We start from the raw sequence: 110,893 nt of genomic DNA, 5'->3' as shown, positions 1-110,893 counted from the left end.
TGGCGAACAGCAGGGCGATGCCCAGCAGGTTGAACAGCACCAGGGCGATGGCGTAGGTGCGCCAGTCCTGGCCGCGGCCATCGGTGCCAGCCAGCCTGAGCGTCAGCCGCTCGAGCGGTGCACCGAGGAAGGTCAGCCAGGTCCGCTCGCCTTCGAGGGCGCGGTAGTAGAAGCGCCCGAGGAAGGGGGCGGGCAGGAAGGTCAGGGCCAGGAAGGCCAGGATCAGGAACGCGGCTTGGCTGTCCATGCCGCCTCCCTAGTTGCGGCCGGCGCGTAGCAGCGCCGCCAGCAGATAGACGAACAGCCCCAATGCCAGCAGCAGGGCCAAAAGATTCCAGGGGTTCATTGCGCGCTCTCCACGAATCAAAGCTCCTCGAACGGCAGATGCCGCGTGGAGAAATTGTCGTGAGGAGGGCTGTAAAGAAGCGAGGCGCGCTCAGGTGCGGGGGCGTAAAGAAAGCGTTAAATCGGCCCCGCCGTCCAGTAACGACGGGGCCTGGCGATCACTGCTGCGGGGCGCTCTGCTGCTCTTGCTTGGCCTTCTTGTTGGCCTCGTGATGACCGATGGCACAGCCGGCGGCAGCGCCGGCCACACCATGGCCCCCGGCGACATGACCGGCAGCGCCGCCGACGACGGCGCCCTTGACGCAGCCGGCGGCGAAGGTGGCTTGGCTGGCGCCGAGCAGCATGACGGAAAGGGCAAGGGTAGGCAGGAGTTTCATGGTGGCGACCTCTCGTGGGTGCGAAGTAATGTCCTGTAACAATTGACCAGGCCAAGCCGCGCCAGTTCGCTTGTGCTATCCATTCGCACAGATAGGCATAGCGTATCGCGGATATGGCCGCGATAGGCCGTAGGTTGGGTTGAGACGGCTCTATCGTCGAAGCCCAACATTGCCTGGGTCTGGAGACACTGTTGGGCTTCGCTGCGCTCAACCCAACCTACGGCGGCCCACCATGGCCGCGATGACCGCCTCAAGCGTAAGCCTGGATCGGAAAGGCCGTGGCAGAGCGCCCCGATATAGGTCTTGCTACTGGCGCGTTCGTAGATGCAGCACCGCCCAATACGCCGGCTTCGGCCGTTGCTGGTGGTCGAACAGGAGCGGCTGGTCGTCTCCTGGCACGCCCGGCGTGTTGTTCAGGTAGCTGTGGTCGTCGGCCACGCCCCACCAAGTCACGGCGCTCACCTCGGGATGCCTCAGGACCATGGCCATCAGGTCGCGCATGCGTTCGCCCTGCAGATCCAGCCGCTGTGGCAGCGGCAGTGACGGTCGATAGTCGTGGTGCTGGTAAAGGCTCATGTCCAGCTCGGTGATCTGGTTTTCCAACCCCAGCCGGGCGAAGGTGGACAGGGACTGGTCGATGGCCGCCAGGCTCGGCCAGTAGATACTGATATGGGTCTGGTGACCGACGCCCTGCACCGGAACCCCGGCGGCCAGCAAGCCCTTCACGACGCGCGCCAGGCAGTCGCGCTTGGCGGGTTCCTGGGTGTTGAAATCGTTGATGAACAGTCGCGCCTGGGGATCGGCGGCATGGGCGGCGCGAAAGGCTTCGGCGAGATAGTCGGGACCGACCACCTGCAGCCAGCGATCATTGCGCAGGCAGCTGGATTGGTTGGCGTCGATGGCTTCGTTGACCACGTCCCAGGCGTAGACCCGCCCGCGGTAGTGCCCGACCACGGTCGCGATGTGCTGGCGCAGCCGTTGCAGCACCTGCTCGCGTGACGCTGGCCGGCCATCCTGTCCTTGCCAGAACCAGTCTGGCGTATGGCTGCCCCACAGCAGGGTATGACCACGCACCGCCAGGCCGTGGCGTTCGGCGAAGGCGACGATGGCATCGGCCGGTCCGAAGACGTAGCGGTCCTCCTGCGGATGGATCTGCATCGGCTTCATGGCGTTCTCGGCCACCAGGCTGCTGAACTGTTGCGCCAGCAAGGCGCCATCGGGCCCCGCCAGTTGATCCGGCTCGATGGCGGCACCGATCTTCAGGCGTGGAGCATAGGCCGCGGCAAGCGAGCGCGTGGCGGATGCCTGGCTCGCGTCCGCAGCCAGCAGGCAGGTGGTGGCGCTGCACAGGCCGAGCGCCGTTAACGCGAAAAAGAGCCAACGTGCCATCTGTCGAAATCCTCGGTCTGCCTGCGGGGCGCCGCGGCGAGTCCCGCATGAGCCAGGTGCCCGATGAGGCCTGGCGTCAGGAAGCTTTGTGCGGTTGCTCGGCCTTGGCCTTCTCCGCCAAGTGATGGCCGACTACGCACCCGGCGACCGCGCCAGCGATGGCATGGTGTCCGGCCACATGCCCGGCCACGCCGCCCACCACGGCGCCCTTGATACAGCCGGCCGCCATACTCGTCTGGCTGACGGCGAGGAGCAGGGCGGTCAGGGATAGGGCAGCAAGACGTTTCATGAAAGGGACCTCGGGCTGGATGTCGAGCCGAGGGTAAGGGCACCAGGGTTAACTGATGCTTAAGGCACGTGTCTTCGTCTCGCGCCTTATCGAACGCCGCCGCCAGGCTCATCGACGGCTTGGCGATAGAGGCTCTCGTAGCGTGGAAAATGGCGCAGCCTTTTCCACTGATTGCCGCTCTCTCAGCCCCCACGTGGACAAGCTTCGCGTTGTCCACCCTCCTGCGAGGGCACCATAAAAAAACCGCCCCGAGGGGCGGTCTTTATTACCCGAACGCTAGCGTCAGACTTCGACGGCGGCGATGCGGGCTTTTTCGGCGCTTTCACGGAATTCGGCGATCTGGTCGAAGCTCAGGTAGCGGTAGACGTCCGCCGCCATGCTGTCGATGCTCTTCGCGTATTCCATGTATTCCTCGACGGTGGGCAGCTTGCCGAGGATCGAGGCCACTGCTGCCAGCTCGGCCGACGCCAGGTAGACGTTGGCACCGTCGCCCAGGCGGTTGGGGAAGTTACGGGTGGAGGTGGACACCACGGTGGCATTGGCGGCCACGCGGGCCTGGTTGCCCATGCACAGCGAGCAGCCCGGCATTTCCATGCGCGCGCCGGCCTTGCCGTAGATGCCGTAGTAGCCTTCCTCGGTCAGCTGGTGCTGGTCCATCTTGGTCGGCGGCGACAGCCACAGACGGGTCGGGATCGAGCCCTTGACTTTGTCCAGCAGCTTGCCGGCGGCGCGGAAGTGACCGATGTTGGTCATGCAGGAACCGATGAACACCTCGTCGATCTTGTCGCCGGCCACCTGGGACAGCAGGCGGGCGTCGTCCGGATCGTTCGGAGCGCAAAGGACCGGCTCGTTGACCTCGGCCAGGTCGATCTCGATGACTTCGCTGTATTCGGCGTCGGCATCGGCGGCCAGCAGTTCCGGGTTGGCGATCCAGGCTTCCATGGCGCGCGCGCGGCGCTCCAGGGTGCGCGGGTCACCGTAGCCTTCCTCGATCATCCAGCGCAGCAGGGTGATGTTGGACTGCAGGTACTCGGTGATGGACTCGGGCGACAGCTTGATGGTGCAACCGGCGGCGGAGCGCTCGGCGGAGGCATCGGACAGCTCGAACGCCTGCTCCACGGTCAGGTCTTCCAGGCCTTCGATCTCGAGGATGCGGCCGGAGAAGATGTTCTTCTTGCCCTTCTTCTCGACGGTCAGCAGGCCCTTCTGGATGGCGTAGTAGGGGATGGCATGCACCAGGTCACGCAGGGTGATCCCGGGCTGCATCTTGCCCTTGAAGCGCACCAGGACCGACTCCGGCATGTCCAGCGGCATGACACCGGTGGCCGCGGCGAAGGCTACCAGGCCGGAACCGGCCGGGAAGGAAATGCCGATCGGGAAGCGGGTATGGGAATCGCCACCGGTGCCTACGGTGTCGGGCAGCAGCATGCGGTTCAGCCAGCTGTGGATGATGCCGTCGCCCGGACGCAGGGAGACGCCGCCACGGGTGCGGATGAAATCCGGCAGGGTGTGGTGGGTCTTGACGTCGATGGGCTTGGGATAGGCCGCGGTGTGGCAGAAGGACTGCATCACCAGGTCGGCGGAGAAGCCCAGGCATGCCAGGTCCTTCAGCTCGTCGCGGGTCATCGGACCGGTGGTGTCCTGGGAACCGACGGTGGTCATCTTCGGCTCGCAGTAGGTGCCGGGGCGCACGCCCGCTACGCCACAGGCCTTGCCGACCATCTTCTGTGCCAGGGTGTAGCCCTTGCTGCTCTCGGCCGGCTGGTCCGGCTTGTTGAACAGGTCGGACGGGCCCATGCCCAGTTCGGCACGCGCCTTCTCGGTCAGGCCACGGCCGACGATCAGCGGGATACGACCGCCGGCACGGACTTCGTCCAGCAGCACGGGGGTTTTGAGTTCGAAGGTGGCGAGCACCTCGTCGCTGCCATGGCGGGTGACCTTGCCGGCCTTGGGATAGACGTCGATGACGTCGCCCATTTCCAGCTCCGACACGTCGAATTCGATCGGCAGGGCGCCGGCGTCTTCCATGGTGTTGTAGAAGATCGGGGCGATCTTGGAGCCGAAGCAGAAGCCGCCGGCGCGCTTGTTGGGCACGTAGGGGATGTCGTCGCCGAAGAACCACAGCACCGAGTTGGTGGCGGACTTGCGGGACGAACCAGTGCCGACCACGTCACCGACGTAGGCGACCGGGAAGCCCTTGGCGCGTACTTCCTCGATCTGCTTCAGCGGACCGATGCTGCCCTGCTGCTCGGGAACGATGCCGTCGCGAGCCATCTTCAGCATGGCCAGGGCGTGCAGCGGGATGTCCGGGCGCGACCAGGCGTCAGGCGCGGGGGAGAGGTCGTCGGTGTTGGTTTCGCCAGGCACCTTGAACACGGTCAGAGTGTACTTCTCGGCGATTTCCGGACGCTTCCGGTACCACTCGCCTTCGGCCCAGGACTGCATGACCGCCTTGGCGTGGGCGTTGCCGCTCTTGGCCTTCTCGGCCACGTCGTGGAAGGCGTCGAACATCAGCAGGGTGTGCTTGAGCTGCTCGGCGGCGACGGCGCCAAGCTCGGCGTCATCCAGCAGCTCGACCAGGGTGGCGATGTTGTAGCCGCCCTGCATGGTGCCCAGCAGCTCGGTGGCTCGCTGCTTGGTGATCAGCGGGGACTGGGCTTCGCCCTTGGCGATGGCGGAGAGGAAACCGGCCTTGACGTAGGCGGCTTCGTCGACGCCCGGCGGGACACGGTTGGTAATGAGGTCGACGAGGAAAGCTTCTTCGCCGGCGGGAGGATTCTTCAGCAGCTCGACCAGACCGGCCGTTTGTTCGGCGTTCAGCGGCTGGGGCACGATGCCCTGGGCGGCACGCTCTTGTACGTGATTACGATAGGCTTCTAGCACAGGTTGACCCTCATCAGTGGTCCAATATTGCGTCCGGGGGCTGGCGCCCCGAAATGTATCCGGCAGGGGTGACGGGGGAGGCTGCGGGCAGGACCGCCGTCGCGCCGGACGCATTCCGCTAGAAGCTGTTTTCAAAGTTTTACGCCGGCCGCTGCTGTGCAGGTCGGGCGGCAGGGCGGTTGATGAGGCCGCCGCAGCCCGGGTGCCGGAAACTTTGCTCGTGACGCTTTGAAAACAGCTTCGTATCGGACATTGCGCCTATAAGGCTGCCCAATTCTACGCCAAGCCTGCGGCGAAGTTAAGCGCTGCGTTGTCGCAACCCGACTTCGCCGCCTTGGACCTTGGCGGTAGACGGCCTAGCGGCCCAGGTGGGCGAAACGCCCGGTGAAGGGCTTGGCGAGGGGATAGGCCAGGTCGCCGTGCTTGCTGGTCCCCAGCCCCAGGTCGACCAGGGCCTCGGCCAGCTTGACCGCCGCGCTCACCCCTTCGATCACCGGGATGCCGATGGCCTCGCTCAGGGCCTCGCGCAGATCGGCCATGCCGCCGCAGCCGAGCACGATGGCGCCGGCGCCTTCCTCGTCGCGCGCGCGCCGGCCTTCAGCGGCGATCAGCTCGATCAGGCTGTCATCGGCGGCTTCCAGGGCGAGCACCGGCAGGTCGATGCAGCGCACCGAGGTGCACAGGTCGGCGAAGCCGTACCGCTGCAGCAGGTGCTCGGCGATGATGCGGGTGCGGGTGAGGGTGGTCACCACGGCGAAGCGGGTCGCCAGCAGGCTGGCCAGGTGGAAGCCGGCTTCGGCGATGCCAAGTACCGGCCCCTGGGCCATCTCCCGTGCCGCCAGCAGGCCCGGATCGCCGAAGCAGGCGATGACATGGGCCGCGCAGCCGGCCTCGACGCCCTTGCGCATCTCCTCGATCACCCCGACCGCGGCGACGGCCTCGTCATAGTGACTTTCGATGGAGACCGGCCCGGCCTCCGGATTGCTGGCCAGGATGGTGGTGCCGGGTCGGGCGATGGCCTGGGCCGCACGACCGATCTTGGCGGTCATGGCGGCGCTGGTGTTGGGATTGATGACCTGGATCTGCATGGGCTGCCTCAACTGCGTTTGAAGATGCTGCGGAAATCGGGTTCGGCCGGGGCGGGCTGGTCGATTCTCAAGGATTCGCGGATCAGGCGCAGATGTCGCGCCATCCAGTCGCTGGCCGCCGGACCATCGCCCCTGGCGAGCAGGTCCAGCAGCTCGCCGTGTTGGCCGCAATCGCAGCCCAGGCTGTGGCGCGAGCCATAGATGGCGATGAGCAGCGAGGAACGGCTGGCCAACTGGGCGACCTGCTCGGTCAGCACCTGGTTGTCGGCCAGCGCCGCGAGTTCGACGTGGAAGCGGGCGGAGAGCTGGATCGCCAGGCTGTGACGCCCACTGTGCTGGGCCTCGTGCTCCTCTATACAGAGCTGGCGCAGCGGGGCGAGGTGCGTCGCGTCGACCCGGGCGGCGACCAGGGGCATCAGCGCCGGCTCGATCAGTTGCCGCGCGGCGAGGATGTCCTGGGCTTCCTTGGCGCTGGGTTGGGCGACCTGGGCGCCGCGGTTGGCGCGCAGGGAGACCAGGCGCTCCAGGGCCAGGCGCTGCAGCACCTTGCGGATGCCGGTGCGGCTGATGCCGAAGGTCTCCGCCAGGGTGTCCTCGGGTAGCCGGGTACCGGGCGCCAGCCGATGCTCGACGATGGCTTCGAGGATGTCTTGATAGATCCGCTCGTCCCGGGGCGAAGCGGCCACGGCGAGCGGGGAGGGCACGGCACTCATGGGCGGACTCCGACGATTTGCCTGAATTGTATACAGAATTACCGACCGCGACGACGGCCAAAGATCCGCAAGACCTGTGCGCCACGGTAGCGCCTGCTGCCACGAAATGCCCCATGGGGGTGCAAGCTAGGACGTTTTAATCGGCGATGCCAGAGCCTTTCCACAGGTGAAATGGCTGGTGTAACGGGGAGTTAGCGGGCTTTGGGCGGAACTGGCACGGAGTCTGCCTGAAGGATTGTATACAAAATCAGGCAGGCATCGTACGCAGGTGCCGCCACCACGGAGGAGGCGATTCATGACCCAGCAGATTCCCCCGGGCTACAGCCCGCGCCTGTACAACGAAGACCTCGGCCCGGTCGAGCAGAAATGGAGCTGGTACAACATCTTCGCCTTCTGGATGAGCGACGTGCACAGCGTGGGTGGCTATGTCTTCGCCGCCAGTCTCTTCGCCCTGGGGCTGGCCAGCTGGCAGGTGCTGATCGCCCTGCTGGTGGGTATCTGCATCATCCAGGTGATCGCCAACCTCGTCGCCCGGCCGAGCCAGCAGGCGGGGGTGCCCTATCCGGTCATCTGTCGCCTGGCCTTCGGCGTGTTCGGGGCGAACATCCCCGCGGTGATCCGCGGCCTGATCGCGGTCGCCTGGTATGGCATCCAGACCTATCTCGCCTCCAGCGCCCTGGTCATCGTGGTGCTGCGCTTCTTCCCGGCGCTGGCCGTCTATGGCGACACCAGCTTCCTCGGACTTTCCTACCTCGGCTGGATGGGCTTCCTGACCCTCTGGGTATTGCAGGGCTGCGTATTCTGGGCCGGCATGGAGTCCATCCGCCGCTTCATCGACTGGGCCGGGCCAGCGGTCTATGCGGTGATGTTCCTGCTGGCTGCCTGGATCGTCTGGCGCGCCGGCTGGAGCAACATCAGCTTCACCTTGGCGGAAAAGCAGCTGACCGGCTGGGCCGCCTTCGGCCAGGTGATCATGGCCATCGCCCTGGTGGTGTCCTATTTCTCCGGGCCCACGCTCAACTTCGGTGACTTCAGCCGCTACTGCCGTTCCATGCAGGACGTCCGCCGCGGCAACTTCTGGGGCCTGCCGATCAACTTCCTCGCATTCTCCCTGGTGACCGTGGTGATCGTCTCCGGCACCCTGCCGGTGTTCGGCGAGATGATCCACGATCCCATCGCCACCGTGGCCCGCATCGACAACACCACCGCGGTGCTGCTCGGCGCCTTCACCTTCGTCACCGCCACCATCGGCATCAACATCGTCGCCAACTTCGTCTCGCCGGCCTTCGACTTCGCCAACGTGGCACCGAGCAAGATCAGCTGGCGAGCCGGCGGCATGATCGCGGCCGTGGCCTCGATCTTCATCACCCCCTGGAACCTGTTCAACAACCCCGAGGTGATCCACTACACTCTGGATGTGCTGGCGGCCTGCATCGGTCCGCTGTTCGGCATCCTGCTGGTGGACTACTACCTGCTGCGCAAGGGCAAAATCGAGGTCGACGCCCTGTTCGACGCCACCCCGGGCGGCACCTATTGGTACAGCGGCGGGGTCAACTGGGTGGCGGTGCAGGCGCTGGTCGCCGCCGCGCTGATCGGGCTGTGCTTCACCTTCGTGCCCTGGTTCAAGCCCATCGCCAACTTCGCCTGGTTCACCGGCTGCTTCCTGGGCGGGCTGTTCTTCCATGTGCTGAGCCGTCGCAGCACCGGTCCGCTGCCGGCGAGTGGCGCCGCTGCGGTGTGATCGAGCCGCTGATCCTGTGCGGCCGGCGCGGGCTACCCGCTCCGGCCGCTGGCGTTTCCGGCTAGACTAGGGGTTTTGCTCCAAGGCATTTCGCCCATGTCCACTCCTGTCATCAAGACGCCCTGCGTCGGCCTGTGCTCGACGATGTTCGGTGACCACGTCTGCCGTGGCTGCAAGAGATTCCACCACGAGGTGGTGAACTGGAATCTCTATAACGAAGACGAGCGCCGCGCCGTCTGGGCGCGGCTGGAAGTACTGCTGGTGCAGGTAGTGTCGGCCAAGGTCGACGTCTTCGATGCTGCGCGGCTGCGCCAGCAGTTGCAGCAGCGCAGCATCCGCTTCCGTCCGGACCAGTCCGAATATTGCTGGGCGTACCAGTTGCTGGCACGCGGCGCACGCCACATCCAGCAACTGGACGCCTATGGTGTGCGGCTGCTGCCCGAATTCCGCGAGCGGCCGCTGGCGGAGTTGCGCGATGCCATCGACCGGGAATTCTTCCTGCTGTCCGAAGCCCATTACGACCGCTATATCGCCCCGCGCTTCCTGCTCGAGGGCGTCGACAGCCGGGTCTGAATCCTCGGGATCGAGCAGCGCTGCCCGCGGCCGTCTCTTTCTCTATAATGCGCGGCTTTTGCACGGGATTACGCTGATGTCCTTGCCCGAGATGCACGAATTCCTCGGTTGCCGCACGCCGGATGCCTGGGTCGAGGCCGCGCTGCAGGATCTGCCGACGCTGCTGCAGGATCATGCCAACAACGAGAAGAAGGCCGCCGGCGCCGCCTTCCACTATCTGTTCACCTATTCCAACCGCGCCGAGTTGTCCTGGAAGATGTCGCGCATCGCTCGCGAGGAGCTGCGGCATTTCGAGCAGGTGCTACAGATCATGAAGCGGCGCGGCATCGAGCATCGCAATGTCAGCTCGGCCCGCTATGCCGGCGCCCTGCGCAAGCTCTGCCGCAACCACGAGCCACTGAAGCTGACCGACAGCCTGGTGATCGGCGCCTTCATCGAATGCCGTTCCTGCGAGCGCTTCGGCGCCGTGGCACCCCATTTGGACGAGGAGCTGGGCAAGTTCTACAGCGGTCTGCTGGCCTCCGAGGCGCGCCACTTCCAGGACTACCTCAAGCTGGCCTATCTCTATGGCGAGCGGGACGACGTCGACGCCAAGATCGCCGAGGTGCGCGCCATGGAGGTGGAGCTGATCACCTCCAGCGACCGTGAGTTGAGATTCCACAGCGGGATCCCGCAGGTAGCCTGAGCCGCCTCACTTGCAGGCCTTGGTCTCGCCGACGTAGGGATTGCCACGGCCCATGAGGCAGGCCAGGTGCTGGTTGCGCTGGCGCTCCCAGGCCTCCGGCGGGTACTGCTTGGTCCAGGCGGTATAGAGCTGCCGGTCCTGCTTGGACAGGCGCAGGCCGTAGCGATCGCTCATGTAGAAGTAGGTGCGCGCCACCATGCCGCGGATTTCCGGGCGTGGCATCGCGGTCTTGGCCTTGAAGTCCACCACCATCTGGCAGGCACCGTACTGGGTCGCCTTCTGCGGCAGCCAGCCGAAGGCGAAGTTGCTGCGGTCGCCGTTGACCTCGCCGACCACCGGGACCAGGTTGAACAGATCGGCCTCGGCCTTCTGGTACACCGGGTCGTTGGCGGTGCAGTTCTTGCGGCCGCCCTTTTGCCAGCACTGGCGCTGATGGCCGATGACCCAGGCCGGCACGATGTGCTCCCACTCGATGCGACTGGCGCGCTGGGCGCTCTTGCGCGGGACGTAGCCGCAACTCTTCAGGTCGACGGTCTTGCCGCTGTAGTGGCAGCCACAGTAGAAGTCCACGCCCTGCTTGGCATAGACCTTGGCGGCGACCCGCTTGGCCTCGGTGAAGGTGCGGGGCGGTTCCGGTGTCGCCAGGGCGCTCAGGGAGGCCAGCGTCAGGCAAAGCAGCAGGGCGGGGCGTAACGACATGGAGAATCCGTCCGAAAAAGCGCGGATACTACCGACCCGTACCGGGTGGCGGTGTGACCGGGTTCACTGGCAGCCGTCGCGCTTCGCTGCCGCCTGGGAAGTGGAACCCGATTCGATATCAATGACTTAGAGGTAAGGCATGGCAGCCTGGGACATCTTCTGCACGGTGGTCGACAACTACGGCGACGCGGGTATCACCTGGCGTCTGGCCCATCAGCTGGTCACCGAGCATGACCAGCAGGTGCGCCTCTGGATCGACGACCTCTATCCCCTGGCACGCATCCAGCCGGGGGTGGACGGTACCGCCGAAGCGCAAAGCCACAAGGGCGTGGAGGTACGGCGCTGGCATGCCGACTGGGCGGCGGTCGAAGCGGGCGATGTGGTGGTGGAAGCCTTCGCCTGCCAGTTGCCGGAGGGTTTCGTCGCGGCCATGGCACGGCGGAGCGAACGCCCGCTGTGGCTCAATCTGGAGTATCTCAGCGCCGAGGCGTGGATCGAGGGCTGCCACGCCTTGCCCTCGCTGCAGCCGACCGGCCTGAACAAGTACTTCTTCTTTCCCGGCTTCACGCCCAAGGTGGGCGGCCTGTTGCGCGAGCAGGGCCTGCTCGCGCAGCGGGACGCCTTCCTGGCGAGCGCCGAGACGCGTGCCGCCTTCCTCGCCGGCCTCGGGGTCCAGCCGCAGCCAGGGGAGCGGCTGTTCTCCCTGTTCGCCTACGAGAACCCGGCGCTGATCGACTGGCTGGATGCCCTCAGCGCCGGCGCGCAGCCTACCTGTCTACTGGTGCCCGAGGGGCGGGTGCTGGCCAACGTGGCGGCCTGGCTGGGCGTCGACTGGCTCAAGGCGGGGGACAGTCATCGCCGTGGGGCGCTGCGGGTCCAGGTGCTGCCTTTCGTCGCCCAGCAGGACTACGACCGCCTGCTGTGGTGCTGCGAGTTCAACGCGATTCGCGGCGAGGATTCCTTCGTCCGGGCGCAATGGGCGGCTCATCCCTTCGTGTGGCACATCTATCCGCAAGAGGAAGACGCCCATTTCGTCAAGCTCGAGGCCTTCCTCGCGCGCCATGTCGAGACCGCCACCCCGGCGCTCGCCGCCGCCGTGAGCGCCTTCTGGCTGGCCTGGAACGGCCGTGGCGACCTGGCCGCCGCCTGGTCCGCGCTCGATGCCCAGGTCACGGATTGGCGCCTGCTGGCGCGTGACTGGAGCCAGTTGCAGGGCTCTTACAGCGATCTCGCCGCCAGCCTGGTGCAATTTCATACAGATTGGCTATCATATGGCGCCTCGAAATCCCGTTCTTCCATCCATACGGATAACCGCATGAAAACCGCACAAGAGTTCCGTGCCGGCCAAGTGGCCATGATCGACAACGCTCCCTGGGTCATCCAGAAAGCTGAATACAACAAGTCCGGCCGTAACGCTGCAGTGGTCAAGATGAAGCTGAAGAGCCTGCTGTCCGGCAGCGCGACGGAAACCGTCTTCCGCGCCGACGACAAGCTGGAGCCGGTCATCCTGGATCGCAAGGAAGTCACCTACTCCTACTTCGCCGATCCGCTGTACGTCTTCGTCGACACCGACTACAACCAGTACGAAGTCGAGAAGGACGACCTGGGCGAAGCCATCGCCTTCATCGAAGACGGCATGACCGACGTCTGCGAAGCCGTGTTCTACAACGAGCGCGTCATCTCCATCGAGCTGCCGACCACCATCGTGCGCCAGATCGCCTACACCGAGCCGGCCGTTCGCGGCGATACCTCGGGCAAGGTCATGAAGACCGCTCGCCTGAACAACGGCTACGAGCTGAAGGTGTCCGAGTTCTGCGACATCGGTGACCACATCGAGATCGACACCCGTACCAACGAGTACAAGTCGCGCGCCAAGGTCTAAGCCAGGCGTCTCGATGGAAAGCCCGGTTCGCCGGGCTTTTTGCTGTCTGGGGTTTGGCCATGACCTGCCAGTGCGCGGGTCGGGCCGGTTTCTCTCACTGTCCTATCCGGATCGTACCGCCGTGGAAGCGCTGTTTACCTTGTTGATCGATGTCGTCCTCGGGGCGGTGCTGGGCGTGGTGGGTGGGCTGTTCGGCATCGGCGGCGGGCTGATCGCCATTCCGGTGCTGGCTTTGCTGTTCGGTCTCGATCAGCAGCTGGCGCAGGGTACGGCCCTGGTGATGGTAGTGCCCAACGTGCTGCTGTCGGTCTACAAGTACAACCAGCGCAACCGTATCGATTGGCAGCGGGCGGCCCTGCTGGCGGGCGCGGGCATGGCCTCGGCGCTCCTGGGTACCGCCCTGGCGGTATCGCTGGATGCCCGTTCCATGCGCCATGGCTTCGTCGGCTTCCTGCTGCTGCTGGTGCTCTACAACCTCTGGCAGCTCTATCGTCGTGGTCAGCCGCCGCTCACCACCCCCAGTCGTACCGGATTGGCAATACTGGGTCTCATAGCCGGTCTGGTGGGCGGGCTGTTCGGCGTCGGCGGCGCGGTGATCGCCACGCCGATCCTCGCTGGGGTGATGGGGCTGACCCAGGTCGCGGCCCAGGGCATGTCCCTGGCCATGGCGCTGCCCACCACCGGCGTCACCCTGGTGAGCTACGCCTGGCATGGCGAAGTGGCTTGGGGCATTGGCATTCCCTTGGCCCTTGGTGGCCTGCTCAGCGTGAGCTGGGGCGTGAAGCTGGCCCACCAGCTGCCCGAACGGCTGCTGCGCCTGCTGTTCTGCGGCTTCCTGCTGCTCTGCGCGATCCTGTTGGCGCTACGCTGACTACTGCCGAAAGCCCTCGGCGATATGCTCGGCGAGGGTGTCGATGATGGGCGAGGCACTGCGCGGATTGCGCAGGAGCTCGATGGAGCAGGCGGGAAGGTCCGGCATGTCTTCCGCTTCCCCCAGTCGGCGCAAGTCGGCGGGCAGCAGGCTCTCCAACTGTGCGGTCACCGCCAGGCCCGCCTTGACGATCCCCAGCAGCGCCGCCAGGCTCGGACTGCTGTAGGCCAGGCGGTAGCCGCGCTGGCGGTTGTCCAGTGCCCGGCGCGCCCATTCGCTGAGAAAGCAGGAGGTATTGAACATCGCCAGCGGCAGGGTATCGCGCTGATGCACGTCGAAGCCCGGCGCCTCGGCCCAGACGAAGCGCTCGCGGCGCAGCGGCAGGCCGATCTCGTTGCCCGGCTCCCGGGTGACGATGGTGAGATCCAGGTCCTGGCGCTGCAGCAGGCCGGCGGTGGTCTCGCAGTGGACGTCCACCTGCACCAGCGGATAGGCCTTGGCGAAGCCCGCCAGGATGCCCGGGATGAACCTCATGACGTAGTCGTCGGGGGTACCGATGCGGACGATACCCACCATGTGCGGCTCGCGCAGGGTGGTCATCACCTCGCCATGCAACTTGAGAATGCGCCGCGCATAGCCCAGCAGGATCTGACCTTCCGCAGTCAGGCGCACCTGGCGCCCGTCGCGCTCGAACAGGCGGCGCTCCAGGACGTCGTCCTCGAGCTTGCGCATCTGCATGCTGACCGCCGACTGGGTGCGATTGACCACCTCGGCCGCGCGGGTGAAGCCGCCCTGGTCGGCAATGGCGACGAAGGTGCGCAACAGGTCGGTGTCTATGCTCGGGTAATTCATGGCATCAGCCCGCTGAATGGATTGCATCAGAAAGATTCGTTGGATTGATGTTATGCCAGATCCGATAGTCGAGCCATCACCCTCGTCGAAGGAAGATCGTCATGGCTCAGCTTCTCGTTCGTTCTGGTTCCGCTGTTCGTGCCCACGGCCAAGCACGCGCCCAGGGCCGTCTGTCGCAGCTGCTCGGTTGGCTCAAGCGCGCGGTGGAGATCTCGCGTCAGCGCCGGGCGCTCTATCGACTGGACGACGCCGCCCTGAGCGACCTGGGCCTGAGCCGCGCCGACGCCTGGCAAGAGGCCGACAAGCCGTTCTGGACGCAACCGGCGCAGGAGTGCGAGCGGCGATCCTGCTAGGGTAGGGCGTCGCTCTTGCTGAAGGAGTTCGGATGGACAGTCTTTCCCTGCGTCAGGCCCGGCGTCTGGCGTTGCGGGCCCAGGGCTTCGGCCTCCCGCCCAAGGCGGGTGCCGGCCCGGCGGCACTGTATCGCCAGGCCGCGCGTCTCGGGGTGCTGCAGATCGATTCGGTCAATGCCCTGGTCCGCTCCCATTACCTGCCGTTGTTCAGTCGCCTGGGTCGCTATGCCGTCGCCGACTTCGATGCCCTGGCCTGGGGGCAGGGCCGCCAGCGCCAACTTTACGAGTGCTGGGCGCACGAGGCCTCGCTGGTGCCGGCCGAGGTCTGGGCCGAGTTGCGTTGGCGGCGGGACCTGGCGCGTCAGGGCATCGGTATCTATCGGCAACTCGCCAGCTTCGCGGCCGAGCAGCCGCACCTGGTGGCCCAGACCCTGGAGGCGGTGGTGCAGCGCGGCGCCCTGGGCGCCGGCAGTCTGGCGAAGCGGGTCGATACGGCCGGTCCCTGGTGGGACTGGAGTCCGAGCAAGCTGGCGCTGGAGTGGCTGTTCGCCTCCGGCGAGGTGACCGTCGCCAGTCGCCGGGGCTTCGAGCGCCTGTACGACCTACCGGAGCGGGTCCTGCCGGCGGCGATCCTGGCGGCACCTGCGACGACCCCGGACGCCGCGCGGCGGGCCCTGTTGCTGCGCAGCGCCGAGGCCCTGGGCGTGGCGACCGAGGTCCAGCTGCGGGACTATTTCCGCCTCGGTCCGACGGAGGCGCGCCAGGGTATCGCCGAGCTGCAGGAGGAGGGCAGCCTGCAGCGGATCGGCGTGGAAGGCTGGGCGAAGCCTGCCTATGTCACGGCGCAGCCGACGCCCGAGCGACCGGTCCGCGCGGCGGCGCTGCTGTCACCCTTCGATTCCCTGGTCTGGGACAGGGACCGCGCCGAGCAGCTGTTCGCCTTCCGCTATCGACTGGAGCTCTACACGCCGGCGGCGAAGCGGGTCTATGGCTACTATGTGCTGCCCTTTCTCTATGGCGAGCGGCTCGCGGGGCGGGTGGATCTACGTGCCGAACGCGCGGCCTCGCGCCTGGCGGTGCATGCGGTGCACCTGGAGCCGGCGGGACTCGACGAGCAGGGGCTGGAGGCCCTGGCCGGGCAGTTGCGCAACCTGGCCGACTGGCTCGGCCTCGACGAGGTGCAGTTGCACAAGCCGGCCAGCCTGTTGCAGGAGGCGCTGGCGCAGCATTAGGTGGTCGCCGCGCCGGCGACCACCTGGCTCGGTCAGCGGCGGATACCCTTGAGCGTCTCGGCGATCATGAAGGCCAGTTCCAGGGACTGGTCGGCATTCAGGCGCGGATCGCAATGGGTGTGGTAGCGGTCGGAGAGGGCGTCCTCGGTCACCGGGCGGGCGCCGCCGATGCATTCGGTGACGTTCTGTCCGGTCATCTCGATATGGATGCCGCCGGCATAGGTACCTTCCGCCTTGTGCACGCCGAAGAATTCCTTGACCTCGCCCAGCACGCTGGCGAAATCCCGGGTCTTGTAGCCGGTGGAGGCCTTGATGGTGTTGCCGTGCATGGGGTCCGAACTCCACAGCACCTGGCGACCCTCGCGCTCCACGGTCTGGATCAACCGTGGCAGGTGGTCGCCGACCTTGCCCGCGCCCATGCGCACGATCAGGTTGAGGCGGCCTGGATCGTTCTCGGGATTGAGGGTGTCGATCAGGCGGATCAGGTCCTCGCAGGTGGTGGAGGGGCCGACCTTGACGCCGATGGGGTTGTTGACCCCGCGCAGGAATTCGACGTGGGCACCGTCGGGCTGGCGCGTGCGGTCGCCGATCCAGAGCATGTGCGCCGAGCAGTCGTACCAGTTGCCGGTCAGGCTGTCGCGGCGGACGAAGGCTTCCTCGTAGTTCAGCAGCAGCGCCTCGTGGGCGGTGAAGAAGTTGGTTTCCTTCACCTGGGGCGCGGTATCCAGACCGCAGGCGCGCATGAACGCCAGGGTCTCGTCGATGCGGTCCGCCAACTGGTGGTAGCGGTCGGCCAGTGCCGAGTTGGCGATGAAATCCAGGTTCCAGCGGTGCACCTGGTGCAGGTCGGCGAAGCCGCCCTGGGCGAAGGCGCGCAGCAGGTTGAGGGTCGCGGTGGACTGGTTGTAGGCCTGGATCAGCCGCTGCGGATCCGGGATGCGGCTGCCTTCGGTGAAGTCGATACCGTTGACGATGTCGCCGCGGTAGGCCGGCAGGGACACGCCGTCCTGGACTTCGGCGCCGGAGGAGCGCGGCTTGGCGAACTGGCCGGCCATGCGGCCGACCTTGACCACCGGGCAACCGGCGGCGAAGGTCATGACCACCGCCATCTGCAGCAGTACCTTGAAGGTGTCGCGAATCTTGCCGGCGGAGAATTCGAAGAAGCTTTCCGCGCAGTCACCGCCCTGCAACAGGAAGGCCCGACCCTGGGTGACCTCGGCGAATTGCCGCCGCAATTCACGGGCTTCGCCCGCGAACACCAGCGGCGGATAACCGGCGAGGGTGCGCTCTACCTCGGCGAGGCGGGCTTGATCGGGGTACTCGGGCTGCTGCTGGATGGGCAGGCCTCTCCAGCTGGTGGGACTCCAGGGCGCGGACATGATTCTCTCTGCACGGTTCGACGAAGCCTTCCATGGTAACCGAAGGAGCGGCCATCGCTCGATAGACAGTGCCCATCGCGGCTACCATGGAGATCAATGAAGGAGGGTGGCCATGGCCGAGACGGAAGTATTGCTGGAAGAGGTCATCGACGACCATGGACGGATCCGGGTGATCGAGGTCGGTCCCTATCGGTTTCTGGAGTTCGGTGAAGAGGTCGAGCAGAGCTGTGTCTTCACCCGGGATCCGGCGTGGCTCGAATACGACTACAACCGCGCCATGCTGCTGGGGGCGCTCTGCCATCCAGCACCGCGCCGCGCACTGTTTCTCGGGCTGGGCGCCGGCACCCTGACCCAGGCCTGTCTCAAATGGCTGGCGCTGGAGGCCGTGGAGGCGCTGGAGTTGCGGCCGGAGGTGCCACGCCTGGCCCGCCAGCACCTGGGCCTGGATGACGATCCGCGCTTGACCATCCGCATCGGCGATGCCCTCGAACTGCTCGACAGCGCCGCGCCGACGGATCTGCTCTTCGTCGACCTCTATACCGACGTCGGTCCGTCCAGCGCCCACCTCGCCTGGCGCTTCCTGGAAGATTGCCAGACCAAGCTCAATCCCGGTGGCTGGCTGATGATCAATCAGTGGAGCGCCACCGATGGCAAGCCGCTGGGGGCTGCCCTGCTGCGCGGCCTGTTCCGCCATCACTACTGGGAGTGCCCGGTGGTGGAAGGCAACGTCATTCTGCTGGTGCCGGCGAGCCTGGAGCAGACCCTGGACGAGTCTGGCACGCGGCGGCGGATACAGGAGCTGGCGGCGCGCGCGGGATTCGACCTGGAGCCTTACCTGGACAATCTGCGTGCGGCAACCTGACCACAAAAGTAGACCAAGGTTCTCTGGAGAAATGTCCAGGGTTCGGGTATTATTCGCCCCGGTCTTTTTGACCTTCCGTTCAGGAACTGCATTCTCCCGGTCCGCCGCCATGGCCACGCCGGTCGTGCGTTCGCCCGACGGCGAACAATCCTAGACGCTTCACCCCCTTTCATCCGCTATTTCGCAAAAAGCTCACACCTTGGCTGCCTGGGCGACTTCGGTCATTCGGATAAGCGCAGCCCTTGGCTTTGGGGTCTTTGCGAAGCACACGAGGCAAGACAATGACCCAGGACACCAGCAATTTCGCTGCGCTCAATCTCAATCCCGCCATCCTCGCCGCCATCAAGGCCGTCGGCTACGAAGAGCCGTCGCCCATCCAGTCGCAGTCCATCCCGGTGATCCTCGCCGGCCACGACATGATCGGCCAGGCGCAGACCGGTACCGGCAAGACCGCGGCCTTCGCTCTGCCGCTGCTCTCCAAGCTCGACCCGTCCCGCCGCGAGCCCCAGATTCTGGTGCTGGTTCCTACCCGGGAACTGGCCCTGCAGGTAGCGACTGCCTGCGAAACCTATTCCACCGAGATGCCCGGCGTGAAGGTCGTGGCCCTCTACGGCGGCGCCCCCATGGGCCCGCAGCTGAAATCCCTGCGCATGGGCGCCCAGGTCCTCGTCGCCACCCCCGGTCGTCTGTGCGACCACCTGCGTCGCGACGACAACCTGCTGGCCACCGTCCAGCACCTGGTGCTCGACGAAGCCGACGAGATGCTCAAGCTGGGCTTCATGGATGACCTCGAATTCATCTTCGAAGCCATGCCGGAATCCCGCCAGACCGTGCTGTTCTCGGCGACTCTGCCGCCGTCGATCCGCGCCATCGCCGAGCGTCACCTCAAGGAACCGCAGCACGTCCGCATCGCGGCCAAGACCCAGACCGTCGCCCGCATCGAGCAGGCGCACCTGATGGTTCACGCCGACCAGAAGCCGGCCTCGGTGCTGCGCCTCTTGGAAGTGGAGAACTTCGACGCCCTGATCGCCTTCGTCCGCACCAAGCAGGCGACCCTGGACCTGGCCGAGCTGCTCGAGCGCCAGGGCTATCGCGTCAGTGCCCTGAACGGCGACATGCCCCAGGCCCAGCGCGAGAAGACCATCGAGTCCCTGAAGGACGGCTCGCTGGACATCGTGGTCGCCACCGACGTGGCCGCCCGTGGCCTGGACGTGGCGCGCATCACCCACGTGCTGAACGTGGACATGCCCTACGACCCCGAGTCCTATGTGCACCGCATCGGCCGTACCGGCCGTGCCGGTCGCGAAGGCCGCGCGCTGCTGCTTGTGACGCCGCGTGAGCGCCGCATGCTGCAGGTCATCGAGCGCGTCACCGGTCAGCGCGTGGGCGAGATTCGCCTGCCCGACGCCGAAGCCGTGCTGGAAGCCCGTATCTCCCGCCTGGCCGATGGCGTGGGTTCGCTGCTGGCCGACGCCGATGCCACCCATGGCGCCCTGCGTCAGGAGCTCTGCGAGCGCCTGCAGTGCGATCCCTCGACCCTGGCCGCCGCGCTGCTGGCCAAGCTGACCTCCGGTCGTGCCCTGGACCTCGAGTCCGTGCGCCGTGAGCAGCCGCTGACCCCTGGCGCTGGCCGTGGCGACCGTCCGCGGACCGAACGCGGCGAGCGTGGTGACCGTCCTGAGCGTGGCGAGCGCGGTGAGCGTGCGGATCGCGGCGAACGTCGTCCGATGCAGCCGCTGCCGGAAGGCCGCGTCCGTTGCCGCACCGCCCTGGGCGCGCGCGACGGCATCGCCGCCAAGAACCTCCTGGGTGCCATCATCAATGAAGGCGGCATGGATCGCGAGGCCATCGGCCGCATCCAGATCCGTGACTCCTTCAGCCTGGTGGAACTGCCCGAGGACGGTCTCGAGCGACTGCTGACCAAGCTCAAGGACACCCGCGTCGCCGGCAAGGCCCTGCGCCTGCGTCGTTACCGCGAGGATTGATCCCCGCGGTGATACGAAAAAGCCCCGGATGACCGGGGCTTTTTTCTGCCTGCGAGAAAGGTGGGGCGGGGCTAGAGGATCACCTTGTCCTTCAACTTCTCCGCCGCCAGCTGCAGGGCCTGGATGACGCGCTCCTTGTCGTAGTTCTGGATGTTGTTGGTGTCCAGATACATGGAGAAGCCGGGCAGTTCGTGCTCGACATAGCTCGGCGAGGCGCCGAGGTCGCGGCGGAAGTCCACCACCTGGTAGATCTGCACCGGCTTGCTGAAGCCCTTGACGGTGATCCAGCTCTTGTCGCGGCACATGATGGTTTCCTTGATCAGCGAGTAGGTCTCGTGGCTGATCAGGATCTCGCCGGCATCGGCGGCGTTTTCCAGGCGGCTGGCGAGGTTCACTTCGCGGCCGATGATGGTGTAGTCCATGCGCGTGCTGGAACCGAAGTTGCCGACCGTGCAATAGCCGGTGTTCAGCCCCATGCGGATTTCCAGTGGCTTGTTGATGCCCTGGCTGCGCCATTGCTGGCGCAGCACCTTCATGTGCTTGCGCATGGCGATGGCCATGGACACCGCGGCGACGGCGTCCTTCTTGGCGCCCTGGCTGTTGGCGTCGCCGAAGAAGACCATGACGCAGTCACCGACGAACTTGTCGATGGTGCCGCCATATTTCACGGCGATCTTCGACATTTCGTTGAGGTAGTTGTTGAGCATGTCGGTGAGGGCCTCAGCTTCCAGCTCTTCGGACAGCTCGGTGAAACCCTTGATGTCGGAGAAGAACACCGTGATCTTCTTGCGCTGGGTGCCCAGGGCGATGTGCTGCTTGCCGGTGAAGATCGACTCCCATACCTGGGGCGAGAGGTACTTGGCCAGGTTGTGCGCCAGGATCGACGACTTCTCCTGCTCGCGCTTGAGGTCATCGTTGATCTGGATGAGGCGCTTGCGCTGCCGGTGCAGGAAATAGCCGGTGCCCCAGAGGTGCAGCATGGTACCCACCACGCTGGTGACGGCCACCAGCAGCGGGCTGGTCAGGTCGACGCCCTGGAAGAAGGTCGCGCTGCCGAGGGCCGCGGCGCTGGTGGCGAACAGCAGGCACAGGCCGAGCAGGCGCGGGCCCCCGCGCAGCATGCTGGTGTAGCCGAGCATGAACAGCAGCATCAGGGTCGGCATCAGTGGAAAGCGCAGCACGACCGCGGCCATGCCGACATGGATGGCGTCGATGGCGGCCAGCAGGATGTCGGTCTGGGCACCGCGATCACGCCGGAGTTTGAGACTCAGGGTCTGGGCGAGGTGCGGATAGAGCAGGGCATAGGGGATCAGCCAGAGGCCCACGGCGTCGGCCTGGGTGTAGTAACCCGCGGTGACCGTGGCGGCGGCGATCAGATAGGCGAACACCCGGGCGTAGTACACGCCCAGACTGTCACCGGACGCAGCGAGGAACCGGTTGAGCGCAAACTTCATCTGTCGGGTCCGTTTCGAAAAGGGCGAGAGGTCGGGATAACTCCGTTCGCGACGATGAAAGCGGCCGGGTTTTCAAGCTGTAGCGATCTTAGCCGACCGCCCGGGCGGCGGCCAACATCGGTAGCCAATCCGCTGCTGTGACAGCGAAATTCGTCAGTCGTCCCTGGGGTACACTGCCGTATCTTTACAGGAGAGACGCTATGGATGCCCTCGACGCTCTGTGCAATCGCGTATCGGTCGGCCGGCTGACCGAACCCGGTCCCAGCCCCGCGCAACTGGAGACGCTGCTGCGCGCCGCGGATCGTGCCCCGGACCACAAGCTGCTGCGCCCCTGGCGGCTGATCCTGGTGTCCGGCGAGAACCGCCAGGCCCTGGGCGAGCTCTATGCCGAGGCCCTGCGCCGCCGCGATCCCGCGGCCGATGCCGCCGCCCTGGACAAGGCCCGGCGCATGCCGCTGCGCGCGCCCCTGGTCATCGCCGTCGTGGCGACGCCCCAGGAGCACCCCAAGGTGCCCGTGCAGGAGCAGATCATCACCGCCGGCTGCGTCGCCCACGGCCTGGTCAACGCGGCCTTCGCCCTTGGCCTGGGCGCGGTCTGGCGTTCCGGGGAGTTCAGCTACGATCCCTGGGTGCTGCAGGGCCTGGGGCTGGCGGACCATGAACAGCTGGTCGGCTACATCTATCTGGGCACGCCGGAAGTGGCGCCCCGGGTGCCGGCGCCGCGCGACCTCGGCGACCGCCTCAGCCATTGGCCAGGACCGGCCGCAACGGCAGGGTGACGGTGGCCAGGAAGCCGCCATCGGGGTGATTGCCTAGCTCCAGCTCGCCGCCATGGCGCTGCACCGCGCGCCGGGCGATGGCCAGGCCCAGGCCGTAGCCGGTGGCCTGCTGCTGATCGGCGCGGAAGAAGGGTTCGCCCAGGCGCGGCAGGTCGTCGGCCTTGACCCCGGGGCCGTGGTCGCGCACCTGGATGATGACCTCGCCGGCTGCGGCCGCCGCGGCGATGACGATGGGCTGCGCGGGTGGGTTGAACCTCAGGGCGTTGCGCAGCAGGTTGTCCAGCGCCCGCTCCAGCACGTCGGGCCAGCCATCCAGCCGCAGGGCCATGGGCACCTGTAGTTCGACCCGCTGTTGTGGGGCGGTCAGCTGAGCATCCTCGACCAGCCCGATCAGCAGGGGGTGCAGTTCCACCTGCTCCGGTGGGCCCGGATCCGCTTCCTGGCGGGCGAGGGCGAGGATTTCGCCGATCAGCGTCTCCAGGCGATCGCATTCCAGGGTCAGCCGCGGCCACATGTTGCCCAAGTCGTGGGGATCCGAGCGCTCTGCCAGTGCCAGGGCGATACGCAGGCGGGCCAGGGGGGAGCGCAATTCGTGGGAGACGTCCCGCAGCAACTGGCGTTGGCTGTCGATCAGCCGCTGCAGATGGGCGCCCATGCGGTTGAAATCCTCCGCAAGCACGCCCAGCTCGTCCTTGCGGCGGGCGAGGCGGGCCAGGGTGTCCTGCTGGTAGGCGGTCTGGCCGAGATCGTGCACGGCGCGGCGCAGGTGATTGAGCGGGCGGGTCAGGCTTAGGGTCAGCAGCAGGCTGAAGAGGGTGAGGACCACGGTGGCGATGGCCAGCATGCCCATGGGCCAGAATAGGCTTTCACGGCGCCAGGCACCCAGCTCGGGGGTGGGCAGGTGGTAGATGAACAGGTAGTTCTGACCGCTGTCGCTGGTGTATTCGTCGGTCAGGCGTCGCCAGGGCAGCGGGCGGTTGGGGTCGCGGGCGCCGGGGCCGGGGCGCTGCAGGCGCTGCGGCTGGTCGAGATCCTGGTCGAAGACTCGCGGTGGCAGGGTGCCGCGCACCAGGGGCGAGCCGTTCTCGCCCAGCACCAGCACATCGATGCCGTAGCGGCCCTTGCGCTGTTCGAGCAATCCCTGGGCGGCGGCGGGGCCTTCGTTCTCATAGCGTTGTACCCATTGTGCCGGCAGGTCACGCAGGCCCGGATGCTGCGCGAGGATCCAGGAATCCTGGTCGGCCAGGTGGCCGAGCAGCATGGTCAGGCCGACGGCGGACAGGATGGCCAGCCAGAAGGTGGCGAAGATGCGCCAGAAGAGCGAGCGAAAAACCATGCACTGGCCTTGTTCAGCCGTGGCGCCGAGTACCCTCGGCGCCACGTTCGGGATTTACGAGGATTTGTGGTCGTGTTTCCACTGCTGGAACTCGGCCCACTCCTTGGCGTGATCCTCGCGCTTCTTCTCCATTTCGTCGAAGCGCTTCTGCTGGTCGGGCTTGAGCAGGGCGCGAATGGACTGCCGGGTCTTGTCTCGATTGCCGTCGAGCTGGTCGTGCAGCGCCTTGCGCTGGTCTTCGGGCAGCTTGTCCAGGTAGCTCTTGACGATCTCGCGTTGCTGCTGGCGCTCTTCGCCCATCAGCTTGCCGACCTGCTCGCGCTGCTCGGGGGTCAGCTTGAGGCCGCGCAGCGGGCCATCGCCGCGCGGGCCGCCGTCCATCATCCGGTGGGGCGGCGGCGTGACGTCGGTGGCGTCCTGGGTGGCGGCCAGGGTAAGGGTCGGCAGCAGGGCGGCGAACAGCACGGCGGGCATGAGTGTGCGCATCGGGAAATCTCCTTGGGTTGACCGGTGTGACACCGGATGGGCCCAGTCTAGGAGCGGGGGAGTCAGGAGCGGTCAGCGGAGGTAAAGAGGGGGTAAAGGCCGCGCTGCGGCGCTAGACACTGTAGTAGTAGCCACGCCCACGCAGGGCGAGGATGCGCGCGCGCCCATCGGCGTGGTTGCCCAGCTTGCGTCGCAGGTTGCTGACGTGCATGTCCAGGCTGCGATCATAGAGGGTCAGCTTGCGCCCCAGGGCGGCCTGGGCCAGCGCCTGCTTTTCGAGGGGTTCCCCCGGCTGGCGCAGCAGGGCTTCGAGGATGCGGCTCTCGGTGAGGGTGAGGGTGATCTCGGTCTCGCCGATGTTGGCCACGCCTCGGGCCAGGCTCAGCGCCAGGTCGCCCAGTTGCAGGCGGGCCGCCGGCTGCGCCGGGTGGCTACGCCGCAGGATGGCCCTCAGGCGGGCGGTGAGTTCGCGCGGATCGCAGGGCTTGGCCAGGTAGTCGTCGGCGCCCAGCTCCAGGCCGAGGATCCGGTCCAGGGGCTCGCCGCGGCCGGAGAGCATGAGTACCGGCAGTTGCGGATGATCGCTGCGCAGCTGCTTGAGCAGTTCCAGGCCGCTGCCGTCGGGCAGCATCACGTCCAGCACCACCACGTCCGGGGTCGCCTCGCGCAGCTGGGCGCGGGCATCGCTGCCGGCGTGGCAGGCGGTCACCTCGAAACCTTCCTGTTTCAGCCAGGCGCCGAGCAGCTCGCACAGTTCCTGGTCATCGTCGATCAGCAGAATCTGGCTCATGGCATCAGTCTCGCGGTTCATCCATGGGTTGCAGATGGCGCGCCAGATAGAGGCCCTGGCCGAGCATGAACACCAGGGTCATCGCCAGGCTGCCGAAGACCTTGAAGTCGACCCAGAAGCTTTCGTAGGTGAAGGCCACGTAGAGGTTCGCGCAGCCGCAGACGATGAAGAAGATGATCCAGGCGATGTTCAGGCGCGTCCAGATCGGTGCCGGTAGCCGCACCGCGTGCCCCAGCATGCGCTGGATCAGCGGCTTGTCGCCGATGAAATGGCTGCCGAGGAAGGCCAGGGCGAACAGCCAGTTGACCACCGGCGCCTTCCATTTGAGGAAGGTCTCGCTGTGGAACGCCAGGGTCATGCCACCGAACACCAGGCAGGCGATCAGCGTCAGCCACTGACTCTTCTCGAGCCGGCGTTGACTGAGGTAGATGGCGCCGTAGACCACCAGCGAAGCGACGATCAACACCGCGGTGGCACTGAAGATGCCGCCCAGGGTGAAGGCGTGGCCGGCGAACTCCACCGGACGCGGATCGAGCTTGTAGACGAGGAAGAACAGCAGGAGAGGGATGAAGTCGATGAATTGTTTCATTACCGCAGCCGATAGCAGTGCATCGCGGCATAATACCCGATGAAGCCGGAGGAGAAAGCCCATGCGTGTCGACCTGCACTGTCATACCACCGCGTCCGACGGCGCCTTCGCACCCGCCGAGCTCGTGCGGCGGGCCCACGAGCGCGGGGTGCAACTGCTGGCGATCACCGATCACGATACGCTGGACGGCTACGCCGAGGCGATGGACGCCGCGGCCCACCTGGGGGTGCGGCTATTGCCGGGAATCGAGATGTCCTGCACCTGGGGTGGCGCGGCCTTGCACGTGCTGGGCTACGCCTTCGCGCCCGGGGCCCCGGAACTCGAGGCGGCGCTGGCAGCGCTGCACGAGGGGCGCTGGGAGCGGGCCCGGGAAATCGATCGGCGGCTGGCGGCCAAGGGCATGCCCGGCACCCTGGACGGTGCCCGCGCGGTCCAGCTCGCCCTGGGCGACAGCCGCAATGCCCCCGCCCGGCCGCATTTCGCCGAATACCTTGTGCAGGCCGGCTACGTGGCCGACCGCGGCGAGGCCTTTCGCAAGTGGCTGGGTGGCGGCAAGTTGGGCGACGTCAAGCAGCATTGGCCGACCCTGGCCGAGACCCTGGCCACCCTCAAGGCGGCCAAGGCCTGGATCAGCCTGGCCCATCCGCTGGCCTACGGTTTCACCCGCACCAAGCTGCGCAAGCTGATCGGAGAATTCGTCAGCGGCGGTGGCCATGCCATCGAGGTGGTCAATGGTGTCCAGCCGGCCGAGCAGGTGGGTACCCTGGCAATTCTGGCGCGGGAATTCGGTCTGATGGTGAGCGCGGGCAGCGATTTCCACGCGCCGGCCGACTGGTCGGACCTGGGTATGTATCGACCCTTGCCCGAAGATCTGCCGCCCCTCTGGGCGCGTTTCAGCCAACCGCTCTACCCTCAGGATCGAGAACCCCAATGAGCCAGTTCATCGAGATTCATCCGCAGAATCCCCAGCCGCGGCTGATCCGTCAGGCCGTGGAAGTCATCCAGTCCGGTGGTGTGATCGCCTATCCCACCGATTCGTCCTATGCCCTGGGCTGTCGCATCGGCGAGAAGAGCGCGGTGGAGCGCATCCGCCGCATTCGCCAGCTCGACGACAAGCACAACTTCACCCTGGTGTGCTGTGACCTGTCTGAGCTGGGGATCTACGCCAAGGTGGATACCAGTGCCTTCCGCCTGCTCAAGGCCTACACTCCGGGTCCTTACACCTTCATCTTGAACGCCACCCGCGAGGTGCCGCGGATGCTGCTGCATCCCAAGCGCCGTACCATTGGCGTACGGGTACCCCAGCACCCCATCACCCTGGCGCTGCTGGAAGCGCTGGGCGAACCGCTGATGAGCGTGAGCCTCATCCTGCCGGGGGACGACGAGGCCCTGGGCGACGCCTGGGAAATCCGCGAAAGACTCGAGCACTTCGTCGACCTGGTGATCGAGGGTGGGCCGGGCGGCCTGCAACCCTCCACCGTGATCAGCCTGGCCGAGGACGAGCCGGAGGTGATCCGGGTCGGGGCCGGCGATCCCACGCCCTTCATGATCGAAGCATGAGCGAGGTCCTGGATGCGCATTTGCTCGAGCCCGAGCAACTGCGGCTGGCGCTGGTCTACGGCGAGGCCTTCACCGAGCTGCCCCAGGACCTCTATATCCCGCCGGACGCCCTGGAGGTGTTCCTCGAGGCCTTCGAGGGTCCGCTCGACCTGCTGCTCTACCTGATCCGCAAGCAGAACATCGACATCCTTGATATCCCGGTCGCCGAGATCACCCGGCAGTACATGAGCTATGTCGAGTTGATGAAGGCCGTCCAGCTGGAGCTGGCTGCAGAGTACCTGCTGATGGCGGCCATGCTGGCGGAGATCAAGTCGCGCATGCTGCTGCCGCGCGCCGAAGGCCTGGAAGCCGAGGAAGAGGATCCGCGCGCCGAGTTGATCCGGCGGCTGCAGGAATACGAACGCTTCAAGAAGGCGGCCGAGGATCTCGACGACTTGCCGCGCGAAGGGCGCAACTTCGTGGTGCCGACCCTGCCGGCGCCGGACGCTCGGGCCCGCAAGTTGCTGCCCGAGGTGGATCTGAGCGAGTTGCTGCTGGCCATGGGCGAGGTGCTGCGCCGCGCGGATCTGTTCGAAAGCCACCAGGTGACCCGCGAGATCCTGTCCACCCGCGAGCGCATGAGTCAGGTGCTGGAGCGACTCAAGGACGGGACCTTCGTACCCTTCGTCGCGCTGTTCACCCTGGAAGAGGGACGGCTGGGCGTAGTGGTGACCTTCATGGCCATCCTCGAGCTGGTCAAGGAGTCCCTGGTGGAACTGGTACAGAACGAGCCCTTCAGTCCCATCCATGTCCGCGCCCGGGTCAGCGGCGCCGACGCGGAAGCGGAACCTCAAGCATAAGCCAGCGCCGCCGTGGCGGCGGCGCTCTTGCGCTTGCCCACCAGCAGCCTGGCGCCCTCGCCCGCGGCCGCCAGGGCGGCGGCCTCGGCGATGCTCGGGCTGCCGGTGTGCTGCAGGGCCTTGGTGCTGGGCGTCAGGATGCCTTCCTGCTGCGCCAGCTGGTCTGCGGCAAAGCCAAGCAGGGGCAACCGCCAGCGCTGGGCGAGGGTGCGCATGGCACCCTCGCCGAGGCGCCCCTCGACGGTTGCCAGCGCGGTCAGCTCGGCGACCTCACAGCGGGTTTCCTGCAAGACGGCCAGCGCCAGGTCGGCGAGTTCATCCGCCGAACAGCCCTGGCGGCAGCCTAGCCCCAAGACCAGGGCCATCAGGCGTGAACACCCTGGCGGCGGAACAGCCAGCCGCAGGCCAGCCCAAGCAGCAACCAGAACGGCAGGTTGCTGGCCAGCACGGCGACCTGGAAATGGCGCTGCAGCTCTTCCGGCGCCAGGCTCGCGTGTTCGACCGGCTGGGGCGCGCCGAGTAGATGCGGCAGGACCAGCAGGCCCAGGGCGGCGAGCTTGAAAGCGGGATGGCGCGCGAAGGCCAACAGGGCAAGGGCGCCGGCGGTCGCACCGGCCGTGCCGATCCACCACAGCTGGCGCACCGTGAGATCCGCGGCCGCCGTGCCCGGTAGCTCCGACGGCAAGCCAAGGCTGGGCGCGAGACAGAAGGTGGCATAGCCGGCCAACCCCCAGAGCAATCCTTGATGGACGCGGGTCGGGGCGCGCAGGTTGAACAGCCCGGCCAGCAGCAGGCCAAAGCCCACCGCCACCACCAGGTTGCCGCCGAAGGTCGACAGGGTGCGCGGCCAGCCATCCGCGGGTGTCCAGGCTTCCTCGCCATGATCATGGTGTTCGGCCCGGACCGGGGCCTCGGTCTGGACCTCGTAGGTTTCCGCCTGGAGGATGAGCGGGGTCATCCAGAGGCTCTGCAGGACGCTCAGGAGCAGGGCGGCGAGCAGGCCGGCGATGCCGGCACTGAAGGCGATGCGCTGGAACATGGCGAGCTCCTTCAGTGGCAGGGGAAGCCTTCGCTGTGGCGGGTATCGTGGGCACCGTTGTGCAGCGCCTCGACGTGGGAGAAGCCGGCCAGGAACACCAGGCTCAGCCCGAGCAGGCAGGCGAGCAGGGTGGCGGTCAGGCGTTGGGCGCGGGTATTGGTTTGGGGGAGGGCGGTAGTGGTGCGGACGACGGTCATGGCAAGGCCTCGGAGTCGAAGCGGCAGGGACGCGCCTAGGCAGCGAGCCGCAGGCGGCCGCCGTCCAGCACGACCGCCCACCGCGGGTTGCTTGAAAGCAGCAGGCCGGTCTCCGGACTCACGAGGGTTGCAGGCTGCAACTACCAGGATCGCCTTCCCCAGACTTGCCGGCCGGGTGGCATCGTGATCCTGCGCTCGTCTACCGTTGCGGGGGCAGTGCCGGACTCGGACCGGCTTCCCGTTTCACCGCGACCCATGGCGGAGTCGCGACACCTGAAGCAACGCTGAGCAGACCACGCGCCTGTCCGTCGGTCAAGCCTGGCGCATTGACACTCTGGCGGGGCACTCGTAGCCTGTCGGGCTTCGAGGTGCTCTTGTCGACAAGAGCTTGAAAGGGAACGCGGTGCGACACCGCGGCTGCCCCCGCAACTGTAAGCGGCATTTTTAGTCTCTCCACCAGGCCACTGCTCACGCGGGAAGGCCGGAGCCAGGCGCCGCGAGCCAGGAGACCTGCCTCGCCAGTTTCCCATACGCAACCGGGCGGGGTGATCCGGGCTGCCACCAGGGCCTCGCCAGCGTGCGGGCGTCCGGCATGCCTGCCCGTCTTATTCAGCTTTCTATCTAAGGGCAGCCCATGAAAACCCTGGCCAAGACCCCCGTCACCATCGTCACCGGCTTCCTCGGGGCCGGCAAGACCACCCTGCTGCGCCACATGCTCGACCATGCCGAAGGCCGCCGCATCGCGGTGATCGTCAACGAATTCGGCGAGCTGGGTATCGATGGCGAGATCCTGCGGCAGTGCAGCATCGGCTGCACCGAAGAAGAGGCCCAGGGCCGGGTCTTCGAACTCGCCAATGGCTGCCTGTGCTGCACCGTGCAGGAGGAATTCTTCCCGGTGATGAAGGAGCTGGTGGCGCGCCGTGGCGACATCGACCATATCCTCATCGAGACCAGTGGCCTGGCCCTGCCCAAGCCCCTGGTGCAAGCCTTCCAGTGGCCGGAGATCCGCAACGCCTGCACCGTGGACGCGGTGATCACCGTGGTCGATAGTCCCGCGGTGGCGGCCGGTACCTTCGCCGCCCATCCCGAGCAGGTGGATGTCCAGCGTCGCCAGGATCCCAACCTGGATCACGAGTCACCGCTGCACGAATTGTTCGAAGACCAGTTGGCCAGCGCCGACCTGGTGATCCTCAACAAGGCCGACGGCCTGGCGGCCGAGGCCCTGGCGCGAGTGCGCGCCGAGGTGAGCGAGGAACTGCCGCCCGCGGTCAAGGTGGTGGAAGCCAGTCGTGGCGTGCTGCCGTTGTCGGTCCTGCTTGGCTTGCAGGCCGAGTCCGAGGCCCATATCGACAGCCGTCCGACCCATCATGACCTCGAGGGCCACGAGGATCACGATCATGACGAATTCGACTCCTTCGGCGTCGAGTTGCCAGAGGTGGCCGAGGCGACCCTGCTGGCAGCCCTGGGTGAGGTGGTCAAGACCCATGGCGTACTGCGCGTGAAGGGCTTCGCCGCCATCACCGGCAAGCCGCTGCGCCTGCTGGTGCAGGGTGTTGGCACTCGGTTCGACAAGCACTTCGACCGCGCCTGGCAGCCAGGTGAGGCCCGCAGCACCCAGCTGGTGCTGATCGGCCAGCAGCTGGACCAGGCAGCCATCAGCGCCCAGCTCCGCGCCGCGGTGGCCTGAGCCTAGATGCATCTGCTGCGTACCCAGCCGGGCGGTTTCGTCCCGGACGACGGCATCGCCCATCTGGCCCAGACACCCGCTGAGATCGTCGTCCTCTGCAGCGGCGATTCGCACCTGGCGCTGCTAGCCGAGGCCATCCGCACCCTGGACGCCGGCTATCCCAGCCTGCGCCTGGCCAACCCGATGCAGTTGCAGAACCACGCCTCGGTGGATCTCTATGTCGAGGAGGTGCTGAGCCAGGCGCAGGTGGTATTCATCTCCCTGCATGGCGGCCAGGGCTATTGGCGCTATGGCATGGAACGGCTGGCGGAGTTGGCCGCGCGGGGGCTGACCCTGATCGCGGTGCCCGGTTGCGACCGCCCCGATCCGGAGTTGCTGGCCTTGGGAACGGTGGCCCCCGACCTGGCCGAGCGGCTCTGGCGCTACCTGCGCCAGGGTGGCCTGGCCAATGCGCGGGACTTCCTGCATTGCCTGGCCGCCGACTGCCTGGGTGCCCCGTACACCTACGAGCCGCCGCGGGAATTGCCGCGGGTGGCGGTCTACCAGGCGGAGGGCCTGGGCCTCGACGGCTGGCGCGCGACGTGGCAGCCAGGCTGGCCAACGGCGGCGCTGCTGTTCTATCGCACCCACCTGCAGGCAGCCAACACCGCCTTCGTCGACGTCTTCTGCCAGCAGCTCGCGGCCCAGGGCCTGAACCCGCTGCCCATCGCCGTGGCCAGTCTCAAGGAGCCGGCCTGCCTGGCCGAGGTGGAGCGGCTGCTGGACGAGACCGACGCCGCGCTGATCCTCAATACGACGGGCTTCGCCCAATCCAGTCCGGAGCGGCCGAATCTCGCGCCCTTCCGCCGTCCCGTGCCGGTACTCCAGGCCATCTGCGCCCAGGACAATCGTGAGCGTTGGCAGGAAAATCCCCAGGGCCTGGGCGCCCGCGACCTGGCCATGCACATCGCCCTGCCGGAGCTGGACGGGCGCATCATCACCCGGCCGATCAGCTTCAAGGGCCTGGCCTGGCGGTGCGAGCGCAGCCAGAGCGATGTGGTCAATTACCAGGCCGATGGCGAGCGCATGGCCTTCGTCGCTCGCCTGGCGCGCAACTGGATCGAATTGGCGCGACGCCCGGCGGCGGACAAGCGGATCGCCCTGATCCTGGCCAACTATCCGACCCGTGATGGCCGCATCGGCAATGGTGTCGGCCTGGATACCCCGGCGGCGGCGCTCAGGGTGCTGCAGGCCCTGCAGACCGCGGGTTATCCAGTCGCCAATCTGCCAGACAGCGGCACCGCCCTGATCGAGCGCCTGCTCGGTGGGGTGACCAACGACAGGGCCGTGCGCGACCTGCGCCCCGCCTTGCAGAGCCTGGCGCTGGACGACTACCAGGCCTTGTTCGAGCGCCTGCCGCAACGCCTGCAGCAGGCGGTGACCGAGCGTTGGGGCGCGCCCGATGCCGATCCCATGCACCGTCGCGGTCGGCTCATGGTCGCCGGGGTGCGCTTCGGCCTGACCTTCGTCGGCATCCAGCCGGCCCGTGGCTATGACGTCGATCCCGCCGCGGTCTATCACGATCCGTCGCTGGTGCCGCCCCATGGCTACCTGGCCTTCTACTTCTGGTTGCGCGAGGTCTATGGCGCCCAGGCGGTGGTCCACCTGGGCAAGCACGGCAACCTGGAGTGGCTGCCGGGCAAGGGCGTGGGCATGTCCGCAGACTGTTGGCCAGACGCCATCCTCGGACCGCTGCCCAACGTCTATCCCTTCATCGTCAACGACCCGGGCGAGGGCGCCCAGGCCAAGCGCCGCACCCAGGCGGTGATCATCGACCACCTGATGCCGCCGCTGACCCGCGCCGAAAGCTATGGCCCGCTGCGCGATCTTGAGCGCCTGGCCGACGAATACTATGACGCCAGCCTGCTGGACCTGCGCCGCGCCACCGAGCTGCGTGGCGAGATCCTGCGCCTGGTGCGCGAGACCGCCCTGGATCGCGAACTGGACCTGGTCATCACCGAAGATCCGGACAGCTGGCTGCCGCAGCTGGACGCCTATCTCTGCGATCTCAAGGAATCCCAAATCCGCGATGGCCTGCACGTGTTCGGCGAATCGCCGACCGGACAGCTGCGCCGCGACACCCTGGTGGCCCTGCTGCGCATTCCGCGCGGCGATGCCCAGGGTGGTAACGCCAGCCTGCTGCGCGCGCTGGCCAAGGATTTGCAGCTGGAGTTCGATCCCCTGGCCGCCGACCTGGGTGAGCCCTGGCAGGGTGAGCGCCCGGCCTGCTTGCTGGCGCTCTCGGCTGACCCCTGGCGCACCCTCGGCGATACCCGGGAGCGGCTGGAGTTGCTGGCGCTAGCGCTGGTTGCAGCAACGGTGGACGGCGAGCCTTTGCCACTGGCCCTGGACGACCTGCCAGTGACTCGCCCGGTGCTGGAGCAACTGGTCACCCAGGTAGCCCCAGCCCTGGATGGCTGCGGTCCCGCCGAGATCGGTGGGCTGCTGGCCGCCTTGGCGGGCCGTTTCGTCCCGGCCGGGCCCAGCGGCGCGCCGAGTCGCGGCCGACTAGATGTGCTGCCCACCGGGCGCAACTTCTTTTCCGTGGACGTGCGCAACCTGCCGAGCATGACAGCCTGGCGTCTGGGGTGGCAGTCGGCCAATCTGCTGCTGGAGCGTCATCTGCAGGAAGAGGGCGATCACCTGCGCCAACTGGGCCTGTCGGTCTGGGGCACCGCCACCATGAGGACCGGCGGCGACGACATCGCCCAGGCCATGGCCCTGCTGGGCGTGCGCCCGGTGTGGCAGACCGGCAGCGCTCGGGTGGAAGACTTCGAGATCCTGCCACTGTCGCTGCTGGACCGGCCGCGGGTGGACGTCACCCTGCGTATTTCTGGCTTCTTCCGCGATGCCTTTGGGGGGCTGGTGCGGCTGTTCGATGCGGCCGTGCAGGCGGTGGCCGCGCTGGACGAACCGGACGACCTCAATCCCCTGGCCGCCCAGATCCGTCGCGAACGCGCCGCACTGGAAGCGGCCGGCGCCGCAGCGGACCAGGCGCGGCGCCAGGCCGGCTGGCGAATCTTCGGCGCCCAGCCCGGCGCCTATGGCGCTGGTGTCCAGGGCGCGGTGGAAGAGCGCCAGTGGCAGGAGCGCAGCGAGCTGGCCACCGCCTATCTCAACTGGGGCGGCTATGCCTATGGCGCCGAGGATGAAGGCACCGCCGCGCGGGAGGATTTTTCCCGCCGCCTCGGGCGCCTGCAGGCGGTGCTGCAGAACCAGGACAACCGCGAGCACGACCTGCTCGATTCCAACGACTACTACCAGTTCCAGGGCGGCATGCTGGCCGCTGCCGAGACTTTGAGTGGCCAGCGGCGGGCGAGCTATTTCGGCGATCACGCCCAGGCCGACCTGCCGCGCATCCGCACCCTGAAGGAAGAATTGGGCCGCGTCGTCCGTTCGCGGGCAGCCAATCCCAAGTGGATTGCCGGCATGAAGCGGCATGGCTACAAGGGCGCCTTCGAGATGGCGGCGACCGTGGACTATCTGTTTGGCTTCGGCGCCACCACCGAGCTGGTCGAGGATCACCAGTACCAGCAACTGGCCGATGCCTACTTACTGGACGCCGACACCCGCGAATTCGTCGAACGCCACAATCCCGAAGCGCTCCGCGATATGACCGAGCGCCTGCTGGAAGCCCAGCAGCGTGGCCTCTGGCATGAACCGGGCGATTACCGCGATGCCCTCGAACAGCTGCTGATGGATATGGATGAAGCCTGAAATGACCGCCCCCGTCTTTCCCCTGGCCGCCGTGGTCGGCGCTGAGTCCTTGAAGCTGGCGCTGTGCCTGAACGCCATCGACCCCCGTATTGGCGGGGTACTGATCGAGGGGCCGCGCGGCATGGCCAAGTCCACCCTGGCGCGCGGCCTGGCCGACCTGCTCGGCGGCGGCCCCTTCGTCACCCTGCCGCTGGGTGCCAGCGAGGAACGCATCGTCGGCACCCTGGACCTGGACGCGGCCCTCGGCGAGGGCCGGGCACGCTTCGCTCCCGGCGTACTGGCCGCCGCCGACGGTGGGGTGCTCTATGTCGACGAGGTCAACCTGCTGCCGGATCATCTGGTGGACCTGCTGCTCGACGTGGCGGCCAGTGGCGTCAACCGGGTGGAGCGCGATGGCCTTTCCCATGAGCATGCTGCCCGTTTCCTGCTGGTAGGCACCATGAATCCGGAAGAGGGTGAGTTGCGTCCGCAGTTGCTGGATCGCTTCGGCTTCGCCCTGGCGCTGGACAGTCGTCCGGCACCGCGTGAAAGAGCCGAGATCCTGCGCCGGCGGTTGGCCTTCGATAGCGATCCCACCGCCTTCGTCGCCCACTGGGAGGAGGCGCAGGCGGCCTTGCGCCAGCGTTGCGCCCAGGCGCGCACGCGGCTTTCCAGCATCCCCCTGGATGACGCCGCGTTGGACGTCATCACCGAAGGCTGCCATCTGGCGGGGGTCGATGGCCTGCGCGCCGACCTCGTCTGGCTGCGCGCGGCTCGCGCCCATGCCGCCTGGCGGGGCGCGTCCGCCATCGAAAACGCCGACATTGCCGCTGTCGCCGACTTCGCCCTGCGCCATCGGCGTCGGGATTCAACAGATGCCCCGTCAGTAATACCACCCCTAAAGAAAGAAGATCACTCTGCCACTCCAGAGCAGGAGGCAGGTGATCAACAGGGTGGGGGTGAGCCTGATCGTCGCGGCGGTGCAGGTGATACCTGGGGCGCCTTGGCGCCCCAGCCTATGGCGAGCGGACCGCGGCGCCGGCTGGACGTGGCAAAAAAGCCCTAGGCATCCGATCCAGCCGTCCTGCGGATCGTGATGCCCGGGCCGGGATGGGCAGGGCCGCAGGTGGCCGTCAGGGTGCGCGCTCGTTGGGCGAAGAGGGCGCCATCGCCTGGCTACCGACCCTGTTGCGCGGTCGTCCGCGGCGGGCCACTGATTTGGTCCGTCAGCCGCGCAGCCGTCGCCCCGCCCAACTCTGGCTGGTGATCGTCGATCACTCCGCCTCCACCCGCCGCCATGGCGCCCTGGCCCAGGCCAAGGGCCTGCTAGCCGATTGGTTCGAGCAGGCCTATCGGCAGCGGGTCAGAGTCGCGGTCCTGCAGACGGCAGGGGAGCGGCCCGAATGGTCTTTCCAGGGCCAGCGCAGCGGTCGGGCATTGCAGGCCTGGCTGGAGCAGTTGGGAGCGGGAGGCGGAACGCCCTTGCGGGCGGGCCTGGCGGAAGCTCAGGCATGGCTGAGAAGTCGTCGCCGGCAGCACCCTGGAGAAGAATGCCGGCTGCTGTTGGTCACTGATGGACGCCTGCGCGACCTGGAAGAGCTGGCAGTACCGGATTGTCCTGTCCAGGTGCTGGATATCGAACTGGGGCCACTGCGCTTGGGCCGAGCCGGCGAACTCGCCCGACGCCTGGGCGCGGAATACCGGCACCTTGAAGAGGTGCCAGTGGTCTAGCCAACCAGCTTCCAGCTCGTAGGTTGCGTTGAGGCGGCGCCCAACATCGAGGCGCTCGAGCCTCATGCTGTTGGGCTTCGCGACGCTCAACCCAAATTACCGGTCTGGCGTAGGTTGGGTTGAGACGGCTCCATCGTCGAAGCCCAACATCGAGGCGCTTAAGCCTCACGCTGTTGGGCTCCTCTGCGCTCAACCCAAATTACCGGTCTGGCGTAGGTTGGGTTGCGACGGCTCCATCGTCGAAGCCCAACATCGAGGCGCTCGATCCTCACGCTGTTGGGCTTCGCTGCGCTCAACCCAACCTACCGGTCTGGCGTAGGTTGAGTTGCGACGGCGCCATCGTCGAAGCCCAACATTGAGTAGCTCGTGCCTTATGCTGTTGGGCTTCGCGGCGCTCAACCCAACCTACCGGTCTGGCGTAGGTTGGGTTGAGACGGCTCCATCGTCGAAGCCCAACAATCAAGGATTCAGACGCCGTGGCGTTGGGCTTCGCTACGCTCAGCCCAACCTACCCCTAACGCTAGCGCCGGGATCTCAATGCCCGGCTTTCATCGCCTTGACCAGAGTATCCACGTTGTAGCGGAACATGGCGGCATAGGTGGCGGCAGGGCCGTCGGCCGGCGACAGGGCTTCCACATAGAGCTCGCCACCCGGCTGGGCGCCGCTGGCCTTGGCGATCTGCTGGACCAGGCGCGGGTCGTTGGAGTTCTCGAAGAAGTAGGTGGTGACGTGCTCCTGCTTGATCTGGCGGATCAGCTTGCCGACGTCCTGGGCCGAGGCTTCGGCTTCGGTGGAAATGCCCAGCGGCGAGATGAACTGCACGCCATAGGCGTCGCCGAAGTAACCGAAGGCATCGTGGGACGTGAGGACCTTGCGGCGCGCCTTGGGCACCTGGGCGATCTGCTCGCGGGCGTAGCGATCCAGGGCTTCGAGCTGGGCGATGTAGCGAGCGCCATTGGCCTGGTAGGCGGCCGCATCGGCCGGATCGATCTGGGACAGGGCCTTCACCACGTTGCGGGTATAGACGACCACGTTGAGCGGGTTGTTCCAGACATGGGGATCGACGCCGTGCTCATGCTCGTGGTCGTCATGACCCCCTTCGTCTTCCGCCATCTCCCGGGTCTTGATGCCTTCGCTGAGGATCACCGGCGGGCGTGCCTGGCCGGACGCCTTGATCAGCCGGTCCATCCAGCCCTCCATATGCAGGCCGCTCATGAAGACCACGTCGGCCTGCTTGAGCGCCTGGGCGTCGGCGGGGGTGGGCTCATAGGCGTGGGGATCGCCATTGGGGCCGACCAGGGAGGTGACCTGGACATGGTCGCCGCCCACCTGCTTGACCACATCGGCGATCACGGTGAAGGTGGCGACGGCCTTGATCGGTTCGGCCGCCTGCGCCTGGCCGGAGACGGCGAGCAGCAGGGCGGCGCCCAGCGAGAACAGGGATTTCATGGTGACTCCTTTCAGTGGGTGAGATGGGGACGAGGACGCAGGCGCCGGTACAGACCCAGGCGCCCGAACAGCAGGGAAAAGAGGTAGCAGGCGCCTGCGGTGAGGACGATGGCCGGCCCCGAGGCATAGCCCAGGTGGTAGGAGAGCACCAGGCCGACCAGGCCGCTCAGGCTGGCGATCAGGCTCGCCACCGCCATCAGGCCGGGCAGGCTGTTGGCCCAGAAGCGCGCAGCCGTGGCGGGGAGCATCATCAGGCCCACGGCCATCAGGGTGCCCAGCGCTTGGAAACCGGCGACCAGGTTGAGCACCACCAGTAGCAGGAACAGCAGGTGGTAGAGCGACCCCCGACCCCCGACGGCGCGCAGGAAGCCCGGATCGAAGCATTCCAGCGCCAGGGGGCGATAGATCACCGCGAGTACCACCAGCGAGAGGGTGGCGATACCGGCGACCAGATAGAGCGCCGTGGCATCGATGGCCAGGATGGTGCCGAACAGCACATGCAGCAGGTCGACGCTGGAACCGTGCAGGGAGACGATCAGCACCCCGGCCGCCAGGGAGATCAGGTAGAAGCTGGCGAAACTGGCATCCTCGCGCTGGTTGGTGAAGCGACTGACCAGCCCGGCGAGTCCGGCCACCAGCAACCCGGCGAGCATGCCGCCGATGCCCATCGCGGGCAGCGACAGACCGGCGACCATGAAGCCGAGGGCGGCGCCGGGCAACACGGCATGGCTCATGGCGTCGCCCACCAGGCTCATGCGCCTCAGCATCAGGAGGACGCCCACCGGACCGGCGCCCAGCGCCAGCGCCAGGCAGGCCACCAGGGCGCGGCGCATGAAGCCGAATTCGACGAAGGGTTCGAGCAGCAGCTGGTAGAGGGTCATGCGCGCTCACACACCGCCGCGGTGGCGTCCCAGCGTTCGGCCAGATTGCGCGCCCGGGCCAGGTTAGCGGCCACCAGCACCTCCGCGGTGCTGCCCCAGGCGATGGCTTCCCGGGCCAGCAGCAGCGTCTCGGGAAAATGCTGGCGAACCTGCTCCAGATCGTGCAGTACCGCGATCACCGTGCGTCCCTGGCCATGCCAGCGTCGAACGATGGTCAGCAAATCAGTGGTGGTACGGGCATCGATGGCGGTGAAGGGTTCGTCCAATAGCAACACCGGGGCGTCCTGCAGCAACAGCCGGGCGAACAGCACGCGCTGGAACTGGCCGGATGACAGGGCGCCTACCAGGCGGTCTTCGAGGCCTTCCAGACCTACCGCCTGCAAGGCCTGGCGAGCCTCGTCCAGCTGGGCGGCGGTGACGCCGCGCCAGCTGCCGAGCCCCTGCCAGGCACCCAGCACCACGGTTTCCAGGACGCTGAGGGGGAAGCTGCGGTCGATCTCCGCCGCCTGCGGCAGATAGCCCAGGCGGCGCTGAGGCACGGCGCGCTGGACCCGCCCGCTGACCGGCCGCAAGGTCCCGGCAATGGCCTTGAGCAGGGTGGATTTGCCGGCGCCATTGGGACCGACGATGGCAGTGAGGCTGCCGGTGTGGAAGCGACCACTCAGGTGGTGGATGGCGGGATGACGCTGGTAGGCCAGGGTCAGGTCCTGCAGCTCGATGGCCGCGCTCATGGCAGGGCGACCGCCCAAGCGACGGCCAGCCACAGGGCTGCCAAAGGGATACAGGCCAACAACAGACGGGTGGGAACGGAGAGCAGCAGCAGGGAGGAACGTGGGGACGCCATGACAAAACCTTGGATAACTTCGCAAAAGTTATAACATAACAAATTGCTTCAGTCATCCAGGGATCGGTAGCTCACTGTCGCGGAAGGCGCGGAGCGGCCATCGGCGCGTCGAGGCGGCCGGCTCCCTTCCGACGCGTAGCTCGGGCGACCTGGGTCGCCCGGCAATGTCAGGCCGCCTGGGTCTCCGCCATACGCTGCTCCAGTCGTTGGAGGAAGGTCAGCAACAAGACCTCCTCCTCCTTGAGTCCCTTGCGCTTGCGCGGTTTGGGCAGGGTGCAGAGGTCCCCCGCAAGGAAGGCATCGAGGACACCCGGGTGGATGTAGCACTTGCGGCAGACCGCTGGGGTATTGCCCAGGGTGCGCGAAACCGCCTTGACCATGTCCACCAGTTCCTTCTTGGCATCGGTCTGGGTTTCGCAGCGTAATTCGCGTAGCGCTTCGAGGGCGAGGGCGCTGCCGGCCCAGGTGCGATAGTCCTTGGCGGTGAAGTCGGCGCCGGTCAGCTCATGCAGGTAGGCGTTGACGTCGGAAGAGGTCACGGTGTGGCGCTCGCCGTCGGCATCGACATACTGGAACAGGTGCTGGCCCGGCAGCTCCAGGCACTTCTTCACGGTACGCGCCAGGCGCGGGTCGCTGACCTTGATGTCATGCTCCACGCCGCTCTTGCCGCGGAAGTGGAAGGCGATGGTGTTGCCGTGGACCTCGGCATGGCGGTTGCGCAGGGTGGTGAGCCCATAGGACTTGTTGCTCTTGGCGTACTGAGCGTTACCGACCCGGATCAGCGTGGCGTCGAGCAGGCTGATCACCGTGGCCATGACCTTCTCTCGGCTCAGGCCCCGGCGGGAGAGGTCTTCTTCCACCCGCTGGCGCAACTTGGGCAGCGCCTGGCCGAAGGCGAGCATCCGCTCGTACTTGTCGGTATCGCGGATCTCCCGCCAGCGGGGGTGGTAGCGGTACTGCTTGCGGCCCCGAGCGTCCCGGCCGGTGGCCTGCAGGTGGCCATTGGCATCCGGGCAGATCCAGACGTCGGTATAGGCGGGCGGGATGGCCAGCTTGTTGATCCTGTCGATTTCAGCCTGGTCGCGAAGGCGCTCGCCGTCCGCGGTGAAGTAGGCCCACTTGCCGCGCAGCTTGCGCCGGCCGAGTCCGGCCTGGCTGTCGTCGACGTAGTTGAGGTCGGGTGGCAAGGGGGTGCAGAGGGCGGTGCCGGTGTCGTCACGCTCATCGGCGGGGATGGGTAAATCGGTCTGGGCGAGGCGTTGCATTACTTTCGAACGAGAGGTCATGACTGCACCGACGATTTCCTGGTCGAAACGGTGGACTCCAGGAAACCGGACCAGGTTCTCATGACGACCGCCAAGCCGACCGACGCACAACTAGGTGAAGCCCTGCTCGCCAAGGCGCGCACGCGCCGCCCAGGTACCACCTTTTGCCCTTCGGAAGTCGCCCGCGAGCTGGCGGCGGATTGGCGGCCGCTGATGGAACCGCTGCGCAGGGCGGCCCGAGAACTAGCGCGCGAGGGCCGTCTGCAGGTGACCCAGAAGGGGACAGCCCTGGATCCCGCGGCGCCTTGGCATGGCCCGATCCGATTAAGTTTGGCTTAATGGGCGATTAAGTTTCGATTAATGGCGGATGGCTACTCTGGACCCCGTACAGACAGCAACCCAGAGGAATCACCATGAAAACGCTGACCGCTATCGCCACTGCCGCCTTCCTGCTCACCGGTCTGGGCGTCGCCCAGGCGCGTGACCTCGGTCCCGACGAAGCCCTCAAGCTGCGCGACAGCGGCAAGATCAAGAGTTTCGAGGTACTCAACCAGGCCGCCATCGCCAAGCATCCGGGCTCGACCACCCATGAGACCGAGCTGGAAGAAGAATACGGCCGCTACATCTACCAACTGGAACTGCGTGACCCCAAAGGTGTGAAATGGGATCTGGAACTCGACGCCACCACTGGCGAAGTCCTGAAAAATCAGCGCGACGACTGAGTCTGGCGCTGGCCGGGCTGCTCCTGCTCGGCGGCGCGACCCCTCTGGTCCAGGCCCGTGACCTGGACCAGGACGAAGCCCTCAAGCTGCGCAAGGAAGGCGTGATCAGGCCCCTGGAGAGCCTCCTGCAGCGGGTCAACGAACGCTACCCCAATGCCCGGCTACTGGAAGCCGAGCTGGAGGAGGAAGACGGCCAGTACCGCTACGAGATCGAGATCCTCGTCGGTGACGGGGTCCGCGAACTGGAAATCGGTGCCATGGACGGCGCCATCATGAAGGACGAGGTGGACGACTAGATGCGCCTGTTGCTGGTGGAAGACGACGTAGCCCTGGCCGACGAGATCTCGGCGTTTCTCTCGCGCCAGGGCTACGCCGTCGACTGGTTGGCCGATGGTCGCGATGCGGCCTGGCAGGGCGCCCAGGAACCCTACGACCTCATCGTGCTGGACCTCGGCCTGCCGGGGCGTCCCGGCCTCGAGGTGCTCGGCGAATGGCGCACGGCGGCGCTGGCGACGCCGGTGCTGATCCTGACCGCGCGCGACAGCTGGGCGGAGCGCATCGAGGGACTCAAGGCGGGCGCCGACGACTACCTCACCAAGCCCTTCCATCCCGAGGAGCTCGGCCTACGCATCGCCGCCTTGCTGCGGCGAGCCAAGGGCGTGGCCAACCAGCCGCTGTTGCGGGCGGCCGGACTGGCCCTGGATGAGGCCCGTCAATGCGTCGTCCGTGGCGGAGAAACCATCGAGTTGAGCGCCGCCGAATTTCGCCTGCTGCGCTGCTTCCTGCTGCATCCCGGGCAGATCCTGTCCAAGGCACGGCTGAACGATCATCTCTACGACGGCGAGAGCGAGCGCGATTCCAACGTCATCGAGGTGCATGTCAACCATCTCCGGCGCAAGCTGGGGCGAGACGTCATCGAGACGCGCCGTGGCCAGGGCTATCGCCTCGGTGGCGTCGGTTGAGGTCGCTCCAGGCCCGGCTGCGGGTCGGCCTGGGCGCCGCACTACTGGTGGCCGGGCTGCTGCTGGTGCTGGTGGGTGCCTGGCTGGTCGACCATGCCCTGCGGCGCTACCTGGAGACCGGTCTGAGGGGGGAGACGGAAAACCTGCTCGCGGCCCTGGTACGAGGCCCCCATGGCCTCCAGCTCGATGAAGGGCGCCTGGGCAGCCTCTACACGCGCCCTCTGTCCGGTCGCTACTTCCTGATCGAGATCCCTGCCCTCGACATCCATTGGCGGTCGCGCTCGCTGTGGGATGCACAACTGGTGGCCCCCGCGGTGGAGGGGCTGACCGACCGCCTGGTCGACGGGCCCAGTGGCCAGCGCCTGCTGGCCTACCGGGCCGACTACCAGCGCTACGGCCAAACGGTCAGGGTGACCGTCGCCGACGACTACAATCCGCTGTTGGCGAGCCTGACGCTGATCCTCGGACTCGGTGCCCTGCTGGGCCTGGCGACCCTGGCGCTGGTGCTGCTGTTGCAGCGCCTCATCGTGCGGCGTGCCTTGCGCCCGCTGGAGCAGGTGCGCGAACAGATCGCCCAGCTGCACCAGGGCCGGCGCTCGGCCCTTGACGCGGCGGTACCTGCCGAGCTGGCGCCGCTGGTGGAGGAGATGAATGCACTGTTGCGGCATACCGAGGAAGGCCTCAAGCGGGCGCGCCACGGCATCGGCAACCTGGGCCACGCGCTGAAGACGCCACTCGCGGTGCTCACCAGCCTGGCCGAGCGACCCGAGTTGCAGGCCTTGCCCGCCCAGCGCGATACCCTGCGCGACCAGTTGGCGCGGATCCGCGAACGGCTGGAGCGCGAGCTGCGACGCGCCCGGCTCGCCGGCGAGGCGCTGCCGGGCGCGCACCTGCAGGTCGCCGAATTGCAAGAGCTTTGCCGCCTGCTCGGTCGCCTACATGGCGCCCACTTGGTGTTCGACGCTCACCTGCCGGAGGGGCTGCGGCTGCCCTGGGATCGTGAGGACCTGCTGGAGTTGTTCGGCAATCTGCTGGACAACGCCGGCAAATGGGCGACCAGTAAGGTGCGACTGGAGGTGAAGGAGCAGGAAGCGGGCTATGTCGTCCGCATCGAGGACGATGGCCCGGGGGTGCCGGAGGGCGAGCGTGAGGCCATCCTCGGGCGCGGGACGCGCCTGGACGAAGGCGTGGCCGGTCATGGCCTCGGCCTGGGCATCGCCCGGGATATCGTCGACAGCTGCGGCGGGACCCTCAGCCTCGAGTCGGGGGCCCTGGGCGGGCTCGCGGTGGTCATCCATCTGCCCCGGCCGCCCGGTCGGGCCACTGGCGTCGCTATTCGATGACTTCCCGGTCAAGTTCGCGGGTAGGAGGCCGATAAGCGCACAACGCTCGTGCGACCAAGGAGAACCCCGTGAGCCTGAAATTGAAAGTCACCCTGCTGGCCGTGCTGCCCGTCTGCCTCTTCACGCTGGTACTGGGTGGCCTGTCCTACTGGGTTTTGCACGAGCAGGCGCGGCGGGACGTCAGCGATGCGCGCGAGCGATTGATGACCCAGAGTCGCAGCGCCTTGCAGAACACCGTGGAAGCGGCCATGACCGTGGTCAAGCCGCTCTACGACCAGGCCGCAGCGGGTGATACCGAGGCGCGCAAGGAAGCCATCCGCCTGCTGTCGGCCATCAGCTATGGCAAGGACGGCTATATCTTCGGCTACGACTCCAACGTCGTGCGGCTGTTCAAGGGCAACGACCCGGCCGGGATCGGCAAGAGCTTCAAGGACAATCGTGATCCCAATGGCATCTATCTGAACCAGGAGCTGGTCCGCGTCGGCAAGGACGGCTCGCATTTCAGTCGCTACAGCTCCTCGTTGCCCGGCAACAAGGACGTCCTGGTACCCAAGCTCGCCTATACCGACTACCTGGCCAAGTGGGACCTGGTGATAGGGTCCGCCGTGAACCTGGACGGGGTGGATGCCGAGGTCGCTGCCGTGGCCGACCAGGTGGCCCAGCGCACCCGCGACCAGCTCTGGCTGATCCTCGGGGTCGCCGGGGTGCTGCTGGTGGTGATCGGCATCGCCGCCCAGCTGTTCGCCGCGCGAACCCTGAGACCCCTGGCGCAGATCCGCGAGAACCTGGACGACATCGCCGCGGGCGAAGGCGACCTGACCCGTCGCCTGCCGGTCAACGGCCGCGACGAGATCGGTGAACTCGCCGCCGCCTTCAACCGGTTCGTCGACCGCATCCAGGGCACCATCGTCCAGGTCGTCGACATCACCCAGCAATTCACCGGTCTGCTCGACGACGTCGCCCAGCAGGCCCGGCGCACCGATAGCGACATGCAGCGCCAGCGCAGCGAAACCGATCAGGTCGCCACCGCCATCAACGAGATGTCCGCCGCCGCCCAGGAGGTGGCGCGCAGTGCCTTGCAAGCCTCCGAGGCGACCCGCCAGACCGAGCAGCAGGGTCGCCTGGCCCGCGATACGGTGGCGACCAGCGTCGCGCGCATCCATGAGCTGGTGGAGGAGGTGCGCCAGAGCGGCGTGTCCCTCGACGGCCTCAAGCAGGACGTCGGCGCCATCGTCGGCGTGCTCGACGTGATCCGCGCCATCGCCGAACAGACCAACCTGCTGGCGCTCAACGCCGCCATCGAGGCGGCGCGTGCCGGTGAGGCCGGCCGCGGCTTCGCCGTCGTTGCCGACGAGGTGCGCGCCCTGGCCAGCCGCACCCAGCAGAGCACCCAGGAAATCCAGGGCATGATCGACCGCCTGCAGCAGGCGACCGGGCGGGCGGTGGGTGCCATGGAGCGATCGAGTGGCATGGGCGAGGCCACCACGGCCCAGGCCGAGCAGGCCGGTTCGGCGCTGGCGTCGATCAGCGAGCTGATCGCCACCATCAACGCCATGAACACCCAGATCGCCAGCGCCGCCGAAGAACAGACGGCCGTCGCCGAGGAAATCAATCGCAGCGTCCACACCATCGCCAGCGCCGTCGACAGCATGGCGCAAGGTGCCCAGCAGGGTGCCCAGAACACCGCCGGCATGGTCGGCCTGGGCGAGCGCCTGGGCGGCCTGGTACGCCAGTTCCGTGTATGATCCCGGGCGCGCCGGCCGCCCCGGCGCGTCTCCGTGGGTCAAGTTGCGGGCACTCATGGGAACCCCACGGCTTCCGAGGCTCTAAGCAAGGCCTGTCCTCCTTGTTCGGAATCGCGAAAGCCAATGAAAAGTGCTCGGCTGGAAAACAAGACGTTCCTGATCCTGCTGGTGGTGGTCTCGCTGGCCTTCGTCTGGATCCTCACGCCCTTCCTAGGCGCGGTGTTCTGGGGCGCCATCCTCGCCATCCTGTTCGCGCCGCTGCAGCGCTGGTTCGTCCGGCGCTTCAATGGCCGCCGCACCGTCGGCGCGCTCTGCACGCTGTTCGTGATCCTGCTCATCGTCATCCTGCCCGTGGTGTTCATCGCCATTTCCCTGGTCCAGGAAGGCTCGCTGCTCTATCAGCAGATCAGTAGCGGCCAGCTGAATTTCGGCCAGTACTACCAGCAGGTCTGGGGCGCGTTGCCGGATTCGGTGCGCAATGTCCTGGAGCGCTTCGGTGCCGGTGACCTGGAAGGCATCCGCCAGAAACTGTCCGCCGGCGCCATGCAGGGGAGCCAATGGGTCGCGACCCAGGCCTTCAGCTTCGGCCAGGGCACCTTCCAGTTCCTCATCGGCTTCGGCGTGATGCTCTACCTGCTGTTCTTCCTGCTGCGCGACGGTTCGCAGCTGGTGGCGCTGATTCGCAAGGCCATCCCGCTGAGCGACATGCACAAGCGCAGCCTGATGGCCAAGTTCACCGCGGTGGTGCGCGCCACGGTCAAGGGCAACATCATCGTCGCCGTGGTGCAGGGCGCCCTGGGCGGCTTCATCCTCGGCGTGCTGGGCGTCCAGGGGGCGGTGCTCTGGGGTACCCTGATGGCCTTCCTGTCGCTGCTGCCCGCGGTCGGCTCGGCGCTGATCTGGGTGCCGGTGGCCATCTACTTCCTCGCTACCGGGTCGGTGATCAAGGGGGTGATCCTGATCGTCTTCGCCGTGGTGGTGATCGGCCTGGTGGACAACCTGCTGCGTCCCATCCTGGTCGGCAAGGACACCAAGATGCCCGACTACGTGGTGCTGATCTCCACCATCGGCGGCATGTCGCTGTTCGGCCTGAACGGCTTCGTCATCGGCCCGCTGATCGCCGCGCTGTTCATGTCCACCTGGGACTTGTTCAGCCACCGCGACGACATCTAAAAAACCTGCTTACGATCTGCTGCGCGTCGGCCAAACCGCGTTGAAATCGCCTTGTTTGGCTCTAGCTCGCGAAATCGTAAGCAGGTTTTTGCACTTGGGGTAGGGTGCTTAGCCCTGGTCGGGCTCCGACGGATAGCGGGTCGCGATCAGGCTTTCCTTGACCTTGCGCAGGTGCGGCTGGAAGTCCACGCCGCGCTTGAGCGTCACCCCGGTGGCCAGGATGTCCAGCACGGTCAGCTGGATGATCCGCGAGGTCATGGGCATGTAGATGTCGGTGTCTTCCGGCAGCGGGATGTCCAGGCTCAGGGTGCAGACCTTGGCCAGCGGGGTGTTGCTGGCGGTGAGGCCGAGCACCGAGGCGCCGTTGTCTCGCGCCAGCTTGGCCACGTCCACCAGTTCACGGGTGCGCCCGGTATAGGAAATGATCACGAACAGCTCGCCGGTCTGGGCAATGGAGGCGAGCATCCGCTGCATCAGCACGTCCGAGTGCGCCGAGACCGCCATGTTGAAGCGGAAGAACTTGTGCTGGGCGTCCAAGGCCACTGGCGCCGAAGCGCCCAGGCCGAAGAAATGGATCTGCCGTGCCTGGATCAGCAGGTCGACCGCGCGATCCACCACCTTGGCGTCCAGGCGCTGGCGGGCGCTGTCCAGGGAGGCGATGGTACTGCTGAAGATCTTTTCCGCGTAGGCCTCGGGTTCATCGTTGGCCGCCACCGCCTGGCTGACGTAGACCGCGCCGCTGGCGATGCTTTGCGCCAGCTGGATCTTCATCTCCGGATAGCCGCTCACGCCGAGGGAGCGGCAGAAGCGATTGACCGTGGGCTCGCTGACCTGCGCCGCCTGGGCGAGGGCGGCGATGGTGTAGCGGGTGGCCTGCCGAGGGTTCTGCAGGATGACCTCGGCGACCTTGCGTTCCGCGCGGTTGAGTTCGCCGATACGGGTCTGGATGGTTTGCAGCAGGGTGCTGGCACGATCCATGAGAACTCCTAGTGGTTGTTGTGCCTCTATCCTAGGGCTATAAAAGGGTTGGCCCAGGCTGACCCTGGACCGTATTTTTTAATATAAAGACTACGCGAATCGCCCCGGCTCCCCTATCATGGTGCCGGAATATCTCAAACTTTAAGTAAAAGAACGAATATTTATGGCTGGCGTCCGAGTTCTACCCTGTACCCTGGCAATCTTCGGCGCGTTGGGCGATCTGGCCCTGCGCAAACTTTTCCCTGCCCTGTACCAGCTGGATCGCGAAGGTCTGCTGCACGAGGATACCCGCATCATGGCGCTGGCGCGTGACCAGGGCGATGGGGTCAAGCAGCTCGAGCACATCGAGGAGCGGTTGCGCCACTATGTGCCCAAGGCCGATTGGGACGAAGCGGTGTGGAGCCGGATGCGCGCGCGCCTGGGCTATCGCGCCATCGATTTTCGTAACCGCGAAGACTATACGGGACTTGCCGAGGATGTGGGTGAAACCGCTCCGCTGATCGCTTATTTCGCCACCCCGGCGCTGGTCTACAGCGCCATCTGCGAGAACCTCGCCGCCGTGGGTCTCTGCGAGCGGACCCGGGTGGTGATGGAAAAGCCCATCGGCTACGACCTGGAATCCTCCAAGGTGGTCAATGACGCCGTGGCGCGCTTCTTCCCGGAAGACCGCGTCTATCGCATCGACCACTACCTGGGCAAGGAAACCGTCCAGAACCTCATCGCCCTACGTTTCGCCAACAGCCTGTTCGAGACGCAATGGAACCAGAACTACATCTCCCACGTGGAGATCACCGTGGCCGAGAAGGTCGGCATCGAAGGCCGCTGGGGCTACTTCGACCAGGCCGGCCAGCTGCGTGACATGGTGCAGAACCACCTGCTGCAGCTGCTCTGCCTGACCGCCATGGATCCGCCGGCGGATCTGTCGGCCGACAGCATCCGTGACGAGAAGGTCAAGGTGCTCAAGGCGCTGGAGCCGATCACCGCCGACCAGTTGGCCAGCCGCGTGGTGCTGGGGCAGTACACCTCGGGCTACAGCGACGGCAAGCCGGTGCCGGGGTATCTCGAAGAACCCAACTCCAACACCGAAAGCCGCACCGAGACCTTCGTCGCCATTCGCGCGGACATCCGCAACTGGCGCTGGTCCGGGGTGCCTTTCTATCTGCGTACCGGCAAGCGCATGCCGCAGAAGCTGTCGCAGATCGTCATCCACTTCAAGGAACCGCCGCACTACATCTTCGCGCCCGAGCAGCGCAGCCTGATCAGCAACCGCCTGATCATCCGCATCCAGCCGGACGAAGGGATCTCGCTGCAGGTGATGAGCAAGGACCAGGGCCTGCGCAAGGGCATGCAGCTGCGCAGCGGGCCGTTGCAGCTGAACTTCTCGGAAACCTTCAAGCACCTGCGGACGCCGGATGCCTACGAGCGGCTGCTGCTGGAAGTCATGCAGGGCAATCAGTCGCTGTTCGTCCGCAAGGACGAGATCGAGGCGGCCTGGAAATGGTGCGACCAGCTGATGGATGGCTGGTCGAAGATGGGCGATTCGCCCAAGTCCTATGCGGCGGGCAGCTGGGGTCCCCTGACCTCCATCGCCCTGATCGCACGCGACGGGAGATCCTGGTATGGCGACGTCTGATCTGGGGCAGGGCGTGACCCTGCGCGAACTGGCTGACCGCGAGACCCACGCCGCGGTCCTGGCCGAGGCGGTCAGCACCGGCCTGCGCAAAGCCCTGGCGGCGCGCGGGGAAGCTCTGCTGATCGTATCCGGCGGGCGCAGTCCGGTGCCCTTCCTGGAGCGCCTGGCCCAGGCCGAGCTGGAGTGGAGCAAGGTCTTGGTCACCCTGGCGGACGAGCGCTGGGTGCCCGCCGACGATCCGGACAGCAATGCCGGCCTGCTGCGCAAGCATCTGCTGCAGGGGCCCGCCGCCGCCGCGGGGTTCGTCGACCTCTACAGCCCGGCGAACTCGGTGGAAGAGGGCATGGCCCTGACCGAGGCCCGCGTGCGCGCTGCCCTGGGGACGCCCGATGTGCTGGTACTGGGCATGGGCGACGACGCCCATACCGCCTCGCTGTTTCCCGGCAGTCCCGGCCTGGAAGAGGCCCTGGACCCGGCCAGCGAGCGACTGACTTTCCCTGGCATCGCGCCATCCGCGCCCCAGACCCGTATCACCCTGAGTCGCGCCTACCTGAGTCGGGCACGGCAGCAGATCCTCGCCATCCAGGGCGTGGGCAAGCGACAGGTGCTGGAAACCGCTCTGGCCGAGGGCGACGAGCTGGCCACTCCGATCAAGGCGTTCCTCCGCGAACCCCTGGTCGTCTATTGGTGCCCCTGACGAGGAGTTGAGTTGTGGACATGCAGAACAAGATCGCGACCCTAGATGCCCTGTGCGCCCGCGCGCGGATCCTGCCGGTGATCGTGATCAACGACCCGGCCGACGTGCTGCCGTTCGCCGACGCCATGGCGGCCGGTGGTCTCACCGCATTGGAGATCACCCTGAGATCGGCCCATGGCCTGGAGGCGGTACGCCTGCTGCGCCGGGAGCGGCCGAATCTGGACGTCGGGGTCGGTACGGTGCTCGACGTGCGGATGTTCGATGCGGCGGTCGAGGCTGGCGCCCAGTTCATCGTCACCCCCGGTACCACCGAGGAAATCCTCCAGGCTGGCGTGTCCGCGCCCATTCCGCTGCTGCCGGGGATCGCCACACCCTCGGAAATCATGCAGGCCTACCGCCTCGGCTATCGCCGCTTCAAGCTGTTCCCGGCCAATGTCTATGGCGGCGTGGATGCGCTGAAGGCCTTCGCCGGTCCCTTCGCCGAGCTCAAGTTCTGCCCCACGGGCGGGGTCAATCCGGGCAACGTGAAGCAGTACTTCCAGCAGCCCAACCTGCTGTGCGTGGGCGGCAGCTGGATGCTGCCCGGCGACGTGGTGAAGGCCAAGGACTGGAGCCGCGTCGAGCAGCTGAGTCGCGAGGCCCTGGCCACGCTCGACTAGCGCTGCGGCCATCCGTCACCCGCCAGGCGAGCTAGGCTGGCGCGAGCAGGGGCGCTATCATGCGCCCCTGCCTTTTTCCTGGCGCCCATTCCGCGGCGCCGTTGTCGTCCACTACACCGGGAGGTGCCTGATGACCCTCGACAAGAATCCCCAGAACGAATCCCTCGACGAAACCACCCCCGCGCCGGCCGGCGAAAAGCTGCAGAAGGTGCTCTCGCGCCTCGGCGTCGGTTCGCGTCGCGACGTCGAAGCCTGGATCGGCGAAGGCCGCATCAAGGTCAATGGCGTGGTCGCCACCCTCGGTCTGCGGGTGATGCCCAAGGATGCCATCGCGGTGGACGGGCGCCTGCTCAAGCGCGACCAGGCCGAGGAAGTGGTTCGCCGGGTACTGATCTACAACAAGCCCGAGGGCGAGATCTGTACCCGTGACGACCCCGAAGGTCGACCCACCGTCTTCGATCGCCTGCCCAAGCCCAAGCAGGGGCGCTGGATCAACGTCGGTCGCCTGGACATCAACACCACCGGCCTGCTGCTGTTCACCACCGATGGCGAGCTGGCCAACCGCCTGATGCATCCGTCCTACCAGATGGACCGCGAGTACGCGGTGCGGGTACGCGGCGAGGTGACCGAAGAGATGCTGCTGCGGCTGAAGAACGGCGTCATCCTCGACGACGGTCCGGCGCGCTTCACCGATGTCCAGCAGGCGCCGGAAGGCGATGGCTTCAACCACTGGTTCCATTGCGTGGTGATGGAGGGTCGCAACCGCGAGGTACGTCGCCTGTGGGAATCGCAGGGGCTGGTGGTGAGCCGCCTCAAGCGGGTGCGCTTCGGGCCGGTATTCATGACCAGCGATCTGCCGGCGGGTCGCTGGCGCGAAATGAATCAGGCGGAGATAGATATCCTCGCCGCCGAGGTCGGCCTGCCGTCGGTGGCCCTGCCGGCGATGGGTGCCAAGACCAAGGACAAGCTCGAGCGGCAACAGCGCAAGACCTCGCGGCCAACCGATGCCGGCCGTGGATCGCGCGGCAAGGCGAACAAGGTCAGCAAGCCCCAGGGGTCGGCGGTGGCCGAGCGGCCGAGCGACGTCGGGCGCAAGCCGGTCAGCAAGGGGCGCACGGCGCCGGGTATCGCACCCCGCCGGGGGCCGAGTGGTGGTGGCACCGGCAAGGGTGGTCGCCGCTAAGAGGTGAGGTCGCCTGCCAGCAGGCGACCTTCAGGTCAGGCTGCAGAGGCGATTACGTCCGCCGGCCTTGGCCTGGTAGAGCGCACGGTCCGCGCGTAGCAACAGGCAGCGCGGTGACTCCACGTCGCGCAGGGTCGCCAGGCCGATGCTCAGGGTGACCGGCAAGGGGATGGCACCATCGCCGCTGGCCTGGGCTTCGACCGCCGTCCTCAAGCGCTCGGCCACGACGTGCGCCGCCGCATGGGCCGTGGCCGACAGCAGCACGCAGAATTCCTCGCCGCCAAAGCGGAATACCATGTCCATGCTTCTCAGGCAGTTGCCGATGGTGCTGGCGGTCTGGCGCAGCACGTCGTCGCCGACGCTGTGGCCGAAGCGGTCGTTGATCCGCTTGAAGTGGTCGAGATCCAGCATCAACAGCGACAGCGGCTGCTGGGTACGGCGGGCCAGTTCCAGTTCACGGACCAGGGCGCGGTCCAGGGCATTGCGATTACCCACCCCCGTCAGGGCATCGCGCAGGGCGTTGTTCAGCGCCTCGCGATAGAGCAGGGCGTTGCGCAGCGGGAACATCAGGCTGCCAAGCAGATACTCCAGTGCCGCGAGCTCGCTGTCCTGGAAGCGCTCGGCACGGTGGAAGGTCAGGTCGCCCAGGCGGATGTCGCCGTGGCTCAGGTGGTAGTGCACCTGGTGTTCCCCGTCTTCGCCCAGGCTGATGGCGACGTCTTCGCGCCCATTGCGGTAGGCGAGCCCGGGCAGCTCCACCAGCGCGCTCGTTTCCTGGCGGAAGAGCTGCAGCACCCGCTCCAGGTCGAGAGAGGTTTGCAGCACGGTGGTCAGACGCTGGCGCAGGGCGCCGAGGACCTCGGGATCGCTTTCCCGGGTGAGGGCAGCCTGGCTGGCGTTGCGCTGCTGGCGGGCGCGATCGAGATTGATGGTGTTGGATGAGGGCGGGACCATGCCTGTTCTCCTTGGCGGATAGTCCCGCTACAGCGAGAAACGTGCCAGCCCCGCTGGTGTATAAAAATCAATGATTTAGGCTTCAGATGGCCATTAGCCGCCAGACACTTGACGTCTGGCGGCCGAGCAGACCCCGCTTTTGGCCTGCCCGTGACGCTTTTCCGGCGCTTGCCTCAGACCTTGAGGACCAGCTTGCCGAAGTTTTCGCCGGAGAACAGCTTCAACAGGGTCTGCGGGAAGGTGTCCAGCCCCTCCACCACGTGCTCGCGGGATTTGAGCTGGCCGTCCGCCAGCCAGATCGCCAGCTGCTGTTGGGCCTCGGCGTAGTGGGCGACGTGGTCCAGCACGATGAAACCTTCCATGCGCGCCCGGTTGCTGAGCAGCGCCAGGTAATTCTGCGGACCCTGCACCTTGTCGCTGTTGTACTGGCTGATGGCGCCGCAGAGCACCACCCGGGCGCGGAAGTTGATCTGCGCGAGGACGGCGTCCAGGGTCGGCCCGCCGACGTTGTCAAAGTAGACGTCGATGCCATTGGGGCATTCGCGGGCGAGTGCGGCAGCCAGGTCCGGCTCGGCCTTGTAGTCGATGGCGGCATCGAAGCCGAGTTCTTCGATCAGGTAGCGGCATTTCTCCGCGCCACCGGCGATACCGACCACGTGGCAGGCCTTGAGCTTGCCGATCTGGCCGACCATGCTGCCGACCGCCCCGGCGGCACCGGAAACCACCAGGGTCTCGCCGGCCTTGGGCTCGCCCACGTCCAGCAAGCCGAAGTAGGCGGTCAGGCCGGTCATGCCCAGTACCGAGAGGTATTGCGGCAGGCTGGCCTTGCTCGGATCCACCCGGTAGAAGCCCTGGGGCTCGCCCAGGTAATAGTCCTGAATGCCGAGCATGCCGTTGACGGTGTCGCCGGCCTTGAAGTCGGGGTGGTTGGACGCCACCACCTCGCCCACGCCCAGGGCGCGGATGACCTCGCCAATGCCGATGGGCTTGATGTAGGACTTGCCCTCGTTCATCCAGCCGCGCATGGCCGGATCGAGGGACAGGAAGAGGTTCTTGATCAGCACCTGGCCGGCGCCGGGTTCGCCGACCGGCTGCTCGACCCGCTCGAAGGTGTCGGCAGTGGGTTCGCCGGACGGGCGTTTGGCGAGCAGGAACTGGCGATTGGTACGGGACATGGTGTTCTCCTGACGGGAAGGATCCAGTTCCGACCGGTCAAGAGCGGCCAGGTTTCCTAACGGCGGCGTGCGGTGAGTAGCAGACTGGCCAATAGCCCGGCCACCAGCCCCCAGAACGCCGAGCCGATCCCGGCCAGGGTCAGCCCCGAGGCGGTGACCAAAAAGGTGATCAAGGCCGGCTCCCGCTGGCTGGGTTCGGCCAGGGCGCCATGCAAGCCATTCATGATCGAACCCAGCAGGGCCAGGGCGGCGACCGAGATCACCAGCTCGCTGGGCAGGGAGGCGAAGAGCGCCGCCAGGGTCGCGCCGAACAACCCGGCGATCCCGTAGAACAGCCCGCACCAGACCGCCGCGGTGTAGCGCTTGCTGGCGTCCTCATGCGCCTGGGGTCCGGTGCAGATCGCCGCGCTGATGGCGGCGAGGTTGATGCCATGGGCGCCGAAGGGGGCCAGCAGCAGCGAGGCGATGCCGGTCGTGGCGATCAGCGGGGAGGCGGGTACCGCATAGCCGTCGGTACGCAGCACGGCGATGCCGGGCATGTTCTGCGACGCCATGGCCACCACGAACAGCGGAATGGCGATGCCGATGGTGGCGGCCAGGGAGAAGGTCGGTGTGGTCCAGACCGGCACGGCCAGCTCCAGGCGCAGGGTCTGGAAGTCCAGCAGGCCCAGTGCGGCCGCCAGCACCAGCCCCGCGAGCAGGGCGATGAGCACGCAATAGCGCGGGAGCAGGCGCTTGGCCAGCAGGTAGGCCAGCGCCATGCCGAGGACCAGGGCGGTCCGGTGCTGGGCCGCCGTGCAGATCTCGATGCCGATGCGGAACAGGATGCCGGCCAGCAGCGCCGCGGCCAGGGCCGGCGGCACCCGGCGCAGCAGCCGGTCGACGCTGCCGGTGAGGCCGCAGAGGGCCAGCAGGGCCGCGCAGATGACGAAGGCGCCGATGGCATCGCTGTAGGGCACCGACGGCAGGCTGGTGACCAGCAGGGCGGCGCCCGGGGTCGACCATGCGATGACGATGGGCGTGCGGTACTTGAGCGAGAGGCCTATGGTGGTCGCGGCCATGCCGATGGACAGCGCCCAGATCCAGGAGGAGATCTGCCCGGGGCTCAGGCCGGCGTTCTGGCCGGCCTGGAACATCAGCACCAGGGAGCTGGTATAGCCCACCAGCATGGCGACGAAGCCGGCCACCACGGCGGCAGGGGAGCTATCGGCCAGCGGCGTCAGCCGTTGTGGGGCAGCGTGCATCGGAAACCTCAGTGATGGCCGAACAGGATGGGGTAGAGCGACACGACCAGCAGCAGCGCCATGCCCCAGTTGAACAGGCGCAGCCGCGCCGGGCTGCTCAGCAGGCGCCGCAGGCCCATGCCGAACAGGGTCCAGAGGCTGACGCTGGGCAGGTTGATCAGGGCGAAGAGCAGCGCCACCAGCAGCAGGTTGCCGGTGAAGTTCTCGGCCGGAATATAGGCGGTCACCGCGCCGAGCGCCATCACCCAGGCCTTGGGATTGACCCACTGGAAGGCCGCGGCCTGGAAGAAACCGAATGGCTTGCCGCTGCCGGTTTCCCGCGGCGTTGGGGCCGCGGCGGTGGCGAGTTTCCAGGCCAGGTAGAGCAGGTAGGCGCCACCGATCACCCGCAGGACGATCTGCAGGGGCGGGTAGAGCACGAACAACTGGCCCAGGCCGAGACCGGTGCAGATGACCAGCAGCATATGGCCGAGACTGATGCCGAACATGTGCGGCAGGGTGCGCCGGAAGCCGAAGTTCACGCCCGAGGCCAACAGCATCATGTTGTTGGGGCCGGGTGTGGCGGAGGAAACGAAGGCGAAGAGCATGAAGGCGGTGAGCAGTTCGACGGTCATGAAGGCTTTCCCTGGGTTTTGCGCCAGCTTAGCCAGCCGCCGAAAGCCGGTATCCGTACACCGAGGGCATGAACGACCAATACAGTTCACCGAACCAACGGATGACCTTTCAACTGTCCTGGCCGCTGGTTTCGCTGTCCTGGCGCCCGGCCAAGGCCTGATTGAAGGCCAGCCAACCCGCCGCCGCCTCGGGACCGACGGCGGCCAGGGCGGCCTGCACCAGGCGCATCTGTTCCCGCCGCAAGGTCTGCTCCAGCGCCAGCCCGCCGCGCGTCAAGGACAGCCGGCGTTTGCGCTTGTCCAGGGCGTCCGTCTCCATGGCCACCAGCTGCATCTCCTGCAGCTGGCGCAGCGGGATGTTCAGCGCCTGCTTGGTGACATTGAGCACCTCCAGCAGGGACTTGTTGCTCAGTCCCGGCTCCCGGGCGATGAAGAACAGGATGCGCTGGTGCACCCGGCTCAGCCCGCGCCGGGCCAGCATGTCGTCGGCCTTGGCGGTGAATGCCTGGTAGCCGAAGAAGAAGGTCTCCATGACCAGGCGTTGCTGGGCAGTCTGATTTAGGTCAAGCATATTGACTTGTATTCCACGGGTGGATTAGGGTCGGTCAAGTAGTTTGACTCATTACCTGGCCACGGGCCACAGGAGGGCAGATGGCATTTTCCGAACGGGTGACCCGACTCAAGAGCAGCCTGATCCGCGACATCCTGGCGGCGGCGCAGCGTCCGGAGGTGATGTCCTTCGCCGGCGGCCTGCCCGCCGAGCGCTGCCTGCCCGAGGTGGACTGGAGCGGGATGCCGGCAGGCTTGGGCCAGTACGGCATGAGCGAGGGCGAGCCGGCGTTGCGCGAGGCCATCGCCGCCCAGGCTCGTCGCTACGGTCTCGACTGCACCGCCGAGCAGGTGCTGGTCACCACCGGGTCGCAGCAGGCGCTGGACCTGGTCGCCAAGCTGTATCTCGACGTGGGCACCCCGGCGCTGGTGGAAGGGCCCACCTATCTGGCCGCCCTGCAGAGCTTCCAGTTCTTCGGCGCCGACTGCCTGAGCGTCGGGCTGACGCCGGAAGGCCTGGATCTGGACGAGCTGCGCCGGTGCCTGGAGCAGCGCCGCCCGGCCTTCGCCTACTTGATCCCGACCTTCCAGAATCCGTCCGGGGTGCGCTATTCGGCGGCCAATCGCGCCGCCGTGGCCGCCTTGCTGGACGAATTCGGCGTGACCCTGGTCGAGGACGAGCCCTACCGCGAACTCAACTATGAAGGGGCCCCGGCACTGCCGCTGTGCGCCCAGCTGCAACGCAGCGCCTGGATCCACACCGGTACTCTGTCCAAGACGCTCTTGCCCGGCCTGCGGGTGGGTTATCTGATCGCCTCGCCAGAGCTGCTCAAGCCGTTGCGGGCGCTGAAGCAGGCCGCCGATCTGCACACCTGCCGCATCAGCCAGTGGCAGGTGTTGCAGTGGCTGGGATCGGCACGCTATGACAGCCACCTGGCGGAGGTACGGGCCTTCTACCGGGAGCGCCGCGATGGCTTCGCGCTGGCCTTGAGTCGCCACTTCGGCGATCTCGCCGACTGGCAGGTGCCCCAGGGCGGCCTGTTCTTCTGGTTGCGCCTGAAGATTCCGCTGGATACCCGCACCCTGCTGGACGCGGCCCTGGCCCAGGACGTCGCCTTCATGCCGGGCGAGCCGTTCTTCGCCGAACCCGATGGCCACCACGGGCTGCTGCGACTCAACTTCAGTCATGTGCAGCCCGAGCGTCTCGATACGGGTTTGGCACGTCTGGCGGGCGTTATCCGCAGCGCAACCTCCACGCAGAAGGAGTTCTAGGATGTATCAGGTCTACGGCGATCGCCGTTCCGGCAACTGCTACAAGGTCGTGCTGATGCTGCACCTGCTGGGTGTGGACTATCGCTGGCACGACGTCGACATCCTCGCCGGGGAGACCCAGAGCCCGGCGCTCCTGGCGAAGAATCCGAACGGCAAGATCCCGGTGCTGGAACTGGAGGATGGCACCTGTCTCTGGGAGTCGAACGCCATCCTCAATTTCCTGGCGGAGGGAACGAGGTTCCTGCCCAGCGAGCCGCGTCTACGCACCCAGGTGCTCCAGTGGCAGTTCTTCGAGCAATACAGCCATGAGCCCTATGTCGCGGTGGCGCGCTTCATCCAGCTCTACCAGGGAATGCCCGCGGAGCGCCTGGCGGAGTACCAGGCCTGCCAGGTGCGCGGCTACAAGGCCCTGCGGGTGATGGAACAGCAGCTGCAGCGCACGCCGTTCCTGGTGGGAGACAGTTACTCCATCGCCGACATCGCGCTTTACGCCTATACCCACGTGGCCCACGAAGGCGGCTTCGATCTCGATGGTTTCCCGGCGATCCGCCGCTGGCTGGGGCACGTCGCGGCGCAACCAGGCCATGTCGCCATCGGCTGAAAGGGCGCATGGGGAGCCAGGCTCCCCATGCGCCCCTGGGTGGGCTAGCGGGCGCTGACCACGAACTGCCAGTACTGGTTGAGGCGTCGCTCCCCACCGTTGGCCGTCAGCAGCACCGAGGACGGCGGTCTGGACTGCAGCTCGGGCAGCGACTTCATCAGCGTCAACCAGTTGCTGTAGTAGGTCTGCAGGCAGCGCCGGGCAGTGCCGTTGTTCTGCAGCGAGGTGAGGGCTTTCTGGTAGGTCGGCTCGATCTGCGACAACGCCAGGCTCACGCAGCTGTCGGTGTCGGAGAAACGCGCCGTGTCACCGATGCGCGTACCGGCGATCACCGCCTTGTTCGCGCAGCTCTTGAAGGCGGTCATGCTGGCCTGCTCGAATTGCAGGGCATCCTGGTCCATGGCGAAGGCGGAACTGCTGCCAGCGACGGCTGCAGCTAGGGCGAGGGCGTAAGCGTGGCGTTTCATGGTGGCGTCCCTGACTACGTCGGTACAACGTGATGGCATCAATGCACAGCGGCAGACTGCGCCTTTTGGCAAATGTTCAGCGTCCGAGGCGGCAAAGCGCCATCAGGTGAACTCCACCAGACCAACGGTCGTAAGACCTATGAAGAGTGCGGTCAGGGCGACCATGGCGAAGGCCAGCAGATAATCTTCCATCAGGGTTTTCCCTACTACGATGACGGCAGTAGGACCGATGGCCATTGGCCAGGTTCTTCAGGGGAGGAGAATTAATTCCTCTTGCCGACGGAAGGTCGGAAGCAGGTAAAAGAACGCCGCCCGGGCGGGCGGCGTGGCGGGAGATCACTCTTCCAGGCGGTTCTTGTCGAGTTGCTTGGCGAGGCCCGAGCCCAGATCGGCACCGGTGACGGGCGCCGCCGTGGGATCGGACATCGTCCGGGTCGCTAGTTGCTCCACGGCCTTGGCCTGCACCGATGGCAGCTTGACGCTCGGCAGGCTGTCGCCACCGTCCACCGCAGGGCCGGGCTGGTCGACGTATTCCCAATCCTGACCCTGGTTCCAGGGACCGCGGGCATCGCCTTCGCCTTGCGACAGGTTGTAGTAGACGCTGGCGAATTCCGGGCGGGGCGGCACCTTGCCTTGCGGGAAGTTGGGCTGGATGGAGTGCAGGGCGTTCTCGAAGGACTTCTGGTGAGCGATCTCGCGCGTCATCAGGAAGCTCAGGGTGTCCTGGATGCCGGGGTCATCGGTGACGTTGATCAGGCGCTCGTAGACGATCTTGGCGCGGGCTTCGGCGGCGATGTTGGATCTCAGGTCGATGGTGGGTTCGCCGATGGTGTCGATGTAGGCCGCGGTCCAGGGCACGCCCGCCGAGTTGACCAGCGCCGGACCCCCGCCATAGAGCACCTGGGTGACGTGGGAGTCGTTGCCGGCCCCGGTCAGGGAGCGGTACATGTCCGCCTCGGCCTGGGTCTTTTCCGCCAGGTCGCCCTTGGCACCCTTGTTCAGCATGGCGATCAGGGAACCGATGATCTCCAGGTGGCTGAGCTCCTCGGTGGCGATGTCGAACAGCATGTCCTTGCGGCCCGGGTCCAGCTCGGCTATCGCCTGGGTGAAGTAGCGCATGGCGGCGGCGAGCTCGCCTTGCGGGCCGCCGAATTGTTCCAGCATCAGGTTGGCGAGGCCGGGGTTGGGTTCGGACACGCGCACGGTGTATTGCAGTCGCTTGTTATGGACGAACATGTAACCTCCAGGGGCTAGTCACGGGTGGATCACGGTCAGTTCAGCGCTTCGCGGTCAGGTCAGGGTCGGCGGAGCGTTCCAGGAAGGCGCGGGTGGTGGCGGGCAGGTCGTCCAGCAACCAGGCCGCCATGGCCTTCTCTTGTTCGAGGATGCGTTCGCAGGCCTGCTGCGTTTCGCTGTCGCCGATTTCCGCGGCGGCAGCGATGATCACGGTGTAGGTGGCGATTTCGATGTTCTCGAAGACATAGCCGGCAATGGCGCCCTTGATGACTTCGTCGCTCATGGGTGCCCCGCCGATGGCCTGCCCCAGCGCCATCAGCTTGCCGCCCATGTCCTTGAGGGTGGAGGGGCTGCCACCAAGGCGGCTCAGGCAACCTTCGATCACCTGCCGCTGCTCCTGAGTTTCCTTGATGTGCTGCTCGATGCGCTGGCGCAACTGCGGATAGTGCTCCAGGCGGGCGGCCTGGGCGGACAGCATCTTTTCGGCCTGCTCTTCCATGGCGTGCGCATCGCGCAGCCAATCGATGAGGTTGTCTTGCTTGGAGGCTGTCATGGCGAAACTCCTGCTCGGTAAGGCGCTGACTAAGGGTCCGAAGGCCGCGTCAGATCGCGTTCTGTCTGATTATTAGTAGGCCTGAGCGAGGCAGAGATTCGCGCGCTGCGGGTCTTTCGGATCGATGGGAAAGGCCCCGGGATTTTGTTCTACAAGCCGAGCGGCGGCAGGTTGTCTGGCGCCGGGATTTGTTGGACAGCGCTGTTCCGGCTGTATAAGTTTTGTCGCACCCGTTCGGGTTTTAGTCATATCTTTGCCGTTCGCCCCCCGGGAGGCACCGTTCACCCCGTACTTGGCGGTGGCCCCCGCTTCTGTGTCAGGATTCGGCGAATGCACGGGAGGGATTCAGCATGAAGGGGCCTGAGGAGCAGCAGCCAGGCGCGGGCCTGACCGAATCGTCGCCATCGCGCGTGGGCTGCTGGCCGGATCCGAATGTATTGGGGCTGGAGGCGGAGGAGGTCATCGCGCGCCTGCGCGAGGCAGCCGCGGCAGCGGACTGGGCCTGGTACCAGCGCCGCGGCAACTGGTGTCGCCTGGCGCAAGGCAATGCCGCGAGCGCCTGGCCGGCCCTGCTCGACGACGACGACCTGGCGCGTTACCGCGCCGATACGACGCTCGTCTGCCTGCCCACCGGAGGCGGTCCGACGCCACTGGGGTGGCTGCTCGGCCGACCCGATGGCCAGACCGACTTCGCCGCCCTGGCCCTGCGCTTCGGCTTCCTGCTGCAGCGCCTGCAACTCCAGCGTACCCAGGCCATCCAGCAGGTGCTCTACGACATCACCTACCTGGCCAGTTCGACGGTGGATCGCCAACTGTTCATGCAGCGCACCCATGAGTTGCTGGTGACGCTGATCGATGCGGAAAACCTCTGCCTGGCGCTGCTCGATCCCGGTGCCGACCGGATCCACTATCCCTATTACTTCGACCAGCGCGACGAGAGCCCGCCCGAGCCGGGCTCCTTCGAGCGGCTGGAGCGCGACCATCCGAGCATGACGGCCTATGTCCTCCTGCATGGCGAGCCCTTGCTGGTGCCCCGCGAGGTCATCGAGGTGGCGCAAGCACAGGGTCCCTACTATTGCCAGGGCACGGTGCCGGAATTCTGGATGGGCATCCCGCTCAAGGACGGCGCCGACCGGACCTTCGGCGTGCTCAGCCTGCAGGTCTACGATCGCGAGCGCCGCTATGGCAGCGAGGACCAGGCGCTGTTCCAGGTCATCGCCCGGGACGTGGCCATGGCCCTGGACCGCATCCTGCGGCGCGAGGATCTGGAGGCCACGGTAGGCTTGCGCACCCAGGAACTCTCCGAGCTCAACGCCCGACTGCGCGAGCAGATCGCCGAACGCGAGCGCGCCGAACAATTGCAGGCCGCGCTGTTCCGCATCGCCGAGCTGTCCAGCGTCAGCACCGACATGACCGAATTGCTCGGGGGACTGCACCGGGTGGTCGGCGAACTGCTCTATGCGCACAACTTCTACATCGCCCTGTACGACGATGCCTCGGACCAGGTGAGCTTTCCCTACTTCGCCGACGAGCGCCGCCACACCGCACCGGTGGCCCGGCGCCACAGCCGGGGCTATACGGAGTACACCATCCGCCAGCGGCGTCCCTGCCTGATCGATCGCGAGAAGGCGCACCGCCTGATCGAGCAAGGTGAGATCACCCCGGTAGAGGGCACGCCCGAAGCCTATTCCTGGCTGGGCATCCCGCTCTACGACGGCAAGCAGGTGCGCGGGGTGCTGGCGGTGCAGAGCTATCGCGAGGACGTCCGCTACAGCCGCCGCGACCAGGAGCTGCTCACCTTCGTCTCCCGCCATATCGACACCGCCCTGTCGCGGCGCAGTGCCGCGGAAGCCATCCAGCAATCGCGCCAGGCGCTGGAGGTGCGGGTGCAGGAGCGGACCAAGGCGCTGGATGACGCCAATGCCCGGCTGCTGTACGAGAACAACCACGATGCCCTGACCCGCCTGCCCAATCGGAGCTTCTTCCAGCAACGCCTGGGCGAGCTGTGGACGGCGCTGGAACGCGACGGCGCCGGTCTGGCGGTGATGTTCCTCGACCTGGATCGCTTCAAGCGGATCAACGACCAGTTCGGCCATCCCTTCGGTGACCTGCTGCTGGTCGCTGCCGGGCAACGGCTATCCAGCTGCCTGCGGGAAGGCGACCTGCTGGCGCGGCTGGGCGGCGACGAATTCGCCATCCTGGTGCCCGGCGGTGGCCTGGCGTCGCCGGTGGCCATCGCCCAGCGCATCATCGAGGCCTTCGACCGCCCCCTGGTATTCGATGACCACAGCCTGTTCGCGTCCTGCAGCATCGGCATCGTGGTGGCCGATCCGGCCCTGCATCGCCAGCCGGACGATCTGCTACGCGATGCCGACACGGCCATGTACCGGGTCAAGCAGGGCGGGCGCGACAACTTCGCGGTGTTCAACCAGGAGTTGCGCCAGGTGGTGTCCGACCAGGTGGTGCGCGAGGGCGCCCTGCGCAAGGCGCTGAAGAATGGCGACGAACTGGAGCCTTTCTTCCAGCCCATCATCGAGGTGATGACCGGGCGGGTGGCGGCCCTGGAAGCGCTGATCCGCTGGCGGCAGCCCGACGGTAGCGTGCTGGCGCCCGGCGCCTTCCTGCCCGAACTGGAGGGCCTGCGCCTGATCGGACGGCTGGACACCTACATGCTGACACGCATCGCCGCCATCCTCGCCGAGCCGGCCCAGGCCCACTGGCCGGTGGTGCACGTCAATTGCTCCAGCTACAGCATCGTCCGCCCGGAATTCGCCGACGAGGTGCTGAGCATCCTGGCGGCCCATGGGGTGGCGCCTTCGCGCATCTGCCTGGAGCTGACCGAGGGCGCCCTGGTCGCCGAGCCGGAGCGGGCCAAGGCCACCATGGAAGCCCTGGACCGCCAGGGTGTCTCGGTGGTGCTGGACGATTTCGGGGCGGGATTCTCGTCCCTGGGCTATGTCCACGAATACCGCTTTCGCGGGCTCAAGATCGACAAGTCCTTCGTGCTGCGCCTGGCCGAGAGCACTCGCAGCGTCGCCATCGTCCGGGCCATCGTGCGGATGGCCGAATCCCTGGGCCTGGATGTGGTCGCCGAAGGCGTCGAGGACGCCCAGGCCCTGCAGCTGCTCAAGAACATGGGCGCGCGGCACGCCCAGGGTTATCACTTCGCCCGGCCGCTGGAGCTGCTGGCGACCCGCCGCCTGCTGGCCAGCGCCACGGGCTAGAAGGCGACGCCCGCGACCAGGATCAGGTTGGTGTAGGGCTGGCACTCACCGGTGCGGATCTGCACCCGGGCGCCTTGGCAAAGCGCCTTCAATTCCGCATGGCTGACCAGCTGCCGTGGCCCCAGGGCGCCGTCCGCGGTCAGGCGTTCCAGTTCGGCCAGCGCCGGTGGCTGGGCGGTGAGGGTTTCCTCCGCGAGCACGTGGCTTTCCACCTGCATCTCGCTGAGCAGCGCCTGGAGCACGCTGACGAAAGTGGGAACGCCCGGGGTCACGGCCAGATCGACCAGGGGCGTGCCTGGTGGCACCGGCATACCGGCATCACCGATGACCACCCGATCGCCATGGCCGAGACTGGCCACGGCCTGGGATAGGGCGATGTTGAGCAGGGCGGTCTTCTTCACGGGGCGAGTTCCTGGCGAGTGGGGATGGACGGCTGGGCGCCGGGACGGGTGACGGCGATGGCCGCGGCGCGCTGGCCGAGGGCGATGGCGTCGGCGACGCTCAGGCCCTCGGCCAGGCCGGCGGCGAAACCGCCGAGAAAGGTATCGCCCGCGGCGGTGGTGTCCACCGCCTTGACCGGCGTGGCGGGATGATGGCGGCAAAGGTCGGCGCTGACTTCCAGCAGGCCCTGGCTACCCAGGGTCAACAGCACCTGGCGGGCACCGGCGGCGAGCAACTGGTGCGCGGCCGCCTCGGCCTGCGCCAGGTTCTCCACCGGCAGGCCGGTGAGCAGGCTGGCTTCGCTTTCGTTGGGTACCAGGTAATCGATGTGGGCGTACCACTCGGCCGGCAAGGGGCCGGTGGCCGGGGCCGGGTTGAGGATCACCGTCTTGCCCAGGGCATGGGCCCGGGCCAGGGCGGCGCCCACCGTGGCCAGTGGCACCTCCAGCTGGGCGATCACCAGCTTGGCCTGGTCGAGCAGGGCTTCCTGGGCCTGCAGGTGCGCGGCCGACAGCTCGCCGTTGCCGCCGGCGACGATGACGATGGCGTTCTGGCCCTGGTCGTCCACCAGGATGGAGGCGATCCCGGTGGGCACCTCGGCGGCCACCGAGACCGCCCGGCAATCGATGCCTTCCTGCCGCAGGCCCTGGGTCAGCAGCTCGCCATAGGGATCGGCGCCGACGCAGCCGATCATGGCGACCCGGGCGCCCAGCCGCGCGGCCGCCACCGCCTGGTTGGCGCCCTTGCCGCCGGGCGCGGTGGCGAAGGTGTGGCCGGCGAGGGTCTCGCCGCCCTTGGGCAGGCGCGGCGCGCGCACCACCAGATCCATGTTGAGGCTGCCGATGACGACGACGTCAGGGTGCATGGGAAGTCTCCAGAGCAGAAGGCGCTGCGGTGGATTCGCGCAGCACCAGCCGGGGTACGGCGATGTCGTGGGTGGAAGGACCGCCGACCGCTTCACGGCGCGCCAGCAGGAGCTGAGCGGCGCGTTCGCCGAGGTCGCGGATCGACTGGCCGATGGTGGTCAGGGCTGGATAGAGATAGCGGCTGAGTTCGATGTCGTCGAACCCTACGACGGAAAGCTCACCGGGGACGGCTAGCCCTTGCTCGGCAGCGGCGCGCAGCACGCCCAGGGCGATGGTGTCGTTGCCGGCGAAGATCGCGCTCGGGCGCTCCGCCCGGGCGAGCAACTCGCGCGCCGCGGCATGACCGGCCGCGGCGGTGAAGGGGCAGCGCTGGATGGCGCCAGGGCCTAGGCCGGCTTCCGCCAGGGCCTCCTGGAAGCCGCTGATCCGCTCGCTGGCGACCGGGGAGTCGGCCGGGCCACCGATGCAGGCGATCCGGCGATGGCCGAGTTCCAGGAGGTGGCGGGTGGCGAGCAGGCCGCCCTGGTGGTGATCGACGCGGATGTGCGCGGCCTGGACGCCGTCCAGCGGCCGGTCGGCCAGTACCAGGGGAATGCGCAGGCCGGCGAGGGCGCGCGCGAAGCGCGGATCGCCGTCCACGGTAGCCACCACCAGGCCATCGATCCGGCGTTCCTTGAGCACCCGCAGGTATCTCAGCTGCTTGTCCGCATCGTCGTCGGAATTACAGAGGATGACGCTGTAGCCCTGGCGCTCGCAGTGATCCTCGATGCCCCGGGCCAGCTCGGCGAAGTAGGGGTTGACCGCGTTGGGGACCAACACGCCGAAGGTGCCGGTAGCCCGGCTGCGCAGGGAGCGGGCGACGCCGCTGGGCACGTAGCCCAGTTCGGCGATGGCGGCCTCGACCTTGGCGCGCACGCCCGGGCTGACCGGACGGCTGTTGTTCACCACATGGGAGACCGTGGTGTAGGAGATGCCGGCGCGGGCGGCGACATCCTTGATGGTGGCCATCAGCCCTGTCTCTTGGCGCGCTGGCTACGGTAGGTGTCGAGGATCACCGCGACCACGATGACCGCACCGGTGATGATGCGCTTGGTCGGCTCGCTGGCGCCGACCTGCGCCAAACCCGCGGCCAGCACCGAGATGATCAGTACGCCGAAGAAGGTGCTGATCACCGAGCCGCGCCCGCCCATCAGGCTGGTTCCGCCGATCACCACGGCGGCGATCACCTGCAGTTCCAGGCCGACGCCGGCATTGGGGTCGGCGGCTTCCAGGCGGGAGATCTGGAACAGCGCGGCCAGGCCGGCGAGCAGCCCCATCAGGGCGAAGACGATGACCTTGTAGGGCTTGGGATTAATGCCCGCCAGGCGCACCGCCTCCTCGTTGGTACCGATGGCGATCAGGTAGCGCCCGAGCACCGAGCGGGTCAGCAGCAGCTGGGCGACCACGATCACCAGCAGGGCGATGACGAAGGAGGGCGAGATGCCGAAGGCGACAGGCGTCGACAGCCAGGCGTAGGCATCGCCGATGTAGGCGGTGCGCGAATCGGTCAGCTGGTAGGCGGCGCCGCGGGCCATCTCCAGCACGCCCAGGGAGACGATGAAGGAGGGGATGCGCCAGGCCACGGTCACGCTGCCGGTGAGGGTGCCGGTCAGGGCCGCGCAGAGCATGCCCAGGGCCGCCGCCGGCAGGATGCCCCAGCCCCACTCCAGGGTGGCGACGCTGACCACGGCGGCGGCCAGGGCCACCACCGAACCCACCGACAGATCGATGCCGCCGATGATCAGGATGAAGGTCATCCCGGTCGCCAGCACCATCAGGTCGGGGATCTGGTTGGCCAGGGTGGTGAAGGTGGCATAGGACAGGAAGTGACTGCTCAGTGCGGAGAACAGCACGATCATCGCCAGCAGCGCAGCGGCCAGGCCGACGTAGGTACCCAGGCCGAGGCCGAAGGCGCGCCGGGAGGAGGTGACGGGAAGACTGCTCATCGAATGGCTTCCTGAGAAAGGGGTTGCGGCGGGACAGGTTCCTCCAGCAGGGCTTCGCGAGAGCGATAGCCGGCGAAGGCGGCGGCCAGCAGCCGCTCCTGATCCCAGTCATGGCGGTCGAAGGTGGCTTCCAGGCGGCCGGCGGAAATCACGCCGATGCGATCGCAGATCAGCATCAGCTCGCGCAGGTCGCTGGACACCACCACCAGGGCCTTGCCCTGGCGGGTGAGTTCGGCCAGCAGGCCATAGATCTCGAACTTGGCGCCGACGTCGATGCCGCGCGTGGGTTCGTCGAACAGCAGCACCTGGCAGTCACGTTCGAGCCAGCGCCCGATTACCACCTTCTGCTGGTTGCCGCCGGAGAGTTCGCCCACGGGCTGGGCGCCGTCGTTGCAGCGGATGCGCATGCCCTTGATGTGGCGCTCGGCGAGGGCCGCCTCGCGGGTGCCGCTGACCAGGCCCTGCCGGGCGACCTTGGCCATGTTGCCGAGGGCCAGGTTGGCGCTGATCGGCTGGCTGAGCAGCAGGCCTTCGCCCTTGCGGTCCTCGGTGATCAGGGCGATACCCTGGCGCACGACCTTGGCCGGCGAACCCAGGTCGACCGGCTTGCCGGCCAGGCGGACCTCGCCGGAGTCAGCGCGGTCGGCGCCGAAGATTAGCCGCAGCAGTTCGGTACGACCGGCCCCGATGAGGCCGGAGATGCCATAGATCTCCCCGGCGCGGACGCTGAAGGAGACATCCTGGACCTTGTCGGCGCGATTGAGGCCGCTGACCTCCAGCAGCGGCGGGCCAAAGCGGCGCTCGCCCATGTCCAGGTGCTCGCCGAGATCGCGACCCACCATGAGGCTGACGATCTGGTCGATGTCGTGGTGCGCCATGGGCGCATCGGCCACCAGGCGGCCATCGCGCAGTACCACCAGTTGCTGGGCGATGCGCTTGAGCTCTTCCAGCCGATGGGAGATATAGACCAGCGCCACGCCCCGGGCGCGCAGCCGCTCGATCTGCTCGAACAGCAGTTCCACCTCGCGGGAGGTGAGCATGGCGGTGGGCTCGTCCAGGATCAGCACCCGGCAATCGCCGATCAGGTTGCGAGCGATCTCGACCATCTGCTGGTGACCCACGCCCAGTTCGGCGATGGGGGTGTCCGGGTCGATGGACTCCAGGCCGACCTGGGCCATGGCCAGCCGCGCCTGTTCGCGCAGCTGGCGCCGGTCGATCCAGCCCAGCCGGCGGGGCAGGCGGTCGAGAAAGAGATTTTCCGCCACGGTGAGGGTGGGCAGCAGATTGAGTTCCTGCATGACCATCCGCACGCCCTGGGCCTCCGCCTCGCGGCGGCTGCCCGGGGCATAGGCTCGGCCGAGAAAGCTCAGCTCACCGGTGGTGGGTTGCACCAGGCCACAGAGGATCTTGGACAGGGTGCTCTTGCCGGCGCCGTTTTCCCCGGTGAGCGCCAGCACCTGGCCGGCGCGCAACTCCAGGTCCACGCCGCCGAGTACCGGCTGTGCATAGGTCTTGCCGATGCCACGGGCGCTGAGGATGACCTCGGACGACATGGGGGCTCTCCTCGGCTCAGGGCTGGGTGACGAGTTCGACCGGCGTTTCGATCACCCCGTCCTTGGCCCCGGTGGGCTCGCCCTTGACCAGCTTCAGCGCGGCTTCGATGCCGAACACGGCCTGCTTGGCGGCGAACTGGTCGGCGGTGGCGAGGACGCGACCGTCCTTCAGCATCGGGTGGATGGCCTTGATGTTGTCGTAGCCGACCACCTGCACCTGGCCTTTCTTGCCGGCCGCGCGCACGGCGGAGACGGCGCCCAGCGCCATGCTGTCGTTGCCGGCCAGCAGGGCCTTGAGGTCCGGATACTCGTTGAGCATGGCCGCGGCGACGGCGTTGCCCTTGTCGATCTCCCAGTTGCCGGACTGCACACCGACGATCTTCATGCCGGCGGCTTCCATGGCGTCCTTGAAGCCTGCGGTGCGCTGCTGGGCGTTGGTGGTGGTGGAGACGCCCTCGATGATGCCGACCTGGTCACCCTGCTTGAGCTGCTTGGCCAGGTACTCGCCCACCAGGCGCGCACCCTTGCGGTTGTCGGGGCCGACGAAGGGGATGTCCAGGGACTTGGACTTGAGCACCTCGGGGTCCAGGCGGTTGTCGATGTTGACCACCTTGATGCCGGCGTCGCTGGCCTTCTTCAGCACCGGCACCAGCGCCTTGGAGTCCGCCGGGGCGATGACCAGGGCGTCGACCTTGGACACGATCATCTGCTCGACGATACGGATCTGGCTGGAGGTGTCGGTCTCGTCCTTGATTCCGTTGGAGATCAGGTCGAAATCGGCGGAATGCTCTTTCTGGTAGGTCTTGGCGCCGTCTTCCATGGTCAGGAAGAATTCGTTGGCCAGGGACTTCATGACCAGCGCGACCTTGGGCTTTTCGGCGGCCGTGGCATGACTGGCGGTGAGCGGCAGGATCAGCGAAGCGGAGGTGAGAGCGATAGCCGCCAGCAGGCGGGCAGGACGAAAGGCCAGCATAGGGGAATCTCCGAATTCTTATGGTTCTTGTGGTCGCGCAAACGTTTGCGCGACAGCGAGAATGTCCGCTTCGTTGGTAGCTGTCAATCGCAGGCACTACATGAATCGATTCAGCCAGCTTGGACGGCTGGTTGGCCCTGGCCGGGTAGGCCCCGGTATACTGCGCAATCGTGTTCAACCAGGCGCCCGGCGTCCGAGAGTCTCTGCCATGTCCTTTTCCGAATCCGCCCTGAAATCCCTCATCCGCGCCGTGCCCGATTTTCCCAAGCCGGGGGTGATCTTTCGGGACATCACGCCACTGTTCCAGTCGCCCGAGGGTCTGCGCGCGGTCATGACGGCCCTGCTGGAGCGCTATCGCGCGGCGCCCTTCACCCATGTCGGGGCGCTGGATGCACGGGGATTCCTCATCGGCCCGATCCTGGCCTACGAACTGGGCAAGCCGCTGGTGCTGTTCCGTAAGCAAGGCAAATTGCCGGCCGAATTGCTGACCGAGGTCTACAGCACCGAGTACGGCGATTCGGTGATCGAGGTGCACAAGGACAGCGTCGGCGCAGGTGATTCGGTGCTGCTGGTCGACGACCTCATCGCCACCGGCGGTACCCTGGTCGCTGCCGGCAACCTGATCCGCCGCCTGGGCGCCGAGGTCCATGAAGCCGCCGCCATCGTCGACCTGCCCGAGCTGGGCGGCTCCAAGCGCCTGGAAGCCGCTGGCATCCCGACCTTCGCCCTGACGAGCTTCGCGCTGTCGGAGTATTGATCGGGTATAGGCGTTACCAGCCAGGCCCATAGCGTGGAAAACCGCGCAGCGTTTTCCACCTGGTGCCAAGGCCGGTCCGTGGACAAGGCTGCGCCGTTGTCTACCCTACGAGTCTGGCATCCTCACCTTCGCCCCGACGAGCTTCGCGCTGTCGGAGTATTGATCGGGTATAGGCGTTACCGGCCAGGCCCGTAGCGTGGAAAAGCGCGCAGCGTTTTCCACCTGGTGCCAATGCCGGTCCGTGGACAAGGCTGCGCCGTTGTCCACCCTACGAGTCTGGCATCCTCACCTTCGCCCCGATGGGCTTCGCGCTATCCGACTATTGATCGGGTACAGGCGTTACCAGCCAGGCCCGTAGCGTGGAAAACCGCGCAGCGTTTTCCACCTGGTGCCAAGGCCGGTCCGTGGACGAGGCTGCGCCGTTTCCACCCTACGTTCTATCGGAGTATTGATGAGGTCATGCGCCCGCTGAGTGGCTTTATCGCGGCCATGGGCCGCTCCTACCAGGCCTGTAGGAGCGGCCCATGGCCGCGATTGATGTCGCCTGAGGGCCTATCAAAGCCCCGCTAGCGGACTTCTCGGCTCCAGCGGATACAGGTCCACCTCGTCCGCCAGCTTGGGCAATTCGTCGAGGAAGGCGAGGGTGTGCGGCTGGTTGAAGTGATCGTCCTGGGCCGCCACCGAGGCCCAGCGGGCCTGGATCACCCAGAGATCGCCGTCTTCGCTGCCTTGGAATACCTGGTAGTCCAGGCAGCCAGGGTCCTGGCGGGCCAGCGGCGCCAGATCCAGCAGATGGGCGCCCAGCGCCGGGGAGCGTTCGGGCTGGGCCCTGAGCAGGGTGAGGCTATGGACGTCCGGCATGGGCAGGGCTCCTGGAGGTTTCGGGATTCGACCCTCCAGGGCGGCGGACGTCGCGGTGGGCTCAGCGATTGATCAGGCTGAGGAATTCGGCGCGGGTGGCGTCGCTGGCGCGGAATTGACCCAGCATCACCGAGGTGACCATGGAGGAATTCTGCTTCTCCACCCCGCGCATCATCATGCACATGTGCTGCGCCTCGATCACCACGGCCACGCCGGCCGCACCGGTGACCTTCTCGATGGCCTCGGCGATCTGCCGGGTCATGTTCTCCTGGATCTGCAGGCGGCGGGCGAACATGTCGACGATGCGCGCCACCTTGGACAGCCCCAGCACCTTGCCGCTGGGCATATAGGCCACGTGCGCCTTGCCGATGAAGGGCAGCATGTGGTGCTCGCACAGGGAATACAGCTCGATGTTCTTGACCAGCACCATCTCGCTGTTGTCCGAGGTGAAGAGGGCGTCGCCCACCACTTCCTCCAGCGTCTGGCTGTAGCCGCGGCAGAGATACTGCATGGCCTTGGCGGCCCGCTTGGGCGTATCCACCAGCCCCTCCCGGCCGATGTCTTCGCCGAGTCCGGTCAGAATCGAGGAGTAGTGCTGTTCGAGAGACATTTGGGTTCCTGTTTATCGATAAGGAAGAAGGCGCTCGGATGAGACGTCACCCGAGTCACAGACTCATTCGTCGCGACCTTCGAGCATGGTGCGCTTGAGCAAGACATAAAGCGAGCCGGTACCGCCGTGGCGGGGCAGGCAGGAGGTGAAGCCCAGCACCTGGGGATGCTGGCGGAGCCAGGTGTTGACGTGACTCTTGATCAAGGGGCGGCGGCCATCCAGGCGGGCGGCCTTGCCATGGGTCACGCGGACGCAGCGGATCTCCAGGCGCGTCGCCTCGGCGAGGAAGTCCCAGAGGGTTTCCCGGGCCTTCTCCACGGTCATGCCGTGCAGGTCGAGGCTGCCCTCGAAGGGGATCTGGCCCCCCTTGAGGCGCCTCAGCTGAGCGTCCTGCAGACCGTCGCGCCCCCAGTAGAGTTCGTCCTCGGCGCCGACATCGATGACGAAGGCGTCGCTCAGGCCATCGACCCGGATGCTAGCAGTGGTCCGGATCGCATCGGCCCGGCGCTGGGCGATCTGCCCCGCATTGGCGCGCGGCTTGCCGGTGTCGGCGTGGTCCTGCTTGAGCGGACGGATCCCGCGGGTGAAGTCAGCGAAAGAGGCATCGTCGTCGTGCATGGCGTTCTCCGGTACAGGGCGTCATTCTACCGGGGGGTCAGGCCGCGTGCAGCAAGAGGTGCACCGCGGCCAGCGCGGCCCTTTGCCGCTCGGCCCAGTCACCGCTGATTTCCAGGGTGGCTTGTCCATGGGCCTGCAACCACTCCCGGCAGCGCTCGAAGAAGGCGAGACGTTCGCCCAGCCCCGGCTGACAGCGCTGGCCGTCGTCCTGCCAGGCGACGCCGCGGGGATCGAGCAGCAGATGCAGATCGTAGCGGCGGGCGAGCAGGGCGGGTTCCAGCCAAGCGGGCGCGGAGCCGAACAGCAGTCGGCTCCACAGCAGGTTGCTGAGCAGATGGGTATCCAGCAGCAACAGCGGCGGGGCGGTCGCGCGGGCGATGTCTTCCCGGCGGAGCTGTTCCCGAGCGATCACCTCCACATCCGCCAGGGTGGTCTCGGTGCCATGCCGCGCGCAGTACTCGCGCACGTATTCGTCCACCTGCACGGCGCCGAAGTGCTCGCTCAGGGTGGTGGTTAGCCAGGACTTGCCACTCGACTCCGGGCCGGTCAGCACCACGACCTTCATCGCCGGTGCACCAGCGCCCAGCGCCAGTCGCGCCAGCCGTAGGCCGCCAGGCCGACGAACACGGCGTAGAGGACGGCGGTGGGGTAGAGCCCCTTGTAGTAGAAGAGGCCGACGTAGATGACATCCAGCACGAACCAGAGCGCCCAGCATTGCAGGCGCTTCTGCGCCATCCAGAACTGGGCGACCAGGCTGAAGGCGGTCAGCGCCGCATCCAGCCAGGGCAGCGCGGCGTCGGTATGGGTGCCCATCAGATAGCCGAGCAGGACGCTGCCGGCCGCGCCGACGGCCAGGCCACCGGCGATCGGTTTCGCGCCGAGCGAGGTGACCGTCCGCCCCTGATGCTCCTGGCCGCCGCGCAGCCACTGCCACCAGCCGTAGAGTTGCAGCACCGCGTAGACGCACTGCAACAGCATGTCCGAGTAGAGCTTCACGTCGTAGAAGATCCAGACGTAGAGCACCACCATCACCAGGCCGATGGGCCAGCCCCAGATGTTTTGCCGCACGGTGAGCCAGACCGCGACGATGCCCAGGACGGCGGCGACCAGCTCCACCGTGGACATGCCCATGAAGGTGGCGAGGGGTTCCAGAAACGACATGCTTCACATCCGGAGAGATTCGATTCGCCATTGTACGGCACCTATTGGCCGTTCATCGGTCTCTTCAACCGGTCTCGCTCTGGTAAGGTGCCGGGCGGCCACACGCCGCACTTGTTGTCCTGGGTACCGCGAAGGGCTACGCCCCGCGGAGCGTCACGGTTCGAACCCCGTTGCCGCCGGAGCCTGCCGCTCCGGCTACCTGCAAATGTTTCACTTGGATGGAGTAATACCATGGACCTATGGAGTGCCTTGCAGGCGCTGATTCTGGGGATCGTCGAGGGCATCACCGAGTTCCTGCCCATTTCCAGTACCGGCCACCAGATCATCGTCGCCGATCTGATCGGCTTCGGCGGAGAAAGGGCCATCGCCTTCAACATCATCATCCAGCTGGCGGCCATCCTGGCCGTGGTCTGGGAATACCGCACCAAGATCTTCGAGATCGTCACCGACCTGCCGCGCAAGTCCTATGCCCAACGTTTCACCGGCAACCTGATCATCGCCTTCTTGCCCGCCGCCGTGCTGGGCGTGATCCTCGGCGATCTGATCCATGAATACCTGTTCAACCCGATCACCGTGGCCTTCGCCCTGGTGATCGGCGGCGTGATCATGATCTGGGCGGAGAAGCGTACCCACCGCATCCGCGTGGAAGAAGTCGACGACATGCGCTGGCACGATGCCCTCAAGGTCGGCTGCGCCCAGTGCCTGGCGATGATCCCCGGCACCTCGCGCTCCGGCTCCACCATCATCGGCGGCCTGCTGTTCGGCCTGTCGCGCAAGGCGGCCACCGAGTTCTCCTTCTTCCTGGCCATGCCGACCATGGTGGGCGCGACCGTCTACTCGGTCTACAAGTACCGCCACCTGTTCACCGCCAGCGATGTGCTGGTATTCGGCGTCGGCTTCGTCACCTCCTTCATCTTCGCCATGCTGGCGGTCAAGGCCTTGCTCAAGTTCATCGGCAAGCACAGCTACGAGGTGTTCGGCTGGTATCGCATTGTCTTCGGCCTGCTGATCCTGGCCACCTGGCAGTTCGGCTGGATCGACTGGCACGCGGCCAAGGCGGCCGGGTGAAGCCCGAGCAGGAACCCCAGAGCCGGCGCAAGCCGGCTCGTGCGTCCAAGCAGTCCACGGCGTCGAAGAGCACCCCGCGCGGCGCGGCGCCGACGCCCTATCAGCAACGCGCGGCCATCGCCCGCCAGGACATGTTGCTGCTGCTGCAGATCGGGGTCTTCGTACTGCCCCTGGTCGGCCTGCTGTCGCTGGCGATCGGCCGCGGGATGCTCTGGCCGCTGGCGTTGTACCTGCTGGCCAGCGTCGTCACCTTCCTGCTCTACCGGCATGACAAGCAGCGGGCCCGCGACAAGGGCTGGCGGGTGCCAGAGCGGGCGCTGCACCTGGGTGAATTGCTCGGCGGCTGGCCCGGCGCCCTGATCGCCCAGCAGCGTTTCCGCCACAAGACGGTCAAGGTGCGCTTCCGCCTGGTGTTCTTCGCCATCGTGGCGCTGCACCAGTTGCTGTGGCTCGATGTGCTCTGTGGGGGCGTGCTGCACCGCCAGTTGCCGCTCTTCTAGGGCCTGGGCAGCGCGGTCGGGAGTGATGGGCTAGGCTTGGCAGGCGAACGCCGCCCCTTGCCCAGGAGATACCCGTTGCGCCTTCCTCCCTCGCTGCTTTCCTCACTGCTGCTGTCCTTGACCCTCTCCGGCTGCGCGTCCAGCCCGAAGGCGACGCTCCCCCAGGCCCCGGAAGCCGCTTCCGGCTATCGGGCGGGGCTCGTGGCCAGCGAGGCCAGGCGTGCCATGGCAGCCGCGGCCAATCCACTGGCCGCCGAGGCGGGACGGGAGATCCTGCTTCAGGGCGGCAGCGCCATCGATGCCGCCATCGCCATGCAGGCCGTCCTGACCCTGGTCGAGCCGCAGTCCTCCGGTATCGGGGGTGGCGCCTTCCTGCTCTATTGGGACGGCCGTAGGGTCCAGGCCTACGACGGTCGCGAGACCGCGCCAGCCGGTGCCACGGAGCGCCTCTTCCTGCATGCGGATGGCACTCCCATGGCCTTCGAGGAGGCCCGCATCGGCGGGCGCTCGGTGGGCGTGCCGGGGGTGTTGCGCGCGCTGGAACTGGCCCACCGCGACCATGGCAAGCTGGCTTGGCCGACCCTGTTCGAACCGGCCATCCGCCTGGCGCGGGACGGCTTTCCGCTGTCGCCGCGGCTGTACAACCAGCTCGTCCAAGACCCCTTCCTCAAGCAGTCGCCCGAGATGGCCGCCCTCTACCTGGATGCCCAGGGCCAGGTGAAGCCGGTGGGCACCCGCCTGCGTAACCCGGCGCTCGCCGACAGCCTGGCGCTGATCGCCAGGGAGGGGGCCGGGGCGCTCTATCGCGGCGAGCTGGCCCAGGCCATCGCGACGGCCGTCCAGGGCAGCGCCAATCCCGGCAGCCTGAGTCTTGCCGATCTCGCCCGCTACCGCGCCAAGGCCCGTGCGCCGCTGTGCACGGACTATCACCGCTGGCGCGTCTGCGGCATGCCGCCGCCGGCCGGCGGCCTCACCGTGGCCCAGACGCTGGGGATCCTGCAGGCGCTGGAGGCGCGCGACCCCGCCTGGGCCTTGGCGCCGCTGCGCCCCGTGCCCACCTCGCTACCGGCGGCCCAGGAGCCGCGCCCGGAGGCGGTCCATCTGATCGCCGAAGCCGAGCGCCTGGCCTATGCCGATCGCGCCCAGTACGTGGCCGATCCGGAGCAGGTGCCGGTGAACGTCAAGGGTCTGCTCGATCCTGGGTATCTGGCCAGTCGTGCGCAGCAGGTCGGCGAGCGCAGCCTGGGCAAGGCCACGCCGGGGGTTCCGCCCGGCCCGACCCTGGCCTGGGCGCCGGATCGCTCGCCGCTGCGCATCTCCACCTCCCAGGTGGTGGCGGCGGATGCCTGGGGCGGCGCTCTGTCCATGACCACCACGGTAGAGAGCTACTTCGGTTCCCACCTGATGGTGCAGGGCTTCATGCTCAACAACCAGCTGACGGACTTTTCCTTCCTGCCGCGGGAGAAGGGCCTGCCCGTGGCCAACCGGGTGGAGCCCGGCAAGCGGCCACGGTCCACCATGTCGCCGACGCTGGTGTTCGATCGAGACAGCGGCGAGCTGGTCGCCGCGCTGGGTTCGCCGGGTGGTTCGCAGATCGCCGGCTACGTGGTCAAGACCCTGGTCGGCTTGCTGGACTGGCAACTGGATGCCCAGGCGGCGGCAGGACTGCCTAATTTTGGCAGCCGCAATGGGCCTACCGAGCTTGAAAGAGGCGAGACCACGGCCGGGTTGCGCCAGGCGCTGGAGGCGCGCGGCCATGAGGTGCGCGAGGACGAGATGACCAGTGGCATCCAGGTCATTCGGCGGGTGGGATCAGGCTGGCAGGGCGGTGCCGATCCGCGGCGGGAGGGCGCGGCGTTGGGGGATTAGGCGGGCGTCGGAGGGCGATAGCCCCTCACCCCAACCCTCTCCCAAGGGGAGAGGGGGCGGTTTTGCTGGGGTGGGGAACGTCAGGAGCAGGGATGGCCCGCCAGTGGGCCATCCAGGTGGGGTCAGGCCGGCTGGTCGAGCTGAAGCACGCGGGTCGTGCGTTCCCGCACTTCGCGCAGCAGCTCCGGCTCTTCCGCCAGCTTGTGACCGAAGGCCGGGAACATGGTGCGCAGCTTGGCCTGCCAGTCTTCGCTCTGGAAGCGGCTGGGGAAGCAGCGCTCGACCAGGGTCAGCATGATGGAGACCGAGGTGGAGGCACCAGGGGAGGCGCCCAGCAGGGCGGCGATGGTGCCGTCACCGGAGGCGACGATCTCGGTGCCGAATTGCAGCACGCCGCCTTTCTGCGGATCCTTCTTGATGATCTGCACCCGCTGGCCGGCCACTTCCAGGCGCCAGTCCTGCTTGCGCACGGCGGGGTAGAAGGCGCGCAGCTCCTCGACGCGCTGGTCGAAGGACTGCAGTACCTGGCCGACCAGGTAGCGGGTCAGCGGCATGTTGTCCCGCGCAACGGCGAGCATCGGACCGATGTTGCCCGACTTGATCGACTTGGGCAGGTCGAGGAAGGAGCCACGCTTGAGAAACTTGGTGGTGAAGCCAGCGAAGGGCCCGAACAGCAGGGACTTCTTGCCATCCACGACGCGGGTGTCCAGGTGCGGGACCGACATCGGTGGCGAGTTGACGCCGGCCAGGCCATAGACCTTGGCCTGGTGCCGTTCGACGATGTGCGGGTCGTCGCAACGCAGCCACTGGCCGCTCACCGGGAAGCCGCCGTACCCGGCGCCCTCGGGAATGCCGGATTTCTGCAGCAGGGGGAGGGCCGCGCCACCCGCGCCGAGGAAGACGAACTTGGCGACCAGCGTGCGCGTGGCACCGGAACGGCTGTCCTCGATGGTCAGGCGCCAGCGCTGGTCCGCCTCGCGGCTCAGGTCCACCACCTTCTGGTTGTAGCTGACCTTGGTACCGCTGCGGGTCTGCAAGTGGCCCAGCAGGCTCATGGTCAGGGCGCCAAAGTTGACGTCGGTGCCGCCACCCACATGGGTCGCCGCCACGGCTTCGGTGGCCGGCCGGCCTTCCATCACCAGGGGCATCCACTCGCGCAGCTTGGCGTGGTCTTCGGAATACTCCATGCCGTCGAAGCAGGCGTGGTCCTTGAGCGCCTCGTAGCGCTTGCGCAGGAAGGCCATGTCCTTGGCACCATGGACGAAGGACATGTGCGGCACCGGGCTGATGAAGGCGCGCGGCGAGCCGAAGTGACCTTCCTCGACCAGGTAGGACCAGAATTGCTTGGACGCCTCGAACATCGCGTTGATGCTGAGCGCCTTGGTGATGTCGATGCTGCCGTCCGCCTTTTCCGGCGTGTAGTTCAACTCGCAGAGGGCCGCATGGCCGGTTCCGGCGTTGTTCCAGGGGTTGGAACTCTCCGCCGCGCCTACGTCGAGCAGCTCGAGCACCTCGACGGTACTCGTGGGCTCCAGTTCCTTGAGCATGACCGCCAGGGTCGCGCTCATGATTCCCGCGCCGACGAAAACGAAATCCGACTCTTCGTTACCACTGTGCATTCATCGTACTCCTGAGACAGTGTCTCGCTTTACACCTGAGGGAGCGCGGGCGTCGGAGCCCGCGCTCGAGTTGGGCAACCCCGGGCTGACCGCGAACGGCCAGGCAGGGGCGAGCAACCGGTAGGGCATGGCAGTCAGTTGCGACAGCGGCCGTCCGGCAATGTTCTGATTTATCGAGCGGGGAGCAAGGGGCCTGGCGGACCGGAGGAGGCCGGTGCCAGGCGGGGAGATCGGGATGCGACAGGGAACCCGTCGAGCGTGCCGGGAGGGGGCGCTACGTGTTACGAGACGTGGCAGGAGACCCCTGGTCTCCCGGCGCAAACGATAGGTGATGATCGCGGCGATCCTGGTCGTGTACCCGTTTCGGTGCGAAATGATACCTAGGGTAACTGTTTAGGGCACCCTCTATTTTTTTCGTGTAGTGGATCCTGCGATCCACTACACGGGTGGGGCGGTCAGCCGTTGATGCCCTGGCTGCGCAGGTAGTCGTCGTAGCTGCCGCTGAAATCCACTACGCCGCTCTCGCTCATGTCGAGGATGCGCGTGGCCAGCGAGGAGACGAATTCACGGTCGTGGCTGACGAAGATCAGGGTGCCCGGATAGTTTTCCAGCGCCAGGTTCAGCGCCTCGATGGATTCCATGTCGAGGTGGTTGGTGGGTTCATCCATCACCAGCACGTTGGGCTTCTTCAGGATCAGTTTGCCGAACAGCATGCGACCCTGCTCGCCACCGGAGATGACCTTGACCGATTTCTGGATGTCGTCGCTGGAGAACAGCATGCGGCCGAGGGTGCCGCGTACCAGTTGCTCCCCGCCTTGCGTCCACTGGCCCATCCAGTCGAACAGGGTCGTGTCGTCGGCGAAGTCATCCGCGTGGTCCTGGGCGAAGTAGCCGACGTCGGCGCTGTCGGTCCATTTCACCTCGCCGCTCTGCGGCGTCAGTTCACCCACCAGGGTGCGCAGCAGGGTGGTCTTGCCGATCCCGTTGGGGCCGATGATGGCGACCCGCTCGCCGGCTTCGATCTGCAGGCCCAGGCGCTTGAACAGCGGGGTGCCATCGAAGCCCTGGGTAACGTTTTCCAGCGTCACCGCCTGGCGGTGCAGCTTCTTGTACTGCTCGAAACGGATGAAGGGGCTGACCCGACTGGACGGCTTGACCTCGTCCAGCTGGATCTTGTCGATCTGCCGCGCCCGGCTGGTGGCCTGCTTGGCCTTGGAGGCGTTGGCCGAGAAGCGGCTGACGAACTGCTGCAGTTCGGCGATCTGGGCCTTCTTCTTGGCGTTGTCCGACAGCAGCCGCTCGCGGGCCTGGGTGGCCGCGGTCATGTACTCGTCGTAGTTGCCGGGGAACAGGCGCAGCTCGCCATAGTCCAGGTCGGCCATGTGGGTGCAGACGCTGTTCAGGAAGTGACGGTCGTGGGAAATGATGATCATGGTGCTGTTGCGCGCGACCAGGATGCCTTCCAGCCAGCGGATGGTGTTGATGTCCAGGTGGTTGGTCGGTTCGTCGAGCAGCAGCAGTTCCGGATCGGAGAAGAGGGCCTGGGCCAGCAGCACGCGCAGCTTCCAGCCGGGCGCGACGGCGCTCATGGGGCCGAAGTGCTGGTCCTGCGGAATGCCCAGGCCCAGCAGCAGTTCGCCGGCACGGGCTTCGGCGGTGTAGCCGTCGAATTCGGCGAACTGCACCTCCAGTTCGGCCACGGCCATGCCGTCGTCTTCGCTCATTTCCGGCAGAGAGTAGATGCGGTCGCGCTCGGCCTTGACCTTGGCCAGTTCGGCGTGGCCCATGATCACGGTGTCGATGACCGTGCAGTCTTCATAGGCGAACTGATCCTGGCGCAGCTTGCCCAGGCGGACGTTGGGTTCGAGCATCACCTGGCCGCCGGTGGGTTCGAGATCGCCCCCGAGGATCTTCATGAAGGTGGACTTGCCGCAGCCGTTGGCGCCGATCAGGCCATAGCGGTGGCCGTTGCCGAATTTGACGGACACGTTCTCGAACAGCGGCTTGGCGCCAAACTGCATGGTGATGTTAGCGGTGGAGATCAAAGGGCTTACCTGTAAAGGGTTTCAGGCTGGTTCGATTGCCGCCGGGGCCAATTTGGGGCCAATCTGCAGCTTTGCGATTTCGTTCCAGTCGGATTGGGAGGAGATCCAGCGGGCATAGGTCGATAGCAGCATCTGCACGCTGTGGCCTAGCTGGCCTGCAATGAAGGCGGGGTTCATGCCCGACATGAGGCATATTGTGGCATAGGTGTGGCGGCAGTTGTACGGCGGCCGATGGCGGATGCCTAGGGCATCGAGTGCCGGTCTCCATTGGTGGTGGACGTCTGACGTCTGCTTCACGTGCTTGGCGTTCTTCGACGGCGGGAAGACGAACGGTTTCTTCTTGGTCTTGCCCGAGCCCTTCCGACGCCGCTCGGTGTGCTGCTGGGTGGAGCGCAGGGCGTGGGTCGACCGTTCGTTGAGGCAGCTGGGCAGGTTGTACGTCCGGCCTCAGCGCATCGCTGCGGCGGTGCTGGAGGGGATGCGCACGCCTGCAGAGATCTTCCGGATGATCACCAAGACATCGCCGACCATGCTCATCGGCAAGGGGCCGGACGAGGACAAGGACGAGAGCACCGCGTCTGGGTGGCCAAGAGCACCCCGGGTTTCGGCGTGTCAGCCTTCCCAGTGCTGCATGACATCCTCGGCGCCGCCCTGAGCGGTCATCCGGGATCCATATCACCGGCCTGATAGGCGATTAACGCGTGGCGTCAGCTTGGTTCGGCGGTGAGTGGCGCGGTAACCGGTGAAAAGGAGCTTGGCGCAGTGGCGAAATCGGCCATCACGGCCGGCGGCTATCTGCTCGGCGTCCCCGTGAAGCCAATCACCTGCCAGGATGCGTACCTGTGAAATCTGGCCGCGGGCTAAGTGACTCCGGCCAGTAGGCTCTCGTAAGGGATTTTCAGGCCTTCATGCAGGCGCTTGATCATCGAAATGCTCAGGCGTCGCTTGCCGCTCAGAACTTCTGATACCCGCCCACTAGGCCCTATGTATTTCTCGAGGTCCCTCGGCGTCAGGCCTTGCTGCTCCATACGGAATTTGATGGCATCAATTGGGTTCGCCGGGCCTATTGGATAGTGCTTGTTCTCGTAGGCCTCAATCAGGGTCACCAAAACTTCCATTTCGTCAGCCTCGGGCGTGCCTTCCTGGGCCTGGAAAACCGCCTCGAGCCGCAGAAAGGCGGCACGAAGGTCGTCGTCGTTGCGGATCGGCTTAACATTCATTGACTGTCTCCACGTTGATCTCGTCGTAGCGAGCATGGGTTCCGACAAACTTGACCCAAGCAATGCCAGCCCTGTACTGCATTTCGACGACCAGGCGGTACTTGTTACCGCCGATGTTGAATGCCACCCGGTTGTTACCACAGATGCTGGCAGTGCCGATCTGGTGCTTTACATCCTGGGGCGTCTTCCAGTTGGCTTTTGTGGCGATGTCATGCCAGATTTCCAGCGGTGTTTGTGCGTCTTGCTGGCCTTGCACCTGCCAAAACTTCACCAAGGTGCTTTTTGCGATAACTCGCATCAAGGCGGCTCTCCCATTTTGGGAGATTTTATTCCTCGGACTTGATCAGTACAAGTGCTGGCCGGAGGTCGCTGTTGGATAGTCGGGAAGCCGACCGCATCACCCATCGAGGCCGTTACCCGGGCCGGCGATCGATCCCTCAAGCAAACCCAGCGCCGCGGGCTGAGCAGGACCTTGTTCCCTGCGAAGGCAGCATCAGACGACAGCCCGATCCTGGGCGCCACGGTGGGGGGAGCTGACAGGCATGACGATCATCTCCAGCGCCTGGAAAAACGGCGCGACGAGCTGGTAGAGACCGTGCCGCGTGATGTTGACCCAGCTACCTGGGCGGGTGCCGGCAACGCTCCGATGGACATGACCCAGCAGGAGCGCGGGATCCCTACCGGTGCCGGAAGATGGCCACGGCCACCGTCGCCCTGCTGGGCAAGGTCCATAACATCGTCGGCGCCCACACGGCGGCGAGCGCCGGAACCGGCAGGGACCAGGGTGACCTTAACCGGGACATAGCCCGGGCCTAGCGTGAGGCGGCGGCGTTGCTGGAGCGCATGCGGCAGGGACGGGTCGTTCCGGTCGGGTAGGGCGGAGATCCAGTGGGGGCGGTGAGGTGCTGGCCGCTAACCGTCCGGGTGGGGCACCACCTTCCACACGGCTTCCGTCAGCTGATCCAGGGTCCAGGGCTTGTGCAGGAAGGGTACGCCCGGGGGGATGTCATTGCGCAGGCCGGCATAGCCGGACATCAGGACGAAGGGCACCGAGGGCCAACGCTCGGTGACGATCTTCGCCAGCTGGATGCCGTCGATCACGCCTGGCATCCGGACGTTGGATACCACCAGGTTCACCTGTTGCCAATGCAACTCCAGGAACTGCAGCGCCGCATCGGCGGTACCAAAGGTTTCCACCTGAAAGCCTTCCTGCTTCAGGACTTCGCGAACCAGGGCCTGCAGCAGCAATTCGTCTTCGGCGACGACCGCCAGCAATGGCTCGGCGTTGGCAGAGCGGTTGGGCGTATCCATGGGCAGGTATTCCGGGCAGTAGGTCACCTTGAGTCTAGTCGGGTGATGGCATTCTGGGTGCCGGATTGTACGGGCGGACTCCCGTTCCGAGCCCATTCGGCCGTTGTGCGCTGAGATCCGCCCCTGATCGAGCGCCTGGCGACGTATGGTGAACGCCTCGGTGAAACCTCTCTGGGTAGCGGCCTACTAACGCTGGAGACTTACCGGCACAGGAGCCACCCCATGCATGCATCCGTTACCGCGACAACCCGCACCGTTCATCCGCTGGCCTGGTGGCTGGGCGGTGATCAGGCTCCCTTGAACGATTCGGACATGGCCGACGAGGAGATCGACACCGAGATTCCCGACGAGGTGGTCGAAAACCTGACCGAGCCACCCAAGGCGCCTGCGCCCATTCCCGATCCGGGTCCGCTCTGACCGACGCTGCTGTTTCCACTGCTTTCCTTCGCGTCCAGTCTTGCGAAAGACGCAAGGCTGCCTCGCGAAAATGAGGTGTAACAAAACATGTATTCCGGTTAGGTTGTTGGCCAGTGCGCCTTAGCGACCGAGGGAGGTAGAGCGACGTCCGGCGAGCGGCGCCCGTTCACAACCGCCAGGAGCACGCCCATGTATCCCACGCTACCCACTGCACTGCAGCGACTTAATCTTCCCTTGCGGATCCGTATCGACCAGGGGCCGGAGCTCGAGCTGGGCGCCGCGCCGCGGGTCACCCTGGTGGTGAAGGATCCGCAGGTGCTGGCCGATCCCCGGCAGCTCAATCTGGATGCCCTGGGACGGGCCTTCGTGGAGTCGCGGATCGACCTGGAAGGGGATATCCAGGAAGTCATCGAGATTGGCGATCGGTTGAGCCAGGCGCTGGCAGCTGTGGCGCCGTCGACGGACGTTGCTCCTCAGCCCCATGACAAGGCGACGGACGCGTCGGCGGTCGCCTATCACTACGACCTGTCCAATGACTTCTATCGTCTCTGGCTCGATCCGGAGCTGGTCTATTCCTGCGCCTATTTCAAGACCGGCGCGGAAGACCTGGCGACCGCCCAGCGTGACAAGCTGGAGTTGCTCTGCCGCAAATTGCGCCTCCAGTCGGGCGAGCGATTGCTCGACGTGGGCTGCGGCTGGGGCGGCCTGGCACGTCACGCGGCGCGGGAGCACGGGGTGCAGGTGCACGGCATCACCCTGTCGCGGGAACAGCTGGAAGGGGCGCGGGCACGGGTAGCCGCGGAAGGGCTGGCCGACCAGGTCACCCTGGAGCTGCTGGACTACCGCGACCTGCCGGACGATGGCCGCTACGACAAGGTGGTCAGTGTCGGCATGTTCGAACACGTCGGCCTGGCCAACCTGCCGCTGTATTTCCGCACGCTGTTCAACGCCGTCCGCCCGGGTGGACTGGTGCTCAACCACGGCATCACCGCCCTGCACGCCGATGGGCGGGCGGTCGGTCATGGCGGTGGTGACTTCATCGACCGCTACGTCTTCCCCCACGGCGAACTGCCGCACCTTTCTCTCGCCGTCGCCGAGATGAGCGCGGCAGGCCTGGAAGTCGTGGATGTCGAGAGTTTGCGCCGCCACTATGCGCGTACCCTCGACTTCTGGAGTGCGGCGCTGGAGGCGCGCCTGGAGGAGGCGGCGCGGCTGGTGCCGGCGGAGGCATTGCGCATCTGGCGCCTGTACCTGCCGGGCTGCGCCTATGCCTTCCGCAAGAACTGGGTGAACATCCACCAGCTGCTCGCCGCCCGGCCCCATGCTGACGGCCGGATCGAGCTGCCCTGGTCGCGCGGGGATATCTACGGCTGAGCGACCCCGCGCTCAGCGAGCGCCCGGCGGTAGAGCAGGGCGCTCAGGCCCAGGCCGGCGAGGGCCATCAGCCCGGCGAACAGGAAGATGGCGCTGAAGCCGAAGCCGTTGGCAATGGCGCCGGCCAGCGGACCGGTGATGCCCAGAGCCAGATCCAGGCACAGCGAATAGGCGCCCAAGGCCGCGCTGCGGTTAGTGGGCGGCACCTTGACGATGGCTTCAACGCCCAGTGCCGGGTAGACCAGCGAGAGGCCGAACCCGGCCATGGCGGCACCGATAAGGGCCATCTGCGGGGTGACCGCCAGCCACAGCAGCAGGAGGCCCAGGGTTTCCACCGTGAAGCAGGCCAGGGCGACCCGGAAGCCGCCTAGCGTATTGATGGTGCCGGCGAACAGCAGGCGGGCGCAGATGAAGGCACCGCCGAAGGCGGTCAGGCAGAAGGCCGCGTTGGGCCAGCCATTGCTGGCGTAGTAGAGGGTGACGAAGGTGGCGATGGCGCCGAAGCCGATGGAGCTCAGCAAGAGGCACAGGCCGAAGGGGCTGATGCGCCAGAATACCTTGTGGAAGGGGAGCCGCTCACCGGCGATGACCGGCGCCGGTACCTTGTTCCAGGCCAGTGCCAGACCCAGGGCGCCGAGCAGGGCGATGGACACGCCCAGGCTCCACAGCCCCAGCCCTGCCACCATGGCGACGCCGAGCGGGGCGCCGATGGCCAGGGCACCGTAGGCGGCGATGCCATTCCAGGAGATGACCTTGCTCACGTGCTGCATGCCGACGCTGCCCATGCCCCAGCTCAGGCAGCCCGTGCCGATCAACGCCTGGGACATGCCCAGGATCACCCGGCCGACGATCAGCAGGCCGAGGCTGAGCGGCGGAACGGACTCCAGGGCGGTGGCCGCCAGGGTCAGGACGCCACAGGCGACGCAACCGAACAGCCCATAGATGACCCCGCGCTTGGCACCGATGCTGTCCGCCAGCTTGCCGGCAAGCGGCCGGGTGAAGAGGGTGGCCAGGTACTGGATGCTGATCGCCAGCCCGGCGATCACCGAGCCGTAGCCGAGATCGTCATGCACGTAGCCTGGCAGGATCGCCAGCGGCAGGCCGATGGCGAGGAACAGCAGGAAACTGAAGATGACGATGGAAACGATGCGCAAGTTGACGGCGAGCGCGGTGTCCAGCGGGGCGGTGGTGGTCATGGCTGTTCTCGCGAGGACGCGTCGAAACGGCGGAGGAGGCGGATGCTGAGGGCCAACCCGGCCAGCGCGGCCAAGGCCGCACAGAGGAAGCTGGCGGCATAGCCGAAATGGGTGGCCACCGCGCCGATGAGCGGGCCGGTCACCGCCAGCGACAGGTCGATGAACACCGAGTACCCCGCCAGGGCGGCCCCGCGATTGGAGGCTGGTACCCGCTGAACGGCTTCCACGGCGAGGGCGGGAAACACCAGCGAGAAACCGATGCCGGTGAGGGCGGCGCCGACCAGGGCGGTGGTCATGCCGGGTGCGAGCCAGAGCGTGGCCAACCCCACGGCTTCCACGCCGAGGCTGACGATGGCCACGCGAAAGCCGCCATGCCGGTTGATGGCGTTGGCGAACACCAGGCGCACGCCGATGAAGAAACAGCCGAACACCGAGAGGCACAGCGCCGCGCCGCTCCAGCCCTGGCTGGCGTAGTAGAGGGTGATGAAGGTGGCCAGGGTGCCGAAGCCGATGCCCCCCAGCGCCAGGCCGAGCCCATAGGGCAGCACCCGTCCCAGCACCGTGGTGAAGGGCAGGCGGTCGCCGCGTACCGGCACGATGGGCGGGCGCGGCTTGGCGATGCGATAGCCCAGGATCGCCAGGCCGATGATGCTGGCGCCCATGATCCACAGGCCGAGGCCGTCGACCAGCACCACGCCCAGGGGCGCGCCTATGGCCAGGGCGCCATAGCTGGCGACGCCATTCCAGGAGATCACCTTGGCGGTGTTGCTGGGTCCGACCCGGCCGATCGCCCAGGAGATGGCGCCGGTGCCGGACAGGCTCTCTGCGCAGCCCAGCACCAGTCGGCCCAGCAACAGCGCCGCCAGACTGACCCAGGGCCAGGCCTGCAACAGTACCGACGCCAGCATCAGCACCCCGCTTATGCCACAACCCAGCATCCCGTAGAGCACCGACTGCTTGGCACCCACGGTGTCGATGATGCGCCCGGCGTGGGAGCGCGAGAGCAGGGTGGCCAGGTACTGGCTGCTGATCACCAGACCGGCGATGATGGAGTTGAAGCCCAGCTCGCCATGCACATAGCCCGGCAATACGGCCAGGGGGATGCCGATGATAAGGTAGGCGATGAAGGTGAACAGCACCGTACCCAGGGTGATGCGGGTGGCCAGGGCGGGCGAGGGTGCGGGCGGCAGGCTTGCGGTAGACATCGGACTCGAGAGGTTGTCTGACAATGTGGGGTAGATTGCTTTCGCCTGGCAAAGGTCACATGCGATGAGGTTTTTTGTCCACGTCGGTCGCGGCCTGCTGGTCCTGCTGGCAACCCTGACGGTCACGGCGCATGCCGCGGAGCGCCTCGAGTTGCGCATCGGCGATCACCGCCTGAGGGTCGAGATCGCCACGACACCCAGCCAGCGCGCCCAGGGACTCATGGGGCGACCGCCCCTGCGCGCCGATGAAGGCATGCTGTTCGTGTTTCCCGACGACGAGCAACGCTGCCTGTGGATGCGCGATACCCCCAGCCCCCTGGCGGCGGCCTTCATCACCGCCCAGGGGGAGATCCTCAATACCGCCGAGATGCAGCCGCTGAGCGATGCCCGCCATTGCTCCCGCGCCCCGGCGCGCTATGCCCTGGAGACCGCGAGCGGATGGTTTTCGGCTCGCGGCGTCGGTCAGGGCGCTCGTATCCAGGGGCTGGAGGCGGTCGCCCCGGCATTCAGGTGAGGGGGCCGCTGTACACCAGGGTGTCGTAGTCGAAGCGCACCCGGTCCCCTTCGGCGTGGGTCGCGAACAGTCGATCGAGGTCGGCCACCAGCGCCGGGTGCCCGCTGCTCCCCGGGGCGGGCAGGTAGGACGTGGAATCGACCCGCGCCTGCAAGCCGGCGCGATCCAGCCACTGGGCATTGTCCACCACCCATAGCTGGCATCCCCGGTCGCCGAAGAATCGCGCCAGGGCGGCGGGCTGCAGATGGCGATGCTCCACCTGCTGATAGTCGGTGCCATGGCGGAGCAACATCTCTTCGTAGCCCGCCATGAAGGGGCTGCTAGCCGACAGCCGATAGTTCCAGATTAGCGCCACCATGCCGCTCGGGCGCAGGATCCGGGCGAATTCGCGTCGCGCCCGTGCCTGGTCGAACCAGTGGAAGGCCTGGCCGGCGACGATGAGATCCACGCTGCGCTCGCCGAGCCCGGTGTCTTCCGCCGTCCCGTTCCAGGCGTGGAAGCCCGCATGGTTGCCCAAGGTCGCCTCCATCGATTGGCGCATGGGGGCATTGGGCTCGATGGCATGGACGGTGTAGCCCGCCTTGAGAAAATCCCGGGTCAGCAGTCCGGTACCGGCACCGATATCCGCGATCACCCCATCCGGCGCCAGCGGTTCGACCAGCCGCTGGATGACGACACTGGGATAGCCGGGCCGGCCTCTCTCATAGGCGGAGACACGATCACTGAATCTCTCTTCGTTCTTCATGGTCTTTTAAATCAGTAGGTTAGGATTGATTTCTGATGTCGTTTGTCGACCCTGGTAAGAAACTACTTCAAGTACGTTTTCGATCGCGGCGTGCTCGATCGTCGAGACCGATCGACGGCGCTGGGCCAGAGCTGGCGCAGCAAGACAGCGACGCTGAGGTTATCTCAGTGACGTCGGTCGAAGGCAAGCCGTTGCCCGCTAATAGATCCAGGCCTCGACGCGGCGGTTCTTGATCCGGCCGTTCGGCGAGAGTCCGGCGACCGGCAACTGGTCACCGAGCGACAGCAGTTCACTGGCGAAGGCCTGCTGGTGGCGGAGCGCCGTGGCGACCGCCGTGGCCCGTAGGCGGGCGAGCAGCGCCGCCCGGGCTGGATCCTCGGTGGCATCATTGAAGCCCACCAGCACCAGTCGCCGTTCGGCGTTCTCGGGTAGCCGCAGGTAGGTCGCGAGCCGTTCGGCATCGCGCAGGGCCTTGTTGTCCAGGCGCGCGCTACCGGCAGCGAAGCGAAAATTCACCGTGAGGCGCTGGGCGCGCCGGGCCAGCTCGCCATAGGCGGCCGGCATGCCCTGGGTGTCGCGGATGGCCAGCGGCGCTATCCGTTGGGCGACGAAGCCGCTGGCCTGGACGACCGCCTGCCCGGCTGGCGTCTGGCTGAACTCCAGCAGGCTATCGGCCCACCCGGGGCCTCGGTCGGGCGGGGCATAGAGGAGCAGCCGTCGTGCCAGGGGATAGTCTTCGGTGGCAATGCTGGCTTCGCTGGGGGCCACGGCCCTTCCTTCACCGTCCCGCAGCGCGAGGGTCGGCAGCTGGCCCGCGGCCGCGAGACTGGTGAAGCCGATGCCGGCGGGATCGCTGGCGACCTGTTGCGCCAGCTCTTCGTTGGATTCGAAGCGCCTGGCAGCGGGATCGAGTCGCTTGGCGGCAGGGGTCAGCACCAGGTCCCGGAAGGTGTCATAGGTGCCCGAGCGGTCGTCCCGGGCGTAGAGCCTGATGGGTCCGGGCGTACCGCCCAGCTGTCGCCAGTCACTGATCTCCCCGGCGAACACCCGGGCGAGTTGCTGCAGATCGAGTTCGTGCAGGGGGTTGCCCGGATGCACGATGATCGCCAGGCCATCCAGCCCGATGATGTATTCCGCGTCCTTGCTGCGCAGGTCGCCGAGGCTGGCCAAGGCACTGACCTCGCCGTCCGCGATGGGGCGCGAGGCCGCGGCTACATCGGTGCTGGCGCTGGCCAGGGCGGTGAAGCCGGTGCCGGTGCCATGGGCGGCGATCTGGATGACGACCGACTGGCCGTCTGGCCCCCGCGCGGTCAGCTGCCATTCGTCCATGACCGCGGTTGGCTCGCGTCGAACATCCTGGTAGCCGCGTTCGGCCAGGAGCGCCGCCACCAGGCGAGGGCCCAACTGGGCATTCACGGTATTGGAGCCCTGCAGCCGCAGGAGCAGGGGTGCGGGCTCGCTGGCCAGCAGCGGCGCTGACAGCAGGGGTAACAGTAGTGTGAGCACCGCTCGCCGCAGGGGCGCGCGGCGGACTACCGGGGCGGAACACGACATGGATCGGGCCTCTAACGTCGGCGAGGCCGCTACCTTAGGGACGCTGGATGACGCTGCGGTGACAGGACTTCACGTCAATTCTAGCCAGATCGGTGCGTGGTCCGAAGGCTTCTCCATGCCGCGGATATCGTAATCCACGCCGGCCGAGGCGATGCGCTCACGCAACGCTCGCGAAGCCAGGATGGTGTCGATTCGCAGGCCTCGCTTGGGTTCGTCCTCGAAGCCGCGGCTGCGGTAGGGAAACCAGCTGAATCTGTCGTTCACCTCGGGATGCAGGTGGCGATAGCTGTCGACCAGGCCCCAGCCCAGCAGGCGCTGCATCCACTCGCGTTCCTCGGGCTGGAAACTGCAGGCACCGGTGCGGAGCCAGCGCTTGGCATTGGCGGCGCCGATGCCGATGTCGTGATCCTGGGCGGAAATGTTGAAGTCGCCCATGAGCAGTAATGGGGTATCGGCCGAGAAACGCTCCTCAAGTAAGTTCTGAAGATCCGCGTAGAACTTCCTCTTGCCAGGAAATTTTGTGGGATGGGCGGTATTCTCGCCCTGGGGGAAATAGCCGTTCATGACCACCAGTGGCTGACCCTGGCGGTCGGCGAAGACGCCATAGATGAATCTCTTCTGGGACTCCTCGCCATCGCCGGGAAAGCCCTTGTGCAATTCCAGCGGGGCCAGGCGCGATAGCAGCGCCACCCCGTAGTGGCCCTTCTGCCCGTGGTAATGCACGTGGTAGCCGAGGGCCTCGATTTCCGCCTGGGGAAACTGATCGTCCGAGACCTTGGTTTCTTGAAGGCCGATGACGTCGGGATCATAGCGTTCGATGATCGCAGAAAGCTGATGAGGTCTAGCTCTCAAGCCATTGATATTGAAGCATATTATCTTCATTAGGGGCGTCCGCAAAAAGGATGATCCTAGCCTATCCGCAGGAAGTCTGCCGAAACGGTGAGGCGGCGAACCGCCTGCGCTGCCGTTTGTCTCACAGCGCAACGACCGTTAGCATCTGCGTATGAATAAGCCGAACGCTCTACGCCGCGCCCTGATTGGAGTTTGTTGTCTGCACGGCATGGCCTGGGCGGCGCCGGCCGAAGTCAGCGTTCGCGTGGAGCCGGCCAACAACCCGCTGCGCGACAACATCCAGGCCTACATCGGTTCGGTGGAAGGCCGTGACGCCGCCGGTCTGCAGCGGTTGCGACCGGCGACGGAACGGCAGGCCGAGCAAGCTGCCCAGGCCTTGGGCTACTACCATGCGCAAATCGAGACCCGGGTCGAGCCGGGTGAGACGCCGCGGTTGGTGGTGGAGGTGCGGCCTGGCGAGCCGGTCAAGCTGCGCGACGTCGATATCCGCATCGAGGGCCCGGCACGCCAGCTGCACGCCTTCCAGCGCCCTCTGCCGGCAGGGCTCAGGCCTGGCCAGCCGCTGAATCAGGGCCTCTACGAAGACGCCAAGGCGCTGATCGAAAGCCAGGCGCAGCGCTATGGTTTCTTCCGCGGCACCTTCACCCAGCACCAGCTGCGCATCGATCCGGCCACCGGGTTCGCAGATATCGCCCTGGTGTTCGACAGTGGTCCGCGCTTCGTGCTGGGCAAGGTGTCCTTCGAGGGCGATGCGCCCTTTGATCCCGATCTGCTCCAGCGCATGGTGCCCTTCGCCAAGGGCACTCCCTACGATTCCGAGCTGATCGCCGATTTCCAGAGCAACCTGCTGGCCAGCGGCTTCTTCGACGGTGCCCGCCTCGATACCTACCCGAAGACCAGCGGTGCCGCCGAGGTACCGGTGACGGTGACCCTGAGAACCCGCAAGCCGCGCACCTTCGGCTTCGGCCCAGGTTACTCCACCGATGTCGGTCCACGGCTGAGATTCACCTGGGAAAACCATTGGCTGAATCCCCAGGGGCACAGCCTCGGTGCCGAGGCCGAGCTGTCGGCGCCGCGGCAGAGCATCTCCACCTGGTACGACATCCCCGGGCAGGACCCGATCAACGACAAGTTCCGCTTCGCCGGCGGCTACCAGTACGAGCAGATCGCCGACGACGACTCCCTGAGCCAGCTGCTCACCGTGGGTCCCGAATGGCATCGCAAGTTTCCCAATGGCTGGGAGCGGGTGCTCTCACTCAAGTGGCGGAACGAGAACTACCGTCTCGGCAACGACGAAGGCACTTCCAACCTGGTGATGCCGGGCGTGGACTTCTCGCTGCTGCGCAGCGACAACCGCATCGACCCCAATCGCGGCTACCGGCTGCAGTTCGGCGTCTCGGCGGCCAAGGAGGGCCTGCTCTCGGACGCCAACATGATCCACGCCACGGCGCTGGCGCGGGGATTGATCACCGTCGGTGACGGTCATCGGTTCCTCGGACGGCTGCAACTGGGTGGCAACCTCACCAATGGCTACAACAAGATTCCGCCGTCGCTGCGCTTCTTCGCCGGGGGCGACCAGAGCGTTCGCGGTTACGACTACCAGACCCTGTCGCCGGAAAACGACGAGGGAGACTACGTGGGCGGGCGCTATCTGGTCGCGGGCAGCCTGGAATACCAGTATCCGCTGCGTGACAAGTGGCGGCTGGCGACCTTCATCGACCAGGGCAGTGCCTTCAACGATCTCAACAACTACGAGCTCAAGACCAGCGTCGGCGTCGGCGTGCGCTGGGTATCGCCGGTCGGCCCGATCCGCGTCGACCTGGCCCATGGTCTCGACGAGCCCGGCGGCATTCGCCTGCACTTTTCCATAGGACCTGAGCTGTGAAGTCGGTAGGCGGAGTCATTCTTGGCCTTCTAGCGGCCACCCTGGGCGCGCTGCTCCTGGCGCTGGTGCTGGTGTTGAGCAATGGCGCCAGCGGCCGCGCCCTGCTCGGAGTGGTGCCTGGCCTGACCGTCAGCGACTTCCAGGGTCGCCTGGGCGGACACTGGCAGGCGCGGCAACTGGTGTGGGAGGGCGGCGCTACCCGGGTGACGGTCGATGAACCCGACTTCGCCTGGCGTCCGCGCTGCCTGTTCGGCTTGCAGCTGTGCATCGATACCCTGGTCGCCTCGCGGATCACCATCGAGCAGGCGCCAAGTACCGAGCCGGCGCCAGCCGCGAGCGGCCCGATCCGTTTACCGAAGCTGGGCCTGCCGCTCCGGGTGCAGCTCGGTGAGGTGCGCCTGGGCGAGATCCGCTACAACGGGGCCGAACAGGCGCGTGACCTGCACGTGCAAGCCCGCTGGCAAAGCGACGGCATCGCCATCGAGCGGCTGGCTGGCGCGGCCTATGGCCTGACGCTGGATACCCGCGGGCACCTGCAGCCCAGCGGCGACTGGCCGCTGCAGCTGAGCGGCACCCTGGGCCTGCCGGCACCGGACCAGGCGCCCTGGTCGCTGGCGCTCAACATCGACGGCGAGCTGCAAAAGACCCTGCACCTGGCCGCCGACAGCAGTGGCTACCTGCCGGGGCGGCTGACCGGTACCGTACAGCCCCTGGTCGAGCAGGTGCCCGCCGACCTGCAACTCACGGCGAATGGCTTCAAGGCGGCTGCCAGCCTGCCCGAGACACTGCGCCTGAACGACCTGAAACTGACCGCCCGCGGCGATCTGGCGACGGGTTATGCCCTGGTCGGCCAGGCGCAGTTGCCGGGCGAGGGCGGTCCGGTGGCTCTCGATCTGGATGGCCGTGTCGATGCCCAGGGCGCCAGGATCAAGGCGCTGCGTTTGCAAGCGACGCCCGAGCAGCGGGTGGTGCTGGCCGGGCAGCTCGACTGGCAGCAGGGACTGGCCGCCGATGCCACCCTGGACTGGCGTGACTTTCCCTGGCGCCGGCTGTATCCCATGGCGGAGCCACCGGTGAGTCTGCAGCGCCTGCAGGGCGAGGTGGCCTATCGGGACGGTAAGTATCTCGGCAACCTCAAGGCCGCCGCTACCGGACCGGCGGGTGCCTTCACTCTGGCCACGCCCTTCAGCGGCGACACCACCCAGCTCAACCTGCCGTCGCTGGATCTCCAGGCCGGCCAGGGCCGCGCCGAGGGCAAGGTCAACCTGGGTTTCGCCGAGGGTATCAGTTGGCAGGTAGCGTTGGACCTGAGTCGCCTGGATCCGGCGTTCTGGGTCGCCCAGCTGCCCGGTAGCCTGGCGGGCCCGCTGCGCAGCGCCGGTACCTTCAAGGACGGACGTCTGCAGCTGGATGCGAATCTGGATCTGAAAGGGCGCCTGCGCAACCAGCCGGCCGTGCTGGCCGCGCAGGCCAAGGGCGCCGGCGAGCAATGGCAGGTGTCGCAGCTGGACATCCGCCTCGGTGACAACCGGATCCAGGGCCAGGGCGCCCTCGACCAGCGGCTGCAAGGACAGTTGCAACTCGATCTGCGGCGCCTGGCGCAGCTCTGGCCCGATCTGTCGGGCAGTGCCGAGGGCCGTCTCGATCTCGCCGGCACCCTCAAGGCGCCCGCGGGCCAGCTGCGTCTCGACGGTCGCCAGCTCGCCTACGCCGACAATCGCCTCGCCAGTCTGGCGCTGGCCGCCCGGCTGGACGACCGCCAGCGTGGCACCCTGGACCTGACCGCCCAGGGGCTGCAGGCGGCCGGCCGCGACTTCGGGGTGCTGCGCCTGCAAGGGCAGGGCGATCGCCGTCAGCAGCAGGCAGAGCTCTCGCTCAAGGGGCCCCAGGTCAGCCTGGCACTCGCGGCGGGCGGCACCCTGGCCGACAATGGCGACTGGAAAGGGCAGCTCGCGCGGGGTACGGTCGCCGCCAGCGGGCAGAATTGGACGCTACAGAATCCGGCGCGTATGGAGCGGCTGGCCAACGGCCGGCTGGAACTGGGCCGGCATTGCTGGCGCTCGGGGACGGCGAGCCTCTGCGGCGACGATCAGCAGCTACTGCCCGATACCCGCCTGGCGTGGCACCTGCGCGCCTTCCCGTTGGCCAGCCTGCAACCGCTGCTGCCGCCGGAACTGGCCTGGCAAGGCAGCCTCGATGGCGACGTCGACCTGCGCCTGCCCAAGACCGGCCTCGATGGCGAGATTCGCCTCCAGGCCGGACGCGGCAGCCTCAAGCTGCGCGACGCCGCAGGCCAGTGGCAGACCTTCAACTACGACAGCCTGGACGTCACCAGCGCCCTGAAACCCCAGCAGGTGGATACCCAGGTGCGCCTGACCAGTGCCGACCTCGGCCGGCTCGATGTCCAGGCTCGGCTGGATCCCCGTGATCCGCACCAGGCGCTGGCCGGTCGCTTCCAGTTGCAGGGCCTGAATCTGGCCCTGGGCAAGGCCTTCGTCGAAGGCATCGAGCACCTGGAAGGCAAGATCGATGGTGCGGGCGACCTGGGCGGGACGCTGCTGCAGCCGCGGGTCAATGGCCAGCTCCGGCTCAGTGGCGGCGATATCGGCGGCGGCAGCGTGCCGACCCGCCTGCAGGACCTCGGCCTGACCGCCCGCATCCAGGGCGATACCGCCGTCCTCGACGGTGGCTGGCGCAGCGGGACCCAGGGCCGTGGCGAGATCCAGGGCAGCGTTGGCTGGGCCTCGGGCCTGGATGTCAACGTCGCGGTCACCGGTGACAAGTTGCCGGTCAACGTCGAGCCCTATGCCCAGCTGGAAGTGGCGCCCAACCTCAAGATCCTGATGAAGGATGGCCGGCTGGCCCTGGCCGGCGAGGTGCGGGTGCCGCGTGGGCGTATCCAGGTGCAGCAGTTGCCGCCGTCCACGGTGAAGGTCTCGAACGACGCCGTCATCGTCGGCCAGGAAGCGCCGGCCAAGCAGCAGGCGATGCAGATCGCCATGGATGTCGACGTGCTGGTCGGTGCCGACAAGCTCACCTTCGATGCCTTCGGCCTGTCCGCCGAGATCGTCGGCAAGGTGCACATCGGCGACAACCTGGACACCCGGGGGGAACTGAATCTGCGCAACGGCCGGTACAACGCCTATGGCCAGCGCCTGACCATGAGGCGCGCCCGCCTGTTCTTCCAGGGGCCCATCGCCCAGCCCTACATCGATGTCGAGGCGGTGCGGGTGGTGCAGGAGCAGAACGTCACCGCCGGGCTGCGGCTGTCCGGCTTCGCCCAGCAGCCGCGCATCGAGGTGTTCTCCGAGCCCAGCATGAGCCAGGAGCAGGCACTGGCCTACCTGGTGCTGGGGCGACCGCTGTCCAGCGGTAGCGAAGGGGACAATAACGTACTTGGGCAGGCGGCCCTGGCGCTCGGGCTGGCTGGCAGCTCGGGTACTGCGGGCGCCCTGGCGCAGCGGCTCGGCATCCAGAATTTCCAGCTCGATACCGCGGGGTCCGGCGACAAGACCAGCGTGGTCGCCTCCGGCAATCTCACCGATCGGCTGTCGGTACGCTATGGGGTCGGGGTGTTCGATTCGGCCAATACCGTCGCCTTGCGCTATCAGCTCACCCGCCGGCTCTATCTGGAAATTGCCAGTGGCCTGGCGAATTCCCTGGATTTCTTCTATCGCCGCGATTTTTGACCCAGGGACGGGCAAGGCTTTGATCGGTCGCGGAAAACGTGTTTACTCCTCGTCCCGTCTCATGAGAAAGGAGCAGTTCATGGCAACCGTCAATTTGCGTGGCAACCCGGTCGACGTCCAGGGCAACCTGCCGCAGCCCGGTCAGCAGGCGCCTGCCTTCAGCCTGGTCAACGGCGATCTGCAGGACATCACCCTGGCCAGCCTGGCCGGCAAGCGCAAGGTGCTCAACATCTTCCCGAGCGTCGATACGCCCACTTGCGCCACCTCGGTCCGCAAGTTCAACAGCGAAGTCGACAAGCTGGAAAACACCGTCGTGCTGTGCATCTCGGCCGACCTGCCGTTCGCCCAGAAGCGCTTCTGTGGCGCCGAAGGCCTGGAGCAGGTGGTGAACCTGTCGACCCTGCGGGGTGCCGAATTCCTGCAGGACTACGGCGTCGCCCTCGCCAGCGGCCCGCTGCAGGGCCTGGCGGCGCGCGCCGTGGTGGTGCTGGACGAGCAGGACAAGGTGCTGCACAGCGAACTGGTCCCCGAGATCGGTCAGGAGCCGGACTACGCGGCCGCGCTCGCCGTCCTCCGCTGATTGCCGTCTCGCCACCGCCAAGCCCGGCGGTGGTCGTTCAGGAACGGGCAGGCGCCTTGGGTGTCTGCCCGTTTTGCTTGACGTAAAATCGCAGTAAAGGGGCTGGTTACCCGTCTCGCTACTGCTTATCTTCCGCCTTTCCCAGCGTGTACCTACTTTCCGATGTCCGACTCTTCCTCCCGCTCCCCCGTGCGTCGCCGACTGGTCTGGCTGCTCGCCCTCGTTGTCCTGGCGGCCGCCGGCGGTTGGTACTGGTATCACCAGCACGGCCAGCAGGGTGAGTCCGCCCAGGGCAAGGGCGCCCGTGCCCCCTTCGGCATGACCGGGCCGACCCCGGTGCGGGTGGTGGCCGTGGCCCAGCGCAGCTTTCCCATCGTGCGCAAGTCCATCGGTACGGTGACGGCGCTGAACACCGTGAACGTCCGTACCCGGGTGGCCGGTGAGCTGCTGCGCGTCGCCTTCGAGGAAGGCCAGAAGGTCAAGGCCGGCGAGTTGCTGGCGACCATAGATCCCCGGCCCTACGAAGTGGCCCTGCAGCAGGCCGAAGGCACCCTGCAACAGAACCAGGCGCAGCTGCGCAATGCCGAGCTGGACCTCAAGCGCTACCAGGGGCTGTTCCGCGAAGACAGCATCGCCAAGCAGACGCTGGATACCCAGGAAGCCCTGGTCAACCAGTATCGCGGCACCCTCAAGAACAGCCAGGCCGCGGTGGCCGACGCCAAGCTGAACCTGACCTTCACCCAGATCAAGGCGCCCATCACCGGCCGGGTCGGCCTGCGCCAGCTGGACGGGGGCAACCTGCTGTCCGCCAACGACAGCACCGTGGTCGCGGTCATCACCCAGACCCAGCCGATCTCGGTGGTCTTCACCCTGCCCGAGAGCCAGCTCGGCGAGTTGCTCAAGCGGGCGCGCAGCGGCCAGACGCTGCCGGTCGAAGCCTGGGATCGCGGCGGTACGCAGAAGGTCGCCGAGGGCACCCTGCAGAGCTTCGACAACCAGATCGACACCGCCACCGGCACCCTCAAGTTCCGTGCCCGCTTCGCCAATGGCGACGAGGCGCTGTTCCCTAACCAGTTCGTCACCGTCCGCGTCCGCGAGCAGGTGCTGGACCAGGCGCTCGTGGTGCCCTCGGCGGCCATCCAGTTCGGCTCCAATGGCACCTTCGCCTACGTGGTGGGGGCTGACAACAAGATCCAGGTCCGGGCGCTCAAGCTCGGACCCGACGATGGCAGCAACACGGTGGTGACCGACGGCCTCGCCGCGGGGGACCGGGTGGTGACCGAAGGCACCGACCGGCTGCGCGAGGGCAACGAGGTGGAGATCGTCACCGGGGCCTCGGCGCCGCCCAGCGAACCGGCCAAGCCGGCGGTACGCAAGCCCGGCAAGACCCAGGGCTGATCGGCCGCGATGGATATCTCGCGCCCCTTCATCCTGCGCCCGGTGGCCACCACCCTGTTGATGGTGGCGCTGCTCATCGCCGGCCTGCTGGCCTACCGGCTGTTGCCGGTCGCGGCGCTGCCGCAGGTGGACTATCCCACCATCCGGGTTCTCACCCTCTATCCGGGCGCCAGCCCCGATGTCATGACCAGCGCCGTCACCGCGCCGCTGGAACGGCAGTTCGGCCAGATGCCGGGGTTGTCGCAGATGGCCTCGACCAGTTCGGGGGGCGCCTCGGTCATCACCCTCAGGTTCAACCTGGAACTGGACCTGTCGGTCGCCGAGCAGGAGGTGCAGGCGGCGATCAACGCGGCCAACAACTTCCTGCCCAACGACCTGCCGGCCCCGCCGGTGTACAACAAGGTCAATCCGGCCGATACGCCCATCGTGACCCTGGCGATCAGCTCCAAGACGCTGCCGCTGCCGACCCTCTACGACCTGGTCGACACCCGCATGGCGCAGAAGCTCGCCCAGGTGAGCGGGGTGGGCATGGTCAGCCTGGCCGGTGGCCAGCGCCCGGCGGTACGCATCCAGGTCGATCCGGACAAGCTCGCCGCCCATAACCTGACCCTGGCCGACGTGCGCAGCCTGGTCACCAGCGAGAACACCAACCAGCCCAAGGGCAGTTTCGACGGGCCCACGCGGGTCGCCACCCTGGACGCCAACGACCAGTTGCGCGATCCCAAGGCCTACGGCGATCTCATCCTCAATTACGCCGACAACGGCGCCTTGCGCCTGGGCGACGTCGCCACCATCGCCCAGGGCGCGGAAAACGATCGGCTGGCGGCCTGGGCCAATCGCAGCGGCGCCATCCTGGTCAATGTCCAGCGCCAGCCGGGTGCCAACGTCATCCAGACCGTCGACCGGATCCAGGCGCTGTTGCCCAGCCTCAAGGAAAGCCTGCCGGCAGGCCTCGACCTCGCCGTGCTCAGCGACCGCACCGAGACCATCCGGGCGGCGGTCACCGACGTCCAGCACGAGATGCTGCTGGCGGTGGGGCTGGTGGTCATGGTCACCTTCGTCTTCCTGCGCCGCTTCAGCGCCACCCTGATTCCCTCGGTCACGGTACCACTGTCGCTGATCGGCACCTTTGGCGCCATGTACCTGGCCGGCTTTTCGCTGAACAACCTGTCGCTGATGGCCCTGACCATCGCCACCGGCTTCGTCGTCGACGATGCCATCGTCATGCTGGAAAACATTTCCCGGCACCTAGAGGAGGGTGCCAGTCCGCTGGAAGCCGCGCTCAAGGGCGCCCGCCAGATCGGCTTCACCCTGGTGTCCCTCACCGTCTCGCTGATCGCCGTGCTGATCCCCCTGCTGTTCATGCAGGACGTGGTGGGCCGGCTGTTCCGGGAATTCGCCATCACCCTGGCGGTGGCCATCCTCATCTCGCTGGTCATTTCCCTGACCCTCACGCCGATGATGTGCGCCCGGCTGCTCAAACGCGAGGAAGCGGGCGAGCACCGGCTTGTCTGGCTGGAGCGCCTGATCGCCGGCTATGGTCGGGCGCTGCGCTGGTCGCTGGCGCACCGGGCGTTGATGCTGCTCTTGGCGGTGGCGACCTTCGTGCTCACCGCGGTGCTCTACCTGCTGGTACCCAAGGGCTTCTTCCCGGCCCAGGACACCGGCTCCATCCAGGGCATCACCGAAGCGCCCCAGGCCATCTCCTTCCGCGCCATGAGCGAGCGCCAGCAGGCGCTGGCCGAGGTGGTGCTGCAGGACCCTGCCGTGGCCAGCCTGTCGTCCTACATCGGCGTCGACGGCGACAACGTCACCCTCAACAGCGGGCGGATGCAGATCAACCTCAAGCCGCAAGGGGAGCGCGACGTCACCGCCCAGGACGTGATCGACCGCCTGCGACCCGCGGTCGCCAAGCTGGTCGGCATCACCCTCTACATGCAGCCGGTACAGGATCTCAGCGTCGAGGACCGGGTCAGCCGCACCCAATACCAGCTCAGCCTGGACTCCCCCGATGCCAACCTGCTCGACACCTGGGTGCCGCGCCTGACCCAGGCCCTGCAGCAGCGTCCGGAACTGACCGATGTCACCAGCGACCTGCAGAACAAGGGCCTGCAGCTGTACCTGACCATCGACCGCGACGCCGCGGCGCGCCTCGGCGTGCAGGTCTCGGCCATTACCGACGCCCTCTACGACGCCCTCGGCCAACGGCAGATCTCGACTATCTACACCCAGGCCAACCAGTACCGGGTGGTGCTGGCCAGCGCCGCCGCCGACAGCCTGGGCCCGGATGCCCTCGACCAGGTCTGGGTCAAGGCTGGCAGCGGCAACGCCGCCAGCAACGGCAGTGGTACCGGCACGGCCACCACCGCGGACACCACGACCGACAGCAGCCGCGCGCCCGTACGCCTGTCCAGCCTGGTGAAGATGGAGCAGCGGCCGACGCGGCTGGTGATCAACCACCTCAGCCAATTCCCGGCGGTGACCCTGTCCTTCAACCTGGCCAGTGGGGTGTCGCTGGGTGCCGCCGTGGCGGCCATCGACGCGGCCAAGCAGGAGATCGGCCTGCCGATCGGCATAAATACCCGCTACCAGGGCGCGGCGGCGGCTTTCCAGGCGTCGCTGTCCAGCACCCTGCTGCTGATCCTGGCCGCGGTGGTGGTGATGTACATCGTGCTCGGGGTGCTCTACGAAAGCTTCATCCACCCCCTGACCATCCTCTCGACGCTACCCTCGGCGGCCATCGGGGCGCTGCTGGCGCTGCTGCTCACCGGCAATGACCTCGGCCTGATCGCGGTGATCGGCATCATCCTGCTGATCGGCATCGTCAAGAAGAACGCCATCATGATGATCGACTTCGCCCTGGACGCCGAACGGCACCAGGGGCTCACGCCGGAGGAGGCCATCTACCAGGCGGCGTTGCTGAGGTTCCGGCCGATCCTGATGACCACCCTGGCCGCGCTGTTCGGCGCGGTGCCGCTGATGCTGGCGACCGGGGCAGGGGCCGAGCTGCGCCAGCCGCTGGGCCTCGTGATGGTCGGCGGCCTGCTGGTCAGCCAGGTGCTGACGCTGTTCACCACCCCGGTGATCTACCTGGCCTTCGACAGCCTGGGCGAACGCCTGGGCCGGCGCAGGGCGGCCTGAGGTGAATCTCTCGGCGCCCTTCATCGCCCGGCCGGTGGCGACCCTGCTGCTGAGCCTGGCCTTGCTGCTGCTGGGGGCCATCGCCTTCCGCCTGCTGCCGGTGGCGCCCTTGCCGCAGATGGACTTCCCGACCATCACCGTGTCCGCCAGCCTCTCCGGCGCCAGTCCCCAGGTGATGGCATCGAGCGTCGCCACGCCACTGGAGCGCTCCCTCGGCACCATCGCCGGCATCAGCTCCATGACCAGTCGCAGCAGCCAGGGCTCGACGCAGATCATCATCCAGTTCGACCTGGACAAGGACGTCAACACCGCCGCGCGCGAGGTCCAGGCGGCGATCAATGCCTCGCGCAACCTGCTGCCCAGCGGCATGCGCCAGATGCCGCGCTACCGCAAGGTCAATCCGTCGCAGGCACCCATCATGGTGTTCTCTTTGACCTCCAAGACCCTGAGCAAGGGCGAACTCTACGATCTGGCCTCCACGGTGTTGGCGCAGAGCCTGTCCCAGGTCAGCGGGGTGGGCGAGGTACAGATCGGCGGCAGTTCCCTGCCGGCGGTGCGCATCGAGCTGGAACCGCGCCAGCTGGAACACTATGGCCTGGCGCTGGACGATGTCCGCACCGCGATCAACAACGCCAACCAGCGCCGGCCCAAGGGCGCCGTGGCCAATGACGAGCACAACTGGCAGATCCAGGCCAACGACCAGCTGTTCAAGGCGGCCGACTATGCGCCGCTGATCATCCGCTACCAGGACGGCGCGACCCTGCGCCTGCGCGACGTCGCCAAGGTCAGCGACGCGGTGGAGGATCGCTACAACGCCGGTTTCTATAATGATCAGAGCGCCGTGCTGCTGGTGGTGAATCGCCAGGCCAACGCCAACATCATCGAGACCATCGCCGCGCTCAAGGCGCGCCTGCCGGCGCTGGAGGCCATAGTGCCGGCCAGTGCCCGCCTGGAAGTGGCCATGGACAGGTCCGGGGTGATCAAGGCGACCCTGCACGAAGCCGAGCTGACCCTGATCATCGCGGTGTTCCTGGTGATCGGCGTGGTCTGGCTGTTCCTCGGTCGGCTGCGCAGCGCGGTGATCCCGGCCCTGGCGGTGCCCATCTCGCTGGTGGGTACCTTCGCCGCCATGTACCTCCTCGGCTTCTCGCTCAACACCCTGTCGCTGATGGCGCTGATCCTGGCGGCGGGGCTGGTGGTGGACGATGCCATCGTGGTGCTGGAGAACATCGCCCGGCACATCGACAACGGCATGGCGCCGTTGAAGGCCGCCTACCAGGGTACCCGCGAGGTGGGCTTCACCCTGCTGTCGATGAACGTCTCCCTGGTCGCGGTGTTCGTCGCCATCCTGTTCATCGGCGGCATCGTCGAGAAGCTGTTCCGCGAATTCTCCCTGACCCTGGCCGCGGCCATCCTGGTCTCGCTGGTGGTGTCCCTGACCCTCACGCCGATGCTCTGCGCCCGTTGGCTGCGCCCCCACGATCCCGCCACGGAAAGCCGGCTGCAGCGCTTCAGCGAGCGCGCCCACCGTCGCCTGGTGGCGGGCTACGACCGTACCCTGCGCTGGGCGCTGCGCCATCGGCGGCTGACCCTGCTCAGCCTGATCGCCACCATAGTGCTCAACGTGGCGCTCTACGTGGTGGTGCCCAAGACCTTCATGCCGCAGCAGGACACCGGCCAGTTGATCGGCTTCATCCGCGGCGACAACGCCCTGTCGTTCCAAGTCATGCAGCCGAAGATCGAGATCCTGCGCAAGGCGCTGCTGGCCGATCCGGCGGTGGCCAGTGCCTCCGGCTTCGTCGGCAGCTCCGGTGCCGGCAGCGGGGTGAACAACGCGGTCATGCTGATCCGCCTGAAGCCCATCGCCGAGCGTCAGCTGGACGCCCAGAAGGTCATCGAACGCATCCGCGCCAGCGCACCCAAGGTGCCGGGTGCCCAGCTGTTCCTCATGGCCGACCAGGACCTGAGATTCGGCGGGCGCCAGCAGAGCACCTCGTCCTATGAGTACAATCTGCTCTCCGGCGACGTCGACCTGCTGGAGACCTGGCAGCCCAAGGTGCTGGCGGCGCTCAAGGCGCTGCCGGAATTGACCGCGGTGGACGGTCGCGAGGGCAGTACCCAGCAGATCACCCTGGAGATCGACCGGGAAATGGCCAAGCGGTTGGGCGTGAACATGGAAACCGTCGCCGCGGTGCTCAACAACTCCTTCGCCCAGCGGCAGATCTCGACCATCTACGAGCCGCTCAACCAGTACAAGGTGGTGATGGAGATCAATCCGCGCTACGCCCAGGACCCGACCGTCCTCGAGCAGGTGCGGGTCATCACCGCCAGCGGGGCCCAGGTGCCACTGGCGGCCTTCGCCCACTACAGCAACAGCCTGGCCGAGGACCGGGTCACCCACGACGGCCAGTTCGCCTCGGAAAGCATCAACTTCGACCTGGCGCCCGATGTCAGCCTGGAGCAGGCGACGCGGGCGGTACAGCGTGCGGTGGCCGCCATCGGCCTGCCGAGCGACGTCCAGGGGCGGTTGGGTGGCTCGGCCAACATCTTCGCCAGCACCGTCTCCGGGCAGCCGCTGATGATCCTCGGCGCCCTGGTGCTGGTCTACATCGTGCTCGGCGTACTCTACGAAAGCTATGTCCACCCCCTGACCATCCTCTCGACGCTACCGTCGGCCGGGGTCGGCGCCTTGCTCGCCATCCAGCTCACCGGCGGCCAGTTCAGCCTGATCTCCATGCTCGGCCTGTTCCTGCTGATCGGCGTGGTGAAGAAGAATGCCATCATGATGGTCGACCTGGCCTTGCAACTGGAGCGCCAGCAGGGGCTGACGCCCGAGGAGGGCATCCGCCAGGCCTGCCTGTTGCGGCTGAGGCCCATCCTGATGACCACCATGGCGGCCATCCTCGGCGCCGTGCCCCTGCTGATCGGCGATACCGAGGGTGCCGAGATGCGCCAGCCGCTGGGCCTGGTGATCGTCGGCGGTCTCGTGCTGAGCCAGATCCTCATCCTCTACACCACGCCAGTGGTCTATCTCTATTTCGAACGCCTGCGCCGCCGCGTCAATCGCTGGCGCGGCATCCGTACCGACGCTGCCCTGGATACGCCGCTATGAACCCAACCTCGCGCCTGCCGACGCTGACCCTGGCGCTGCTGCTGGCCGGCTGTACCCTGGGCCCGGACTACCAGCGGCCCTCCACCGCGGTGCCGGTCGCCTATCGCCACGCCGAAGGCTGGCAGGCCGCCGCGCCCAAGGACCTGGAGCTGCGCGGCGAGTGGTGGCGCCGCTATGACGACCCGACCCTGGACCGGCTGATGGTCCAGCTCAACCAGCGCAACCAGAGCCTGGCCCAGGCCGAGGCCAGCTATCGGCAATCCCTGGCCCTGGTACGCCAGGCGCGCGCCGCGCTGTTTCCGACCCTGACGAGCAGCCTGGGGGCGACGCGCTCCGGGCGCGGCGGTGGCTCGGGCAACAGCACCGTCATCCGCAATTCCAGCGGCACCAGCAGTACCGTCAGCAGCGGCGGTGTGAGCACCATCAGCAACGCCTACGATGCCAGCCTGGGGGTGAGCTGGGAGGTCGATCTCTGGGGCCGCGTGCGGCGACAGGTGGAAGCGGATCGCGCCACTGCCCAGGCCAGTGCGGCGGAGCTGGCGGCCACTCGCCTGAGCCTGCAGACCCAGTTGGCCACCAATTACTTGCAACTGCGGGTGCTGGACGCCCAGCAGCGGCTGCTCGATGCCACCGTCGCCGCCTACGAACGTTCGTTGCGCCTGACCCAGAACCAGTATCGCGCGGGGATCGTCACCCCGGCCGACGTCGCCCAGGCCACCACCCAGCTCAAGAGCACCCAGGCCGACGCCATCGACCTCAGGTACCAGCGCGCCCAGCTGGAAAACGCCATCGCGGTACTGGTGGGGGAAGTCCCGGCCAACTTCCAGCTGGCCGCGATCGATTCGATTCCCAAGCTCCCGGCCCTGCCCGGTGCGGTGCCCTCGACGCTGCTGGAGCGTCGCCCCGACATCGCCCAGGCCGAGCGCCAGGTCATGGCCGCCAATGCCGCGATCGGTGTCGCCGAGGCGGCCTACTATCCCGACCTGACCCTGAGCGCCAACGGCGGCTACAGCGCCAGCCAGTGGGGCAGCCTGATCAGTACCCCCAATCGCTTCTGGTCGATCGGCCCGTCCTTCGCCCTGACGCTGTTCGACGGGGGCTTGCGCCGGGCCCAGGTGGAATCCGCCGAGGCCAGCTACGATGCCAGCGTCGCCGGCTATCGCCAGACCGTGCTCGACGGTTTCCGCGAGGTGGAAGACTACCTGGTGCAACTGCGCACCTACGACGCCGAGGCCGGGGTCCGCCAGGAGGCCCTGGCGGCGGCCCGCCGCGCCCTGCAGCTGGCGCAGAACCAGTACCAGGCCGGGTTGATCGGCTATCTCGACGTGGTCACCCTGCAGACCACCGCCCTGAGCAACGAACGCACCAACCTGACCCTGCTGGGGAGTCGCCTGAGCGCCAGCATCCAGCTGATCGCGGCATTGGGTGGTGGGTGGGATGGCAACCTCGCCCCCGCGACAGCGCCTCGCCGTCCCTGAACCCAGGCAGGAGGAGTCGGGCAGGTTCCTAATCGCGGCCATGCCAGTGCGCCGTAGCGACCGCTCCTACAGTTATCTTGCAGCCCTTAGTAACGGCCGCCTCGCCGTGATTAAACGTAGTGGCTCATGCCTGTAGGAGCGGTCGCTACGGCGCACCGGCATGGCCGCGATAAAGCAGATCCAGTCGGTAGGCTGGAAATCCGCGCAGCGTTTTCCACGGGTGAGCTTTGGAGTCGCGAGGGCCGCGTGTTGGGCTGAGTATCTCAGTGGAAAAGGCTGCGCCGTTTTCCACGCTACGTCGCTGGGGGTCGCCTGAATGCCAGCGTCCAGCTGATCGCCGCGCTCGGCGGGGGCTGGGACGGCGACCTCACGCCGCCGGCGCCACCACGCAGGCCCTGACGGCGCGCACAAAAAAGCCGGGCAGGGGCCCGGCTTTCTGTTGGCTGGCCGCTCAGTTGGGGAAGAGTTCGCCCAGCTTCATGCTCAGCATCATGTTGCCCTCGACGCGCAGCTTGCCCGACATGAAGGCCTGCATGCCGTCGGTCTCGCCGCTGACGATACCGGCCAGGGTGGCCTGGTCCATGATCAGGGTGCAATCCGGATCGGCGGCGTCGCCCTGCTGGACGTCGCAGGTACCATCCTTGATCACCACGTAGTAGTTGTCACCGCCTTCGACGTCGAACTGATAGGTCAGGTCCAGGCCGGCCGCGGCGGAGGGATCGAACTTGCTCTTCAGGGTGGCGATGGCATCGGCTGCGCTCATGGCGAGGGTCCTTGTGGTCTTTTTCGATGAAGCCAGGTCCGAAGCGGCCTGGCAGGGCACTCGACCGAGGGTAGGGGGCGGCCGGAGCCCTGTCAACGGATATTCATACGGCCGTTTGAATGTGTGGGTCGTGTCGGGGCCCGCGCCAGGCAGGCCGACCGCCGTCCAGGCAAACCGGTAGGGCCGGCGAGTTTCTATCGGTCCGGCGACTCGGTATGCTGGGCAGGGCATTGCTGCCGCCATTCTAGGAGAGTCCGTGGAGTTTCTTGCCGACTATGCCAGTTTCCTGGCCAAAACCGTCACCCTGGTGGTGGCGATCCTCGCCGTGCTGCTGTTCGCCGCTGCCATTCGTGGCCGTAACCGCCGCGGCTCGGGTGGCCAGCTCCAGGTCCAGAAGCTCAATGACTTCTATCGTGATCTCCGCCTGCGGCTGCAACAGAGCGTGCTCGGCAAGGAGGCCTTCAAGGCCCTGCGCAAGCGCGAGACCAAGGCCGAAAAGACCAAGCGCAAGAGCGAATCCGGCAAGTCCCGGGTCTATGTGCTCGATTTCCATGGCGACCTCAAGGCCACGGCCAACGAGCACCTGCGCAACGAGATCACCGCGGTGCTGACCCTGGCGACGCCCAAGGACGAGGTGGTGGTGCGCCTGGAGAGCGGCGGTGGCCTGGTGCACAGCTACGGCCTGGCCGCGTCGCAGCTGGCGCGCATCCGCCAGGCCGGGGTGCCGCTGACCATCTGCGTCGACAAGGTGGCGGCCAGCGGCGGCTACATGATGGCCTGCATCGGCGACCGCATCCTCAGCGCGCCCTTCGCCATCCTCGGCTCCATCGGCGTGGTCGCCCAGTTGCCCAACGTCCATCGGTTGCTGAAGAAGCACGACGTGGATTTCGAGGTGTTCACCGCCGGTGAGTACAAGCGCACCGTCACCGTCTTCGGCGAGAACGACGAGAAGGGCAGGGAGAAATTCCAGGATGACCTGGATACCACCCACGAGCTGTTCAAGAACTTCGTCGCCCACTACCGGCCGCAACTGAACATCGACGAAGTCGCCACCGGCGAGGTCTGGCTGGGTCAGGCCGCACTCGGCAAGCAACTGGTGGACGAGCTGCGCACTAGCGACGAATACCTGGCCGAACGGGCCCAGGTGGTGGAGGTGTTCGCCGTGCGCTTCGTCGAGAAGAAATCCCTGCCCGAACGCCTGGGCATGGCGGCGAGCCTGGGCGTCGATCGCCTGGTGACCACCTGGTGGGAGCGCCTGGCCGAATCGACTCGCTGGCGCTGAGGTCACGAGGACTGGCGTCCCATAACAAGACTCCAACGGAGGTTCTGCGATGAGCAATTTTCAGGCGCTCTGGGTGACCGAAGGGGCCCATGGTGCGTTCCGGCAAGAGGTGGTGACGCGGACGCTGGACGACCTGCCCGCGGGTGAGGTGCTGATCCGGGTGCGCTATTCGTCGCTCAACTACAAGGATGCCCTGTCGGCCATCGGTAACCGGGGTGTCACCCGGCGCTATCCCCATACGCCCGGCATAGATGCCGCGGGCGTGGTGGAAGCCTCCAGCGCCGCCGAATTCGCCGTCGGTGACGAGGTCATCGTCACCGGCTACGACCTGGGCATGAATACCGCTGGTGGCTTCGGCCAGTACATCCGCGTTCCAGCGGCCTGGGTGATCCGCCGCCCGGACAACCTCGGCCTGCGCGAGGCGATGGTGCTCGGCACCGCGGGCCTTACCGCGGCCCTGTGCGTCGAAAAACTCGAACAGATGGGGCTGACGCCCGAGGCCGGTACCGTACTGGTCACCGGCGCCAGCGGTGGCGTGGGTAGCCTGGCCGTGAAGCTGCTGGCGCGACTGGGCTATCACGTGGCGGCGTCCACCGCCAAGCTGGAGCGGGTGGAGTGGCTGCACCGCCTGGGTGCCCGGCAGATCCTCGACCGGGCGACCCTGGCCGACGGCGTCGGCAAGCCGCTACTGGATCAGCAGTGGGCGGGCGCGGTGGATACCGTTGGCGGCGATATCCTCTTCAACGTCATCAAGTCGCTGGAATACGGTGGCAGCGTGGCCTGCTGCGGCATGACCGCCGGCACCCGGTTCGAGGCCGGGATCTTCCCCTTCATCCTGCGCGGCGTGAACCTGCTGGGCGTCGACTCCGTGGAGTTGCCATTGATGGCCAAGGCCGCACTCTGGGACAAGCTCTCGGTGCAGTGGAAGCTGGACGACCTCGACAGCCTGACCCGGGAGATCGGCCTGCAGGAGCTGCCCGACACCATCAGCCAGATCCTGGCGGGGAAGATGGTGGGGCGTGTGGTCGTGGACCTCGGGTGAGGGCTCGCCGCGCAAAAGAAAACCCGCCGCGGCGGGTTTCTTTTTGCGTCGAAGGTAGCGATCAGCCCTGGCGACGGCGGAACAGCGGCTGGGGTTCGTCGACCGCGCCCTGGTAGGTCTCGCTGAAATCGCGCAGCCCCTGTAGCGCCGCTTCCGGATCGCGGTCGGCGCGTACCACGTAGGCGTCGAAGCCGCAGCGCTTGAGGAAGAACAGCTGATCCTGCAGGACGTCACCGATGGCGCGCAGCTCGCCTTTCCAGCCGAAGCGCTCGCGCAGCAGGCGGGCATAGGAATAGCCACGGCCGTCGACGAAGGCCGGGAAGTTGATGGCGACCAGGGCGAAGTGTTCCAGATCGCCCGCGATGCTTTCCGGCTCTTCGTCGCTGTCCAGCCAGATGCCCAGCTTGCCATCGCGGCGGGTGAGGGCATGGCCGTGCTCCAGCCACAGGGCGGCCGGGATTATCACGTCGTCGCTGTTGGGGACGTCTGCGAAGGCGACGTCCTTGGGCAGCAGGTGCCAGTTGTCGGTGACCAGCTGGTCGCCCTTAATGATTCTTTGCATAGACGCGCTCCTTGAAGGGGTCGATACCGATACGACGGTAGGTGTCGATGAAGCGCTCGTCTTCGGTGCGTTGCTCGACGTAGACGTTGATCAGCTTGCCGATCACCTCGGGCATCTGATCCTGGGCGAAGGAAGGGCCGAGGATCTTGGCCAGGGTGGCGTCACGGCCGGCGTCGCCGCCGAGGGACACCTGGTAGAACTCCTCGCCCTTCTTGTCCACGCCGAGGATGCCGATGTGGCCCACGTGGTGGTGACCACAGGCGTTCATGCAGCCGGAGATGTTCAGGTCCAGCTCGCCGATGTCGAACAGGTAGTCCAGGTCGTCGAAGCGACGCTGGATGGATTCGGCGATGGGGATCGACTTGGCGTTGGCCAGGGAGCAGAAGTCGCCGCCCGGGCAGCAGATCACGTCGGTCAGCAGGCCGATGTTGGGCGTGGCGAAACCGTGCTCGCGCAGCTCGTGCCAGAGTTCCAGCAACTGGTCCTGGCGGACGTCGGCGAAGATCACGTTCTGCTGGTGCGAGGTGCGCAGCTCGCCGAAGCTGTAGCGATCGGCCAGGTCGGCCATGGCGTCGAGCTGGCGGTCGGTGACGTCGCCCGGGGCCACGCCGGTGGGCTTGAGCGACAGGGTCACGGCGACGTAGCCCGGGCGCTTGTGACGGAAGGTGTTGCGCTGGCGCCAGCGGGCGAAGCCGGGTTGCTCGGCGTCCAGGCGGGCGAGGGCCGCGTCCTGGTCCTGCAGCTCGGCGTAGGCCGGGTCGACGAAGAAGGCGGACACCCGCGCCACTTCGGCTTTGGTCAGGG

103 protein-coding genes, 3 pseudogenes and 2 riboswitches (2 of these 108 cut by a window edge) are annotated in these 110,893 nt (G+C 66.8%); of the genes and pseudogenes, 49 read left to right on the top strand and 57 right to left on the bottom strand.

Translation table 11 applies throughout. From position 1 onward, the window contains the following. The 8 genes from kdpA to FSV73_RS02305 all read right to left on the bottom strand — a co-directional run. Positions 1–247: the 5' portion of a potassium-transporting ATPase subunit KdpA gene (kdpA, locus tag FSV73_RS02340; RefSeq protein WP_145003278.1), read on the bottom strand. 1,451 nt of this gene lie to the left of the window's left edge; 247 of the gene's 1,698 nt are visible here — the first part of the coding sequence; it begins with the start codon at positions 245–247; its stop codon lies off the left edge, out of view. Positions 248–256: 9 nt separating this feature from the next. Next, a complete protein-coding gene (locus FSV73_RS02335) occupies positions 257–346 on the bottom strand; it encodes a potassium-transporting ATPase subunit F (RefSeq protein ID WP_145003275.1) in 90 nt (29 codons plus the stop codon). Positions 347–503: 157 nt separating this feature from the next. Next, complete coding sequence (locus FSV73_RS02330) at positions 504–722, bottom strand: hypothetical protein (protein WP_145003272.1); 219 nt, start codon at positions 720–722, stop codon at positions 504–506. 306 nt (positions 723–1,028) lie between these two features. Next, on the bottom strand, positions 1,029–2,111 hold the full coding sequence (locus FSV73_RS02325) for an endo-1,4-beta-xylanase (RefSeq protein WP_145003269.1): 1,083 nt from the start codon (positions 2,109–2,111) through the stop codon (positions 1,029–1,031). 76 nt (positions 2,112–2,187) lie between these two features. Beyond that, positions 2,188–2,400, bottom strand: a complete 213-nt coding sequence (locus FSV73_RS02320) for a hypothetical protein (RefSeq protein ID WP_145003266.1) — start codon at positions 2,398–2,400, stop codon at positions 2,188–2,190. Positions 2,401–2,682: 282 nt separating this feature from the next. Beyond that, complete coding sequence (acnB, locus tag FSV73_RS02315; protein ID WP_145003263.1) at positions 2,683–5,283, bottom strand: bifunctional aconitate hydratase 2/2-methylisocitrate dehydratase; 2,601 nt, start codon at positions 5,281–5,283, stop codon at positions 2,683–2,685. 356 nt (positions 5,284–5,639) lie between these two features. Continuing rightward, positions 5,640–6,371: an aspartate/glutamate racemase family protein gene (locus tag FSV73_RS02310; protein ID WP_145003260.1), complete on the bottom strand. Its 732-nt coding sequence runs from the start codon at positions 6,369–6,371 to the stop codon at positions 5,640–5,642. A gap of 8 nt (positions 6,372–6,379) precedes the next feature. Beyond that, entirely contained in the window at positions 6,380–7,084 is a 705-nt protein-coding gene (locus FSV73_RS02305) for a GntR family transcriptional regulator (RefSeq protein WP_145003257.1), read from the bottom strand. 295 nt (positions 7,085–7,379) lie between these two features. Here FSV73_RS02305 and FSV73_RS02300 point away from each other — a divergent pair, with 295 nt between their 5' ends. The 3 genes from FSV73_RS02300 to FSV73_RS02290 all read left to right on the top strand — a co-directional run bounded on the left by FSV73_RS02300 (position 7,380) and on the right by FSV73_RS02290 (position 10,083). Further along, positions 7,380–8,825 (top strand): NCS1 family nucleobase:cation symporter-1, encoded by a 1,446-nt coding sequence (locus tag FSV73_RS02300; RefSeq protein ID WP_145003254.1) that lies wholly within the window; start codon positions 7,380–7,382, stop codon positions 8,823–8,825. Positions 8,826–8,921: 96 nt separating this feature from the next. Beyond that, positions 8,922–9,398 (top strand): DUF1289 domain-containing protein, encoded by a 477-nt coding sequence (locus FSV73_RS02295; RefSeq protein ID WP_145003251.1) that lies wholly within the window; start codon positions 8,922–8,924, stop codon positions 9,396–9,398. 73 nt (positions 9,399–9,471) lie between these two features. Then, positions 9,472–10,083, top strand: a complete 612-nt coding sequence (locus tag FSV73_RS02290; protein WP_186309151.1) for a tRNA-(ms[2]io[6]A)-hydroxylase — start codon at positions 9,472–9,474, stop codon at positions 10,081–10,083. Between the two features lie 6 nt (positions 10,084–10,089). Here the strand turns inward: FSV73_RS02290 and FSV73_RS02285 are convergent, their stop codons facing one another. Next, positions 10,090–10,782: an endonuclease gene (locus FSV73_RS02285; RefSeq protein ID WP_145003245.1), complete on the bottom strand. Its 693-nt coding sequence runs from the start codon at positions 10,780–10,782 to the stop codon at positions 10,090–10,092. 139 nt (positions 10,783–10,921) lie between these two features. Between FSV73_RS02285 and earP the strand changes: the two are divergent. The 3 genes and pseudogenes from earP to FSV73_RS02275 all read left to right on the top strand — a co-directional run. After that, a pseudogene (gene earP, locus FSV73_RS25505) lies at positions 10,922–12,049 on the top strand (elongation factor P maturation arginine rhamnosyltransferase EarP); the annotation flags it as partial. 48 nt (positions 12,050–12,097) lie between these two features. Then, positions 12,098–12,664, top strand: a complete 567-nt coding sequence (gene efp / locus FSV73_RS25500) for an elongation factor P (protein ID WP_186309150.1) — start codon at positions 12,098–12,100, stop codon at positions 12,662–12,664. Positions 12,665–12,794: 130 nt separating this feature from the next. After that, the gene (locus tag FSV73_RS02275) at positions 12,795–13,535 is read left to right on the top strand and encodes a sulfite exporter TauE/SafE family protein (protein ID WP_145004186.1); all 741 of its coding nucleotides are present in this window, start codon (positions 12,795–12,797) and stop codon (positions 13,533–13,535) included. Here FSV73_RS02275 and FSV73_RS02270 read toward each other — a convergent pair whose 3' ends face one another. Then, the gene (locus FSV73_RS02270; RefSeq protein WP_145004183.1) at positions 13,536–14,387 is read right to left on the bottom strand and encodes a LysR family transcriptional regulator; all 852 of its coding nucleotides are present in this window, start codon (positions 14,385–14,387) and stop codon (positions 13,536–13,538) included. It lies immediately after the preceding gene. 101 nt (positions 14,388–14,488) lie between these two features. Between FSV73_RS02270 and FSV73_RS02265 the strand changes: the two genes are divergently transcribed. Together FSV73_RS02265 and FSV73_RS02260 are read left to right on the top strand one after the other, a co-directional pair. After that, complete coding sequence (locus FSV73_RS02265; RefSeq protein ID WP_145003240.1) at positions 14,489–14,740, top strand: DUF1127 domain-containing protein; 252 nt, start codon at positions 14,489–14,491, stop codon at positions 14,738–14,740. Between the two features lie 32 nt (positions 14,741–14,772). Next, on the top strand, positions 14,773–15,972 hold the full coding sequence (locus FSV73_RS02260) for a winged helix-turn-helix domain-containing protein (protein WP_145003237.1): 1,200 nt from the start codon (positions 14,773–14,775) through the stop codon (positions 15,970–15,972). Between the two features lie 32 nt (positions 15,973–16,004). Here FSV73_RS02260 and FSV73_RS02255 read toward each other — a convergent pair whose 3' ends face one another. Continuing rightward, a complete protein-coding gene (locus tag FSV73_RS02255) occupies positions 16,005–17,351 on the bottom strand; it encodes a class II 3-deoxy-7-phosphoheptulonate synthase (RefSeq protein ID WP_145003234.1) in 1,347 nt (448 codons plus the stop codon). A gap of 112 nt (positions 17,352–17,463) precedes the next feature. Here FSV73_RS02255 and FSV73_RS02250 point away from each other — a divergent pair, with 112 nt between their 5' ends. Continuing rightward, positions 17,464–18,213: a spermidine synthase gene (locus FSV73_RS02250; protein WP_145003231.1), complete on the top strand. Its 750-nt coding sequence runs from the start codon at positions 17,464–17,466 to the stop codon at positions 18,211–18,213. Between the two features lie 281 nt (positions 18,214–18,494). Then, entirely contained in the window at positions 18,495–20,198 is a 1,704-nt protein-coding gene (locus FSV73_RS02245) for a DEAD/DEAH box helicase (RefSeq protein WP_145003228.1), read from the top strand. A 71-nt stretch (positions 20,199–20,269) separates the two neighbouring features. Here FSV73_RS02245 and FSV73_RS02240 read toward each other — a convergent pair whose 3' ends face one another. Then, on the bottom strand, positions 20,270–21,652 hold the full coding sequence (locus FSV73_RS02240; protein ID WP_145003225.1) for an adenylate/guanylate cyclase domain-containing protein: 1,383 nt from the start codon (positions 21,650–21,652) through the stop codon (positions 20,270–20,272). 200 nt (positions 21,653–21,852) lie between these two features. Here FSV73_RS02240 and FSV73_RS02235 point away from each other — a divergent pair, with 200 nt between their 5' ends. Beyond that, the gene (locus FSV73_RS02235) at positions 21,853–22,431 is read left to right on the top strand and encodes a nitroreductase family protein (protein WP_145003222.1); all 579 of its coding nucleotides are present in this window, start codon (positions 21,853–21,855) and stop codon (positions 22,429–22,431) included. On the opposite strand, the gene FSV73_RS02230 is transcribed toward FSV73_RS02235, so the two are convergent. The 4 genes from FSV73_RS02230 to FSV73_RS02215 form a co-directional block, all read right to left on the bottom strand. Then, a complete protein-coding gene (locus FSV73_RS02230; protein WP_145003219.1) occupies positions 22,394–23,767 on the bottom strand; it encodes a sensor histidine kinase in 1,374 nt (457 codons plus the stop codon). The two genes, FSV73_RS02235 and FSV73_RS02230, sit on opposite strands and share 38 nt — an antisense overlap. A gap of 54 nt (positions 23,768–23,821) precedes the next feature. Further along, complete coding sequence (locus tag FSV73_RS02225; RefSeq protein WP_145003216.1) at positions 23,822–24,253, bottom strand: Spy/CpxP family protein refolding chaperone; 432 nt, start codon at positions 24,251–24,253, stop codon at positions 23,822–23,824. Between the two features lie 112 nt (positions 24,254–24,365). Further along, on the bottom strand, positions 24,366–25,043 hold the full coding sequence (locus FSV73_RS02220) for a response regulator transcription factor (RefSeq protein ID WP_145003213.1): 678 nt from the start codon (positions 25,041–25,043) through the stop codon (positions 24,366–24,368). Positions 25,044–25,047: 4 nt separating this feature from the next. Beyond that, positions 25,048–25,632 (bottom strand): septation protein A, encoded by a 585-nt coding sequence (locus tag FSV73_RS02215; RefSeq protein ID WP_145003210.1) that lies wholly within the window; start codon positions 25,630–25,632, stop codon positions 25,048–25,050. 61 nt (positions 25,633–25,693) lie between these two features. On the opposite strand from FSV73_RS02215, the gene FSV73_RS02210 reads away from it, so the two are divergent. From FSV73_RS02210 to FSV73_RS02200, 3 genes are all read left to right on the top strand, one after another. Beyond that, entirely contained in the window at positions 25,694–26,566 is an 873-nt protein-coding gene (locus FSV73_RS02210) for a PHP domain-containing protein (protein WP_145003207.1), read from the top strand. After that, positions 26,563–27,192, top strand: a complete 630-nt coding sequence (locus FSV73_RS02205) for an L-threonylcarbamoyladenylate synthase (RefSeq protein WP_145003204.1) — start codon at positions 26,563–26,565, stop codon at positions 27,190–27,192. The genes FSV73_RS02210 and FSV73_RS02205 overlap by 4 nt, the downstream gene beginning before the upstream one ends. Positions 27,193–27,302: 110 nt before the next feature. Beyond that, entirely contained in the window at positions 27,303–28,031 is a 729-nt protein-coding gene (locus tag FSV73_RS02200) for a segregation and condensation protein A (RefSeq protein WP_186309149.1), read from the top strand. On the opposite strand, the gene FSV73_RS02195 is transcribed toward FSV73_RS02200, so the two are convergent. From FSV73_RS02195 to FSV73_RS02185, 3 genes are read right to left on the bottom strand one after another with little or no spacing between them, the layout of a single operon-like run. Next, positions 28,022–28,396, bottom strand: a complete 375-nt coding sequence (locus FSV73_RS02195) for a cobalamin biosynthesis protein (RefSeq protein ID WP_145003198.1) — start codon at positions 28,394–28,396, stop codon at positions 28,022–28,024. The genes FSV73_RS02200 and FSV73_RS02195 overlap by 10 nt on opposite strands. After that, a complete protein-coding gene (locus FSV73_RS02190; RefSeq protein WP_145003195.1) occupies positions 28,396–29,070 on the bottom strand; it encodes a CbtA family protein in 675 nt (224 codons plus the stop codon). Before FSV73_RS02190 ends, FSV73_RS02195 begins: the two co-directional genes overlap by 1 nt. 11 nt (positions 29,071–29,081) lie before the next feature. After that, entirely contained in the window at positions 29,082–29,267 is a 186-nt protein-coding gene (locus FSV73_RS02185; RefSeq protein WP_145003192.1) for a CbtB domain-containing protein, read from the bottom strand. 86 nt (positions 29,268–29,353) lie between these two features. Continuing rightward, positions 29,354–29,559, bottom strand: a riboswitch (cobalamin riboswitch). 57 nt (positions 29,560–29,616) lie between these two features. Then, positions 29,617–29,799: riboswitch (cobalamin riboswitch) on the top strand. A 102-nt stretch (positions 29,800–29,901) separates the two neighbouring features. Between FSV73_RS02185 and cobW the strand changes: the two genes are divergently transcribed. From cobW to FSV73_RS02165, 4 genes are read left to right on the top strand one after another with little or no spacing between them, the layout of a single operon-like run. Then, a complete protein-coding gene (cobW, locus tag FSV73_RS02180) occupies positions 29,902–30,954 on the top strand; it encodes a cobalamin biosynthesis protein CobW (RefSeq protein ID WP_145003190.1) in 1,053 nt (350 codons plus the stop codon). A 6-nt stretch (positions 30,955–30,960) separates the two neighbouring features. Next, a complete protein-coding gene (gene cobN / locus FSV73_RS02175; protein ID WP_145003187.1) occupies positions 30,961–34,710 on the top strand; it encodes a cobaltochelatase subunit CobN in 3,750 nt (1,249 codons plus the stop codon). A 1-nt stretch (position 34,711) separates the two neighbouring features. Then, the gene (locus tag FSV73_RS02170; protein ID WP_145003184.1) at positions 34,712–35,755 is read left to right on the top strand and encodes an ATP-binding protein; all 1,044 of its coding nucleotides are present in this window, start codon (positions 34,712–34,714) and stop codon (positions 35,753–35,755) included. A gap of 44 nt (positions 35,756–35,799) precedes the next feature. Next, complete coding sequence (locus tag FSV73_RS02165) at positions 35,800–36,420, top strand: vWA domain-containing protein (RefSeq protein ID WP_145003181.1); 621 nt, start codon at positions 35,800–35,802, stop codon at positions 36,418–36,420. Positions 36,421–36,954: 534 nt separating this feature from the next. Here the strand turns inward: FSV73_RS02165 and FSV73_RS02160 are convergent. From FSV73_RS02160 to FSV73_RS02145, 4 genes are all read right to left on the bottom strand, one after another. Next, entirely contained in the window at positions 36,955–37,869 is a 915-nt protein-coding gene (locus FSV73_RS02160) for a metal ABC transporter substrate-binding protein (protein WP_145003178.1), read from the bottom strand. A gap of 11 nt (positions 37,870–37,880) precedes the next feature. After that, positions 37,881–38,750 (bottom strand): metal ABC transporter permease, encoded by an 870-nt coding sequence (locus FSV73_RS02155; RefSeq protein ID WP_145003175.1) that lies wholly within the window; start codon positions 38,748–38,750, stop codon positions 37,881–37,883. Continuing rightward, positions 38,747–39,481, bottom strand: a complete 735-nt coding sequence (gene aztA / locus FSV73_RS02150; protein ID WP_145003172.1) for a zinc ABC transporter ATP-binding protein AztA — start codon at positions 39,479–39,481, stop codon at positions 38,747–38,749. The genes FSV73_RS02155 and aztA overlap by 4 nt, the downstream gene beginning before the upstream one ends. A gap of 280 nt (positions 39,482–39,761) precedes the next feature. Beyond that, positions 39,762–40,859: a DNA topoisomerase IB gene (locus FSV73_RS02145; RefSeq protein WP_145004180.1), complete on the bottom strand. Its 1,098-nt coding sequence runs from the start codon at positions 40,857–40,859 to the stop codon at positions 39,762–39,764. Positions 40,860–40,940: 81 nt separating this feature from the next. Here FSV73_RS02145 and FSV73_RS02140 point away from each other — a divergent pair, with 81 nt between their 5' ends. The 8 genes and pseudogenes from FSV73_RS02140 to FSV73_RS02110 all read left to right on the top strand — a co-directional run bounded on the left by FSV73_RS02140 (position 40,941) and on the right by FSV73_RS02110 (position 46,804). Next, a complete protein-coding gene (locus FSV73_RS02140; RefSeq protein ID WP_145003169.1) occupies positions 40,941–41,198 on the top strand; it encodes a DUF3253 domain-containing protein in 258 nt (85 codons plus the stop codon). A gap of 74 nt (positions 41,199–41,272) precedes the next feature. Beyond that, complete coding sequence (locus FSV73_RS02135) at positions 41,273–41,581, top strand: PepSY domain-containing protein (protein WP_145003166.1); 309 nt, start codon at positions 41,273–41,275, stop codon at positions 41,579–41,581. 17 nt (positions 41,582–41,598) lie between these two features. Next, positions 41,599–41,877: a PepSY domain-containing protein gene (locus FSV73_RS02130; protein ID WP_437179256.1), complete on the top strand. Its 279-nt coding sequence runs from the start codon at positions 41,599–41,601 to the stop codon at positions 41,875–41,877. Next, positions 41,878–42,543 carry a response regulator transcription factor gene (locus tag FSV73_RS02125; RefSeq protein WP_145003163.1) on the top strand — a complete coding sequence of 222 codons (666 nt, stop codon included), beginning with the start codon at positions 41,878–41,880 and terminating at the stop codon, positions 42,541–42,543. Then, positions 42,540–43,886, top strand: coding sequence for a sensor histidine kinase (locus FSV73_RS02120; protein ID WP_145003160.1), 1,347 nt, complete (start codon positions 42,540–42,542; stop codon positions 43,884–43,886). The genes FSV73_RS02125 and FSV73_RS02120 overlap by 4 nt, the downstream gene beginning before the upstream one ends. 68 nt (positions 43,887–43,954) lie before the next feature. Further along, positions 43,955–44,725, top strand: a pseudogene (locus tag FSV73_RS26010) (cache domain-containing protein); the annotation flags it as partial. A gap of 150 nt (positions 44,726–44,875) precedes the next feature. Next, on the top strand, positions 44,876–45,631 hold the full coding sequence (locus FSV73_RS26005; RefSeq protein WP_437179255.1) for a methyl-accepting chemotaxis protein: 756 nt from the start codon (positions 44,876–44,878) through the stop codon (positions 45,629–45,631). Positions 45,632–45,754: 123 nt separating this feature from the next. After that, positions 45,755–46,804: an AI-2E family transporter gene (locus FSV73_RS02110; protein ID WP_145003154.1), complete on the top strand. Its 1,050-nt coding sequence runs from the start codon at positions 45,755–45,757 to the stop codon at positions 46,802–46,804. Positions 46,805–46,912: 108 nt separating this feature from the next. Here FSV73_RS02110 and FSV73_RS02105 read toward each other — a convergent pair whose 3' ends face one another. Further along, entirely contained in the window at positions 46,913–47,782 is an 870-nt protein-coding gene (locus FSV73_RS02105) for a MurR/RpiR family transcriptional regulator (RefSeq protein ID WP_145003151.1), read from the bottom strand. 163 nt (positions 47,783–47,945) lie between these two features. On the opposite strand from FSV73_RS02105, the gene zwf reads away from it, so the two are divergent. The 4 genes from zwf (at position 47,946) to rluB (ending at position 51,954) form a co-directional block, all read left to right on the top strand. Continuing rightward, on the top strand, positions 47,946–49,415 hold the full coding sequence (gene zwf, locus FSV73_RS02100; RefSeq protein ID WP_145003148.1) for a glucose-6-phosphate dehydrogenase: 1,470 nt from the start codon (positions 47,946–47,948) through the stop codon (positions 49,413–49,415). Then, complete coding sequence (gene pgl, locus FSV73_RS02095) at positions 49,402–50,112, top strand: 6-phosphogluconolactonase (RefSeq protein WP_145003145.1); 711 nt, start codon at positions 49,402–49,404, stop codon at positions 50,110–50,112. The genes zwf and pgl overlap by 14 nt, the downstream gene beginning before the upstream one ends. Positions 50,113–50,132: 20 nt before the next feature. Continuing rightward, positions 50,133–50,771 carry a bifunctional 4-hydroxy-2-oxoglutarate aldolase/2-dehydro-3-deoxy-phosphogluconate aldolase gene (locus tag FSV73_RS02090; RefSeq protein ID WP_186309139.1) on the top strand — a complete coding sequence of 213 codons (639 nt, stop codon included), beginning with the start codon at positions 50,133–50,135 and terminating at the stop codon, positions 50,769–50,771. A gap of 130 nt (positions 50,772–50,901) precedes the next feature. After that, on the top strand, positions 50,902–51,954 hold the full coding sequence (rluB, locus tag FSV73_RS02085) for a 23S rRNA pseudouridine(2605) synthase RluB (RefSeq protein ID WP_145003138.1): 1,053 nt from the start codon (positions 50,902–50,904) through the stop codon (positions 51,952–51,954). Positions 51,955–51,984: 30 nt separating this feature from the next. Here rluB and FSV73_RS02080 read toward each other — a convergent pair whose 3' ends face one another. From FSV73_RS02080 to FSV73_RS02060, 5 genes are all read right to left on the bottom strand, one after another. Further along, the gene (locus FSV73_RS02080; RefSeq protein WP_145003135.1) at positions 51,985–52,908 is read right to left on the bottom strand and encodes a GGDEF domain-containing protein; all 924 of its coding nucleotides are present in this window, start codon (positions 52,906–52,908) and stop codon (positions 51,985–51,987) included. A 173-nt stretch (positions 52,909–53,081) separates the two neighbouring features. Next, positions 53,082–54,083 (bottom strand): NADP-dependent oxidoreductase, encoded by a 1,002-nt coding sequence (locus FSV73_RS02075; RefSeq protein WP_145003132.1) that lies wholly within the window; start codon positions 54,081–54,083, stop codon positions 53,082–53,084. A 56-nt stretch (positions 54,084–54,139) separates the two neighbouring features. Next, positions 54,140–55,327 (bottom strand): benzoate/H(+) symporter BenE family transporter, encoded by a 1,188-nt coding sequence (locus FSV73_RS02070; RefSeq protein ID WP_145003129.1) that lies wholly within the window; start codon positions 55,325–55,327, stop codon positions 54,140–54,142. Between the two features lie 8 nt (positions 55,328–55,335). Next, a complete protein-coding gene (locus tag FSV73_RS02065; RefSeq protein ID WP_145003126.1) occupies positions 55,336–55,941 on the bottom strand; it encodes a LysE family translocator in 606 nt (201 codons plus the stop codon). A 109-nt stretch (positions 55,942–56,050) separates the two neighbouring features. After that, positions 56,051–56,512, bottom strand: coding sequence for a MarR family winged helix-turn-helix transcriptional regulator (locus tag FSV73_RS02060; RefSeq protein WP_145003123.1), 462 nt, complete (start codon positions 56,510–56,512; stop codon positions 56,051–56,053). An 80-nt stretch (positions 56,513–56,592) separates the two neighbouring features. Between FSV73_RS02060 and FSV73_RS02055 the strand changes: the two genes are divergently transcribed. Both FSV73_RS02055 and FSV73_RS02050 read left to right on the top strand, forming a co-directional pair. Next, positions 56,593–57,762, top strand: coding sequence for a PLP-dependent aminotransferase family protein (locus FSV73_RS02055; protein ID WP_145003120.1), 1,170 nt, complete (start codon positions 56,593–56,595; stop codon positions 57,760–57,762). Position 57,763: 1 nt separating this feature from the next. Further along, on the top strand, positions 57,764–58,363 hold the full coding sequence (locus FSV73_RS02050) for a glutathione S-transferase family protein (protein WP_145003117.1): 600 nt from the start codon (positions 57,764–57,766) through the stop codon (positions 58,361–58,363). A 44-nt stretch (positions 58,364–58,407) separates the two neighbouring features. Here the strand turns inward: FSV73_RS02050 and FSV73_RS02045 are convergent, their stop codons facing one another. From FSV73_RS02045 to FSV73_RS02035, 3 genes are all read right to left on the bottom strand, one after another. Continuing rightward, positions 58,408–58,830, bottom strand: coding sequence for a hypothetical protein (locus tag FSV73_RS02045; RefSeq protein ID WP_260856009.1), 423 nt, complete (start codon positions 58,828–58,830; stop codon positions 58,408–58,410). A 336-nt stretch (positions 58,831–59,166) separates the two neighbouring features. After that, entirely contained in the window at positions 59,167–60,066 is a 900-nt protein-coding gene (locus tag FSV73_RS02040) for a manganese catalase family protein (RefSeq protein ID WP_145003114.1), read from the bottom strand. Between the two features lie 40 nt (positions 60,067–60,106). Next, positions 60,107–60,619, bottom strand: coding sequence for a ferritin-like domain-containing protein (locus FSV73_RS02035; RefSeq protein ID WP_145003111.1), 513 nt, complete (start codon positions 60,617–60,619; stop codon positions 60,107–60,109). Positions 60,620–60,969: 350 nt separating this feature from the next. On the opposite strand from FSV73_RS02035, the gene FSV73_RS02030 reads away from it, so the two are divergent. Continuing rightward, positions 60,970–63,843, top strand: coding sequence for a sensor domain-containing phosphodiesterase (locus FSV73_RS02030; RefSeq protein ID WP_145003108.1), 2,874 nt, complete (start codon positions 60,970–60,972; stop codon positions 63,841–63,843). Here FSV73_RS02030 and rbsD read toward each other — a convergent pair. Genes rbsD through FSV73_RS02000 form a run of 6 tightly spaced genes read right to left on the bottom strand, consistent with a single transcriptional unit; the run spans position 63,840 to position 69,661 of the window. Next, positions 63,840–64,244, bottom strand: a complete 405-nt coding sequence (gene rbsD / locus FSV73_RS02025) for a D-ribose pyranase (RefSeq protein ID WP_145003105.1) — start codon at positions 64,242–64,244, stop codon at positions 63,840–63,842. The two genes, FSV73_RS02030 and rbsD, sit on opposite strands and share 4 nt — an antisense overlap. Continuing rightward, positions 64,241–65,149: a ribokinase gene (gene rbsK / locus FSV73_RS02020; RefSeq protein ID WP_145003102.1), complete on the bottom strand. Its 909-nt coding sequence runs from the start codon at positions 65,147–65,149 to the stop codon at positions 64,241–64,243. Before rbsK ends, rbsD begins: the two co-directional genes overlap by 4 nt. Then, positions 65,139–66,158, bottom strand: coding sequence for a LacI family DNA-binding transcriptional regulator (locus FSV73_RS02015; protein WP_145003099.1), 1,020 nt, complete (start codon positions 66,156–66,158; stop codon positions 65,139–65,141). The genes rbsK and FSV73_RS02015 overlap by 11 nt, the downstream gene beginning before the upstream one ends. Further along, the gene (locus tag FSV73_RS02010; RefSeq protein WP_145003096.1) at positions 66,158–67,135 is read right to left on the bottom strand and encodes an ABC transporter permease; all 978 of its coding nucleotides are present in this window, start codon (positions 67,133–67,135) and stop codon (positions 66,158–66,160) included. The genes FSV73_RS02015 and FSV73_RS02010 overlap by 1 nt, the downstream gene beginning before the upstream one ends. Next, entirely contained in the window at positions 67,132–68,688 is a 1,557-nt protein-coding gene (locus FSV73_RS02005; protein WP_145003093.1) for a sugar ABC transporter ATP-binding protein, read from the bottom strand. Before FSV73_RS02005 ends, FSV73_RS02010 begins: the two co-directional genes overlap by 4 nt. 16 nt (positions 68,689–68,704) lie before the next feature. Further along, positions 68,705–69,661: a sugar ABC transporter substrate-binding protein gene (locus FSV73_RS02000; RefSeq protein ID WP_145003090.1), complete on the bottom strand. Its 957-nt coding sequence runs from the start codon at positions 69,659–69,661 to the stop codon at positions 68,705–68,707. Positions 69,662–69,869: 208 nt separating this feature from the next. On the opposite strand from FSV73_RS02000, the gene FSV73_RS01995 reads away from it, so the two are divergent. Further along, complete coding sequence (locus tag FSV73_RS01995) at positions 69,870–70,418, top strand: adenine phosphoribosyltransferase (RefSeq protein ID WP_145003087.1); 549 nt, start codon at positions 69,870–69,872, stop codon at positions 70,416–70,418. Between the two features lie 555 nt (positions 70,419–70,973). Here FSV73_RS01995 and FSV73_RS01990 read toward each other — a convergent pair. The 5 genes from FSV73_RS01990 to pnuC form a co-directional block, all read right to left on the bottom strand. Next, complete coding sequence (locus FSV73_RS01990; protein WP_145003084.1) at positions 70,974–71,279, bottom strand: putative quinol monooxygenase; 306 nt, start codon at positions 71,277–71,279, stop codon at positions 70,974–70,976. Positions 71,280–71,340: 61 nt separating this feature from the next. After that, positions 71,341–71,889, bottom strand: coding sequence for a GTP cyclohydrolase I FolE (gene folE / locus FSV73_RS01985; protein WP_059229501.1), 549 nt, complete (start codon positions 71,887–71,889; stop codon positions 71,341–71,343). Positions 71,890–71,952: 63 nt separating this feature from the next. Next, positions 71,953–72,507: a Smr/MutS family protein gene (locus FSV73_RS01980; RefSeq protein WP_145003081.1), complete on the bottom strand. Its 555-nt coding sequence runs from the start codon at positions 72,505–72,507 to the stop codon at positions 71,953–71,955. 37 nt (positions 72,508–72,544) lie between these two features. Further along, a complete protein-coding gene (locus FSV73_RS01975) occupies positions 72,545–73,072 on the bottom strand; it encodes an AAA family ATPase (protein ID WP_145003078.1) in 528 nt (175 codons plus the stop codon). Next, a complete protein-coding gene (pnuC, locus tag FSV73_RS01970; RefSeq protein ID WP_145004171.1) occupies positions 73,069–73,632 on the bottom strand; it encodes a nicotinamide riboside transporter PnuC in 564 nt (187 codons plus the stop codon). Before pnuC ends, FSV73_RS01975 begins: the two co-directional genes overlap by 4 nt. A gap of 267 nt (positions 73,633–73,899) precedes the next feature. On the opposite strand from pnuC, the gene FSV73_RS01965 reads away from it, so the two are divergent. From FSV73_RS01965 to FSV73_RS01955, 3 genes are all read left to right on the top strand, one after another. Then, complete coding sequence (locus FSV73_RS01965; RefSeq protein ID WP_145003075.1) at positions 73,900–74,736, top strand: undecaprenyl-diphosphate phosphatase; 837 nt, start codon at positions 73,900–73,902, stop codon at positions 74,734–74,736. Beyond that, on the top strand, positions 74,733–75,236 hold the full coding sequence (locus FSV73_RS01960) for a DUF1294 domain-containing protein (RefSeq protein ID WP_145003072.1): 504 nt from the start codon (positions 74,733–74,735) through the stop codon (positions 75,234–75,236). Before FSV73_RS01965 ends, FSV73_RS01960 begins: the two co-directional genes overlap by 4 nt. 75 nt (positions 75,237–75,311) lie before the next feature. After that, positions 75,312–77,105 carry a gamma-glutamyltransferase family protein gene (locus FSV73_RS01955; protein WP_145003069.1) on the top strand — a complete coding sequence of 598 codons (1,794 nt, stop codon included), beginning with the start codon at positions 75,312–75,314 and terminating at the stop codon, positions 77,103–77,105. A gap of 122 nt (positions 77,106–77,227) precedes the next feature. Here FSV73_RS01955 and mqo read toward each other — a convergent pair whose 3' ends face one another. From mqo to FSV73_RS01925, 6 genes and pseudogenes are all read right to left on the bottom strand, one after another. Continuing rightward, a complete protein-coding gene (gene mqo / locus FSV73_RS01950; protein ID WP_145003066.1) occupies positions 77,228–78,724 on the bottom strand; it encodes a malate dehydrogenase (quinone) in 1,497 nt (498 codons plus the stop codon). Positions 78,725–79,179: 455 nt separating this feature from the next. Further along, positions 79,180–80,769, bottom strand: coding sequence for an ABC-F family ATPase (locus FSV73_RS01945; RefSeq protein WP_145003063.1), 1,590 nt, complete (start codon positions 80,767–80,769; stop codon positions 79,180–79,182). A gap of 21 nt (positions 80,770–80,790) precedes the next feature. Next, positions 80,791–81,189 (bottom strand): annotated as a pseudogene (locus FSV73_RS01940) (tyrosine-type recombinase/integrase); the annotation flags it as partial. Between the two features lie 440 nt (positions 81,190–81,629). Then, positions 81,630–81,989: a helix-turn-helix domain-containing protein gene (locus FSV73_RS01935; protein WP_145003060.1), complete on the bottom strand. Its 360-nt coding sequence runs from the start codon at positions 81,987–81,989 to the stop codon at positions 81,630–81,632. Then, positions 81,979–82,287: a type II toxin-antitoxin system HigB family toxin gene (locus tag FSV73_RS01930; protein ID WP_145004165.1), complete on the bottom strand. Its 309-nt coding sequence runs from the start codon at positions 82,285–82,287 to the stop codon at positions 81,979–81,981. The genes FSV73_RS01935 and FSV73_RS01930 overlap by 11 nt, the downstream gene beginning before the upstream one ends. 614 nt (positions 82,288–82,901) lie before the next feature. After that, positions 82,902–83,327, bottom strand: coding sequence for a response regulator (locus FSV73_RS01925; RefSeq protein ID WP_260856008.1), 426 nt, complete (start codon positions 83,325–83,327; stop codon positions 82,902–82,904). 195 nt (positions 83,328–83,522) lie between these two features. Here FSV73_RS01925 and FSV73_RS01920 point away from each other — a divergent pair, with 195 nt between their 5' ends. Both FSV73_RS01920 and cfaB read left to right on the top strand, forming a co-directional pair. Next, positions 83,523–83,717 carry a hypothetical protein gene (locus FSV73_RS01920; protein ID WP_145003057.1) on the top strand — a complete coding sequence of 65 codons (195 nt, stop codon included), beginning with the start codon at positions 83,523–83,525 and terminating at the stop codon, positions 83,715–83,717. Positions 83,718–83,906: 189 nt separating this feature from the next. Next, entirely contained in the window at positions 83,907–85,091 is a 1,185-nt protein-coding gene (cfaB, locus tag FSV73_RS01915; protein ID WP_145003054.1) for a C17 cyclopropane fatty acid synthase CfaB, read from the top strand. Here cfaB and FSV73_RS01910 read toward each other — a convergent pair. Both FSV73_RS01910 and FSV73_RS01905 read right to left on the bottom strand, forming a co-directional pair. After that, positions 85,082–86,287: an MFS transporter gene (locus tag FSV73_RS01910; RefSeq protein ID WP_145003051.1), complete on the bottom strand. Its 1,206-nt coding sequence runs from the start codon at positions 86,285–86,287 to the stop codon at positions 85,082–85,084. The genes cfaB and FSV73_RS01910 overlap by 10 nt on opposite strands. After that, complete coding sequence (locus FSV73_RS01905) at positions 86,284–87,492, bottom strand: MFS transporter (protein ID WP_145003048.1); 1,209 nt, start codon at positions 87,490–87,492, stop codon at positions 86,284–86,286. Before FSV73_RS01905 ends, FSV73_RS01910 begins: the two co-directional genes overlap by 4 nt. Positions 87,493–87,556: 64 nt before the next feature. Here FSV73_RS01905 and FSV73_RS01900 point away from each other — a divergent pair, with 64 nt between their 5' ends. Then, a complete protein-coding gene (locus FSV73_RS01900; protein ID WP_145003045.1) occupies positions 87,557–88,006 on the top strand; it encodes a DUF192 domain-containing protein in 450 nt (149 codons plus the stop codon). Here the strand turns inward: FSV73_RS01900 and FSV73_RS01895 are convergent. From FSV73_RS01895 to xthA, 3 genes are all read right to left on the bottom strand, one after another. Beyond that, entirely contained in the window at positions 87,999–88,751 is a 753-nt protein-coding gene (locus FSV73_RS01895; protein WP_145003042.1) for a class I SAM-dependent methyltransferase, read from the bottom strand. The genes FSV73_RS01900 and FSV73_RS01895 overlap by 8 nt on opposite strands. A gap of 198 nt (positions 88,752–88,949) precedes the next feature. Then, positions 88,950–90,305, bottom strand: a complete 1,356-nt coding sequence (locus tag FSV73_RS01890) for a substrate-binding domain-containing protein (RefSeq protein WP_145003039.1) — start codon at positions 90,303–90,305, stop codon at positions 88,950–88,952. A gap of 69 nt (positions 90,306–90,374) precedes the next feature. Continuing rightward, on the bottom strand, positions 90,375–91,187 hold the full coding sequence (gene xthA / locus FSV73_RS01885) for an exodeoxyribonuclease III (protein WP_145003036.1): 813 nt from the start codon (positions 91,185–91,187) through the stop codon (positions 90,375–90,377). A 178-nt stretch (positions 91,188–91,365) separates the two neighbouring features. On the opposite strand from xthA, the gene FSV73_RS01880 reads away from it, so the two are divergent. The 7 genes from FSV73_RS01880 (at position 91,366) to FSV73_RS01850 (ending at position 106,440) form a co-directional block, all read left to right on the top strand. After that, complete coding sequence (locus tag FSV73_RS01880) at positions 91,366–93,042, top strand: autotransporter assembly complex protein TamA (RefSeq protein WP_145004160.1); 1,677 nt, start codon at positions 91,366–91,368, stop codon at positions 93,040–93,042. After that, on the top strand, positions 93,039–96,731 hold the full coding sequence (locus FSV73_RS01875; protein ID WP_145003033.1) for a translocation/assembly module TamB domain-containing protein: 3,693 nt from the start codon (positions 93,039–93,041) through the stop codon (positions 96,729–96,731). The genes FSV73_RS01880 and FSV73_RS01875 overlap by 4 nt, the downstream gene beginning before the upstream one ends. A 79-nt stretch (positions 96,732–96,810) precedes the next feature. Further along, positions 96,811–97,311 (top strand): thiol peroxidase, encoded by a 501-nt coding sequence (gene tpx / locus FSV73_RS01870; RefSeq protein ID WP_145003030.1) that lies wholly within the window; start codon positions 96,811–96,813, stop codon positions 97,309–97,311. Between the two features lie 162 nt (positions 97,312–97,473). Next, on the top strand, positions 97,474–98,709 hold the full coding sequence (locus tag FSV73_RS01865) for an MdtA/MuxA family multidrug efflux RND transporter periplasmic adaptor subunit (protein ID WP_145003027.1): 1,236 nt from the start codon (positions 97,474–97,476) through the stop codon (positions 98,707–98,709). Positions 98,710–98,718: 9 nt separating this feature from the next. Then, entirely contained in the window at positions 98,719–101,850 is a 3,132-nt protein-coding gene (locus FSV73_RS01860; protein WP_145003024.1) for a multidrug efflux RND transporter permease subunit, read from the top strand. Between the two features lies 1 nt (position 101,851). Further along, a complete protein-coding gene (locus FSV73_RS01855; protein ID WP_145003021.1) occupies positions 101,852–104,962 on the top strand; it encodes an efflux RND transporter permease subunit in 3,111 nt (1,036 codons plus the stop codon). After that, positions 104,959–106,440, top strand: a complete 1,482-nt coding sequence (locus FSV73_RS01850) for an efflux transporter outer membrane subunit (protein ID WP_145003018.1) — start codon at positions 104,959–104,961, stop codon at positions 106,438–106,440. Before FSV73_RS01855 ends, FSV73_RS01850 begins: the two co-directional genes overlap by 4 nt. Positions 106,441–106,891: 451 nt before the next feature. On the opposite strand, the gene FSV73_RS01845 is transcribed toward FSV73_RS01850, so the two are convergent. Then, a complete protein-coding gene (locus FSV73_RS01845) occupies positions 106,892–107,203 on the bottom strand; it encodes an SCP2 sterol-binding domain-containing protein (RefSeq protein ID WP_058765123.1) in 312 nt (103 codons plus the stop codon). Positions 107,204–107,459: 256 nt separating this feature from the next. Between FSV73_RS01845 and sohB the strand changes: the two genes are divergently transcribed. After that, positions 107,460–108,485: a protease SohB gene (gene sohB / locus FSV73_RS01840; RefSeq protein ID WP_145003015.1), complete on the top strand. Its 1,026-nt coding sequence runs from the start codon at positions 107,460–107,462 to the stop codon at positions 108,483–108,485. A gap of 49 nt (positions 108,486–108,534) precedes the next feature. Next, entirely contained in the window at positions 108,535–109,527 is a 993-nt protein-coding gene (locus tag FSV73_RS01835) for a YhdH/YhfP family quinone oxidoreductase (protein ID WP_145003012.1), read from the top strand. A gap of 61 nt (positions 109,528–109,588) precedes the next feature. Here FSV73_RS01835 and FSV73_RS01830 read toward each other — a convergent pair whose 3' ends face one another. Together FSV73_RS01830 and FSV73_RS01825 are read right to left on the bottom strand one after the other, a co-directional pair. After that, the gene (locus tag FSV73_RS01830; RefSeq protein WP_145003009.1) at positions 109,589–110,089 is read right to left on the bottom strand and encodes a DUF934 domain-containing protein; all 501 of its coding nucleotides are present in this window, start codon (positions 110,087–110,089) and stop codon (positions 109,589–109,591) included. After that, positions 110,073–110,893 carry the 3' end of a nitrite/sulfite reductase gene (locus tag FSV73_RS01825; protein WP_145003006.1) on the bottom strand. 838 nt of this gene lie beyond the right edge of the window, so only the last 821 of its 1,659 coding nucleotides appear in the window; its start codon lies off the right edge, out of view; the stop codon is at positions 110,073–110,075. Before FSV73_RS01825 ends, FSV73_RS01830 begins: the two co-directional genes overlap by 17 nt.

Origin of the sequence: Pseudomonas oryzihabitans, assembly GCF_007665395.1 — a bacterium.
Taxonomy (GTDB): domain Bacteria; phylum Pseudomonadota; class Gammaproteobacteria; order Pseudomonadales; family Pseudomonadaceae; genus Chryseomonas; species Chryseomonas psychrotolerans_C.
This window is presented reverse-complemented; position numbering and strand designations above follow the sequence as displayed.

Excerpts from the sequence above, each read along its gene's own strand:
- xthA (WP_145003036.1), bottom strand. The coding sequence starts at position 91,187 with ATGAAGATAATATGCTTCAATATCAATGGCTTGAGAGCTAGACCTCAT.
- FSV73_RS01910 (WP_145003051.1), bottom strand. The coding sequence starts at position 86,287 with ATGACCACCACCGCCCCGCTGGACACCGCGCTCGCCGTCAACTTGCGC.
- pgl (WP_145003145.1), top strand. The coding sequence starts at position 49,402 with ATGGCGACGTCTGATCTGGGGCAGGGCGTGACCCTGCGCGAACTGGCT.
- FSV73_RS02050 (WP_145003117.1), top strand. The coding sequence starts at position 57,764 with ATGTATCAGGTCTACGGCGATCGCCGTTCCGGCAACTGCTACAAGGTC.
- FSV73_RS01835 (WP_145003012.1), top strand. The coding sequence starts at position 108,535 with ATGAGCAATTTTCAGGCGCTCTGGGTGACCGAAGGGGCCCATGGTGCG.
- FSV73_RS01865 (WP_145003027.1), top strand. The coding sequence starts at position 97,474 with ATGTCCGACTCTTCCTCCCGCTCCCCCGTGCGTCGCCGACTGGTCTGG.
- rluB (WP_145003138.1), top strand. The coding sequence starts at position 50,902 with ATGACCCTCGACAAGAATCCCCAGAACGAATCCCTCGACGAAACCACC.
- FSV73_RS01845 (WP_058765123.1), bottom strand. The coding sequence starts at position 107,203 with ATGAGCGCAGCCGATGCCATCGCCACCCTGAAGAGCAAGTTCGATCCC.
- FSV73_RS02255 (WP_145003234.1), bottom strand. The coding sequence starts at position 17,351 with ATGTCCGCGCCCTGGAGTCCCACCAGCTGGAGAGGCCTGCCCATCCAG.
- FSV73_RS02065 (WP_145003126.1), bottom strand. The coding sequence starts at position 55,941 with ATGACCGTCGAACTGCTCACCGCCTTCATGCTCTTCGCCTTCGTTTCC.
- FSV73_RS02170 (WP_145003184.1), top strand. The coding sequence starts at position 34,712 with ATGACCGCCCCCGTCTTTCCCCTGGCCGCCGTGGTCGGCGCTGAGTCC.
- FSV73_RS02040 (WP_145003114.1), bottom strand. The coding sequence starts at position 60,066 with ATGTTCGTCCATAACAAGCGACTGCAATACACCGTGCGCGTGTCCGAA.
- FSV73_RS02060 (WP_145003123.1), bottom strand. The coding sequence starts at position 56,512 with ATGCTTGACCTAAATCAGACTGCCCAGCAACGCCTGGTCATGGAGACC.
- mqo (WP_145003066.1), bottom strand. The coding sequence starts at position 78,724 with ATGCACAGTGGTAACGAAGAGTCGGATTTCGTTTTCGTCGGCGCGGGA.
- FSV73_RS02300 (WP_145003254.1), top strand. The coding sequence starts at position 7,380 with ATGACCCAGCAGATTCCCCCGGGCTACAGCCCGCGCCTGTACAACGAA.
- FSV73_RS02240 (WP_145003225.1), bottom strand. The coding sequence starts at position 21,652 with ATGAAGTTTGCGCTCAACCGGTTCCTCGCTGCGTCCGGTGACAGTCTG.
- FSV73_RS02190 (WP_145003195.1), bottom strand. The coding sequence starts at position 29,070 with ATGTTCCAGCGCATCGCCTTCAGTGCCGGCATCGCCGGCCTGCTCGCC.
- FSV73_RS02210 (WP_145003207.1), top strand. The coding sequence starts at position 25,694 with ATGCGTGTCGACCTGCACTGTCATACCACCGCGTCCGACGGCGCCTTC.
- pnuC (WP_145004171.1), bottom strand. The coding sequence starts at position 73,632 with ATGTCCACGGTGGAGCTGGTCGCCGCCGTCCTGGGCATCGTCGCGGTC.
- FSV73_RS02330 (WP_145003272.1), bottom strand. The coding sequence starts at position 722 with ATGAAACTCCTGCCTACCCTTGCCCTTTCCGTCATGCTGCTCGGCGCC.
- FSV73_RS02160 (WP_145003178.1), bottom strand. The coding sequence starts at position 37,869 with ATGAAATCCCTGTTCTCGCTGGGCGCCGCCCTGCTGCTCGCCGTCTCC.
- cfaB (WP_145003054.1), top strand. The coding sequence starts at position 83,907 with ATGTATCCCACGCTACCCACTGCACTGCAGCGACTTAATCTTCCCTTG.
- FSV73_RS02165 (WP_145003181.1), top strand. The coding sequence starts at position 35,800 with ATGGGCAGGGCCGCAGGTGGCCGTCAGGGTGCGCGCTCGTTGGGCGAA.
- FSV73_RS02010 (WP_145003096.1), bottom strand. The coding sequence starts at position 67,135 with ATGAGCAGTCTTCCCGTCACCTCCTCCCGGCGCGCCTTCGGCCTCGGC.
- FSV73_RS02245 (WP_145003228.1), top strand. The coding sequence starts at position 18,495 with ATGACCCAGGACACCAGCAATTTCGCTGCGCTCAATCTCAATCCCGCC.
- FSV73_RS02265 (WP_145003240.1), top strand. The coding sequence starts at position 14,489 with ATGGCTCAGCTTCTCGTTCGTTCTGGTTCCGCTGTTCGTGCCCACGGC.
- FSV73_RS02295 (WP_145003251.1), top strand. The coding sequence starts at position 8,922 with ATGTCCACTCCTGTCATCAAGACGCCCTGCGTCGGCCTGTGCTCGACG.
- FSV73_RS02230 (WP_145003219.1), bottom strand. The coding sequence starts at position 23,767 with ATGGTTTTTCGCTCGCTCTTCTGGCGCATCTTCGCCACCTTCTGGCTG.
- FSV73_RS01905 (WP_145003048.1), bottom strand. The coding sequence starts at position 87,492 with ATGTCTACCGCAAGCCTGCCGCCCGCACCCTCGCCCGCCCTGGCCACC.
- FSV73_RS26005 (WP_437179255.1), top strand. The coding sequence starts at position 44,876 with ATGCAGCGCCAGCGCAGCGAAACCGATCAGGTCGCCACCGCCATCAAC.
- FSV73_RS02075 (WP_145003132.1), bottom strand. The coding sequence starts at position 54,083 with ATGTCCCGTACCAATCGCCAGTTCCTGCTCGCCAAACGCCCGTCCGGC.
- FSV73_RS02335 (WP_145003275.1), bottom strand. The coding sequence starts at position 346 with ATGAACCCCTGGAATCTTTTGGCCCTGCTGCTGGCATTGGGGCTGTTC.
- FSV73_RS02055 (WP_145003120.1), top strand. The coding sequence starts at position 56,593 with ATGGCATTTTCCGAACGGGTGACCCGACTCAAGAGCAGCCTGATCCGC.
- FSV73_RS02005 (WP_145003093.1), bottom strand. The coding sequence starts at position 68,688 with ATGTCGTCCGAGGTCATCCTCAGCGCCCGTGGCATCGGCAAGACCTAT.
- FSV73_RS02140 (WP_145003169.1), top strand. The coding sequence starts at position 40,941 with ATGACGACCGCCAAGCCGACCGACGCACAACTAGGTGAAGCCCTGCTC.
- FSV73_RS01860 (WP_145003024.1), top strand. The coding sequence starts at position 98,719 with ATGGATATCTCGCGCCCCTTCATCCTGCGCCCGGTGGCCACCACCCTG.
- FSV73_RS02235 (WP_145003222.1), top strand. The coding sequence starts at position 21,853 with ATGGATGCCCTCGACGCTCTGTGCAATCGCGTATCGGTCGGCCGGCTG.
- FSV73_RS02205 (WP_145003204.1), top strand. The coding sequence starts at position 26,563 with ATGAGCCAGTTCATCGAGATTCATCCGCAGAATCCCCAGCCGCGGCTG.
- FSV73_RS02185 (WP_145003192.1), bottom strand. The coding sequence starts at position 29,267 with ATGACCGTCGTCCGCACCACTACCGCCCTCCCCCAAACCAATACCCGC.
- FSV73_RS02320 (WP_145003266.1), bottom strand. The coding sequence starts at position 2,400 with ATGAAACGTCTTGCTGCCCTATCCCTGACCGCCCTGCTCCTCGCCGTC.
- FSV73_RS02110 (WP_145003154.1), top strand. The coding sequence starts at position 45,755 with ATGAAAAGTGCTCGGCTGGAAAACAAGACGTTCCTGATCCTGCTGGTG.
- FSV73_RS01880 (WP_145004160.1), top strand. The coding sequence starts at position 91,366 with ATGGCCTGGGCGGCGCCGGCCGAAGTCAGCGTTCGCGTGGAGCCGGCC.
- FSV73_RS02015 (WP_145003099.1), bottom strand. The coding sequence starts at position 66,158 with ATGGCCACCATCAAGGATGTCGCCGCCCGCGCCGGCATCTCCTACACC.
- FSV73_RS02305 (WP_145003257.1), bottom strand. The coding sequence starts at position 7,084 with ATGAGTGCCGTGCCCTCCCCGCTCGCCGTGGCCGCTTCGCCCCGGGAC.
- FSV73_RS01965 (WP_145003075.1), top strand. The coding sequence starts at position 73,900 with ATGGACCTATGGAGTGCCTTGCAGGCGCTGATTCTGGGGATCGTCGAG.
- FSV73_RS01850 (WP_145003018.1), top strand. The coding sequence starts at position 104,959 with ATGAACCCAACCTCGCGCCTGCCGACGCTGACCCTGGCGCTGCTGCTG.
- FSV73_RS01935 (WP_145003060.1), bottom strand. The coding sequence starts at position 81,989 with ATGAATGTTAAGCCGATCCGCAACGACGACGACCTTCGTGCCGCCTTT.
- FSV73_RS01990 (WP_145003084.1), bottom strand. The coding sequence starts at position 71,279 with ATGCCGGACGTCCATAGCCTCACCCTGCTCAGGGCCCAGCCCGAACGC.
- rbsK (WP_145003102.1), bottom strand. The coding sequence starts at position 65,149 with ATGCACCCTGACGTCGTCGTCATCGGCAGCCTCAACATGGATCTGGTG.
- FSV73_RS02135 (WP_145003166.1), top strand. The coding sequence starts at position 41,273 with ATGAAAACGCTGACCGCTATCGCCACTGCCGCCTTCCTGCTCACCGGT.
- FSV73_RS02090 (WP_186309139.1), top strand. The coding sequence starts at position 50,133 with ATGCAGAACAAGATCGCGACCCTAGATGCCCTGTGCGCCCGCGCGCGG.
- FSV73_RS02225 (WP_145003216.1), bottom strand. The coding sequence starts at position 24,253 with ATGCGCACACTCATGCCCGCCGTGCTGTTCGCCGCCCTGCTGCCGACC.
- FSV73_RS02215 (WP_145003210.1), bottom strand. The coding sequence starts at position 25,632 with ATGAAACAATTCATCGACTTCATCCCTCTCCTGCTGTTCTTCCTCGTC.
- FSV73_RS02250 (WP_145003231.1), top strand. The coding sequence starts at position 17,464 with ATGGCCGAGACGGAAGTATTGCTGGAAGAGGTCATCGACGACCATGGA.
- tpx (WP_145003030.1), top strand. The coding sequence starts at position 96,811 with ATGGCAACCGTCAATTTGCGTGGCAACCCGGTCGACGTCCAGGGCAAC.
- FSV73_RS01975 (WP_145003078.1), bottom strand. The coding sequence starts at position 73,072 with ATGAAGGTCGTGGTGCTGACCGGCCCGGAGTCGAGTGGCAAGTCCTGG.
- FSV73_RS02270 (WP_145004183.1), bottom strand. The coding sequence starts at position 14,387 with ATGAATTACCCGAGCATAGACACCGACCTGTTGCGCACCTTCGTCGCC.
- cobW (WP_145003190.1), top strand. The coding sequence starts at position 29,902 with ATGAAAACCCTGGCCAAGACCCCCGTCACCATCGTCACCGGCTTCCTC.
- FSV73_RS02030 (WP_145003108.1), top strand. The coding sequence starts at position 60,970 with ATGAAGGGGCCTGAGGAGCAGCAGCCAGGCGCGGGCCTGACCGAATCG.
- FSV73_RS02220 (WP_145003213.1), bottom strand. The coding sequence starts at position 25,043 with ATGAGCCAGATTCTGCTGATCGACGATGACCAGGAACTGTGCGAGCTG.
- FSV73_RS01890 (WP_145003039.1), bottom strand. The coding sequence starts at position 90,305 with ATGTCGTGTTCCGCCCCGGTAGTCCGCCGCGCGCCCCTGCGGCGAGCG.
- FSV73_RS01900 (WP_145003045.1), top strand. The coding sequence starts at position 87,557 with ATGAGGTTTTTTGTCCACGTCGGTCGCGGCCTGCTGGTCCTGCTGGCA.
- aztA (WP_145003172.1), bottom strand. The coding sequence starts at position 39,481 with ATGAGCGCGGCCATCGAGCTGCAGGACCTGACCCTGGCCTACCAGCGT.
- FSV73_RS02325 (WP_145003269.1), bottom strand. The coding sequence starts at position 2,111 with ATGGCACGTTGGCTCTTTTTCGCGTTAACGGCGCTCGGCCTGTGCAGC.
- FSV73_RS01895 (WP_145003042.1), bottom strand. The coding sequence starts at position 88,751 with ATGAAGAACGAAGAGAGATTCAGTGATCGTGTCTCCGCCTATGAGAGA.
- FSV73_RS02070 (WP_145003129.1), bottom strand. The coding sequence starts at position 55,327 with ATGCACGCTGCCCCACAACGGCTGACGCCGCTGGCCGATAGCTCCCCT.
- cobN (WP_145003187.1), top strand. The coding sequence starts at position 30,961 with ATGCATCTGCTGCGTACCCAGCCGGGCGGTTTCGTCCCGGACGACGGC.
- FSV73_RS02260 (WP_145003237.1), top strand. The coding sequence starts at position 14,773 with ATGGACAGTCTTTCCCTGCGTCAGGCCCGGCGTCTGGCGTTGCGGGCC.
- folE (WP_059229501.1), bottom strand. The coding sequence starts at position 71,889 with ATGTCTCTCGAACAGCACTACTCCTCGATTCTGACCGGACTCGGCGAA.
- FSV73_RS01830 (WP_145003009.1), bottom strand. The coding sequence starts at position 110,089 with ATGCAAAGAATCATTAAGGGCGACCAGCTGGTCACCGACAACTGGCAC.
- FSV73_RS02035 (WP_145003111.1), bottom strand. The coding sequence starts at position 60,619 with ATGACAGCCTCCAAGCAAGACAACCTCATCGATTGGCTGCGCGATGCG.
- FSV73_RS01995 (WP_145003087.1), top strand. The coding sequence starts at position 69,870 with ATGTCCTTTTCCGAATCCGCCCTGAAATCCCTCATCCGCGCCGTGCCC.
- zwf (WP_145003148.1), top strand. The coding sequence starts at position 47,946 with ATGGCTGGCGTCCGAGTTCTACCCTGTACCCTGGCAATCTTCGGCGCG.
- FSV73_RS02045 (WP_260856009.1), bottom strand. The coding sequence starts at position 58,830 with ATGAAACGCCACGCTTACGCCCTCGCCCTAGCTGCAGCCGTCGCTGGC.
- efp (WP_186309150.1), top strand. The coding sequence starts at position 12,098 with ATGAAAACCGCACAAGAGTTCCGTGCCGGCCAAGTGGCCATGATCGAC.
- FSV73_RS02155 (WP_145003175.1), bottom strand. The coding sequence starts at position 38,750 with ATGACCCTCTACCAGCTGCTGCTCGAACCCTTCGTCGAATTCGGCTTC.
- FSV73_RS02105 (WP_145003151.1), bottom strand. The coding sequence starts at position 47,782 with ATGGATCGTGCCAGCACCCTGCTGCAAACCATCCAGACCCGTATCGGC.
- FSV73_RS01920 (WP_145003057.1), top strand. The coding sequence starts at position 83,523 with ATGCATGCATCCGTTACCGCGACAACCCGCACCGTTCATCCGCTGGCC.
- FSV73_RS02310 (WP_145003260.1), bottom strand. The coding sequence starts at position 6,371 with ATGCAGATCCAGGTCATCAATCCCAACACCAGCGCCGCCATGACCGCC.
- FSV73_RS02195 (WP_145003198.1), bottom strand. The coding sequence starts at position 28,396 with ATGGCCCTGGTCTTGGGGCTAGGCTGCCGCCAGGGCTGTTCGGCGGAT.
- FSV73_RS02125 (WP_145003163.1), top strand. The coding sequence starts at position 41,878 with ATGCGCCTGTTGCTGGTGGAAGACGACGTAGCCCTGGCCGACGAGATC.
- FSV73_RS02285 (WP_145003245.1), bottom strand. The coding sequence starts at position 10,782 with ATGTCGTTACGCCCCGCCCTGCTGCTTTGCCTGACGCTGGCCTCCCTG.
- FSV73_RS02000 (WP_145003090.1), bottom strand. The coding sequence starts at position 69,661 with ATGCTGGCCTTTCGTCCTGCCCGCCTGCTGGCGGCTATCGCTCTCACC.
- FSV73_RS01980 (WP_145003081.1), bottom strand. The coding sequence starts at position 72,507 with ATGCACGACGACGATGCCTCTTTCGCTGACTTCACCCGCGGGATCCGT.
- FSV73_RS01930 (WP_145004165.1), bottom strand. The coding sequence starts at position 82,287 with ATGCGAGTTATCGCAAAAAGCACCTTGGTGAAGTTTTGGCAGGTGCAA.
- FSV73_RS02080 (WP_145003135.1), bottom strand. The coding sequence starts at position 52,908 with ATGGTCCCGCCCTCATCCAACACCATCAATCTCGATCGCGCCCGCCAG.
- FSV73_RS02145 (WP_145004180.1), bottom strand. The coding sequence starts at position 40,859 with ATGCAACGCCTCGCCCAGACCGATTTACCCATCCCCGCCGATGAGCGT.